Below are 115,343 nucleotides of genomic sequence, written 5' to 3'. Positions count from 1 at the left end.
CTGCGTCCTTCCAACTGTAACGTTTGGCGATGATCCGACGCGCGTTTAGCCCCAACGGACTCGCCGCCCGGTGCAAAGCTGAAATTGCGGTTTGACCTTGCCTGTTCTTTTCGACGATGCTGCTCATGATCTCTCCGCTCGAAGGATTAAAAGTTCATCAGCGATAGCGGAAAAGCGCGTGGGAGCTTACGGCCTGACCGTCAGGCACCGTCGAGCGAATCAGGGAGCGTATGGCTCGACGGCAGCAGTTGTGGTGCGCGCGCGTTCACCGTCGAACGCGCATTTGAGACCAACGGCGTACCTCAATGGGAACGCTTCATCGAAACAGCTTCGACCGATTGTGCGCGACGAGCGGCAAAAGTTTCAAAGATGATCTCCCGCCGCCGCTGAAACGACAATCGGCAACGCCACGGTGAACGTTTTTTCCGCGCTGCCGTCTCGAAGACGAGTCGCCCGGAAAACGCCGCCCGCTCGTGCGTCCCTCCGCCGTTTGGGATATCGCCTGAAAAGGCGTGCAGTATACCGGAGCGCACAGCCTGCTGTCAACGGCTTACCACAACATATTGTGGCAGATCGCGTTTCGACTCCTACCGAACGCGCCCCTTTAGAATTTTACCCGAAGAAGCGACGGACTCCTAATCCGCTGCTTTCTGCAGTGTCTTTCCGCCAGCTGGAGCGATGGTGCAGTGGGCGAGTGAGTCTCGGCGCGAGAGGAGACCAAACATCAGACATCGGCGGAATCAGCGCGCAGAGAGCGAAGGGTTCACCGTTGAAGCGCCCGCACGCAGGCAGTGCGACTGAGCGCGAGCTTCGGTGCGCACAAGTTGACGATCGGGCCGCTCAGCGCATCCAAAAGTTTTCACCCAACGACGCTTGCTTTCGATGCAGGCGACCGAGCAGAATGAACGAGGTGGCCAACATGTTGATTCAACCTAAAGAAGATCTCCTCGCTGATAGCCTCGTGCATGCCATCGCCGCTGACGGCGCCGTGCGTTGCATGGCGGCGGTGACGACCAATCTCGTCGCCGAAGCGGCGGCGCGCCATGCAGCTTCGCACACGGTGGCGGCAGCGCTTGGACGGACGTTAACCGGCGCTTTGTTGCTCGCTGCTGGCGTCAAGGAGCTGGACCGCTTGACAGTGCAGATCGATTGCACAGGTCCTGTCGGACGCATTACAGCGGAAGCCAACGGACGCGGTCAAGCGCGCGGATACGTGCGCAATCCGCAGGCCGATGCGCCGCTCAATGCGCAAGGCAAGTTCGATGTCCGGGCCATCGTCGGCGAAGGCACTTTTTACGTAACTTACGAATCCGGTTTCGACATCGGTTTGTATCGCGAGCCGTATCGCGGTTCTGTGCCGCTCGTCTCCGGCGAGATCGCCGAAGATTTCGCTTATTACCTCGCTAGATCCGAGCAGATTCCATCCGCCGTGATGTTGGGAGTGCTCGTGCGCGCGCGAGGAAACGGCGACCATTTCATTGAAGCCGCTGGCGGTATCATGATTCAAATCATGCCCGGCGCGGACGAACACACCGTGCGCGCAATCGAGTCATCCGTCGGCCAAACTCCACACACCACGACCATGATCCGCCACGGAGCACGCCCCATTGACCTGTTACAAACGGCCCTCGGCGAGATCCCGTTTGAAGTGCTGGAAGAGAAAACGGTCGAATTCGCATGTACCTGTTCGCACGCGCGCGCGCTCGCTTTGATTTCAGCGATGAGCGCTGAAGAGGTCCGCGCCATGCTTGAAGAGGATCGCGGCGCGGTGATGACTTGCCACTTCTGCAACGCGACCTATCACGTCAAGGAATCGGAGCTGGAGCAAATCCTTCACCGCATCGAAAAAGAGGGATTAGACGAAGCGGGGCGCAACGCATAGGCGCACGATTGCGCTCTCGAGGGCGGCGAAGAAGCACGGAGAACTCGATCCAACCAATAGCCGAAAAAGATCGAGGCGATCTTTCTGCGAAACGGAAAACTTGCTGGCGATCGCTTGGGACGAAGGCTTTGAAGCGAGGTAGAAGCATCTACCCCGCTTCGCTTTCGCGCCACATTCTAACGTGAAGAAGTGTTAGGCGTAAGCAGATCGTAGTTGCCGAGTTCGCGGTTTTGCGCGTCGAGCGCGCCGATGGCTTCAGACGTTTCTTCGAGCATCTGTTTGGTCATCGCGATCGAATCGCTCAACTGTTCGAAGTCGATCATGGAGACGCGCTCCGGCGTCGGCAGCGCGACGACCTGATCCTTGACCAGTCCGAAGAAGTTTTCGATCGATTGGAGCTGTCCCTCGACCAAACGGACCGACCGTTCGAGTTCGTCGAAGGCGGCCAGCCGACGCTTCAAGATGGCGACGTTGGCTTGCTGAATTCGCCGCTCGCGCTCATCTACGGCCTCTTCGACGGCGCGTTCGGCTTGTCGCAACTGGTTTTGAATGGCCTTCCGATCGATCGAACGCAGGTGTTTTTTGCGCCGCCGGTATACATCCAAAAGATCGACGAAATCTTCCCAGCGCTGGTCCAAACTACGCAGGTTGGCCGGGATTTCGCGCGCCCCGGTGAGCCGTTTGTAGTCTTTGTAGATCTGATCTTTGATGTGGCCGAGGTAGTTGACCGCTTCGCGTTCGCGCGGGTCAAAACTTTCGATCAAGCGCTGCCGTTGACGGCGGCGTTCTTCCAGCGCTTCGCGGCGATGTCGCTGGTCCACCAGCCGACGGTAGAAGGAGCTGGTCGGCAAAGTCGAAAGATAGAGCAGTTCGCTGAAGAGCGCGAAGATGAGCGGGATCAGCGATTGCGTGTACGCGGCGGCGACGGCAAAACCCGCCAATCCCCAAAAGTTAGCCGGCTCGCGAAACGCCTCTTTCAAATACTCCAGATTGTTTTTCGTCCTCTCCATCATACTCGCGTCGGACGCCATCGCGCTGATCAACGCTTGGCTATCTGCGTATCCTCGTTGGTATCTTCGGCATCAGCCCCGGGGAGCGCTCCGCGGTCGCCGCTTGCGCCGCTCGGCAACATGCCCATCTGCCGTTTGTATTCGAGCAACCGTTCATGTAACTGCATGTCCATCGCCTCGCGCTCGATCTCCTGCATCTGCGATTCGACGGAGGAAGCGCCCAGTTGCATCTTGGCCTCGGCAGCGGCAACGCGACGATCGATCCGCTCGCGCATCTCGTTGAAGGTCGAAGCGTCGTCGCCGAGTTGAAAGGCCTCCATCGTTTGCGCGAGCTGTTCCTGCAACTTGGCCTGTTTCGATTGGTTGATGAGCTGCATCGCTTCGGCGGTGCGTCGCTGCATCTGCAGGATGTAGTTGTCGCGCGCCTTGATCGCCTGCTGAGATGCTTGCCGCGCGTGTTCTAGTTGCTGCGAGGTGCGCTGCAGATCCATTTGCGCTTGCTGAAGTTGACCGATGTAAGCGGTAGCGATGTCGTCGCGCCCCATTTTGATCGCCGCTTTGATCTTGGAATCGAGATCGGCGATCTGCTCTTCAAGCCGCTGTTTGGAACGTTCGAGTAACTTCTCGGTGGCGATCACCTGCGCCACCGAGGAGTTCAGCTCCGGCACGCGGTCGCGCATGTCGCGGATCGTTTGCTGCAAAATCAGCTCGGGATCCTCCGCCTTTTCGACCAATCCGCCGAAGAGCGCCCGCACGGAACGTTTCAATCTCTTCCAAAGTCCCATCTTTTTGGCCTCCAGCAAGCAACCGGCAACGATTTCGTACGATGCCACCGCCGATGCGGTTTCAAGCGTGAAAGCGCTCGCCCCCGTTCGAAGTATATCAGGAAGCGCGCAAGGAAGCCTAGATGAAACCGGGTGGCACCTAAGGCGTGGAAACACGGGGCGAGATCAAGGCGCTTGCTCGCAAAGCGCGTCAGCCACGGCGGTGCTGGTCACAAGTCCGCCAAGGCGAGAGCGAAGCGTCCGTCCGCAAAGAGCTGCGCAAGCGCAGTGCGCGCTTCTGTCTGGCAGTTCCACCGTGCTAACAGCGAGGCACAAACGAATCGCCGCCGAAAGGCTCTTTTCGAGCTTGCACTGGTGGATAACGAAATCGGCGCGAAATAGATTCGCTTCGAAGACGCACCGTTCAGCTACCGCGTCGATCTATTGATCTTCCGCTTTCGGACTCAGAGCAAAAGCGGGGACGGAACCTTCGCTTCTCTCTTCCGCTCGATCGGCAGCGAAAGCGCGCGTTTGCACTCGACTCCTGATGTCTCGTCAGTGGCGCATAAGCGGTGGCCGTTGATGCTCCGCCGCACTTCGACCGCTGATCAACGCCCGATGTCTCGCCGGTAGTTCATGCCTTGCCAGCTTATGCGTTCCGCCGCTCGATAGCACTGCGCCAGCGCCTCATCGAGCGTCGGCGCTGCTGACGCCACTCCGAGCACGCGCCCGCCCGCGGTGCGCCATTCGCCCTGTGGCCCTCGTTCGGTTCCAGCATGAAATATCTCCACGCCCGGAACCGCTGCTGCTTTCTCCAAACCGCTGATCACCGCCCCCGTCTCGACGCGCTCGGGATATCCGCGCGCTGCGAGCACGACGCAGGCTGAAGCGCCATCTGCCCACTCGACGTCTGTTTCGCTCAGGTGCCCCGTGGCAGCCGCCTCGCAGATCACCGTCAGATCGCTGCGTAAACGGACGAGGATAGCCTGCGCTTCGGGATCGCCCAAACGCACGTTGTATTCGAGCACGCGCGGCCCTTCCGGCGTCAGCATCAATCCGAGGTAGAGGACGCCGCGAAACTCCAACCCTTCGGCGCGCAATCCTTCGAGCGTCGGTTCCACCGTCTGGCGCACGACCTGTTCGTGCGTCGCTCGGTCCAGCACGCCCGGCGCGGTGATCGCGCCCATGCCGCCAGTGTTCGGACCAGTGTCGCCTTCGCCAACCCGTTTGTGGTCGCGCGCTGGCGGCATCAGGCGCGACGTGCGTCCATCGGTCCAGAAGATCACTGAAGCTTCACGCCCTTCGAGAGCCTCTTCGAGAACGACGCGCTCGGCAGCATCGCCAACACGGCGTTGGACCATCAACTCTTGAACAGCTCGCTCCGCTTCTGCCCGATCGCGTGCGACGACGACGCCCTTGCCCGCCGCCAAACCATCGGCTTTGATCACCACTGGAGAGTCGGGGCCGCCGAATTCGCCGCGACGTAGGATGGCGATGGCTTCGTCAGCTGAACCGGCGACGCGAAAACGCGCCGTCGGGACGCGGTGCCGCGCCATGAACTGCTTGGCGAAGACTTTGCTCGCTTCCAACCGCGCGGCGCTCGCCGTCGGTCCAACGATCCGCAAGCCGCGCGCGTTGAACTCATCGACGATGCCGCGTGCCAGCGGCGCTTCTCCGCCGACGATGGTCAGATCCACGCGCTCATTTTCGGCAAAATGTGCGAGCTCGGTTACCTCGGTAGCCGCGATCGGGACGCATCGTGCGATCTCGGCGATGCCGGCGTTTCCCGGCGCGCAGAGCAATTCAAGAGGACGCTCCGACGTGCGACGCAACGCCCACAGGATGGCATGCTCACGCCCACCGGAACCGATGACAAGTACCTTCATCAGAGAGGCGCTCCTTGAATGAACGGTTGCACGTCCCGATTCTACGAAGCCTCGAACGGAGATCACAAGCCCGATCTTCGAACCGAGTCACGGTTCTTTGACGAGCACGGCCAAATCGCTGACGTGCTCTTCGGTGAAGGGGCCGCGCAGTTGGACGTTATAACGACTCAAGAGCCAAAGTTCGGGCATGATCTCGGCGATCAGCGAACCGGCGTCGAAGACCCGCACCATCGCGCTCTCCGAAACAACGATGGCGATCGCCTGCGTTACCTTCGAGATCGAGGCGGCGGCGAAATGGCGACTGCCCAATCCAAGCGGAATATCGACGTCGGAAGCAGTGGCATCCAGATAACGGCAGGCGGAAACGACGATGCCTTCGTCCGAGATGACGAATGCGCCATCGAGCTGTGCGAGTTCTTTGACCGTGCCGCGCAGATTTGGGTCCGTGATGCGCTTGACTTCGTCCGGATGACAAGCGAGCGGGTCGAGGATGAGCGGGCGCGAATGGGCGAGCACGTTGTCGGCATCGCCCACCGTAAAGAGCGTGCCGATGCGACGCCCCTCGCGCCCTTCGCGCGCGATCTCAACCGCTAATTCAATTGTTGGATGAAGGACCTCTTTGTTGCACCACCGCGCGCGTTCGCAAATTCGATCGAAAAGCATTCTTCAATCCCCTTGCGACCGTTGTTGTGAATTTAGAAACTGTTTCCTCACGCCGTCGCGTGATGCCGACTGCACCGCCGAAGATGCGACCGTTGTGGCGAATCTGGACTCGAATTTGGTTCTTCTGCCGAGCCTTGTGCGCCTTTTCCTCTTCGCAAAGCCTGCGCTGGCCCGCACTTTTGACCAGCGCGATCAGACCTCTTCTTCCGACTGCTGTTCAATGGCTTCAAGCACGCCGAGCTTGGTCCAGAATTTGCGCTTGATCTGCCGGTCGTAGAGGTACCACTTCCAGCGCATGAACTCCTCTTCGTAGTTCCCGGCGAGGAACCCTACGGGGATCTCGAAGCCGCCCGCTTCGCGTCGGCCACCGCCGTAGTAACGACCCGATTCGCTGCTGCCCAAGGCTTCTTTGAGGAAAGCGTCTGGATTAAGCGTCGCTTTGCGCGTGCGCAGGCTGCCGATGACCATCTCGCGCTCGCCCGGTTTGATGACGATACCGTAGACGATGGCCGTGTGAACGTTCTCTTCGGTCAGCAAAAAGTCCGCCGCTTGCGGTATCGCGTCGCGGTCTTCGTATCGGACGTAGCCGACGCCAGCGATGCTGTAGTTGTCGCGCACGACGCGCGCTTCGAGCGCCGTTTTGATGATGTCCATCGCTTTACGCGAGCGTTCGATCGAGAGGATCGCCGCCAGCGTCGTCTGGTTGACGAACTCCGATAGGTACGCTGCGGCCAGATAATCTTCACGTCGAGCGCGCACCATGCCGCCCGTCTCGCTTCTGATGCCATGCATGAGCGCGGTCGCCAAACGGACGTGGCTTTCGTCGCTGCGATCGAGCGGGAGCAAGCCTTGCTCCAAATACTCCGTGTAAATCGTCGCCGTCGCCCCGACTTGCCGGATATCAACGAATTCAGCCTCGACGACGTTCTGAAACTCATGGTGATCGACGATCGCCAACACCGGCACGCCAGCTTCGGCGAGCCTCTCGGTCAAGCGCGTCGTCGTCGTCCCTTGCGTATCGACGAAGACGCTCGCTTGATAACGTTTGACATCGTCGCGCTCGGTCAAACGGATGAGCGAGATATCGAGCAGTTCGACGAGCGCGACGTTCTCATGGTGACTGATGGCGCCATCATAAGCGATGTCGCACTCGATTCCGTAGCGCGCGGCGATCATCTGATGCGCCAGCGCCGAAGAGATCGCATCCGGATCGGGGAAACTTTGGAGCACGATGATGTGCCGCTCGCCGCGATGACGTTCGAGGAGCGCGGCGAGTTCAGCCGCTTTGGAAGAAGGCTGTAGTTCTGTGCGCAACTCTTCGCGCGTTTCGACTTCGCCCTTTCCTTCGACCACCTTGTACCTTTCGCGTTCCATCTCGCTTCCTCCGTCCAACAAGGCGGCTGATCCGACCATGGATCAGCCGCCGGATGTTCGACGCGCCATAAAGACCATAAAGAAAGAAGATGTCACGTCCCGCTCGTCAGCGCAAACGCACCGTGATGAAGACCGTCACCGTCTCGCCCGTGTTCGGGTTCTGCCGCGAGACGAGCAACAGCAACGGGCGATCGCCAGCACTGCGCACCGCCGTTTCGAGATCGGCTGTGGTGCGCACCGGTTGCCGGTTCACCTCGCGAATAACGTCGCCCGATCTGAGGCCAGCTTCCGCCGCCGGACCGTCCGGATCAACGTCCGTGACGATCACGCCTTGCGCTTGGCCGCGGATGCCGTAACGCTCGGCCGTCTGCGGCGTCAGCGGTTCGACGACGATGCCGAGCCGCCCGCCCGGTTGCGTCTCGCCGCCGCCCGGCGTCCTGCGCCGCCCTTGCATCGGCATTTGCAGTTCGGCCAAGGTCGCGCGCACTTGCTGTTCGCGACCGTCGCGCCAAATGGTGAGCGTCACTTCCGTGCCCGGTTGAAACGCCGCGATGCGATTGCGCAGATCGTTGCTGTCGTTGACAGGCGTTCCATTGACGGCCAAGATCACGTCGCCGACGCGAATCCCGGCCCGTTCGGCTGGACCACCCGCCTCAACGCTGTTGACGATCGCCCCGCGCACCTCGCGCAACTTCAAGCTCTCGGCGATCTCAGCTGTCACCGGCTGAATGCCAACGCCCAGTTTGCCGCGCCGCACTGTGCCCGTCCGAATCAGTTGCTCCATGACGTTTTTAGCCATGTTGGACGGAATGGCGAAGCCGATGCCGATGTTGCCGCCGGTGGGACTCAATATCTGCGAGTTGATGCCGATCAGTTCGCCGTTGGTGTTGACCAGCGCGCCGCCGGAATTGCCGCGATTGATGGCCGCGTCGGTCTGGATGAAATCCTCGTAGCTCGCCGAACCGACGCTGGTGGCGCGCCCTTTGGCGCTGATGATGCCCATGGTCACCGTCTGTTCGAGACCGAGCGGATTGCCGATGGCGAGCACCACGTCGCCGACGCGCGCTTTATCCGAATCGCCGAGCGGCAAGACCGGAAGGTTGTTCGCCTCGATCTTGAGCACGGCGAGATCGGTCGGCGGATCGGAGCCGACGACCTTGGCGCGAAAAACGCGCCGGTCGCTCAGTTCGACCTTGATCTCTTCGGCCCCATCAATCACGTGATGATTGGTCAAAATATAGCCATCGGGCGACACGATGACGCCCGACCCCAAAGCCTCTTGCGGGATCGCCCGCGGTTGCTGCGGGAAGTTGCGAAAACCGAAGAACTCACGAAAGAAAGGATCGTCGAAGAAAGGAAACTGTTGCGCCGGGCGCACGCGCCGTTCCGCTGTGATGGTCACCACGGCAGGAGCTACGCGCGCTACCACGTCGGCGTAAGATGTCTGCGCTGCCGGGGCCGCCAAAGGTTCGGCTGGCGTGGCGGCTCGCGGCGCGCCGTTGTGTTCTCCACAGGCGACGATGAGCAATACGATGCCCAAAAAAAGACTCAATCTCGTTCGCTTCAACATCTTTCTCTTCCCTCTCGAAAGTCACGACGTTGCGGCTTAAACCTGCGAAGCAGGCCAAAGCGTCGTCCGCGGGCAGCTCGCCTTCGCCAGCTTCGATGGAACCATCCGGTTAGACGCCGCGACCGAAAAGTAGGCTGTCCGCAAAGGCTCGAAGCCGATCCCCGCCTCGTTGTCACGCCAGCTAGAGCCGTAGCTTGATCTACGTGCGGAGACGCGCAGCGACTTTCGTCAAGCCCGTCGAGCGAAAGCTCGAATCAAGATTCTCACAAAACTGCTGGGCCAGCTCGGACGACTCTACGCCGTGCGCAAGTCGCCGTGCGCAGCGCGCTCCAGCTCCTGCTGCCAACGCCGCAAACGGAAGGCGAGCGCCAGCAGCAAAAGGCCGAATAGAATGGCGTAAAAAGCGATGATCCAGACAACGCCAACCGCCCCGGCGCCCGGGAAAAGAGCGATGAGCACGCCGAAAAGGATTGAGAGCGCGCCGCTCAAACCGAGCAACCATTCGCCCACGATGTAACGGCGCAAGCGTATGGCCGCAGCGATCTCGAAGGCGCCCGTAACAACGGCCCAAGCGGCGATCAAGTAAAGGAGCGCGATGGCCGTGATGTTGGGCCAGAAGACGGTGATCACACCGACGATCACGCCGGCCAAACCTTCGAGAAAATGGACCCACCAACGGCTGTAGCCTGTGGGCGCATTGAGCGCTGCGACGATGGCGAAGACGCCATCCACGAAAGCGTAAGCACCGAAAAGTAGCGCCAAGACGAACAGCGCGATGTTCGGCCACATGAGAGCGAGGACCCCGAACAGAATGGCGAGCGCGCCGCGAATCGCCAGCGCCCACCAGTTGCGTGCCAAAATCACATAGGTCATTTCTTCGCACCTCCCCGTGTAGCGAATGTGCGGAAAGCTTTTCGAGGGAGACGCGAAAGATCCTTTTTCGGCAACTTCGCCAGCGCGCGTGAGCGCTGGCCAAAGCTCTTCCCGTCTGAATTCGCACGAACGCCCTCGATCGCTGAAACTCTTTCCCAGCGTAATCTCAGCGCGTGCTTTCGCTTCGCCGTCGAAACTGATGATCAAAGACGGACCGCGACGAAACGAAAACGCGATGCACTCGATCAAGAAGCGGAGCCGCCTTTCAGGGCGGCTCCGCTCGTGCGTTCAGCGACCGCGACCAGCAGCTTGCGCCTGACCTTGCTCGCTCGCCTCCTTGATCTCTATGCGCCGACCGCGCGGTTGACGCTCCGGCAACTGCATGGTTATTTCAAGCACGCCGTTGCGGAACGTCGCCGTCGCGTTTTCGGCGTTCACGCCTTCGGGCAAGGGGATTTCGCGATAGAAGCGCCCGTAACTACGCTCCGAACGATAGTAGCCCTCGCGCCGCTCCTCATGCTCCTGCTTGCGCTCGCCTTCGATGATGAGCGCATCGTCGGTGACTTCGACGCGCACGTCATCTTTGGTCAAGCCCGGAAGATCGGCGCGCACAACGAGCTGATTGTCGCGCTCGAAGACTTCCACTTGCGGCGACCAGACGCCTGCACGAAACTCCGCCAACGGAGCGAACTCAGACGCAAACCGCGGAGCGAGTCCGCCGCCGAAGAAGTCTTCGAAGAGCCGATCCATCTCTTCCGTGAAACGACGCATGAAGGCGAACGGGCTGACAAGCGGCGAAGGCATGAAGGTTTCGCGACGGGCAAGGCCACCGGTCTGCTGCCGCTGGCTTCCGGTCGTTTGCATCGCCGTCTGCTCTTGACGGGTCTCGGTCGTCTCCTGACGCTCTTTCTCCTTCTTGGCCATCTTCCCTCTGACCTCCTTTCACGCTAGAAGATTTCCAAAGTCGAGCTCGTCAAACGCTTGCTTTACGAACGCCGTTCGCTTCCTTCGACGCGCAGCTCGTTGGTCACTTCGAAAAGACCAGGTACGCCGCGCGCCGCCGTGAAAGCGAGTTGTTTGTCCATTTCGCTATCGACGACGCCCTTCAGCGTCGCCCGCCCGTTCTTGACGATGATGTGAATGGGCGGCACGGCGCGGACGCCGTACTTGGTAAAGAGTGGCGAATCCCAGTTGTAGATGGCGCGGTAGAGCGCGATCCGCAACCGGTCGTCCTGCGGCGAAAGCGGCAGGACTTCGATCTCGTTGACGACGCGCGCCACGCCTTCAATCTCTTTGACGCGCGCTTCGGCGTCCGACTTGGTCGTCGGACGCACGACTTGACCGCGCAAGATCACTGTGCCATCAGGCCGCACCTCGTATTCGAGCCAGTCGAAGACGCCGTACCACGGCAACGTCGCCAGCTCATGGCGCACTTCGCGCTTGATGAACTCGATGCTGCGCGCCGTTCCCGTAGCGCGCGGCGCTGGACTCTTCATGGTCGGTTGCTGCCCGCGACGCGACTGCTGTGCGCTCGCGTTGAATCCGAACAACGAGAAGAGAACGAATGCTGAGATCAGACGTTTCATCGCTCCCCTCCTTTCAACCCGGTCGCCTCTAGCTGGCGACCTGTTGTGCCGCTGGCTCTCTGGCCGTGAACGTGAACCGGCCATCCTGCCAATCGACCACCACCGTTTGCCCATCGCGGATCTCGCCCTTGATCAAGAGCCGACCGATGGGCGTCTCAAGCTCGCGTTGAATAGCGCGCTTCAATGGACGCGCGCCGTAAACCGGATCGTACCCTTCGCGCGCTAGGTGCGTCGCCGCCTCCTCCGTCAACTCGAGCGTGATGTGACGCTCGGCCAAGCGCCGCCGCAAACGCTCGAGTTGGATTTCGAGAATGCGTTTTAGGTCCTCTTCCGTGAGCGAATGGAAGACGACGATCTCATCAACGCGGTTCAAGAACTCGGGCCGGAAGACGCGGCGAAGCTCGGCGAGCACCGCTTCCTTCATCGCTTCATACGCCGCCGAATCGGTCCGCCCACGAAACTCGAGGATCAGGTCCGACCCGATGTTCGACGTCATGATGATGATCGTGTTCTTGAAGTCGACGACGCGCCCTTGGCTATCGGTCAAGCGCCCGTCGTCGAGGATCTGCAAGAGGACGTTGAAGACGTCGCGGTGCGCCTTTTCGATCTCGTCAAAGAGGATCACCGAGTAGGGCCGCCGCCGAACGGCCTCGGTCAACTGTCCGCCCTCTTCGTACCCGACGTAGCCGGGCGGCGCGCCGATCAAGCGCGCAACCGCGTGCTTCTCCATGTACTCGCTCATGTCTATGCGGATGAGCGCCTGCTCGTCGTCGAAGAGGAACTCCGCCAGCGCGCGCGCTAGCTCCGTCTTGCCGACCCCCGTCGGCCCCAAGAAGATGAACGAACCGATGGGCCGATTCGGATCCTTCAAACCGGAGCGGGCGCGAATCACCGCATCGGCCACCGCCGACACGGCTTCATCTTGACCGACGACGCGCTTGTGCAGATGCTCTTCGAGATGAAGGAGTTTTTCCACCTCCCCCTCCATCAACTTCGAAACCGGGATGCCGGTCCAGCGCGAGACCACCTCGGCGATGTCCTCTTCGTCCACCTCCTCCTTGATCAGCCGCGCGCCGCCCTGCTTCTTGGTCAAATTCTCCTCCTCTTCGCGCAGACGGCGCTCAAGCTCCTGGAGTTTGCCGTAGCGAAGCTCGGCGGCGCGGTTCAAATCGTACTCGCGCTCGGCCTGTTCAATGGCGATGCGCGTCTGCTCGATCTCTTCGCGCAGCTTGCGTATGCGCTCAATGGCCTCCTTCTCTAGTTGCCACTGCGCGCGCAGTTGATCGGCCTGCGCCTTAAGGTCGGCCAGCTCCTTTTCGAGCTTTTGCAAACGCTCCTGCGAAGCGCGGTCGGATTCTTTCTTGAGCGCTTCGCGTTCGATCTCAAGCTGCATGATGCGCCGCTGCACTTCGTCCAGCTCCGCCGGCAAGCTCTCGATCTCGGTGCGCAACCGAGCTGCCGCTTCGTCAACCAGATCGATCGCTTTATCGGGCAAGAAACGATCCGAGATGTAACGGTGCGAAAGGACCGCGGCGGCGACCAGCGCCGAATCCTTGATGCGCACGCCGTGATGGACCTCGTACCGCTCCTTGAGGCCGCGCAGGATCGAAATCGTATCTTCCACCGACGGTTCATCGACCAGAACGGGTTGGAAGCGCCGTTCAAGCGCGGCATCCTTTTCGATGTACTTGCGATACTCATCCAGAGTGGTCGCGCCGATGCAACGGAGTTCGCCGCGCGCGAGCATGGGTTTCAACAGATTGCCCGCATCCACAGCCCCTTCGGCGCGTCCGGCGCCAACCACCGTGTGCAGCTCGTCGATGAAGAGGATGATTTGCCCCTCGGCCTCTTGGACTTCGCGCAGCACGGCCTTCAAGCGCTCTTCGAATTCGCCGCGGTACTTTGCGCCGGCGATCAACGCGCCCATGTCGAGCGCGATCACGCGCTTGTTCTTCAAGGAGTCAGGCACGTCTCCGCGCACGATCCGCTGCGCCAACCCTTCGACGATGGCCGTCTTGCCGACGCCGGGTTCGCCGATGAGCACGGGATTGTTTTTCGTACGCCGCGAAAGGATTTGAATCACGCGACGGATCTCGTCGTCGCGCCCGATGACGGGATCGAGTTTGCCTTGCGCGGCGAGCTTGGTTAGGTCGCGCCCGTAACGCTCCAAGGCTTCATAAGTCGCTTCAGGATTGGGCGAAGTCACGCGTTGACTGCCGCGCACCTGGCGCAAAGCCTGCATCAAGCGGTCGCGCGTCAGTCCCATCTCGCGCAAGATCCGCCCGGCAGCACCCGCCGGATCATCGACCATGGCGAGCAGGACGTGCTCGACCGAAATGTATTCGTCCTTCAGTTGACGCGCTTCATCTTCGGCCTGTACGAGGAGTCGGTTGAGCCGCGCCGTGATGTAAATGTCGCCGGGGCCGCCCGCCGGCGAAGAGACGCGCGGCAAGCGACTCAGTTCTTGATCGAGACGACGTCGCACCGTCTCCCAATCGATGCCAGCTTTTTCGAGGATTGAGCGGGCCAGACCGCCTTCTTGTTCGAGCAGCGCGAAGAGGAGGTGTTCGGCGTCTATTTGCTGATTGCCGCGGCGCGTGGCTTCGGATTGCGCCGCTCGCAGAGCCTCTTGGAGCTTTTCGGTGAACCGGTTGATGTCCATATGTTGAACTTCCTTTCGGGACGAAGTTTCGTCGGGCACTTCGAAACCGACCACGCAAGGCGCGAAGCGGAAGAATCACGTGCGTGCCCGAGTGAACTTCCGTTCGCTTCGATGCGGGAGCATCATAAAAGGTTGAGCGTAATGTTGTCAAGTCTTTTGATAGACCTCTTGACAAGCCCCCCGGCGTCGTGTATCATCGCTCACGAACTCGACGAGGAGCGTGACCCGAAAATGAAGAAGCCGTCTAAAGCTTCCATCGCCAACGCTTTGATTCAGCTCCTGCTCATCGCTTTCGTTGTCTACATCCTCTATGGAGCGTGGGCGAGCACGGCGGCGCGCCCGGTCTCCTATTCCGAGTTCATCGAGCGAGTGCGCCAAGGGCGCGTCACGAGCGTCCAGATCAGCTCCACAGAGATTCGCGGGTTGCTCCGAACCGATGCTGGGCAGGAGATCATCTCAGCGATTCGTCCGCCCGAGGTTCAGGACCCTGATCTTCTGCCGCTTCTGCGCGAAAAGCAGGTCGAGGTCGTCGGGCGGCTCGACACCGACGGCTGGTGGCGCGCGCTCTTCGTCTCCGCTTTTCCGATCCTCCTGCTGATCGGCTTTTGGCTTTGGACCTTCCGTCGCTTCGCTGGGCAAGGAGCCGAGGCCCTTCAATTTGGGCGCAACCGCGCCAAGATCTACGACCGGAGCGAAGAACAGAAGGTCACTTTCGCCGATGTCGCGGGCGTCGACGAAGCGGAAGCCGAACTCATCGAGATCGTCGACTTCCTCAAGCATCCGCAGAAGTATCAGCGCCTCGGCGGACGCATCCCGAAGGGGGTGCTATTGGTCGGTCCGCCGGGCACGGGCAAGACCCTGCTTGCGCGCGCCGTGGCGGGCGAAGCTGGCGTCCCGTTCTTTTCGATCTCCGGTTCGGAATTCGTCGAGCTGTTTGTCGGCGTCGGTGCCGCGCGCGTGCGCGATCTCTTTGAGCAGGCAAAGAAACACGCGCCTTGCATCGTCTTCATTGATGAGTTGGACGCTATCGGCAAATCGCGTGCGGGCGTAGCAGCAGCCTCTTTTGGCGGCCACGATGAGCGCGAGCAGACCTTGAACCAGTTGCTCGTCGAGATGGACGGGTTCGACTCATCCAAGGGCGTGATCATCATGGCAGCGACCAATCGGCCAGAGGTCCTAGACCCGGCGTTGCTTCGACCCGGCAGATTCGATCGCCAGATCGTCGTTGACCGGCCCGACATCAAAGGGCGCGAAGAGATCCTGCGCGTGCATGCGCGCCGGGTCAAACTGGCTCCGGATGTAGATCTGTCGGTGGTCGCGGCGCGCACGCCCGGCATGGTCGGCGCGGATCTGGCGAACATCATCAACGAGGCGGCGCTGCTTGCAGCCCGCCGCGGGGCGGAAGCGGTCGAGATGCGCGATCTCGAAGAGGCGATCGACCGCGTGATGCTCGGCCTTGAAAAGCGTAGCCGCGTGATGAGCGGCGAAGAGAAGGAGCGCGTCGCCTATCACGAAGTGGGCCATGCGCTCACGGCCCTGTCGGTCGAGCACGCGGATCCGGTCCACCGGATCACGATCATCCCGCGGTCGATCGGCGCGCTCGGCGCGACGCTGCAACTGCCAACGACCGAGAAGTATCTGCTGACCAAGCCCGAATTGCTTGACCGTTTGGCCGTGATGCTCGGCGGGCGCGCGGCGGAAGAGATCGTCTACGACGGGGTGATCTCGACGGGCGCGCACAACGATCTGGAGCGCGCCACCGAACTGGCGCGGCAGATGGTCACGCGCTATGGCATGAGCGAGCGGCTGGGCCACATGACCTTTGGCAAGCCGCTCGCAGGTCGGTTCCTCGATTCGACGCTTTCGTTCGGCGAAGAGCGCAACTTCAGCGAACGCACCGCCGAACTGATCGATGAGGAAGTCAAACGGTTGATCGACGCGACCTACGAGCGCGTGCTCGGCATCTTGCGCCGACGTCGCGCGGCGCTCGATCTGGTCGCGCGCGAACTGCAGATGCGCGAAACCATCGGACGCGAGGAGCTGGAGAGATTGGTCAACCAAGCGGAAGCCGCCGAGCGAGCGGCAACGACCGTTCACTGAAACCGAGCATGGGGTGGGGTTATATGCACAAGTTCTACGTCATGCGCGGACCGCAAGGCCAGATCGAGACGGTGAGGGTCGGAGGACGGACAATGATCGCCGTCTGGCCCGATATGCTCTCGGCTTTGCGTTACAAGACGCGCCACCCCGAGCTGATGAGCTTTTGGACGGTGCCGCTCGACCGACGTCTTTACGAAGAGAAGTTCTTGGATGCTGGCGGCGGGCGCGCGCGCTTCTTCTTGATGTCGAGCGCCAACCCGGGCCAAGAGATCGAGCGTGGGCGCGTGCTCGATGCCAGCGAGATAGAGGCGGAACTCTATCCTGAGATCGGACGCCGCGCGCTCGAAAGAATGCGCGCGGGCGCGCGCTCAGCGGCGTGACGGATCATCATAAGTTCATATCGAGGAGGTGCAGCACTCATGGCTAAAGCAGTCGGAATAGATCTGGGGACGACCAACTCGGTGGTCGCCGTCATGGAAGGCGACAAACCCACTGTGATCGTCAACAGCGAAGGCGGGCGCGTGACCCCTTCGGTGGTCGCTTTCACTAAAACGGGCGAACGGCTCGTCGGTCAAGTCGCCAAACGGCAGGCCGTGTTGAACCCAGAGCGCACGATCTATTCGATCAAGCGCTTCATGGGGCGTCGTTATTCGGAGGTCACCCAAGAGATCAAACAAGTCCCTTACAAAGTCGTGCCCGGCCCAAACGATGCCGTGCGCGTCGAGATCGACGGCAAGCTCTACTCGCCTGAAGAGATCTCGGCGATGATCTTGCGCAAGTTGGTTGACGAAGCGTCGCGCTACTTGGGCGAGAAGGTAACCGAGGCCGTCATCACCGTTCCCGCTTACTTCAACGACGCGCAACGGCAGGCGACCAAGGATGCCGGGACCATTGCGGGGTTGAACGTTTTGCGCATCATCAACGAGCCGACCGCCGCCGCGCTCGCCTATGGGCTCGACAAGAAGAAGAACGAGACCATTTTGGTCTTCGACCTCGGCGGCGGCACCTTCGACGTCTCCATCCTCGAAGTAGGCGACGGCGTCTTTGAGGTCAAGGCCACGTCGGGCGACACGCACTTGGGCGGCGATGATTTCGACAAGCGCATCGTCGATTGGATGATCGAAGAGTTCAAGCGCGACCAAGGCATCGACCTAAGCCGCGACCGTCAAGCCTTGCAGCGGCTGACCGAAGCCGCCGAGAAGGCCAAGATCGAACTCTCTTCGACCATGGAGACCGAAATCAATCTGCCCTTTATCACGGCGGACGCTTCGGGGCCGAAGCACCTATTGATGAAGTTGACGCGCTCGAAGTTCGAGCAGCTGACTCACGATCTCGTCGAGCGGTGCATGGGGCCGGTCCAGCAGGCGCTGGCCGATGCCAAGCTGACGCCCGACAAGATCGACGAGGTGATCTTGGTTGGCGGCGCGACGCGCATCCCGGCGGTCAAAGAGTTGGTCAAGCGTTTGACGGGCGGCAAAGAGCCTAACCAATCGGTCAACCCGGATGAGGTGGTTGCCGTCGGCGCGGCGATTCAGGCCGCCGTGCTCAAGGGCGAGGTCAAGGACGTACTCCTGCTCGACGTCACGCCGTTGAGCTTGGGCGTCGAGACCTTGGGCGGCGTGATGACCAAATTGATCCCGCGCAACACGACCATTCCGACGCGCAAGTCGGAGATCTTCTCCACAGCCGAAGACAATCAAACGGCCGTGGACATACATGTGCTGCAGGGCGAGCGTGAGCTGGCACGCGACAACCGCACGCTTGGACGGTTCCGGCTCGAAGGCATCGCGCCCGCGCCGCGCGGGGTCCCACAGATCGAAGTCACCTTCGACATCGATGCCAACGGCATCTTGAACGTCTCGGCCAAGGATTTGGCCACCGGCAAGGAGCAGAAGATCACGATCACGGGCTCGACTTCGCTCGACAAGAGCGAGATCGAACGCATGATCCGCGACGCCGAGCAGCACGCTGAAGAGGATCGCCGTCGGCGCGAGCTGGTCGAAGCGCGCAACAACGCCGACTCGCTCGCCTACCAAGTCGAGCGTTCGCTCCGCGACTTGGGCGACCGCGTTCCCATCAACGAACGCGCGCGGGCTGAACAGTTGATCAACGAGATCCGAAGCGCGATCAAAGACGATGCGGTCGGCGTCGATCGTCTGCGTCAGTTGACGAGCGATCTGCAGCAGATCTCGCATGCGATCGCGAGCGCCGCCTACCAGCAAACGACTTCGGCGGGCGCCAGCGCCGGTGGCACGACCGGCGGCAGCACGAGCGGCGACGACGTGATCGACGCCGAGTACACGCCGAAGAGCTAAGCGCGGTCCGTCACTGAATTCGTCTCTCGGGTTGAGGTCGGGTTGAAAAGATGGCGACTCAGGTCAAAGACTACTACCAGATCCTCGGCGTCAGCCGCACGGCTTCGGAGGACGAGATCAAAGCGGCTTATCGGCGGCTGGCGCGCAAATACCATCCCGATCTCAACCCGGGCGACAAGGCTGCCGAGGAGAAGTTCAAAGAGCTACAGGAAGCCTACGATGTGCTCTCCGATCCGGAGAAGCGCAAGCAGTACGACCAGTTCGGCTCCAACTGGCGGGCGGCGGCTACTGGTGGACCACCGCCCGGATGGGAAGGGTTCCGCGCTGGGCCAGGCGGCTTTGACTTCAGCGATTTCGAGTTCGGTTTCGGGCGCGGCGGCGTCGGAGCTGACATTTTCGAGGAGCTATTCGGCACGCGCACCCGCCGCCGCCGTCGCAGCCGCGGCCAAGACGTCGAAGCCGAACTCGAGCTTTCGCTCGAAGAGGCGCATCAAGGCGGGCGACGAACCATTCAGCTTCAGGTCGCCGATGTCTGTCCGGCCTGTCAGGGGCTGGGCGTCATCAATGACAACCAGATCTGCGCGACCTGCCGCGGCGCAGGGCAGATCGTGCGCGCCAAATCGATCGAGGTCAACATCCCGCCGGGCGTGCGCGATGGAACGACGCTTCGCTTGGCCGGTCAAGGGGGCGCGGGCGCGAGCGGCGCGCCCGCAGGAGATCTGTATCTGCGCATCAAGTTGCGACCGCATCCGCGCTTCACGGTGCACGGCGACGACGTGGAGATTGAACTTCCGATTGCGCCGTGGGAAGCGGTGCTTGGTGCGCGCGTCACCGTGCCGACCATCGACGGCCAAGTCGAGATGACCGTTCCGCCAGGCGCGCAGACGGGGCAGCGCCTGCGCTTGCGCGGGCAAGGCTTGACGCGAAGACGCGGCGGCCGCGGCGATGAATACGTGCGTTTGAAGATCGTCGTCCCGCGCACGCCGACGTCGGAAGAACGGCGTCTATTTGAAGAGTTGCGGCGCATCTCGCGTTTCGACCCGCGCGCCGCATAGAGGAACGCGATGACGACCACAGCATTCGTGCGATTGACCGACTTCGATCTCGAAGAACCGTTCGCCCTCGAGGAAGCTGCCGAGGCGACCGGGGCGCCGCCGCGCGTGCTGTGGCATCTGGTCCGCTCCGGACTGCTCGAAGCGGTTTGGGATGAAAGCGGACAGCCGATGTTGACGGCGCGCGCCATGCTTCGGTTTCGCCGTATGCAACGGTTGCATCGCGACCTCGGAGTGAATTTTGCCGGCGCCGCAGTGATCTTGGACCTTGTGGACCGGATCGAACAGATGCGGCGCGAGCTCGACGAACTGCACAGCAAGTTCGTCGTTTAAAGGGGCGGGCAACGCCGCGCCCGATCTTAAAAATCTCATTTAGGAGGTGAAAACAAGATATGTCCGTTCCGATTCGTCCGCTTCATGATCGCGTCTTGATCAAGCGCATCGAAGAACCCGAGCAGATTCGTGGTGGCATCGTCATTCCCGACACGGCTAAAGAGAAGCCGCAGCAGGGCGAAGTGATCGCCGTCGGCGATGGCAAATACGACAAGGACGGCAAGCGCATTCCGCTCGACGTCAAGCCGGGCGATCGCGTCCTGTTCGGCAAATACAGCGGCACCGAGGTGCGCATAGATGATGAGGAGTATCTCATCATGCGCGAAGATGAGATCCTCGGCGTCTTCACCACCACAGCTCAGACCAAGTCGGCGGGACGTTGACCCGACGTCTCGTCGTGAAAGCTCGCGGGGCGTTCGGCCCCGGGCTCCAACATCGAACATCTCTTTAACTCGATTCCGGGTAGATGAACACTTTGGTCGAAGGAGGTAAATGAAAAGGACTATGGCTGCGAAAATGGTTGTGCATGGTGAGCAGTCGCGTCATGCTATCCTGAACGGCGTCAACACGCTCGCCGAAGCGGTCAAGGTCACGCTCGGCCCCAAGGGGCGCAACGTCGTTATTGAAAAGAAGTTCGGTTCGCCCGTCATCACCAAAGACGGCGTCACCGTCGCCAAAGAGATCGAACTCGAAGGCAAACTCGAAAACATCGGCGCGCAAATGGTGCGCGAAGTCGCGTCGAAGACCTCGGACGTCGCCGGTGACGGCACGACCACTGCAACCGTGCTCGCGCAAGCCATTTTCCGCGAGGGGTTGAAGACGGTCGCCGCCGGCGCCAATCCGATGGCCCTTCAACGCGGCATCCAGAAAGCGACCGAGCGCGTCGTCGAAGAGATCAAGCGGATGTCCAAGCCCGTTCAAGGTGACGCCATCGCGCAAGTCGGGACGATTTCGGCCAACGGCGATCGGACCATCGGCGAGTTGATCGCCGAAGCGATGAACAAGGTCGGCAAAGACGGCGTCATCACGGTCGAAGAGTCCAAGACCATGCAGACCGAGTTGGAAGTGGTCGAGGGCATGCAGTTCGATCGCGGCTACTTGAGCCCGTACTTCGTGACCAACCCGGATCGCATGGAGTGCGTGCTCGAGGACGCTTACATCCTCATCCACGAGAAGAAGATCAGCTCGATGCGCGATCTTCTCCCGCTGCTTGAAACGGTCGCCCGCGAAGGCAAGCCCTTGTTGATCATCGCCGAGGATGTCGAAGGCGAAGCCTTGGCGACGTTGGTCGTCAACAAGCTGCGCGGCACGCTCCAAGTCTGCGCGGTGAAGGCTCCGGCGTTCGGCGATCGGCGCAAGGCGATGCTTCAAGACATCGCGATCTTGACGGGCGGCAAAGCCATCAGCGAGGACCTCGGCATCAAGCTTGAGAACGTCAAGCTCGAAGACTTGGGGCGCGCCAAGAAGGTCGTCGTTGATAAAGACAACACGACGATCATCGAAGGCGCCGGCAAACAGTCGGAGATCGAAGCGCGCGTGCGCCAGATCCGGACGCAGATCGAGGAGACGACCTCCGACTACGACCGCGAGAAGCTGCAGGAGCGTTTGGCCAAGCTGGTTGGCGGCGTGGCGGTGATCAAGGTCGGGGCGGCGACCGAGACGGAGCTGAAGGAGAAGAAGGCGCGCGTCGAGGACGCGATGCACGCAACGCGCGCAGCCGTTGAGGAGGGCATCGTGCCCGGCGGTGGCGTCGCTTTGGTTCGCGCAGGCCGCGCGCTTGAGAAGTTCAAAGTGACTGAGACGAACGGCAACGTTGACGAAGACGAACAGATCGGCGTGACGATCGTGCGTCGGGCGCTCGAAGAGCCGCTGCGTCAAATCGCGCAGAACGCCGGATTCGAGGGGGCCGTGGTCGTCGAGCGCGTGCGCGCCGAGAAGAACGAGAACTTCGGCTTCAACGCGGCGACCGGTGAGTACGGCGATCTGGTGAAAGCCGGCGTCGTCGACCCAGCCAAGGTGACGCGCACAGCCTTGCAGAACGCGGCATCCATCGCCGGCTTGATGTTGACGACCGAAGCGCTCGTCTCCGAAATTCCCGAAGAGGACAAGTCATCTTCGCCGGGCGCGCCGAACTTCTAAAAGTTCACTAACGACCTAGATCGAACGAAAACAGTGTCGTTGCGCGTCCACCTCAAGCGCAGGGCGGCTGGTTTCGCAACGGCTTAGATCGAGCGGGCGTTCGGCAGTGCTCCGACATCGCAGCCGTGCGGATGCCAACCATCTGACGAGAACAGGGGCAGAGGCTGAAACTCTGCCCCTGTTCTTGATTTTCAGGCTTTGCGCACTCTTTGTGGTTCAGTCCAACGCGGAAAGAAGTTTTTCCAGATGCTCGGCGACGTCCAAGTCGAACAGGTGGATGGTCGGCAATAACCACGTAACGATGTAGCGATCATCTCCATCTTTGTTCGGTCCAAAATAGACCAAGGAGAATCGTCCGACGCCGACGCGATCATGCAACATGTTTTGCGCTTCTTTCAACGCTCGCCGCCACTTCGCTGGCAGATCATCGAACGAATAGGCGCGTCCTTCTTGTCCGCGCGCCTGAATGAACTCCGTAGTCAAACCGCTCGAATGGAAAGCTTCGACCAACTTGCCGAACCGGCGCTTGCGGAAATAAGCGAGCAACAATTCGCCTGCGGGCAGCGTGAAGAGCAAGGTGTCGTCACCTTCCGTCGAGCGATGATAGGCGCGAATCACGCCGCGACGATCCTCCAGCTCGACGCGGATTCGCAATTTCGCCCCCTTTAGATCCTCGATGATTTTGTGCACCTCGAACTGTTCGCCTTCTCGCTCGTATCTCTCTCCAACCTTGTGCTGACCGGCTTCGGCAACAAAGATCGAATCTCTGCCATCGCGCAACCCGGTCAGCAGATCGAATCCCCAAGCCTTCAGGCTTTTGAGTTTCGTTTCGCGTTCCTCAGGAATCTGGCCCCATGCTTCGCGCACGAACGTATTCAAAGCCCGTTCGTGCTGCAAAGCGAGCCTCCGCAAATCCCCCTTTTCTTTCATGACGACCTCCGGTAACCCACGTGTGCTTTCAGCACATTTGCAAAAACTTTTGGATTTTAACACAGGGCGATGAGGCTCAGAAGAGCGCTTGCCCCTTGAGCTAATCTTGTGTTGGTGAAGACTTGCAATCTATGCGGGCGACGAGGCTCAGAAGAGCGCTTGCCCCTTGAGCAGGCCACGCCGCTCCGTTTTTCAACAACCGCCCTCGATCGCGCGGGCATGTTTCATGCGTTTTTTCGCTTTGAATCATAAAGGCTTTTGTGTGGCGCAGCCACTTCCAGCGAATCGAGGGCTTGTGCTAAGCGTTTCCATTCGGCGAGCGTCAAAGACTCCGCGCGACGTTGCGCGTTGATCTCCGCTGCGTCGAGCAAGGCGGCGGCTCCGCCCACTGCGCGAATGCGCTCACCGATGTGCCCCGTCGCTTGACGAAAGTTGTTGAGCAGGGTCTTTCGACGCTGCATGAACCCGACGCTGATGATCGAGAGCAGCGTCTCCGCGTCGCGCGACTCCGCTTCGTCCTCGCGCTTTGTGCGCAGACGTACGACCGAACTCCAAACCTTCGGCACGGGCCGAAACGCCCTCGGTGCGACATCGAAAAGCTTTTCCGCGTCGCAGAAAGCCTCGATCAAAACTGAGAGGTAACCGCGCTCGCTCGATCCGGGCGGAGCTAATATGCGCCAGACGACTTCGCGCTGAAGCATCAAGACCATCTCAACGATGCTGCTTCGTTGTCGCAACAAGCGCTGAATGATGGCCGTCGAAATGTTGTACGGGAGATTGGCGACGACGCGAGCCCGATCCCCTGGAGCGATGAGTTGACGGAAATCGACTTCAAGCGCATCGGCCTCGACGAGCGTGAAGTTGGCGTGAGCGCCGAAGCGCATGCGAAGCAGAGACGCGAGCTCACGATCGAACTCGATGGCGACGACTCGTCCGGCGCGCTCGATCAACGGTGCGGTCAAGGCGCCTTTCCCCGGACCGATCTCGATGATGGTTTCCGTTGATTGCGGGTTGACCGCTTCGATGATGCGCGCAATCATCTTCCTGTCTGTTAAGAAGTGTTGGCCCAAACTTTTCTTCGCGCGCATCATCGTCGAGGAACGGCACCATGCGGGCGTCAAGCAGCAGGCGGCTGATCGGCAGCTTTCAAGTAACCGGTCACTTCGATGTCTTCCCCATGCCGTTCGATAGCGACATCATGCAAGCGTATAGCATCCATCACGCGCTCCGCGTGCAAGTTGCCGACGGCGGAAAGGCCTTCCGCGCCGATGATGATTGGGGCGATGAAGAAAGTCGCTTTATTGACCAAACCGGCGTTGAGGAATTGCCCGGCGACGTTGGAGCCGCCTTCGATGAGCACACTCTGCAACTTTCGACGCCCCAACTCTTCGAGCACGGCGAGCGGACTGGTGTCGCCAAGCACGACCTCGATGCCGCGCTCCTCCAGCTCGCGGCGGCGCGCGCTGTCTGCGCAGGTTCGTGCGAAGACGATCACGGGAACCGCGCGCGCCGTTTGCGCTAATTTGGAACGCGCGTCGAGCCGCAACTCCTCGTCAAGCACGACCCGCACAAGTGGGCGATGTCTCTCCAACCCGCTTCGATCAGTCAGCAACGGATCATCGGCCAACGCCGTGCCTGCGCCGATCAGGATCGCATCGTGCACGTGTCGCAATTCGTGCACGCGCGCACGCGCGCCTTCGCCCGTGATCCAACGCGCGTCGCCGCTTCGCGTGGCGATCTTGCCGTCGAGCGAACAGGCGAGCTTCAGATGGACGAATGGACGGCGCATCCGCATGTAGTGCAGATAGTGTTCGTTCAAACGCTCCGCCTCGCGTGCCATCAAACCGACTTCCACATCGATCCCCGCGGCTTGCAGTTGCGCGAACCCGCGTCCAGCAACCAACGGGTTCGGATCGACGATCGGCGCGACCACGCGTCGAATGCCAGCGCGAATGAGCGCGTCCGTACAAGGCGGCGTGCGCCCATAGTGTGCGCATGGTTCGAGCGACACGTAGCAAGTCGCGCCGCGCGCGCGCTCGCCCGCTTGCTCGAGCGCGATCGTCTCGGCGTGCTTGACTTGCGCGTAAAGATGAAACCCTTCGCCCACAACGACGCCGTGCTCATCGACGATGATGCATCCGACCAGCGGATTAGGACTGGTCAGACCGCGACCGCGAGCGGCAAGATCGAGCGCGCGACGCATGAAGCGCCGGTCAACGGAATTTCCCTCTTCAGCTTTGAGCTTGCTCTTTTCGATCTCGGTCTTCAAACCCGCGACGACTCCTCGAACGTCTCTTCCATCTACACCTCACGGTCTTTTCCGACGCTCTGTTTATTCGAACAGACTGTTGACGTACTGTTCCGGATCGAAGACGACCAGATCATCGACCTTCTCGCCGATGCCCGCATAGCGAATCGGCAACTTCAACTCTTTGGCGATGGCGATGGCGATGCCACCTTTGGCGGTGCCGTCGAGTTTGGTCAAAACGATTCCCGTGACGCCCGCCGTCTTCAAGAATTGACGCGCTTGCTCCAAACCGTTCTGTCCCGTGACGGCATCGATGACGAGCAACGTTTCGTGCGGCGCGCCTTGGACCTCGCGTCCAGCAACGCGTCGCATCTTCTCTAACTCAGCCATCAAGTTCGATTTCGTATGTAATCTCCCGGCGGTATCGACGATCAACACATCTGTGCCGCGCGCTTTGGCCGCCTTGAGCGCATCGAAGAGCACAGCCGCTGGATCGGTCCCCTGTTTCTGCTGGATGAGCGGCACGCCCGTGCGCTCGGCCCAGATGGCCAGTTGGTCCGTCGCTGCGGCGCGAAACGTATCGGCAGCGCAGATGAGCACGTCGTTGCCCTCGGCCTTGATGCGATGGGCCAGTTTGCCGATGGTCGTCGTCTTGCCCACGCCGTTTACGCCGACGATCATCATCACGTAAGGACGCACGTTCTCCGGCACGGCCAGTTCCGAAGCCACGCCGTTCTTTTCCGCTTCGCGCAGGATCGTTAGCAGTTCTTCCTTGATGGCCGCTTTCAACGCCTCCAGATCATTGATCTGTTGACGCGCGATGCCGCGCCGCACGCGGTCGAGTATTCCGAGCGTCGTCGCCACGCCAATGTCGGCGGCAACGAGCGCTTCTTCGAGATCGTCGAGCAGCGCGGCGTCGATCTGCTTACGACCTTGGAAGACGGCATCGAGCTTCTCCGATAGCGACTCGCGCGTCGCCGAGATGGCGCGGCGGAACCGCGTGGCGAAAGCTTGTTCGAGCGCCGCTTCTTCCGCCTGTAGCTCCTCGATGCTCTTGTCCAATCCGAGGATCGAGGTTGAAAAGACCGCCGAGCGCACCGGCTCGCGTTCTCGTTCCGCCTGATGACCGTCGCTTTGAACGCGCGACGCTGCGACATCGCGCTGCTGGTCCACTTCAGGCGTCGGATCGGTAACGGTTGTGACGGGTTTGACCTGCTCCGACCGCACAGACGGCACCGCAACCGGACTCTCCGGCTCGGCCTTCTCCGACGGAGTCCGCTCTTCTTCAGTCAGCGGCTGGCTAAGGCCAAGCGTGATGATCTCTTCTTTTTTCCGCCGTTTCCAAAAAAAACCCATGATGACGTTAAATGATGTGTACGGGCTTTGAACTTTAAAGTTTTAGATTATAAGCGCAAACAGCAGCGAGACAAAATCCCCGCTCGCTGATGGGGCGGCGCTGAACTACGCTTTGGCGATCAAGCGCAACTGCTTCGGCGCGAGCAACCAAGCCATCTTTCCGCGAAAGACGGGGATCGTGCGTTCGACCTTGACCAGACAGACGCTGCCCTTCTTCAAGTCGAGCGCGAGCGCGCCGGGCTGCCCGACGACCAACAACGAGACGAGATCGCCGAGTCCCGGTTGATGCCCAACCACGGCGAGCGACTCAAGCTCCGGGTAGCGTCTGATCTCCTCGAAGAGCGGCGCAAATGAGGCGCCGGGCGCGAGCGCATCCGTTCGTTTGATCAGATCGCGGCTCGCCCCCATCTCGGTAACCAAGATCTCCGCCGTCTCTACGGCGCGCAACAGCGGACTGGTTAGCACGAGGTCGAACTCCACAGAGAGACGCTTTAACCCCTTGGCGATGCGCTGCATACGGTCGCGCCCTGCGGGCGTCAAAGTCCGTCGTTCGTCGGAGAAATCGTTGGCTTCGCCGAGCGGTTCAGCGATGGCGTGTCGGATGATGTAAAAAAGCATCTTCTCCTCCTCGCTCGAAAGAGAGATCTTATCGCTTGGGCAGAGCGAAGACCAAAGAAGATCCCGAAGTCGCTTGAGGCGCGAGAGCGCGCGCTGGCAAAGCGAGGACCAACGGAGATTCCTGAAGCCGCAGTGCACGAAGGGGCCGCCTGTCTGAATCAAAGCGAGGATCGAAAAAGCTGCGGGAGGAAGAGATGATCTCCGATTTCGAGTTCCGCATCAGGCGGAGAGTCGTTCCAAGGGTATTTCCGCCGAAACCTGTTCGGCGCGGCGAACCGACTGTATGTTCACTGGACGGACCTGCCCGCCGCGGTAGGCTCCGATCAACGCTTGCACCACCCGCTCATCGTAGCGCGTCCCAACGAAAGATTCGATCAGCTCGAGCGCGACCTCAGCGCTCATCGCGCGTTGATATGGCCGTTCGGTGGTCATCGCATCGAATGAGTCAGCCACGGCAATGATGCGCGCTTGCAGCGGGATCTGGTCGCCGCTCAACCCCTGCGGGTATCCTAGTCCATCGAGCCTTTCATGATGCATGTAGATGCCGGGCAGAAAGTCGCGCATCGCCGGGATCTGCGACATGATGCGGTAACCCTTCAACGGATGTTGCTTCATCAACTCGAACTCTTCGTCCGTGAGCGGCGCGGGCTTCTTCAAGATCCGATCATCAACGCCGATCTTGCCGACATCGTGAAGCAAGGCGCTGATGCGAACCTTCTCGACCTCTTCTTCCGAAAGCCCGAGCCGACGCGCAATGGCAACGGAGAAGCGGGCGACGCGCTCGGAATGACCGCGCGTGTAAGGATCCTTGTTGTCTATGGCCGTCGCCATCGCTTTGACCGTTCCGATGAAGAGTTCGCGATTTTCGTCGGCAGCGCGTCGCAAATCCTCGATGAGACGCTCCAACTGATCGGTCATCTGGTTGAACGACCTGCCGAGATCGCCAAGCTCGGTTCGGCTCCGAATCGAGAGCCGATCCGAAAAATCGCCGCTCGCAATCCGCTGCGCTCTTGCCGCCAATTCCTGCACCGGAAGAGTCAACTGGCGCGCAAACAGCACGCCAACGACGAGCGCAACGGTCGCGCCCAGCAGACTGATGCCCCAAATCTGCCCGCGCATGGCAGCAACCGACTGCAATGCCGCATGCTCGTCCTGCACCGAGATGACGCCCAACCTCGCCCCTGGACCGAGTTCCGCTGTCGCATAGGCGCCGAGCATGGCGATGCTCTTGCCGTCACGCTCGACAGTGAAAGGCGCAAGCGCCGATTCGACCTGTGCCCCCATCTCCATCCAGTCTTGCACCACCTTAAGGTTGCTCATCAACCGCGCCCCCAACGCGATGCTGGCGTCCGGGTGGGCCACCGCTCGCCCCTCGTCATCGACGACGAAGATTACGGGCAATCCTGCAGCCATCAACTCACGTTCGCTCCGCGCGCCTTGCTGCCCGAAGAGACGAAACATCTCCTGCAACGAAACGACCGCCACCACAGCGGCACCGATCTCTTCGCTTTCGTCGATCACTGGCGCAGCGATCGTCAACCCCATCTCTTGACTGGACCGAATCAAACGCGGCCGGTCGATCACTACGCTGCGGCCAACGACGCGCGCCAACACCGACTCGATGCACTGGTTCGCTTCCTCGCGCGTGATGGCGTCGGGCTTGTATGCAACGTGCGGCTCGCCGCGCACGGGCAAAATGGCGAGCGCGATGAGGTTCGGGTCATCCTGCAAAGCGCGCCGCAGGCGCTCATCGCTGCCTGCCGCTCCCATCAAACGGACTCCGCCAGCCAACTCAAAAGCGCGCGCTAGTCCCGTGACGACGTCGCGGTAACGCTGCCCGAAAAGCTCTATTTGACGCGCCTTGTCGCGCACGAGCTGCGCTTGATAACGCGCCTCCACAGATCGCAACTCGTTGGCGCTGCGGTCGGAAAGAAACCATCCGGCCAGAGCCAACGGCAGCGGCCCAATGACGAAGAGCATTCCGAGCACGATGTAAAGCAGACGTAAACGCTTTGGAGCGATGGGCATCCCGTTGCCATCCAGAGAAGTTTGAAGTGGCCGTGGAAACGCGGCGCCCACTCAAAGAGAGGGCGCGCGAATGTCGATGCTACCGTGCTAAAACATCGCTGTCAATGTTTATCAGTTCCCATGCAGATCCTTCGATGCTCTGGAGACCCTCGGCGGAGCGACACCAGTCACTCAGACGTCTTGACCACAGCCGCTTGCTGCTCTTTCAGCGAAGCGGCGGCGAGCTGCGGGGACATGGCCCAGATAGCTCCCACTTTATTGTTGACGTGCAAACAGCATGTTTTCCTGCTTACATCCGCGCTTTCCCAGTTACATTTTGGAAGAAACGCGACATTGCGTATCTCGCTTTATCGTTGAAGCTGCTGTCAGCGACCGGAAAGAGCATGACCATCATCGCTTCTCTTCGGTGCTGGTGACGATTGATGCCGGGTGACGGCGAAGGGAGGCGACCTTTTGATGGCCTCTCTTTTTGTGAAGTATTTAGTCGCTCGCTGCTCATCGCGCCGATGGCGGCAGAGATTTTTCCAAGAAGCGATGAACCGTAGGCGAAAGTCGGCGCCTTCTTGGTGAAGCGGCGCGCGACTTTCCCGAACCCGATTGATTTCCATTCTCGGAAACGCTTTTTGCCGGTCAAAGCGGTTACTGAGATTCCGTCCGTCTTTGTTGCGCGCCAAAGCGCCCTTCGACGCTGGGCCATCTTTGTTGTGCGAGCGCATCAAGCTCGGCGGCGGTTTTCTGCGGGATCGTCGGGCGCGCTACACTTTAGCCGTCCGTCGGGTTACGCTCGGCGTCTAAACGAATGAGAAGCGCGCCGTCGTGCGCACTGGTTGGCGGCGAATGGAGCAAGCGAGCGACGAGCAACTGGTCGAGCGAGCGCTTGCCGGCGACGCAGAGGCTTTTGGCGAGATCATGCGTCGTTGGGAGCGGCGCATCTTTCTGCTCGCCTTGGGCATGCTTGGGTCGGAGGATGCTGCGCGCGATGCGACGCAGGAAACTTTCCTCTCGGCTTTTCGGAACTTGCCTGGCTTTCGTCGCGAGGCCAAGGTCTCATCGTGGCTTCATCGCATCGCCGTCAACCAGTGCATCACGCGCATGCGACGCGAGCGCGTGCGCGCTGAAGAATCGCTCGACGAACCGAACGGCGCGCACTTTGCGCTCGACGACTCTCGCGCAGCGTCGCCAGCGCACGAAGTCGAAGCGCGCGAACGTGTGGAAGCTGTCCGTCGAGCGGTCAACGCGCTTCCGTCGGAATTGAGACAAGTGGTCATCATGAAAGAGTTCGAAGAGATGACCTTTCAAGAGATCGCCGAGACCTTGCAGTTGCCAGTCAGCACGGTCAAAAGCAGGCTCTACACGGCCTTCAAACAACTGCGCATGAGGCTGGAAAGGTTCAACGTGATGGGGGAGGAATATGCATCGAGGAGACTTTAACGACACTCGCGCGTGCGCCGCTGACTTAATCTCTTACCTTTACGGCGAGCTGAACGAAGACGCGACGACGCGCTTCGAGCAACATCTTACGTCTTGCGTGGCGTGTCGCGAAGAACTCGCCTCCTTCAGTCGAGTGCGCGACGCGATCGGCGAGTGGCGTCAGATGGTCAGCGTTCCCGCCATGGACCGCGCGACAGTGGACGTGCAGCGCGTGCCCGAGTGGCGACGCGCGCTGCAAGCTCTGCGCGACTTCTTCGCGCTCTCGCCCCTTTGGCTGAAAACGAGCATGGTGTTTGCTTCGGCGGTCATTTGCGCGCTCGCCGCGTTGGCCATCACTAACGCCGAAATAAGTTACTCCGCGCAGGGTCTGACGCTGCGCACGGGAATCCTCCGCGCACCAGTTCAATCCGAACGCCCCGACCGCCCTTCCGAACCGCTCTACACGCGCGAACAAGTCGAACGCATTGTAGCTGAGCGCGTTGCGCAAGCGCGTGCCGAGGCGCTCGACCGCGTCGCCGAAGAGCAAGCGGCAGCCAAAGTCATGGAAGATGTGGCCGATGAGGGCGTGCGGACAAGGGCGCCGAACGTACCGCGTCGCGCGTCAACTGTGCGCAAAACCGCCCCCGTGCAAGAGCAAGCCATTTATGCACGCAACGATGACGCGATCCCGCGCCTTTCGGATCTGCTGAGCGAGATCAACGATTGATGATGCTCCTTAGGGCTTGGGCGCAAGCGCTTGAGAGATATAAAGCGAGGTCAGCATCCCGATTGCGGAGATTTCTGGCGACGTCGCTCAGGCGGACTTCGGAGCCGACTGAGCCATTGAGCGAGACCGAAGATCGGTGGTTGAGCGACTCGCCGAAACAAACGAGGGGTTGAACGAAGAAAATGGTCACGAATCCATTGCGCCGCCGCCTAACGTTTTTGACCGAGGGGAAAGATCAAATGTGGGGGCGACACAAAGCGCGCCGATCGCGAGCGAAGAGCATCTGGTACGCTGGAGCAACGGCGCTCTTCGCCTCGCACCTAGCACTGGCACAGACGCCTGCAACGAAACCGGCGAATCAGCCCCCCCCGGCCAATCGCGCCGTGGCACAGCCGTCGCCATCCAACCGGCCCAACGCGCAGAACCAGAACGCGCCGACGCGCCAGCGCCCGTTGCTCGACCTGCTGAATCTGACGCCCGAGCAAAGACAACAGATCCGTGAAATACGGCGGCGAAACAATCGCACCGGTCAACTCGTCACGACTCGCCTGCGCCAAGCTCAGCGCGCGCTCGACGAAGCCATTTATGCCGACCAGTTGGATGAACGCGAGATCGAAGCGCGCATTCAAGAACTGGCCGACGCCCAAGCGGCAGTGACGCGCCATCGCGCACGGGTCGAAATGGAGATTCGTCGCGTGCTTACGCCGGAACAGCTTCGGCTCTTCAGACAACTGCGCGAACAAGAACGCGCTCGCCAACAGCAACAACGCTCGACGAACCAATCGCCGACGACGCAGAAGCCTTCGTCTACCGCTCCCGCCCCATCAAACGCCCGTCCGTGAGCTTTACCGTATGCTTGACGCTTGCACTACTTTTCTCGCAAGATAGCTACCCGATTCGCGCGACCGCGCGTCCGCCTTGAACGCGAAAGACAGAGCGGCGGGCGCCTCTTGCGCATTCCGCTGGACCATGAACATCGCCACGCGCGCCCTGCTAGAGGTTCAGGAGATGACGCTGCTGGTGGCGCGGGCCGCCCGCGGCGTTTTCAAACGCCCGCGCTACTTCAACGAGATCATCACGCAGATGGATATCATCGGCGTCGGCTCGTTGACGATCATCTTGCTGACCGGTTTCTTCACCGGCGGCGTGCTCACCTTGCAGACCTATCCGACGCTAAAGTACTACGGCGCGCAGGATCAGACCGGACGCTTGGTGGCCATCTCTCTGGTGCGCGAACTAGGTCCAGTGTTGACGGCGCTCATGGTGACGGGGCGCGTCGGCTCGGCCATCTCCGCTGAACTCGGGTCGATGGTCGTCTCTCAACAGATCGACGCGATGCGCGCGCTCGGCACCGATCCAGTGCGCAAGCTCGTCGCGCCGCGTTTGATCGCGCTTCTCGTTATGTTACCGCTGCTGACCGTGGTCGCCGACGTGGTCGGCATTGGCGGCGGCATGATCGTGGCGACCACGCTTTACGGACTGGCGAGCAACACTTTCCTTTCGGGCGTGCGCGATGGTCTGCAGTTCGAAGACATCCTCGGCGGCGTCATTAAACCGATCTTTTTCGCCTTGATCATCGGTACGGTCGCTTGCCGTCAAGGTTTGAAGACCGAGGGCGGCACGGTCGGCGTCGGGCGCTCGACGACGACGGCGGTGGTGCTCGGCTCGATTCTGGTGATCATCGCCGATTTCTTTCTCGCCAATGCGTTGCAGGTTATCCTAGAGACGCCACCATGAACGGTCGGGAGGAGGATGGTCATTACGGACGACATCTCAACGGCGGAAAGACGTACGGCCGAGGTCTCGGCGCTGCCAGCAGAGACGAACCGCATTGTACCGGCCATCGAGTTTCGCGACGTGTATCTTGCCTTCGACGACCACAAGGTGCTCGATGGCATCAGCTTCACCGTCCGCAAAGGCGAAACCAAGATCATTCTCGGCGGTTCGGGGAGCGGCAAATCGACCATCATCAAGTTGGTGCTCGGATTGATCAAGCCCGATGCCGGCAGGATCTTCATCGATGGTGAGGACATCACCGACTATGACGAAACGGAGATGATGCGCGTTCGCAAGAAGATCGGCATGGTCTTTCAAGAGGGCGCGCTTTTCGATTCCCTCTCCGTTTACGAGAACGTCGCTTATCGGCTGCGCGAGCAGGGCGTACCCGAAGAAGAGATCGAGCAAGAGGTTCGCCGCATGCTCCGCTTCGTTAACCTCGAGGACGCCATCGACAAGATGCCAAACGAACTTTCGGGCGGCATGCGCCGACGCGTCGGCATCGCTCGCGCGCTGGTCGGCGATCCCAAGATCGTCCTTTTCGACGAGCCGACCGCTGGACTCGATCCGCCGACGGCGCGCACGATCTGCGAACTGGCGATCAAATTGCGCGATTTGGAAGACGTCTCATCCATCTTCGTCACGCACGAGATGAACAACGTCGAGTATTTGACGGGCGAGTACGCAACCATCGACGAACGCGGCAACGTCGTCTTCGAGGAAGAGGGCGAACGCCTCTGCCTGCTCAACACCAAAATCATCATGATCCGCGATGGACGCATCATCTTCAGCGGGACGGACGAAGAACTCTTCAAATCCGAAGACCCGTACATCCGCTGGTTCGTTCGCGGCAAATAGCTTCTCGAACGGCGCCTCTCGACAAACGACCGCAATCGCGTCTAAACTTCTACCGTTCGAACCGAAGATCAACGCGCCCTTGCGACCGATGAAGCGCGGTCGCAAGAGCCGCCTCGTAAACGTCCTATGCCACCAACCAGAAAGAAAGTTGGACTGCGTGAACTGCGCGTCGGCCTGTTCGTCGTCATCGCCATCGCCATCCTGATCTTCCTCATCCTGAGCGCGGCTGGAGACTTCACGCCTTTTACGCCAAAGCTCCGACTGCGCGCGCAGTTTGCCAACGCCGACGGGTTGCGCGGCGGTTCCGAGGTAAGGTTGGCGGGCGTGCGCGTCGGCACCGTCAAAGACGTGCGCCTGCTGCCGCCATCGGATGATCCGAACGCGCCCAAGATCGAAGCGTTGATGGAGATCGAATCGGTGATCGACGGCCGTCCCGCCACCGAACGCATTCGCAGCGACTCGATCGCCACGCTCGGTTCACCGAGCATTCTCGGCACTGATAAGCTGATCAACATCACGCCGGGCACTGCGCTAGGGCAACCGATCAACGATGGCGACCTTTTGCGTTCGAGTTCGGCCAACACGCTCGCCGACGTAACCGCATCGAGCAACGAACTGGTCCAGCAACTCAACCAACTCTCGCGTCAAGTGACCGAGATCGCGCAAAAGATCAACGAAGGGCAAGGAACCTTCGGGCGGTTTCTCAACGACGAATCGTTCTACAACAATTTGAACGCCGCCGTGCGCGACATTCAGGATTTGACGCGACGCATACGTTCAGGCGAAGGCACTGCCGGACAGCTAATCAACGACCCGACGCTTTACAACAACCTCGCCACCGTCACGGCTGAACTGCAAACGATCTCAGCCGACCTTCGGCGCGGACGCGGTACAGCAGGCAAGTTATTGACCGATGAAGCTCTTTACAACGAAGCGCGCACGGCCGTGGCGCGCCTTAATCGCTCGGCTGACGAGATCAACGCCATCGTCGCTGACATCCGCGCTGGACGCGGCACCTTCGGCAAGCTTCTCACCGACGAAGCCTTTTACAACGACGCGCGGATCGCCATCGCGCGATTGAACGCCACCACGGCCCGCATCGATGAGATGATCGCCAGCGCTCAACGCGGCGAGGGGACAGTCGGGAAACTGCTGACCGACGATCAACTCTATACCAATGTCAATCAGCTTTCATCCGAAGCGGTCAAGTTGATCTACGATTTTCGGCGCGATCCGGGCAAATACCTGCGCATCAAAGTTTCGCTCTTCTGAAGCTTTCACCCAGAAACGGCGAGCAGCCCGCCCTGAATCGAAGCGAGCTGCTCGCCTTGTGTCGCAATCCATCGAGTTCAGTACTTCGGCACGCTCGGATCGACTTCGTTCGACCAAGCGGTGATCCCGCCTTTTAAGTTCAACAACCGACCGGTGAATCCGGCGCGTCGCAGAGCTTCGATCGCTTTGGCGCTGCGCACGCCGCCTTTGCAATGGACCACCGTCTCTTTGCTCGGATCGATCTCATCCATGCGCGCAACCACTTCTTTGAGCGGGATCAATTTCGCTTGCGGCAATCGCGCGATCTCGTACTCAGCCGGCTCGCGAACATCGATGATTTGAACCGGCTCACCCCGATCCAAACGCTGTTTCAGCTCAGTTGCCGTGATCTCTTCCATCTCAGCGTCGCTCTTTCCGGTTGCGCCCTCTTGACCGCGCAACCCACAGAAAGCTTCGTAATCGACCAACTCCTTGATCGTAGCATTCGGACCACACACCGGGCAATTCGGATCCTTGCGCAGTTTCAATTCGCGAAAACGCATGTGCCAAGCATCGAAGAGCAACAAACGATTGATGAGCGGCTCGCCGCCACCCAAGATCAACTTGATCGTCTCATTAGCCTGAATTGCGCCGACGATGCCCGGTAGCACGCCGAGCACGCCCCCCTCGGCGCATGATGGGACGAGCCCCGGCGGCGGCGGTTCCGGATAGAGACAACGGTAACAAGCGCCGCGCGCGGCCCAAAAGACGCTCGCCTGTCCCTCGAAACGGAAGATCGATCCGTACACGTTCGGCTTGCCCGTCAGGACGCAAGCGTCGTTGACCAGATAGCGCGTCGGAAAGTTGTCTGTGCCATCGACGATGATGTCGTATTCACGGAACAGTTCGAGCGCGTTCTCGCTGGTCAAGCGCGTGTTGTAGGTTTCGATCTCGATATAAGGGTTGATGTCGCGCAAGCGATCGCGTGCCGACTCGATCTTCGGGCGTCCGACATCGCGCGTGCCGTGGATTACTTGCCGTTGTAGGTTCGATTCATCAACCACGTCGAAATCGACGATGCCGAGGTGCCCAACGCCAGCGGCAGCAAGATAGAGGCCGAGCGGCGCGCCGAGACCGCCTGTGCCGATCATCAGCACGCGCGCCGCTTTCAGCCTCCGCTGTCCTTCCATGCCGACCTCCGGCATGATCAAGTGACGACTGTAACGCGCGATCTCTTGGTTGCTGAGCGTCGGAAGTTCCCCCGCGTGACCGACCGACAACGCCTCTTCGGTCACGGCGCCGCCGGCGATGGAAGGCACGATCATCACTGTATCGCCATCTTTCACCGGCGTTTCGAGCCCTTGTGCGTGACGTATGTCTTCGTCGTTAACGTACACGTTGACGAAGTTCCGCAATCTGTTCTGCTCGCTGAAAAGATGTCGGCGCAACTCTGTGTGTCGCTCGGTCAGTTGTGCCAGCGCTTCGCCCACTGTGCGCGCTTCGACCTGCAGTTCGGCCGTTCCGCCCGCATACTGCCGAAGCGCCGTCGGTATTTGAATCCTGATCGCCATCGTCTTAAACTCCTTTCAAGATCTCTTCTTCGTCGAATTGCGAACGGTCATCGCGCAATTGCCACGAACGCAGCTCGTGCGTCGCGCTGCGCTCTACGGCCACAATGATGTAAGAGTAAACGGGGAGCGCGTGCTCCAGATCGTAGGACGAAGGCACCGCCGGATGATCTGGGTGAGAGTGGTAGAAGCCGACGATCTCCAACCCTTGTTGCCGCGCGCGTCGTTCGCCCGCCAGCAGCTCCTCCGGACGGATGAGAAAGCGGCGACGCCGAGCTTCCTCTTCGCGCGCGTTCGAGATGGGCATCGTCTCGACCACGCGCTTGACCCCATCGGCCTCGAACTTCCCGAGCAGCAGACCGCAGCATTCGTGCGGATAATCGCGCTCGGCGTGTGCGCGCATCGCCGCCTCATGCTCCGCTCTCAGCGCAATGGCCATTTCGTCTCAGTCCTCTTCGTTCCAGAACTCTTCGCTCATGTAACGCTCGCCGCCGTCGCACAAAATGGTAACGACCACTGATCCGGCAGGCAGATCTTGCGCCAAACGCAAAGCCGCAAAGACGTTCGCGCCAGAGCTTATCCCGACGAACAAGCCTTCTTCGCGTGCCAACCGCCGCGCCATGCGTTGCGCATCCTCGGTGGAGACCTCGACGTTGCGATCGGCCAAGCTTGGATCGTAAATGCCGGGGACGATGGCCGTCGGCATGTGTTTCATGCCTTCGAGGCCGTGGAGCGGCGAATCCGGTTGCAGCGAAACGCATTGAATGCGCGCATTGAACTCCTTCAACCGTCGCGCCGTCCCGACGAAAGTGCCCGATGTTCCGAGTCCGGCGAGAAAGTGCGTAACGCGCCCCTCGGTCTGCTGCCAGACCTCAACGCCCGTCCCCTCGTAATGCGCGCGCCAGTTGGCCGGGTTGTTATACTGGTCCGGGTAGAAGTACTTTTCCGGAGCGCTTTCGTAGAGCGCGCGTGCATGACGCTGCGCGCCATCGGTCCCTTCCATCGGATCGGTTTCGATCAATTCGGCGCCGTATGCCCGCAGCATCTTCTTCCTCTCGGGGCTAGCGTTCTTCGGCAAGCAGAGCGTCACGCGATAGCCGCGCGCCGCGCCGATCATCGCATAAGCGATGCCCGTGTTGCCGCTCGTCGCATCGAGGATGATCCGGTCCGGCGTCAACAATCGGCGCCGTTCGCCGTCGAGGATCATCGCCAACGCGGCACGATCTTTGACCGAACCGCCCGGATTTAAATGCTCGGCTTTGACGTAAACTTCAACGCCGCGCGCAACATCGCGCGCAACGCGCGCCAATCGCAACAGCGGCGTGTTGCCGATCTGATCGAGCACCGATCCGCTCTGTTTTGCCTCCGCTTTTTCCAGCACCGCTTGCGTCATCTTTTCACAAAGTATGATGCGTTTTATGCCCCCAAAAGACGTTAACGCACCTTCGGGACGGCGATGCGCTTTACGCGCCGACGGAGCTTCGCCTCGCTACCGAGCGCTTCGCGCGAGCGCATCTTCCACGTCGGCGATGAGATCCGCTGCCGCCTCGATTCCAACCGAGATGCGCACCAGACCTTCGTTTATCCCGAGTTTGGCGCGTTGCGCCGGCGACATGTCGCGGTGCGATGAAGTCGCTGGATGGAGCACGCCCGTGAACACGTCGCCTAAACTGGTCGCCCGCACGCACAAACGTAGCGCTTCCATGAAACGAAACGCCGCTTCGCGCGACCCTTCTGCAAGCTCGATCGAAACCAAGCCGCCGCCGAAGGGGGAGCGAAAAAGACGCCCGACGATTTCGCGTTGGCCTCGGTCAAGCAGCGGGTAATAAACGCGCGCAACGCGCGGGTGATTTGCCAAACGCTCTGCCAGGCGGCGCGCGTTCTCGCAGTGACGCTCCATGCGCAACGCCAGCGTCCGCACTCCGCGTAGTATTTCGTGCGCCTCCCAAACGCTCAGCAGGCCGCCCGCCGTTTTGACGACGCCGCGCAAGGCTCCGAGATCGGCTTCGTCGCGCACGACGGCCAATCCGCCAATAGCATCGGCATGTCCGCCCAAGTACTTGGTCGCGCTGTGAACGACGAAGTCAGCCCCGTGCTCGATGGGTTGGCACAGGTAAGGCGTCGCAAAGGTGTTGTCGACGATCAAACGCGCCCCCACCTCGCGCGCCAACTCGGCACATAGGTCCAGCGGGCAGACCTTAAGCAAAGGGTTCGAAATGGTTTCGACCAAGATGGCGCGCGGACGTAACCGTCGTGCTTGCGCCCGCGCCTGTTCCATGTCGTGAAAATCGACGAGCACGGTCTTCACGTTGAACGCCGCGAAAACCGTGTGAAGCAATTGCAACGTCACGCCGTATAGGTCTTGCGAAGCGAGCACAACCGATCCCGGCGCAACCTCGCACGCAAGCAGAGCCGCGTGCAACGCCGCCATGCCCGAAGCGAAAGCGCATGCGCCGCGACCTTTTTCGAAGACTTTGGCGGCCTCTTCAAGCGCGGCAACCGTCGGATTGCCGTAGCGCGTGTAGACGTAACCGCGCTTCTCGCCGGAGAAGACGCGATCGAAATCCTCCATGGCGCCATAGGTGAAGGTCGTCGCCGCGTAGATGGGCGGTACCGTCGGCTCTCCTGTCGGCATTGCCGCGCTGCGCGTTCCAGCGTGCACCAACGATGTTTCGAGAGAGAGTTTCTCCAACTCCAACGAGTTCACTCAGGTCAGCTCCTTGCGAGTTCGATTCATCGAGCGCCTCACATCATAAGGCAACCGCGGAGAGGGGAAGAAACGCCCATCGCGCTTGAGCGCCTAGACGCCGGAAGATCGGATGCGCGTTCGGTCAGCTCGAATCCACATCTCAACGCAACGTCGCCCGAGCTTCAGGGAGCCTCCACCGCGCTTCTTTTCAAAGAGCGATGAGATCTTCGACCCAAACAAGTGCGCACACTGGGTCGCGGTCACGACGCTTTCTCAAAAACCAACCGCGCTTCCCGGCCATGCTCTTCGACGTGAACGGCGAAGCCGTTCTTGCGCGCCCATTGTGCGAGCGTGAAGCTGTGTTCGCGCACGCTCGTTAAAACTTCTAGCCGTTCCCCTGCCTTGAGCAGACGCAGCGCGTTGATCGCGGCGTGAACGGGCGACGCGCCGCACTCCTCCTCGCGCCCGCGCAGATCGAGCACTGCCATCGTCACGTTCACTCGCCCTTCTCGATCGGCAACCCAACGGTGTTGCCCCATTCGCTCCACGATCCGTCGTAGTTGATCACCGTCGGATAACCAAGCAAGTACTTCAACACGAACCACGTGTGCGACGAACGTTCGCCGATGCGGCAATAAGTGATGACCGTTTTGTCCGGCGTCACCCCCTTGCTCTCGTAAAGCTGCCTCAATTCTTCAACCGGCTTGAAGGTATCGTCATCGGCAACGGCCTGTGCCCAAGGGACGTTGACCGCGCCCGGAATGTGCCCGCCGCGCTGCGCCGCCTCGGTTGGGTATTCCGGTGGCGCCGTGATTTCGCCTTTGAATTCAGCGGGCGAGCGAACATCAACGAGCTTGACGTCATCTCGCTGATAGGCGTAGGTCACTTCCGGCAAAAAAGCGCGCAAGCCCAAATCGATCCCACGACAACGATAGCTCGTCGGCTGCACGCTCGGCACCTCTTCTGTGACCTCACGCCCTTCGTCGATCCACTTGCGCCGCCCACCGTTCATCAGTCGCACGTCTTCGTGCCCGTAGATCTTGAAGACCCAAAAGGCATAGGCGGCAAACCAATTGCGAAAATCGCCGTAAAGCACTACGGTGGTCTCCGGCGCGATGCCCAAACGCGACATCAACTTCTCGAACCCTTCCTTCGACACGATGTCGCGCCGCACAGTGTCGTTGATGTCACGCTTCCAATCGATCAAAACCGCATTCGGCACGTGCCCAAGGCGATATGCCGTCTCCGGTTCGTAATCGACTTCGACGATGCGCACCTGCGGGTCGCTGAGATGTTGCGCAACCCACTCGGTGGAGACCAACACGTCGGGAACAGCGTACTGTTTGATCGCTGCGCTCATGACTCGCTCCTCACCTCCACGAACTGGATAGAAAGCCGCCTCGGACTGATAATATAACGACGCTTTTGTATAATATATCAAACGAAGATGTCAAGCCGCGATGGCGGGTGTGCTACAAGCGTGGTTCGGCATAGGTCATCACGAGGTACATTATGGTGTCGCGCGAGGTTGGATTCTCGTAGATGTGAGGCACATCGGCACGGAAGTAAACGGCATCGCCGGCACGTAGTTCAATGGGCTCGCGGTCGCCGACAGTCAAACGCAGGCGCCCGGAGTGAACGATCAAGTTCTCGTAAGTCCCTTCAGGGTGGGCCACGGCATGTTCGACGTGCCCGCCGCGAATGCGCAGTTCGTAAAACTCGGCGCGTCTTTTGCGATCGAAAGGAAAGAGGGCGCGGCTTTCAAAGCCGCCGTCGGCAGAACGTAGGATCTTCGCTCGACTGACGGGAAGGATTTCGATCTCCGCCGACTCTTCATCGCCCAACAGATCGGCGAATCTAACGTCGAGCCCACGCGCGATCTTCCACAGCAGCGCAATGGTCGGCGTGCTTTCGCCGGCCTCGATCTGGCCCAGCATGGCCCGGCTGACACCGGATAGCGAAGCGAGCTTCTCCAAACTCAATCCGCGTTGTCGCCGGAGCCTTGCGAGATTCTCTCCGACACGCTTCTTCAATTCACGTGCTTCGCGCTCCGCAGCGGCGCGTTCGCTCTCCTCAATCTTCTCCGTTGACTTTTCAGCTCTCTCCGCGGTCCTCATCTTCTCCACCCCTGTAAGCTCAACCAAGCTTACAATAAAACGGGCACAAGGTCTAAACTCCGAACGACAGGACTTCATGCTCGTCGGTGCTCCCTTGCCGGAAGCCCCAGCGTTTTATTGCTTTTGTCTTCTGTTCGTCTTGTGGTTCGATGACGCACGAACGATCAGATAAAGTAAAGATGCGAGTTACTCAACGCGCCACACGAATTCGTGCAGAATGATCGCTCAATTTGTGTGTTGTGACACATTTCACGTCACCTTGCTTGGCGCGTCGAGCCTCTTATTGGGCAAAAACGCGCGATTTCCCTTTTTCGGAGCGATGTCGATTTGAATGGCAAGCGATTGGCACGACCGTTGCTCTTTGGCAGAAGCAGAGATGTCGGCGGCATTGAAGCCGACCATGGTCGATGGAGGAACTGGCGAGGCTATGAGAGCTAACAACAACGTGTCAAATATGATTGATGGAGGAACTAGTGAAGCCATGAGAACTAACAGAACCTTTATGCGCGTCGTTCCCGTGTTGCTCGCCCTATTGGCAGTGGCAGCGGCCAACATCATCAGCGTAGAAGCACAGACGAGGAGAAGAGCGCCCCGTTCGCGCTATTACACGCGAGCGGTTCCGCACTACTACACGGTCTACGCCAATCAGACCATTCGAGTAAGGATGGACCAACAGATAAGCTCCGAGACGGCTCGCATCGGCGATCGTTTTACAACGACGGTGGTTGACCCGGTCTATTCGCACAACGGCGTGGAGGTGATCCCAGCAGGCAGCAAAGTGATTGGGCGCATCACCAACGTGCGTCGGGCCGAGCGACCGAGCAAAGCGGGCATGATTGAAGTGCAGTTCATTTCGGTCCAATTGCCCAACGGACGGACGTACCCGATCAACGGATCGTTGACCGACCTGAGCGCGACCAACGTCAACTACGATAGCGAAGGGCAGGTCACAGGGCGTTCTTCGATCAAGCGCAATGCGGTCTTCATCGGCGGCGGTGCGGCGACTGGCGCAGTCATTGGCGCGGCTGCGGGCGGGGGCAAAGGTGCCGGCATCGGTGCGGGCATCGGCGCTGGGCTCGGAGTAGCTGGATCCATGCTCTCAAAGGGGCAAGAAGCGGTGGTTAAGTCTGGTACGGAGTTCGGCGTCATTTTGAACCGCAGCGTTTCGTTGCCGGCCTACCGTTAAGGGATCAAAATCATCGGCGACCCTGCACGGGGCGTCGAGACGGGAAGCCCGCACGTGGAGGGGAGAGCGCGGGCGGGCTTCCAACCAAAGTTCCCGCCGTTCCGGCTGAAGCGTAAGCGGACGGCTGAAGAAGAATCGGTCGCCCCGGTAGCAACGTAAGCGAGCGACCGTTCAAAGCGAGGTCCGTTGTGATGGGGAGAGCGCAGCGGATCTCGCTTTAACAAGATCTCGCCTCCTAGGCGAGGGCAGCGGGAAGAGCGCGGCGAAAGGGGGAGAGCGTCGCGCTCTTTTCGCATCTTGTGCGCGAGAACGAAAAGGCGGACGGCTTCACCTTTTGCTGGAAGATCTATCTTTCAACGGCGCTCCTGGCGCGAAACATGTTCCCGACTCCCATGACGCCGAAAATTCTCTGACGAGCGAGGATTGGTCAGCAACCAGAAGCGCACGGAGTTCGGATCAACCTTTTCAACCGTTGCGCGGGTCAACCAGTTGGTTGATGCGTTTGGAGATGCGATCGAGAGGCTCCAATTTAACCTCTTCTCCGCGCCACGATTTAATCAGCAACGAGATGAGAAAGATCAAAGCCACCACTTGATAAGCCAACCAAGCGATGTTCACTAAAAAGACCGAGAACTCACCCAAAGTCAAACCGGCAAGGAAGCGAGAAAAGCGAAAGAGCAAACCACCTGCCATGATGGCAACGTGCAGCGCAAGCGCCTGCGCGGCATTGAGGCGCACGCGCGCTTCTTTTCTCGGCGCGATAAACAATTCCACAATGGCGAAGGCGGCACCGATGTAGAACGGGGCGTAAGGCAGCGCCATAGCGACCTTTTCAGCGATTCCCAAACCGGCGACGCACCGCGACGAAGAAAGGTGACCGTCGGCAACACCTATGGGCGTGGTCGCAAACGGCTGGGGCGGCGGTGCTGATGTGACCGAAGAGCCGCTAGGAGGGAACTCGACGTAACGTCGCGTTGCGGCCTCAACCTCCGCATCTTCAGTGGCGCGCCCCCAGACCTCTTCCGTCCGCCGCGCGTAATCCGGTTCAAGCGGATCGGTATCGTACTTGCTCTTCTTGTCCATCGCCTCGAACTTCACTCTCAATTCTACGAAAAAGCGAGATGTTAGGTTCCACCGAGCATCTTTTCAACCTTCGAGAACGGCGAAGGGAACCGCTTCCCAACGCCCCTGAGCTTCAAAGAGGCGAAACGCGCGCAACACCGTCTGTTCGCCGCTAAAACCGATGATGAAATAGACCGCTTGCGGATAATAGGCTAATCGCACATCTGTCTCCGACGGCACTGGGTCGGCGGATCGCGGGTGCGAATGGTATATGCCGAGCAGGAGCTCGCCCTTGGCGCGCATGCTCCTTTGCGCAGCGAAGATATCTTCAGGAGCGGCCTCGTAAGCTACGGCGGGATTGACGGCGACGTTACGCAAGGGATAGACGCTCGTCGCGCGCCCTTCTTTGCCAGCTACCAGCCCACAACATTCCTGCGGCAACGCCGCGCGCGCATGACGGAACATCTCTTCCGCCTGTTCGCGCTTCAGCAAGACGACGGCGGAAAGTTCTTCGCTATCGTCTGCCAGAGTTTGCTTTGGGTCCGTACTCATCTGCACAGCGCTTTCGGCGACAACTGCTTGATCTTTGCCAGTCACTCATTCACCACTCGAATGTGCAACTCTTCAAGCAAGCGCGGATCGACTTCGCTCGGCGCATCGATCATCAAATCGACAGCCGAGGCCGTCTTCGGGAAAGCGATCACGTCGCGGATGTTGTCGGTTCCGACAAGAAGCATCATCAACCGATCGATGCCGGGCGCGATTCCGCCATGTGGCGGCGTGCCGTATTCGAGCGCGTCCAGGAAGAACCCGAACCGTCGCCGCGCCTCATCTTCGGTCAAGCCCAAAGCTTTGAAGATCAGCCGTTGCACATCGCGCCGGTGGATGCGGATCGAGCCGCTGGCCAGTTCGACGCCGTTGATTACGGGGTCGTAGGCTTTGGCGCGCAATCTTCCGAGCAGTTCTGTCTCGCCACCCTCCACCGCGCGTTCGAGCAAAGGCAGATCCTCATCGACGGGCGAGGTGAACGGATGATGCATCGCGTAATAACGCCCATCATCCTCGTTGTACTCAAACATCGGGAAATCAATGACCCATAAAGGCGCGAACTCAGACGCGTCAATCAAACCTTCGCGGCGAGCCACTTCTTCGCGCAGCGCGCCAAGACTGGCAGCGACCGTTTTCGGCGGACCGGCCACGATCAACACAGCATCGCCCCGCTCGGCTTCAGCGGCATCGGCCATTCGCTTCACCCCGTCTTCGCCCAGAGCCTTGAGTAATGAGGATGTGAGCTCATCACCGAGCTTGATCCACGCGAGCGCCGAAGCCCCGTAGCGCTTGACGAACTGCTGCAGTTCGTCGAGCGTTTTGCGCGAGTAACCGGCTCCGCCTTTGACAACGATGCCTTTGATCTCTCCTCTGCCCTCAAGAACTGCAGCGAACGGCGCGAACGTCGTTCCCTTGACAGCGCCGCTCAAATCGCGCAGCTCCATGCCGAACCGCAGGTCGGGTTTGTCCGTGCCGAAACGATGGACCACCTCGGCATAGGACAACCGCGGGAAAGGCACAGGAAGCTCGACGCCAATGAGCCGAAAGACGCGCTGGAAAAGGCCCTCGATCAAACGGTAGATATCCTCCTGCGTGACGAAGCTCATCTCGATGTCGAGCTGCGTGAATTCCGGTTGCCGATCAGCGCGCAAGTCTTCGTCGCGAAAACAACGCGCGATCTGATAGTACTTGTCCAATCCGGCGATCATGCAGATCTGTTTGAAGAGCTGTGGCGATTGCGGCAGCGCGTAGAACTTACCCGGATGAAGACGTGAGGGCACGATGTAATCGCGCGCCCCTTCGGGCGTCGATTTGATCAGAATGGGAGTTTCGATCTCCGTGAACCCCTGCTCGTCCATGTAACGCCTGATCTCAGCGATGACGCGATGGCGCAGACGCAAGTTCGCTTGCAACTGCGCGCGGCGCAAATCCAAATACCGGTATCGGAGTCGCAATTCTTCGCTTGCCAGAGGCTCGTTAGGGGCTGGCTCGATTTGAAAAGGGGGCGTGCGCGCATCGTTCAGGATACGCATCTCGCCAGCATGTAACTCGACATCGCCGGTGGCAATCTTTGGATTCCGCTGCGACGGCGCACGCGCAACCACCGTTCCACGCACAGCGATGACGTATTCGCTGCGCACGTCTTTGGCCCGCGCATGTGCCTCGGGCGATCTTTCCGCATCGCAGACGATCTGTGTAACGCCCTCACGGTCACGCAGATCGATGAAAGTAAGCGGCCCGAAATCGCGTCGGCGTGCAACCCAACCCATCAATGTCGCCGTCCGTCCGACGTGCTCAAGACGCAACTCACCGCACGAATGTGTGCGCTTCCAATCTCCTAGATTATCGAGCATGTTCGATACTTTCCTGTTCTTGACCCAAGAGCGCTTTCTTCTGCCAATCGATTTCAACGCGCTGTCACGAAGACCATTTCGCCAGAACTTCGCGCCGACGACCGGTTGACCGCGAGATTTCGTTCGTCACCGCGGTTCCCGGTGAGAAGATCGAGCAATCTGCCAACTTGCCGCTCCATTTTGATCTGCGCCTTAGCAATCGTCGTTATCGCCTTAACCATTCCGGCTTGTACCTCGAGCGCTACGTTTTGCAACTCTACTAGAACCGTCATATTATCCGCGCTCATCAATTCCGTTTCGCAATCGGCATCGAAAGCTCACTCAGCCGCGCTACGGCGGATCTATTCGTTGGGCGCAAAGTTTGTCCTTCAAAACTCAACCTATAAGAGCCTTGATCTCGGCGGCCAATGCATCGCGACGCACGGCGCGTTGTTCGCCCGAACGCATCTCTTTAAGCCCGACTTCGCCCCGCGCACGCTCGTCTGGACCTGCGACGACGACGAATGGGATGCCACGCGATGCAGCGTACCTGAACTGCTTCGCCAACTTGTGCGTTTCAGGATAAACATCAACGCGCAATCCAGCGCGCCGCAAAGCGCGAGCGAGCGCGAGCGATTCGCCCGCTTCGGCTTCATTCCACACCGTCACCATTACATCTACGGGGGCGCGTTCAAGATCCGGCGGGAACATTCCGCGCTCGGTCATGACGACGATGATCCGTTCCAACCCGAGCGAGAACCCGCAGGCGGGCACATCGCGCCCGAGAAACATGCCGATCAAGTTATCGTAACGACCTCCACCGCCCAAGCTCCCAGCCAGATCGGTCACGTTGATCTCCATGATCGCGCCGGTGTAATAGGAGAGTCCGCGCGCAAGGCTCGGATCGAGTTTGAGTCGCGCGCTGACTCCGGCATCTGCTGCGTAACCGAGTATCTGTCTCAACTCCTCGATGCCGCGCCCGCCGCTTTCATGATCCCCGATGAATTCGAGCATGCGCCCAAGCACGGCTTGGTTCAATGCAGCCCGCGGCGGACGAGCGTCGCTTCCGACAAATTCCGCCGCGCGTTCGATTTCGGCGATTTCGCGAAAGAAATTCAGCAATCGCTGCGCGGCCTCGGCGGAGATCGCGCGTTCGGCCAATTCAGCGCGCACGCCTTCGGCACCGATCTTGTCGAATTTATCGAGCGCCACCAACGCCGCCTCATGTTGCGCGCGCTCGACGCCAGCGCGATCGAGCAAGCCACCGAGCGCTTGACGGTGATTTAAACGAATGACGAAATCATCGAACCCGAGTCTTTCGAGCGCGTCGCTGGCAGCCGCACACAATTCCACTTCGACCAGCATCGAGCGCGCCCCCGTCACGTCGACATCGCACTGATAGAACTCGCGAAAACGACCGCGCGCCGGGCGATCCGCCCGCCACACGGGTTGGATCTGGTAACGCTTGAAAAAAGGCGGAAGCTGATGCTGATACTCGGCGACAACGCGCGCCAGCGGCACCGTCAAATCGTACCGCAAAGCGAGGTCTGCTTCGCCCGACTTTTCGTGTTCGCCGCGCTTTAGGATCTTGAAGATAAGCCGATTCCCTTCTTCGCCGTACTTGCCGAGCAAAGTCTCGATGTTCTCCACGGCGGGCGTCTCCAGCGGCTCGAACCCATAGCTTTCATATACCTCACGGATGGTGCGGATGACGTACTCACGCCGCCGCACATCAGGCGGCAAAAAGTCACGCATTCCGCGTGCCGGTTGCGTTTTGCCGACCATAAGCTTCTCTCTTCTTGTGGGGAGAATAGTGGAACCTTCAGCAACAAACGTCAAGCGCGCCTCGCTTACGAGCGCGCAAACGGCCCAAAGCGCTGCCTTCACAGCCGGCGCACCGTTCTGCAGCGAGCAGCATGTTTGATCGAAACTGGTTCCTTAGTCCGCCTCGAATCAACTGAATTAAGGTCTCCGCCTGCAACTTCGCTCGATCGAAACTGGTTCTTTGTTCGCCCCAACCATATGCGAACCGCAATTCCCATTGCGCTCCGAAGCGCAGTCGTTGGTCGCCCGCAAATCAGCGCGATTCGGATTCGCCCTCCGTCTGTCGCGCGTCATAGCGAGCGACGTTCCTTCTGTAGATCTTGGCGTACTCGACATAGTTTTTCCAGTAACGTTCGAGTCGCACGAGTTCTTCCTGTTTGAGCGGACGCACGACGCGCGCCGGCGCGCCCATAACGAGCGAGCGGGGCGGAACGCTAGTTCCCGGCGTAACGAGCGCACCTGCAGCAATCAAAGATTCAGCTCCAATGAGCGCGCCATCGAGCACGATGGCGCCGATGCCGATCAAGCAGCCGCGTTCAATGCGACAGCCGTGGACCATCGCCCCATGTCCGATGGTCACCTCGTCTTCGATAAAGGTCGGGTGCAAGCCGCGCGTTACGTGAATCACCGCTCCGTCCTGCACGTTAGCGCGCGCTCCGATGCGCACGGAGTTCACATCGCCGCGAACAACGACGCGAAACCAGACGGATGCTTCTTCGCCGATTTCGACATCTCCGATGATGTCGGCGCTGTCGGCGATGAACGCGCTCGGATGAATGCGCGGCCTTTTGCCGAGAAAAGTTTCAATCATGAGGACGTTTTCTTCCAGCGCCCACCGTTCAGACGCGCGAATAGGTCAAACCGGTCTGGTTCTGATACTTGCCATCGCGGTCAGCGTAGCTCGTCTCGCACTCTTCGTCCGACTCGAAGAAGAGCACTTGGCCAATACCCTCGTTGACGTAAACGCGCAGCGGGAGATTAGCCAAATTGGCGATTTCGACGACCAGTCGTCCGCGCCAACCGGCCTCGAGCGGCGTGGTGTTGACCAGCAACCCGGCGCGCGCATAAGTCGATTTGCCCATGCAGATCCCCGTCACGTTGCGTGGCAAGTTGAAGGTCTCCACCGAGACGCCGAGACCGTAAGAGTGCGGCGGCAACAGGTAGTAGCGCGAGCCATCCTCAGCGCGCCGCAACGGCGGCTCAATGAGCGACTCTTCATCGAACTTCTTCGGATCGATCTCGCGTCCGTGAATCGGCGAAAAAACGCGGAAACCGTCGTCCGCTAGACGCATATCGTAACCATACGAAGAGGCGCCGCAAGAGATTATGCGCCGACCACCCACTTCGCGCAGAAGACGTGGGTCGAAAGGGTCGATCAGTTTGACTTCTTCGACCATGCGGCGGATCCAACGATCCGACTTGATGCTCATCTTTTCAGCGTTTCTCCTCAGCAGGAAAGTTTCGTCGGAGAATCGTGCAGCATAATCCCACCGGAGCGCATTAGTCCAGCCTCAACGCGCTGGGATGGCCTGCGCCGAAAGAAGATCGAAGTCGCCAGCGGACATCGGCAACTGGTCAGCGATGACCAAGTTGATTAATCGCTCGGATGTTGAGTCATGCGATCTTGAAATGGGCGGCGCATCGCTTGGCGCTCGACCAAACGCAGCGTGCCATCGCCGATGGTGAAAGCGAGCACGGCTCCTCCCGCTCCGAAGCGCATTAAAGACGCGCGTCCCTCGGGCGTGATCTTCTTGATGGAGCGGTTCGTTTCATCGAGTATGCGACCCGTTCGAAGCACGGATAGACGCAGATCAGCGTTCAATCCGGCGGGCAACTCCACAATCAATTCGCCGGAAGCGAGATTGACGTTGGCACCACGCCCGCGCCAGCTTGGGGCCGTCAGACGGACGTTGACCTTGCCGCGGCCAATGACGGCCATGACATCGCCGCCCGATAGCTCCAGCGTGGCCTCCGCTTCCGCCGCGTTCAACTTGATGTTCCCTTCGACGCCGCCAACGCGCAACGCGCCTCGTCCGGTGTAGATTTCGAGATCGGTCTGCGGCGGGACGCGAACGAGATAATCGACCTTCCACCAAGCATTGAGCAAACGACGTGGGAAGTCCGGCGCGAGGCGTTTAAGCGTGCGTCGGTCGTGCGTGCCAGTGGTGAAGATACGCAAGCGATTCGGCTCCTCATCCAACACGAAGTCGGTCACGCGCGCAAGCAGCGCGAGATCGTCTTCGCTGCTCGCGCGTATCTCCGTTTCAGCCGTGATCTCGACCTCGGCGCGCGACCAAGATTCCACCGTCACTGATCCTTGCGGCGCGCCGAAAAGGCTGATGGCGCCGCCATAAGGGAAACGGCGCATCTCGCGCCGCGTCGTCGTGCGCACGAACTCTCCGCTCGGACTCGGTCGTTGAGGTTGTTGCGCGACTACGGCTGCGGCGCCGAAAGAGGAGGCGAGCAGCATCAAAGGGAAGAAAAGGCTGGGGCGCACGTTTAAACGCATGCTGTGGCAGCTCGTTTCAACGCCGCGTGAAGATGATCGGACCACCTTGATTGAAGACGTTAAGCAGGGCGCGTCCGTCGCCCGTCTTGCCGATCACCTTGCGATTGCCGCTCATGAAACTAAAAAGTCCCAAGCGTGCGAATTCGCCAAGATTGATGTTGCGCGTCAAAGGCGCCGTTGCGTTCAAGCGAAAGGCCGCATCTGCCGGAATGCGGATGTTGATGTTGCCTTGCATGGAAGCGAGCGTGTAGTTGCCGTTGGGCAGCAGATCGCCATCGAAGAGGATGTCGCCCATGGTGTTTTCAGCCATCAACATCCCCGTACTAATGTCAGTCAACTCGATATCGCCCTCGGTGCTCACGCGCGCGCGCACCATTTGCCCGCGAATGCCGCGCACGGTGATATCGCCCCGTTTGGTTTCAAGGTCTACGCTGGCTGTTGTCGGGACGAAGATCAAGAAGTTGACGTCGCCGATCTCGCGCCCACGATTCACTTGAACGACGTTGACGACGAACGCGCTTTCGCCTATCTCCGGCACGATGCGGGCCGGAGGCGCTTCGGCGCTGGCTGTGACCTTCACTTCGTTGCGCCCCCAACCTTCAACCACGATGCGCCCCGATAGATTCACCACTTGCACGCGAATGCGCGGCGAGACGGCGAACGTGCGCGCGTAGCGTTGTTGCGCCAAAGCGGCTGGGGCAACGACCACCAAACAAAGCACGGCGACCAACGGTCTACTGAAACCTTTTCGGGCGAACCTTGAATTGATCTTCATCGAAGAAAACTCGGTTCATCACTCCGACATGATTTGCGCGCGTAGAGCACGAATTGCTTTGATGCGCGCGCTGCGCGAAAAGATGGGCTTCACGCTCAAAGCTCGGAAAATTCGCGAAGCAGTTCCATCTTCTCCCGAAGCGCGACGTTGAGCATCTCTTCCGACACCTCATCATGGGGGTTGCGCTCGAGTTCGCGCAAAGAGTTCTGCACCGCCTGATCGATGACCTGCATGTTGCGATCGAACGCTTCGCGCATCTTCGGGTTCCAACGGACGCGCCGTTCGTTGACTCGCTGCTGCCAGTACTCGATCGCCAGTTGTTGTTGGCGCAGATAATCATCGAGCGCGACTGGACGGACGCTTATCGCCTCGCTGCGGGCGCTATCCGCTCTCGACACGGTCACACGCTGCAAAGCGTTAAGCGAAAGCGCCGTCACCAACGAGACCACCACGATGATAGCGGCCATGGCGGCGCTCAGTTGCGGCAAAGATAGTTGCCACTTCTTGTTCAAAAACCGCGTCAGCCAACCGGTCCGATTCGACGTCGGCGTCGTCGCTGTCGCCGTGTGCGCGTTTTCCAGTTGCTGTTGCTCTGCGATCAACCGGTTTCTGATTCGCATCCAGATGCGACGTTCATCGGGAGGGACTAATGGGTAGGCGTGGCAATCGCGCGCCGCAAGGACGATGATCGATAGTTCGTCGTGCACTTGGGCGCAGGCAGCGCACCGTGCGAGATGTTCTTCGACGCTTGCACGCTCGTCGCCAGCGAGCGTGCCGTCAATCAATTCGCTCAGCAAAGCTTGACAGTTCCAGCACTCCATCCTTCAAAACCTCCGGTATGAAGGCAAAGCAGCTTCTCACCGGCAATCTTCATGGGCCTAAATGGCGCCGCAATGGTCTGTTTCCGCTCTTTTCGCGAGATGCTCGTCGCCCAGCAAGACGCCCCGCGCGAGTTACTCGCGCGAGCGGTTTTTGGGCGGATTCTGCTGTCTCAACAACTCGCGCAACCTCATACGCGCCTTGTGTAGTTGCGATTTGCTGGTGCCAACCGAGCAACCCAGCATGCGCGCGATCTCTTCGTGCTCGTGTCCTTCGATGTCGTGGAGCACGAAGACGGTTCGATAACCGGGCGGCAGTTGCGCGATGGCTTTGTCGAGCGCGATCCGATCGACGATCGGCATCGCGTTGGGATTCTCCGTGCCCTTGACGATTTGCACGGGCGTTTCGCCATCTTCGGTCGTCTGTTCCAAGCGCACCCCACGCTTGCGAAAGTGCATCAGCACTTGATTGACCGTCAGACGATGCAACCAAGTAGTGAACGCCGACTCGCCGCGAAAGCTTCCGATCTTGCGGAAGAGCTGAATGAAGACCTCTTGCATCAGGTCTTCGGCCTCGCTCGTGTTGCCCGTCATGCGCAGGCAGAGCGAATAGACGCGCCGATTGTGGCGTTCATAAAGCCGTTCGAACGCTTGCGCATCGCCGCGTGCAGCCCGCTGCGCTAGTTCGAAATCGGATTCTTGCGGCGTTCCCGCTTCGACTTTTTCGGCTTCGGTCACGTGTTCGCTGCCCGCCCCGGCAACAAGGCTTGGAAGACCCTCTGACCCCTCCTAGCGCGCGACGGACAGTACACGCTCAAACGAAGACATCTTCGCTGGCAAAGCCGTTTCTTGCGAACCGACGGCTTTGCGTCAAGCTCCTCCCACGCGCCTTGTGATGCCCTCGGTGATGCGCGTCGTTGCCTTGTCCGCCGTAAGAATTGATCTTTTCGTGCACCGCGCCGACGTTTTCGTGCACGCTCAAGTCCAATAGACACGGTCGAGCGAACGGTAGCCTACGGCCTCGGCGATGTGCGCGGGCCGAATCTCGGTCGTCCCCTCGAGATCGGCGATGGTGCGACTTACCTTCAGTATGCGGTCAATGGCGCGTGCCGATAACCCCAACCGCGCCACAGCATTCTCTAACATCCGCTCGCACTCGGCGTCAATGCGACAGAAGCGACGAATATGTCGCGGTTGCATCTGCGCGTTGGCGAAGATGCCCTCGCCTTGAAAGCGCGCCCGTTGTCTTTCGCGCGCTTGCATGACGCGCGCGCGGATATCGGCTGAACTTTCCGCTGTCGGCCCTTCGCCCGTCAACTCCCTGAACTTCACGGCGGGCACGTCTATGTGAATGTCTATGCGGTCAAGCAACGGGCCGGAGATCCTTCCGACGTAACGTCTGATCTGCAACGGCGTACAGTGGCACTCGCGCGTCGGGTCGTTCCAAAACCCGCAGGGGCAAGGATTCATCGCAGCGACGAGCATGAACGAAGAAGGAAAGGTCAACGACATCGCCGCGCGGCTGATGGTCACCTTCTGATCTTCCAAAGGCTGACGCAGCACCTCCAGAACGCTGCGGTCGAACTCCGGCAGCTCGTCGAGAAAGAGTACGCCGTGATGCGCAAGCGACACTTCGCCAGGACGCGGAACGGCGCCGCCGCCGATCAATCCGGCGTCGCTGATCGTGTGGTGAGGCGAGCGAAAAGGACGCTGCGTGACCAACCCGACGCGCCCCGTTAATCCGGCTACCGAATAGATCTTGGTCAATTCCAACGCCGCCTCGAATTCCAGCGGCGGCAAAATCGTCGGGATGCGCTTGGCGAGCATGGTCTTGCCGGATCCGGGCGGACCGATGAGCAGGATATTGTGCGCGCCCGCGCTCGCCACCTCCAGCGCGCGTTTAGCCGCGTGCTGCCCACGCACTTCGCGAAAATCCACGGCGTACTCATCTCTGTGCGCCATGAGCGCGTGCGGATCAAGGCGCAACGGCGCTGGACGTTGACTCGCTTCGCCGCTTTCGAGCGCCAGCGCCGTCTCGACGGCACGTCGCAGATCCGCTACCGGATAGACGTTGACGCCCGTCACCACGGCCGCTTCAGCAGCATTCTCCTCAGGGACGAGCAAGTGCTCGATGCGCGCTTGGCGCGCGCGCATGGCGATCGGTAGAACGCCGCGTACAGGGCGCACGCGCCCATCAAGGGCCAGTTCGCCCACGGCGAGCACCTTTTCGAGTCCGGTGAGGGCGCCTAGATCGCCGTTTGCTCCAAGGATGCCGAGCGCGATTGGCAAATCGAAACTGGCACCTTCTTTGCGCACGTCGGCGGGGGCGAGATTGACCGTCGTTCGGCTGAAGGGAAAGAAGAAGCCGCTGTTGTTGATCGCGGCGCGAATGCGCTCGCGCGATTCGCGCACGGCTAAGTCCGGCAATCCAACGATGGTCACCGACGCTGTCGCGTCGCTCTCGCCGCGCGACGGGACCAGATCGACTTCCACTTCAACCAAATCAGCATCGATGCCGTATACGGCTGCTGAACGAGTGCAAAAGAGCATGGTGAGGCATTCCCCCAAATTCAGGAGCCGATTTTTCGTCGAAATCAAAGGAGGGGAGACGGAAGCCTTGACGATGTGCTCTTTCCAAATGGATCCTCGCACTTCTGCTCTCATGCGGAACAAAAGCTTTCAACGACGCGCCTCGCACGGCTACTTCGACAAACTTCCGCGCGATGCAAACACCGAGGTCTCGAAGACGTCCAACGAGGCGCTGAAAACGCCAAGGCGCATTTCAATCCCCGAAAACCAGCGGGCGTCCATATGGTTCAAAATTTAAGTGAACGTCGGCGACTTGTTCCGTCTCCGCCCTTGAAAACTCGAAAGCGCGCCATCGCAGGCGGCGCGCTTTCGAAACTTGCACCACAAGCCCATTGCGCGCTTTGCGCGCTACCACCATGAGCAATAGCATGCGGCGCGCTTTCGAAACCTGGACCACGAGGCCTTTCCGCCAACCCGCTAGCGACGACGGCGACGCGGTGCGGCTGAGGACTTAACGCCGCCAGAGGCCGGAACGACGATCTCGCGTCCGGCAGCGAGCGGAGAATTGGCCGCCACGCCGTTCAGGCGCGCCACCTCATCGGCAGAGGCTCCGTAACGAGCTGCAATCTGTGCAACTGTCTCGCCTTGGCGCGCACGTATGCGAACCAAACGCTTGGTCGGAGCGACGTTGCCCGCAGCAGTCGGCCGCGTCATCACGACGTTCTTGACGCTGCCAGCGGGGACGAGGATGCGGCTGCCCGGCTTGATTTCGACGCCTTCGTTGAGCGCCTGTAATTGCGACAGATTGGCTCCTGTGCGCGCAGCGATGGTCGCAAGGTTTTCGCCCGGCGCAACGCGCGCGAACCGAATCGAATTACGTTGGTCTGGCGGAATGCGCTTGAGCAAAGCGACCAAGCTTCGTCCGCGTCCGGGCGGCACACGTACAGCGTAAGATTCGCCTTGCGGCGTCGTGTCACGACGAAGTTCAGGGTTGAGGTCGCGCAGATACTCTAGGCTCGTCTCGGTCGCTTCGGCGATGAAGCGCAAGCTCGTCAGCGGCGGCACGCTCACCGTATCGTAAGAAAGAGGCGGCTCTGGTTTGACGTGCGCAAAGCCATACTTCTCCGGGTTCTTGGCGATCAAGATGGTGGCTAGGATGTTCGGAACGTAGTTGCGTGTCTCTTGGGCGATGTAGGGGTAGATTTGCCAGAAATCGGCCGCTCCCACTCGCGCGATGGCGCGGTCAATGTTGCCCTCGCCCGTGTTGTAAGCGGCCAGCGCCAGTTCCCAATTGCCGCCGTAGCGCTGTGCGAGCCACTTCAAGTAGCGGGCCGAGGCGCGCGTTGCCTTTTCGAAGCTATGACGCTCGTCAACCCATGCCGTCTGCCGCAACCCATAACGCAGACCCGTTCCGGGGACGAACTGCCACAGACCTGAGGCACCAGCCCATGACCGGGCCAGCGGTTGCCAAGCGCTCTCGACCTGCGCGAGCCACGCGAGGTCTTCCGGCACCCCTTCTTCGCGGAAGATGCGACGGGCAAGCTTCATGTAACGCCCCGAACGGCGAAGACCCGCCTCCATGGTCGCGCGCCCGCGCCCCTGATAGTAGTTGATGAACTGCTGAATGAGCGGGTTGATCTTGAAGTTGAAGTTGACTGCGCTTTTAGCGGCCTCTAGCTGGGCAACATCTTCGGGACTGACGTTCTCCTCCTCTGGCGTCAGAGTCAAACGACTCAACTCGTCGAGCGGCGAAGGCTCGAACGTCTGTTGACGGAACCCAATCTGTGGGGAAGCAGCTTGTGCGACCAGGGTTTCGCCGCCCCTTGTCGGCACGCTTTGCGGCACTTCAAGCCGATAAATACGCTCGACCAACTGCAGGTAATAATCGCGCAGCCGCGGGTTGGCACGCACATCGAGGCCGGATTCGAGGATCACGTCAACAGCCTTGTCAAAATCGTCGCGCGCTTGTTCGCGTCGGTTGTCGCGGAGGTTGAGTTCCCCCTGTTTGAACAGGCTCTCGGCCCGCGCGATGATCTGTGACACGCGCGCTTCCTGACGTTCGACCTCGCTTTGTGCGCCGCGCAGTGCCGAGGCCGAAGGCGTCTGCGCCGTCAGCGGGGTGCCCGGAATAAACAGCACACCGAGCAGAAAGATTCGGGGAATCGAGCGGGAGAGGCTACGTGCCATCAGGTCCTCCGTCCACCTCGCAATCGAAGGTTTTCGCGCTGCACCGCTCGAACCGCCCGCCGCGAGACTGATGTCGGGTACAGGGGATCGCCGGTGGCGGTCCGACAGTGGCGCAGCGTACCACACCGCCGTCTGCGAGTCAAACTTCAACATCCATTAAAATAGGTCGAATCGGTGAAATTTTCCACCGAATCAGCCTCGCTGAGGCGATGCTGCTTGCGGCATTTTGGTCGGGCGAGTCGTTCCAGAGGTTGTGGGCTGAAGCTTCTCGCGCAATGCCTCGCGGAAGACTTGTTGCACGCTCTCGACGAAGACAAAGCGCAGGTTGGCGAAAAGCTCTTTCGGGATTTCATCCAGATCGCGCCGGTTCTGCTGCGGCAGGATGACAGTTGACACGCGCGCCCGACGCGCCGCGAGCACCTTCTCCTTGATCCCGCCGACGGGCAAGACGTGGCCGCGCAAGGTGATCTCGCCTGTCATCGCCACGTCGCGTCGCACAGGACGCTGCGCCAAGACCGAAACCATCGCTGTCGCCAGCGTGATGCCCGCCGACGGGCCGTCTTTTGGAATGGCTCCTTCGGGGATGTGAATGTGCAAGTCGTACGTTTTGAAATCCTCTTCCGGAATGCCGAGTTCACGCGCCCGCGCTTTGGCATAAGAGAAGGCTGCCTGCGCCGACTCCTTCATTACGTCGCCGAGCTGTCCGGTCAGCACAAGATCGCCCTTGCCGCGCACGCGCAAAGCCTCGATGAAGAGGACATCGCCGCCGGTGGCCGTCCAAGCCAACCCGGTTGCTACGCCGATGGCATCGCGCCGCAGGATCTCTTCCGGTTGAATCTTGGGCGCGCCGAGAAACTCATGCAGGTTCTTGAGCGACACGCGCACCGTTTCGTCATGGCCTTCGGCGACGCGCCGCGCCACTTTACGACAGATCTTGCCGATTTCGCGCTCCAACTGTCGAAGTCCGGCCTCTTGCGTGTACTGATTGATGATGGCTGCTAACGCTCGACGAGAAATCTGCAAGTGTCGCGGCGTGATGCCGTTCTCCTCCATTTGCTTGGGCAGAAGATGGCGCCGCGCGATCTCGAGCTTCTCCTCTTCCGTGTAACCCGATAGCTGGATGACCTCCATGCGATCGCGCAAAGCCGGCTGGATCGTGTCGAGGACGTTGGCCGTCGTCATGAAGATCACGTTCGACAGGTCAAACGGGACGCCCAGATAGTTGTCGCGGAAGCTGTTGTTCTGCTCCGGATCGAGCACCTCGAGAAGCGCCGAACTCGGATCGCCGCGAAAATCCGCCCCAACCTTGTCGATCTCGTCAAGCATGATGAGCGGGTTGTTCGTGCCTGCTTGCTGCAGAGCTTGGATGATGCGCCCCGGCATGGCGCCCACATAAGTGCGCCGGTGGCCGCGAATCTCCGCTTCGTCGTGGACGCCGCCCAAACTCAACCGGACGAACTTACGGTCAAGCGCGCGCGCAATCGAACGGCCCAAACTGGTCTTGCCGACGCCCGGCGGACCAACTAAACAAAGGATCGGCCCTTTCGGCTTCTCCTTGAGTTTGCGCACGGCCAGCGCTTCGAGGATGCGTTCTTTGACCTTCTCTAAGCCGTAATGATCTTCATCGAGGATGCGCGCCGCTTTTGTTAGATCGAGGTTGTCCGTGGAAGACCGCGACCACGGCAGATCCACCATGATCTCCAACCAATTGCGCAACGTCGCCGTTTCTGCGGCGTCCGGATGCATTCGTTCGAGTTTTTTGAGTTGCCGCAAGACCTCTTCTTCGGCCTGCGGCGGCATGCCTGCAGCGGCGATCTTGCGCTGAAACTGCGCGATCTCTTCGGCCAGCTCGTTGCCTTCGCCGAGTTCGGCCTGAATCGCCTTGAGTTGCTGCCGGAGGAAGAACTCGCGCTGCGAACGGTCGATGTCGGCGCGAGCTTGCGTGTTGATCTCCTGCTGCACCGTGAGCACTTCGATTTCGCGGTTGAGCAGCTCGTTGATGCGTCGCAGTCGGTCCACCGGATCGATGATGTCGAGCACGGACTGGGCGTCCTCAACGCGCAATTCCAAGTTCGATGCCGCAAGATCGGCCAGTCGCCCGGCGTCGTCCAGGTTGGCGGCGATTGCCATCACCTCAGGCGAGATGTTCTTTCCGAGGTTGGCGGCCTTCTCCAACAGCGCGCGCACGTTGCGGATCAGCGCTTCGACCTCGAGCGACTCTGCCGGCACGGGCAGCTCGCGCAACACGGCGAGATGGGCGCTTAAAAACCCGTTCGTTTCGCTCACTTCCACGACGCGCGCGCGCGCCAGTCCCTGTACCAAAATGCGCGTGCGCCCGTCGGGGAGTTTCAACATGCGCATGACGACGGCGACCGTTCCCGTCGCGTATAGATCTTCGGCCGTCGGCTCTTCCTTGTCGAGATCCTTTTGCGAAAGAAGCAGGATCAAACGGTTCTCGCCGAGCGCTTGATCCACGGCGCGAATGGACCGCTCGCGCGAGACGAAAAGCGGCACAATCATAAACGGGTAGATGACGATGTCGCGCAGCGGCAGGATCGGCAGCACGTCCGGTATCTGCGGGTGCTCGCCAGCGTCGCCGCTTCCCGTTTCCAGTCCCGTGATCTGAGAGTTGAGGTCGTCCATGGGGTTCAATTGGCACGCTTGCCGAAAATCGTTGGCACTTCGGTACCCTTAATCAAGGTCGTCCTTCCAGTTCGATTCGCACGACACGAGCTTCGAAATTCAAGGGTGAGATTATCGCTCATCGTCGAGCAAAAGAGAAATCATCTGCCGCTCAAAACGCAAAGCGCTCCATCCTCGCCATTATGAACCGAAAAAAGCTGGTCGAGCCTCTGCGTCCGAACTAACCGACGGCACCGGAACGCGTCGCTCGCTCGATCTTCAAAAAAGCTGGTAAAGAGCAAGCCGAGGCCGATCCGTCGCCCGTCGTCTGCGCCAGCGCGGTCTCTTTTGAGCGCCCCTTCGGAGCGCTTGGAAACGAAATAACAGGCGCCTGCTCGAATGCAACTGCCGTCTTCAGTTAGACGGCGCGCCGAAGCGCGCTGCTCGTATCCGCCGTCAAGAGGCGCGACGTGAAGAAGCGCGCTCGTTGCGCGAACGGACGAGGTTCTTCAGTTCGTGCATGAACTCCGACACGTCCTGGAACTCCAAGTAGACTGAAGCGAACCGCACATAGGCGACCTTATCCAGCTCCTTCAAACGGCGCATGATCATCTCGCCGATCTTGGAGGTCGGGCGCTCGCGTTCGGGCGACTCTTGCACGTACTTCTCGACGGCGTTGACGATCGCCTCCAACTTCGCCGCAGGGATGGGGCGCTTTTCGCACGCGCGTAAAAGTCCGGCCATAACCTTGTTTCGGTCGAACGGCTCACGTCGCCCATCCTTTTTGATGACCATGTACGGTATCTCGTCGATACGTTCGTAGGAGGTGAATCGGCGCTCGCAACGCAAACATTCGCGCCGCCGCCGGATCAAGTCGCCTTCGCGCGACTCGCGCGAATCAACCACCTTATCTTCCAAATGACCACAAAACGGGCATTTCATCTCTTTGCAACCCTCCTCGTTGCGAGCAGGATGTGATTCGGCTGCTCGCCGAACCGCTGCGCCACGGCTTCGTGTTTGGACGCTTACGCAAGCGAACATCGAACCTAAACCTTACCTCTCGACAAGCGCGCTCGATTCGCGTTCCGCTTCTTCGGCTTCGCGCGCGGCCTCGTCCCACAACCGCACGAGATCCAGCCCGCTTCGTAAGAAGAAGTAGAGGCCGAAGAAGAGGGCTGGACCGAAAAGCACCAGATGCATGACGATGGCAACGGCCGCGGACTGTTCGCGGCCCACGCCGAGAAAGATCAGCCCGGCGGCGGTGGCGGCGTGAAAAGCGCCAGCAGCCCCGCCTGGCGTCGGCACCAACGAACCAACAAGCGCCCATCCCATAACGAAGATCGTCTCGCCGATGCCAAAAGGGAGACCGAAAGCGCGTAGCACCAGCAGATCCGCCGCTGCAATGGCCGCCCAAAGCAGCGCCGTCCAACCAACAGTGATCGCTAGTGCACGCCCGTCGACAAGCACGCTCAAGGCGCGCGCTGACTGCTCAATGAAGCGCACGCCGAATCCCACCGTGCGTTGTGCCCAGCGCGGCCAACCGCCGCTCGCCCGCTTCGCGACGCGAACGATGCGCCCAGCAGAGAAACGGAAAAGAATCAAGGTGCCGATCCCGATCACAGCACCAGCAAAGAGCACCGCGCCAGCAAAATGCACTTGCGCCAATCTTTGCGCGGACGCAACGGACGGCGCGAACCAGAGCAAGTTGGCGGCAAACATCAACACGATAGCCGCCATGTCGTAGATTCGCTCAAGGCCGATGGTGACGAAAGAGGCCGTTGGCGAAACGCGTCGGTCACGAAACGAAAGAAAAGTCGGTCGCAGGATCTCGCCCGTACGCCCGATCGCGAAGATCGCGCCGAAACCAACGGTGGTCGCGGCGAACAGATCAGCAAATCTGGCCGCTGCCAGCGGCGTCAACAGCGCACGCCAGCGAAAGGACCGGATAACGTAGGTCGAACAAACCAACCCGACGGCGACGGCGACCAGTCGCCAATCGGTCGCGCGCAAAGCCCCGCGCACCATGCCCCAGTCAAGCCCGCGTCCGAACCACCAGAGGACGATCAAGGCCAATACGCTCAAGCCGACCAACTGCCACTTCCGACGCACGAATCGCTTCCTTCCGCGGGCTTGACGGGCGCCCACCACAACATCTTGTGTCGCCCAATCAGGCTACTACAAATTGCGCGGCGCGCGCAAGAAGCCCGGCAAAAGCTCGTCGGCGCGTCAATTTGGGCCGAAGACCCACTTTGCCCGAAAGCTAACGGCGCGCGCTGGAGAATCGGCAAGTGGTCGTTTGCCCGAAAGCTAATGAGGCGCGCGCCGCCTCTGATGCTGCGCACCAGCGCGAAACGGGTCAAACGCCCTAAGCCATTGAGCATGCCGAGAGACGAGCCATGCAGCTCATCGCCTCTGCGAGGGAGCAAAACCTTTTTCCTTCTTGCGCCCGTCGCTATCTTCTCGGAGACCAATGCTCCGCTGCCAGCGCGCGGCGGAACTTTTTCTCCGGCTTGGACGTAAAGCTGGGATGTGAGAGGATTTTTCGCCGGTTGACGGGACCCATCCGGCGAAGCGAGGCTTGAAGAAGTGGGGGCGACCAAAGTCTTGGCTACCGGCGAAGGAGCCGAATTAGCGAGGCGCGCGCGCGCTGGCGATGGCGCGGCATGGGAAGAGATCGTCGCAACCTACTCGCGGCGCATATACAACCTTGCCTACCGTTTCACAGGGCGCGTCGAAGCAGCGGAAGACTTGACGCAAGAGGTTTTCGTACGCCTTTACCGTTCGCTCGATCAGTACGACCCGCGTCAAGGCGATCTGCAGAACTGGTTGATGAGGCTGGCGCGCAATCTGATCATCGACGACTACCGTCGACGCGAGCGCACGCCGCAGGAGACGCACGCAGAGGACATCGAGGCACACGCCTACCACTTGCGCGCAGCGGAGGCGTCGCCGCAAACCGAAGTCGAACGCCACGAGCTGAGCGCGCAGGTGCAAGCGGCGATCAACCGTTTGCCGCCCGATTTGCGAGTGTGCGTCATCTTGCGCGACATCGAGGAGTTGAGTTACCAAGAGATCGTTGATCTACTGAAGATACCGGAGGGCACCGTCAAGTCGAGAATCAACCGCGGGCGCATTGAACTAGCGCGCATCCTGCGCCGCATGCGCGTCATCGGCGTTGATGCGCTATGAGCAGAAGCAAGGGGAGAAGAAAGAGGTTTTCCAAAATGTTGTGCGAGCGATTTCGAGAGAAGCTGACGGACTACCTAGAAGGCGCATTGTCGCCAAGCGAAGATCGCGCGATGGGCGAACATGCGCTGGTGTGTCCGGTTTGCCACGAACTTCTCAACGAAGTGCGCAACGCGATTCGCGCCTGCCGCGAACTGCCGCTTGCTGCACCCGCGCCGGGGCTGGAAGCGCGTATCATCGCGCATACGACGCCGGAGCGCGAGATGACCTGTGCGGAATTTGAGGAGCATCTGACTGACTACCTCGACGGTTTTCTCCCCGCCCCGCTCTTCCATCGTTGGGAGCGCCACGCCATGCTCTGCCCGCGTTGTACGGATCTGCCGGGCGATGTGGTGCGCGCCATCGGGGCATGCTACGCCTCGCTGGCCGAAGAGCTTCCAGTGCCAGTTGGGCTTCACGAGCGCATCCTCCAAGCGACGCTTGGAACGACCGAGGCGCGCCACGTGCGCGCGCCGCTTTGGGCACGTTTGCTGGCGTGGATCGCGTTGCACCTACAAGCGTTGCGCCTCGCTACGCTGTCGCCACAATTTGCAACCATGGCGATGGTCCTGCTGGTCGCAGTGCTCGTCGGTTCGACGATCTCTAGAGATGGGACCATCAGCGGTCTCTACCGCACGAGTTGGCGCTTGGCGGCGCAGACCTATGCGCGCGGAGCCAATACGGCGGCGCGCAGCGCGCGCACCGAAGAGCTACGCAAAGTCACGGAGGCGATCATCGGCGACGAAGAGAGATGATCGCGTTGCAACCAAAGCCATGAGACCCGAACGTTGCGCTTTTCACCCGAACAATCACGCGCACGCGCGCTGTCGCTGCTGCGCGCGCCCGCTCTGCCCGTCGTGCGACCATCGCGTGCGCGGGTTCCCCTACTGCCAAGACTGCATCGTCGCGGGCGTCGAACTCCTTGAACAACAAAGGCAAGGGCCGCGACTTACCTACGCCAAAGGATCGCCGCTTGGTGCGCTCTTGCTTTCGCTGCTCGTGCCCGGATTGGGCGCAGCCTACAACGGACAACCGACCAAGGCGCTGGTCCACTTTGCGACCTTTGCCGGTCTTTTCCAACTGTCGGTCATGACCGATGCACCGATCTTCGTCTTCAGCGGCATTGGCGCGTGGCTCTATGCCGCCATCGACGCCTACAAAACGGCCAAACTGATTCGCGCTGGATTCATGCCGGATGCGGAAGCGGATGCGATCGCACGTCATCTGACCTCGCATCCAGCGACGTGGGGAGCGTTGCTCCTCTGCCTCGGAGCAACGTTGTTGCTGCGGTCGCTCTTCGGAGTGGCGCTACGTTTGGACGTTCTGTTGCCGCTGGCGCTCGTCCTCTTCGGCACCTACCTGATCCTCGAGCAACGGCGGCGCAAAGGGCCACGCCGCCCTTCGTTTGAAACGCCGCCGCCATCGGTAGTAGAGGATCACACCTTGCGGCTTGACCGCGACCTGCCGCAGACGATGAGTCGCCGTCGCTGACCCAAAACGCCGCCGACTACACGTGCGGTCGGCGCTCTGCTATTATTAACTGTAAAGCGACGCCGTTTCGGCGGGAAGGAGAGGTTGAAGATGACGGGTTTTTTGAAGATTGCGGGACGATTGGGCGGCCTTTTGGCATTGATCCTGTTGATCGTCGCGCTGCTCAAACAATTGATCGCGCTCGTCGGCACGCTCATCTTTCTCATCAGGTTCGCCATCATCGCCGCTTTCGTCGGACTGATGGTGCTCATCGTGCTTGCAACATTGCGCGAAAGGCAACGGCGCCGTCGCCGTGAGGCCGAAGAACTCTGAAATCCTCGCGCTGGACCGACACCGCACAATGCCGATCCAGCGCGAGCGACCGAACCGGACGCACGTCCGCGGTCGAATCGCGCGTCGAGCTTGCGCCACACTGGTCCAACGAGAACCGCTCGAAACAACACGGCACAAGCCCAAGCACGAACGACCTAGCGCCAAACCGGTCCGGTGAGACATCCTTCTCGTGAGTGAGGCTCCCCCCCCTTCAGCCATGCGTTTTTGCGCGCATGGGGATTGCTCCCCACAAAAGCGGCTCTCGTCTTCAGGCGCGCGTGCCCGATCCAGCTCTAGAGCTTGATCAAGCTGTATCGCACGCTTTCATTTTGATGTCTGCCGCTTGAAACGCAGTTGGTGAGATGGCGGGAATGGGGCGTGAAACGGAATGAACGGGTTGCGCCCTATACACCATCGCGGCAGGGGCTTGATGGCGCTTTCCGTTAAACTCGCTTCGCTCGGAAACGCATCTCGTGCTGATCCCTGCGAATCTGCACGCGTCCATCAAACTCAGACGAGCCACAGAGCAGCTTCGATCCGGCGCTGCTTGCGCCACCATCCGCGCACATGCATTTCACCAAACCGATAGCAGCTTGACCGCAGCGCACGCATCATTCTGACGGCGACACCTACCTTCGACATCCGACCTCAATCGGCGGCACGCGAAACCGAAATCCCCCCTTGACAGCGAAGTTTTTTTTCGCATAGTATGCGCGCTCGCTTCCAGACGAAGCGAGAGAAGTTCGAACGTCTTTGCCGCACTGTTTTAAACCAGAGCGAATGAAGCGATGGTTTGTGTAGAGGGTAGGAGTCTGTGCGCTTTTTGACCGAGCATCGCACACTGCGCACGGATAACGACTTTGGGTGCTTCTCCGACCGAAGACGTTCGGTGGCACGCTCGGCCAACGTCTGCGCACGGTTGGAACTTTCCGGCGTCGATTGTGCGCCGCGCAAACAAAATACCTGAGAAGTAGTAGGAGGATCGTCCGCTATGCCGAGAATGACTGGCAAAGTCAAATGGTTCAACAACGCGAAGGGGTACGGCTTCATCGAGCAGCCCGGCTCTTCCGATATCTTCGTGCACTACAGCGCGATTCAAGGCGATGGGTTCAAGACCTTGGAACAAGGTCAGACGGTGGAGTTTGAAGTGACTCAAGGACCCAAAGGGCCGCAGGCAGAAAACGTCGTGAAGCTGTAAAGGCAGCCCGGTTTTCTGTTGAAAAGATCGGCCCACCTGCCCCGGCGTCTCCTTCAAAGAGAGGGAGGCGCCGCTTTCGTCTGCTGACAACGGTGCCGTTCGCGCAATACGCGAGCGATCTCGGTCCGCGCCTAGAAGCGCCCAAGTCGTCGGTCCTGTTGAGCAGCGGATCGTCGCACAAAACGCTTCTTCGGAACGAGCGCCACTGAACGATTTCGATCAAAAGCGCTCGCACAAATGGCGAGACGGCGAGGGCGTTATGCGCTGCTTCAGAAGGTTACAACCGAAAAGACCGTTTAGCCTCGATTTGCTGACTTGAAAGAACAAAAGCGTTTTTACGCCCAAGCGATCGGTGAATCACGTTCGAGTTCGATCACGCGGCCACTTCCATCACGACTCGCTCAAACGAAAAGCCTAAATTTGACGCAAAGTCAAACAGTCACGCGGCCACTTCCATCATGACTCGCTTTTGCCTCCGCGTTTTCGGGCGAGGCAAGGATTGAAACGATGCGTTGACGGAAGGCACCAGGCGCTTGCTTTTGATCCTACCTTTTCGGACGAGGCGAGATCCCTTCTTCTCGCTCTTGCAAGGCGCGTCGCCATTGCTCGCGAAAAGCTGTGTAGCGTGCGACCAACGAATTGTAGCGGTAGCGCTGCGCGAAGCTGAGCGTGCGATCATCGCCGAGTCGTTTGATGGCCGTTTCCACTCTGTTCTTGGTATCGTAAGGCGGACGCTTGGCAGCACCGTTGAAGAAAATATCGAACTCGATCTTAAGCCGCCGAATCTCTTCTTCGAGCCGTCCGAGTTGTTCATCGATGGGCGGACGCGCATCGCGACGCGGCTCTTCCTGTTTCGGCGGCGAAGTTCTGCCTCTTCGACCCAAACTCACAAACGCTCCTTTCCGAGCAGACGCCCCGTCAAGGCGGCTGCTCAAAGGAGGAGTCTAGAGAGCGCGCGCAGCTCCTGTCAACATCCATCTCTTGCCCAAAACAGAGGGGCAGCCGATAAACAGATCACCAGGCGTCAAACTCGCTCTTGCACGCCGCGCGTTAATCTTCGATCATAGAGCGCAATGGAGGAGAACAGCAAAGCAAAATCGGTTTTGCGTGCGCTTCCGTCCGTTGATGCGCTGCGACGTGCTTGCCAAGTCGAAGGTATAGGCGCGAACCGTTTGACAAAGCTGGCGCGCGATATCATCAGCGAACTGCGCAATGAACTGCTGGCACGCGATGATCATCCCGCTGATAAAGAGTTCTTGCTAGCCGAGGCGGCAACTAGATTGCATGAACGTATAGCGCACGAACGGCGTTCCTCGTTGCAAAGAGGCGTGATCAATGCGACGGGCGTCGTGCTGCACACGAATTTGGGACGCGCGCCGCTCAGCGCCAAAGCGATCGAGGCCGTCGGAAGCGCGGCGCGCTACTGCGCTCTCGAATTCGACTTGGAGGCGGGCGCGCGAGGGCGTCGCGGCGCGCGCGTCGAGAAATTGCTCGCGGAACTCACCGGGGCCGAGGCGGCGCTCGTCGTCAACAACTGCGCTGCCGCCACGCTGCTCGTGCTGACGGCGCTGGCACGCGGCGGCGAAGCGATCATCTCGCGCGGCGAGTTGGTTGAAATCGGGGGAGACTTCCGCATTCCCGATGTCATGGCCCAGTCAGGTGTCACCATGATCGAAGTCGGAACCACCAACCGCACGCGCTTGAGCGACTACGAACGCGCCATCAACGAGCGGACGCGCCTGATCCTGCGCGTACATCAATCGAACTACCGCATCATAGGTTTCACGCAAACGCCAACGCTCGACGAATTGGCAACGCTCGCGCATGCGCGCGCCCTCCCCTTGTATGAAGACGCCGGGTCCGGCGCGCTCGTAGACCTAAGCCCTCACGGCATCAAAGGTGAACCCATCATCGGCGAGTCCATCGCCAGCGGCGCAGACGTCGTCTCGTTCAGCGGTGATAAACTCCTCGGCGCTTCACAAGCCGGAATCATCGTCGGGCGCCGCGAACTGATCGGGATCATCGGCAAACACCCGCTCTACCGCGCGTTGCGCGTCGACAAACTGACGTTCGCCGCGCTCGAGGCGACGCTCGAAGCCTACGCGCACGACGCGCACTTCAATGAAATCCCAACCCTGCGCATGATCGCGATGCGGTCTGAAACGCTCAAACGGCGCGCGCGTTCTCTCGCCGAGCGCATCGCGCGCTCCGAATTGCATGTGGAAGTCATCCCCGGACAATCCGCCGTCGGGGGTGGAGCCGCTCCCACCGCACACCTGCCAACGGCGCTCCTCGCGCTGCGGCACGAACGTTTGTCCGCCACAGAGATCGAACGACGCCTGCGCCTGAACGACCCACCCATCATCGCGCGCATCGCCGATGACCGCGTCTTGCTCGATTTGCGCACAATCGCCCCGGAAGAAGAGAACGCCGTGCTCGCTGCGCTTGAAAAGCTCTGAAAACTCGCGCGCCAGTTTGCAAAGCCGCGGCGAAAACAGCGCCGACGGTCTGACGTCGAACTTAAAGCTACTCGAGCAAGCCGTAAAAGCGTCATGATGCGTCCGATCGAGCCGATACGGAATCTAAATCTGAGAAACGGCAAAGCGCGCGGCTATGCGCAATGAACCGTGCGGACTTGGCCTCTAAAAAAACGGCTTGCGTTAAATGCTGTTAGATATTGTATAATCATACGGGCGCTGTGGTAGCGTCCACCAGCCGTTTCGAATCTCCCTGCCGTTCTTTTGCATCTCAGATGGAAACCAACGTTCGAACGACCGTTCTCTCCTTGATATTAGCTCTCTGTTCAGGAGGGCTCGTCGCCGCCTTGTGGAGCGCGGGGCTGTTTGCTCCGCTGCAAGCCGCCTTTCTCGTCGGCGAGACGGCGAGCGTTGCCGCACCTGCGTGGGCCGTCGTCATGCTGATCGCAGCAGCCAGCGCAGGGGGCGGTTTTGCCGTCGAGCGCATGGGCGGAAGGCGCGCCTTTGCGCTCGTTTGTGCTTCTTTGCTCGTTCTGTGTGCTTTAAGTTTCTTGCTTTCTGCGACGCTCGCCTTGGACATCGCTTTTGCGCCCTGCGCATTGGCCTCGCTGGCTGGGGCGACGGCGGCGCAATTGCGGCGGCTATGGTCGCTCGACGCGCGTCTGACGCACGCTGTAGAGCACCGCGTGTTCGCTTGTGACCAACGGTTCTCCAAAAGCGATAACGAGCGAGTGGATGCTGGTCTGCAAATCCTCGGCCTGATGTTCAAACTCGAAGAAGCAGTCATCTTCGGATTGGACCGCGCCGGGGTGCTTCATCCGATGGCGCGCAAGCGCACGACCAATGGCAACGGGGCGGACGCTGCACCTTTGCAAACTTGGCGGCAGGGCGTCGCTTTGTGCGAACGCGCGCTCGCCGCTTGCGCGATGCAACTTGCTGGAGACGCGGGGAGAAGGGTCGTCGCGCTCCCGTTGGTCCACGAAGGGCAGAAGGCGGGCGCACTGCTGCTGAGACTCGGCGAGGAACTAGAGGAAGAAGACAAGCCATTGCTCGATGTTTTCGCTGCGCAGATCGCGCGCAGTTTCCAACGCGCCCGTGCCCGCGAGCCATTAGCAGGACGCCCGCTGCCCGCACTCGTCTCGGCCCGTCGGGCCAGCAAAAGGTTGGAGGGGTTCGCCGCGGTGGCCGGCATGTTGGATGAGCAGGGCTTCGCTGCCGCCGCACTAATCGAATTGAAAGATGGCTGCGCCGTCGCCTACCTCGATGGCACGATCGCAGCCATTAACCGCCCGATGCTCGAAAGCGCCGGTTTGACGGAAGAAGAAGCGCCGCAGATCGATCTGTTCGCTCTGCTCGACCGTTTTCGTGCTGGAGTCTTCGATGAACCGAGCATTGCCGTCCGGCGCGTCCTTCAATCGGGCGAGGCATACGAACGCGAGATATACTATCCGGAGAAAGACCGCACGCTGCTCCTTCGCCTCTCGTTGCTCAGGAGCGGCGGCGCAGCCATCGGTCTTCTCTTCTCCGTGCGCGACGTCACGCGGCTCAAGGAGTATGAGAAATTACGCAGCGACATGATCTCTTTGATGTCGCACGAACTGCGCACGCCGATCACTAGCATCAACGGATTCGCCGAGCTTTTGGCGCTTGACGAATCGTTGTCGGCAGAGGCGCGTGAATACGCTACCATCGTCCACCAAGAATCGCAGCGCCTTTCGCGCATGATCGACACCTTCTTGTCGATGACGCGGCTTGAAGCCTCCGACCGCCAAGAGGTGCGCAAAGTTCCGCTGCGACTCGATGAGGTGGTGCGTGAGACGGTCGCCAACTTCCAACGAACGGCCAGAAAGAAACGCATTCGGCTGATCGAGCGAACCAACGGCAAACTCCCGCCCGTGGCCGCCGATCGCGGGTTGATCATGCAAGCGGTCGCCAATTTGGTCGATAACGCCATCCGTTACAGTCCCGAAAGGACCACCGTGACGGTGGCGACGGCGTTGGAAGCCGATGCGGTGCGCGTCATCGTCGAAGATCAAGGCTACGGCATTCCGGCTGAAGAGCAGGATCGCGTCTGGGAGAAATTCTATCGCGTCGCGCGCGACGGGCAGGAGAAGGATGAAGAGTCAACCGGCTTGGGACTCGCTTTTGTGCGCGAAGTAGTCGAACAACACGGTGGGCAAGTTGCCCTCGAATCGGAGCCGGGACGCGGTTCGATCTTTAGCTTCACGCTGCCTAGATTGTAGGGATTCATCATCGCTGAAGAAGCGGCTCTGAACCGCGTTGATCCTCGTGACAAGCTTCGTCGTCGAAGCTCATCCCTGCAGGCGTAATCCTCTATGAGCGCGACGGTGGCATCGGTTCCATCTTCGCGCAAGCTAGGGCTTGCTCGTGAACAACACGTCTTTCTCGAGGTCACCTTCAAGCGGTGTGCGGCTTGGACAAGATCTCCAGATGGGGCAGCGAGCGGCTGCCTGATCATCCACGATATGCAGCGCGAACTCGTCAAAGCGCCGACGCAAAAGCGCAAGCGCGTCGAAGCATCTTCAAGCGATGTGCAGCGTGAACCCGAGACGGCTGCGCTTGCGCCGGAAGGGCGGGCCTTCCCTCAGCGGGGTTGAAAGCTACGGGCGATGACATCCGTTTGGTTGCGTATGCGTTGCAGACGATCGCGCATGCCGGTGAAATGAAGCACATAGATCGTCCGTGGATTCGCCTGTAGGTAGTAGATGATGCCAGCCATGGGCCGCCCGCCGTTGGTGAATTCGTAGGAGACGACCACGCCGTTCAAACGTCCAGCGAAACGCTCTTCGCGCCCTTCGACGAAGCCGGGTCTGAAGCGCAGGTTCTGTTCGCGGTCGCGCCGCGCCAGCTCTGACGGCGTCATTCCGGCATCGACGATCTCCTTGCGAATGCGCAAGAACCCATCGTTTCGATCACCGTAGATGTACTCTTCTGAAGACAAACCGCCTTCGACGCGCGGCACGGGGCGCCACATCGGCGAAGGGAACTCAATCGTGTACTCAGCTTCTTGCGCTCGAACCGACCAGCCAAACGAGAGAAGACCGAAAATCAGAACGACCAACAGAGATTTCAACGACCGCATAAACATCTCCGCTCCTTGCACCCGCTTATCATACCGCATCGAGGCTCGGCGAAGCCAGATGTTAGAGTGCCGCTTGTTCCAGCGTCGGCATGCTAGCGCAACACCTCGCGGGAATAGTTCGGCGAAGCCGGATGTCAGGGTGCAGCTTGTTCCAGCGCGGCGCGCTGCGCGGTCAGCAATTGCTCGATGCCGCGCTGAGCGAGAGCGATGAGCATCTCCAGTTCGGCGCGCGTAAACGGCGTGTGCTCAGCCGTGCCCTGCAGCTCGACGAAGCGCCCGTCACCCGTGCAAACGATGTTCATGTCCACCTCGGCGCGCGAATCTTCGTCGTACTTCAAATCGAGCAGCGGCGTGCCTTCCACGATACCGACGCTGACGGCAGCGACTTCGCCGATCACGGGCGAGCGCGCGAGCGTCCCGCGATTGACCAATCGGCGGCAAGCGAGCGCGAAAGCGACGTAGGCGCCGGTGATCGATGCGGTGCGCGTCCCGCCATCAGCCTGCAGCACATCGCAGTCGAGCGTGATGGTCCGCTCGCCGAGCGCGTTTAAATCGGCCACGGCGCGCAACGCCCGTCCGATCAACCGTTGGATCTCCTGCGTGCGTCCCGAAGGTCCGCTGCGACTCGTTTCGCGCGGCGTCCGTTGCTGCGTCGCACGCGGCAACATGGCGTACTCGGCTGTCACCCAACCTTGTCCCGTGCCGCGCAAGAAGGGCGGTACGCGCTCCTCGAAAGAGGCCGTGCAGATAACGCGCGTCTGCCCTATCTCGATCAACGCCGATCCCTCAGCATAGGGCATGAAATCGGGCGTGATGCGAATCGGGCGAAGCTCATCTGCCTGACGACCGTCGGTGCGAGTGAAAGACATCTCTCGTGACCTCTGTGCTGAGCTTTTCGAAGAACTTGCGCGCCGGCGAACGACCCGCAGGTCTTTGAACGCGCATGCTTGATCGCGGGCGCAAAGCCACGGGCGGCGAGGGGACCCCCAACCGTAGACGAACCGCATGGCCATTCGGTTACCGAAATCTCACTCCCATCGTCCCCGGAAGCTGCCTGCTGGTTCATCTTTTTCACCGCGCGCTTTTGCGCGCCATTGAGACGACCAACGCCAAACCTTCAACGGAAAAGAGCTGCTCTTCAAACCGCGTCGCGCGGACCGAGCGCCTTCAGCTTTCGATCCTTTCCTCGAGAAGCCCCCGAAACTTCCGAGCGGCGGCGCCATGACGCTCGCTTCTCGTTCGCGCTGCTACAACGGTTCGATGACCTGTGTTTTAGCCGGGCCAGCACGCTCGATCTACGTTTGCACAAACATCGGAAGACCGTGCGCGGCGAAAAGATCGGTGCGACCAATGAAGTTCGATCTACGCTTGCGCTGTCACATGCCGAGAGCCGGTACGAGAAAGCGTGCGAGCCGTTCGCCTTCGGTCCGCGTCCTTCCGAAGAAGCGACCGCGCAGATAGCCTGTCAATTGGCGATCATTGACTTCGAGCCACGCTTTTCCGAAAAAGCGACTGGGCATCAGATCTCCACCGCTTCCAGCACCGTCGGCGCTTGCCCCAAAAACCTTTCGGCGACGCGCGCGAAGCGTTCCGCTGCGTCCGTTACATAGAAGTGGTCCAGATCGTCGCCCAATCGCCGTTCGCGCTCGTCGCGTTTGACGCGGGCCGAAAGCGATCGTTCTTCCAACAACTGCGCTACCTCTTCGGCTACTGCCTCGCCTGACTCGATTAACTTAATACCCTCGCCAACCGCTTGCTGAATCGTTCGCCGCAGGATCGGATAGTGTGTGCATCCGAGCACGAGCACGTCGATGCCCGAGTCTCTCAAGTCTTCTAAATACTCCTCGGCGACCAATCGGGCGACCGTTGTATCAGCCCACCCTTCCTCGGCCAACGGGACGAAGAGCGGACACGATCGCTCGATCACGTGCGCATCCGGCGCCAAGTGCGCGATGGTCGTCGCATACGCCCGGCTTCGGACCGTCGCTTCGGTGGCAATGACGCCAATGCGTCGCCTTCGACTGCGAGCCACAGCAAGACGCGCTCCCGGTTCGATCACGCCGACAACCGGGATGCTTACAGCGCGCCGCACGGCAGGCAGCGCCAGCGCCGAAGCCGTGTTGCACGCGACGACGAGCAGCTTCGTTCCGTGGCGCGCAAGAAACCGTGCGTTCTCCACGGCGTAACGCTCCACCGTCGTCAGCGATTTCGTTCCGTAGGGGACGCGCGCCGTATCGCCCAAATAGACGAAGCGCTCGTTGGGCAGTCGCTCGTGCAGCGCGCGATAGACGGTTAAGCCGCCAACGCCGCTATCGAAAATGCCGATCGGTAGATCTCTTTCCATCACGCAAAGAAAGGAATCGCTTTAGCACGTTTCGGCCCGCGCGATCAAGCGCCCCGGAGCGCAAACCGAAAGGCGCCCCGCTTCTGTCACAACTGGCTCGCCTCATGCGAGACCAGAACTATTCTCTTCTCCGTCGTCGGAGCGGTTTGCTCGCTTGCCCGCCGCCGCGACGAGTTGTGTTAGACTTGCCTTGTATGGCGGAGAGGATCTACCGCGACCCGTTGCACAACATCATCCGCCTGCGCACGGATTCGAGCGAAGGCCGCTTGATGGTGCGGCTGATCGACTCATTCGAGTTCCAACGCCTCCGCCGCATCAAGCAACTCGGTCTTGCGCTCTACACCTACCAAGGGGCCGAACATTCGCGCTTCGCCCACTCGCTCGGGGTGCTTCACTTGATGACGCGCATTCTCGATCGCCTCCAAGAGACACATCACATCAACGAAGAGGATCGCACGGCAGCGCGCGCGGCAGCCCTTTTGCACGACATCGGACACGGTCCCTTTTCACACGTCATGGAGAAGGTGCTCGGCTTCCATCACGAGGATTTGACCGTGCAAGCGATTCGCAGCGATGAAACCGAAGTCGGCCAGATCCTTCGTGCTTATCAGGCAGAGCTTCCCGACCGCGTCGCAGCGATCATTGAAGGCGATTTCAAACCGGCTTTCATCGCGCAACTCGTCTCTTCACAGCTCGACGTCGATCGGATGGACTACTTGTTGCGCGATTCCTTGATGACCGGCGCGAAATACGGCATCTACGATCTCGAATGGATCATCAAGGCGCTCGCCGTTGACGCGGAAAACGATCGCATATACGTAGCAGCACGCGGCCTCTACGCCGTCGAAGAGTATTTGCAAGCGCGCTACTACATGTTTCGTCAAGTCTACTATCACCGCACGCTGCGCTCAGCCGAGGTGGTGCTGCGCGCGACGTTGGAACGCGCTCTCGAACTGACGGCGCAAGGCACGGAAGTTTGGTGCGCGCCCGACACGGCATTCGCCAAGCGTTTGCGCGGTGAGCCGCTCTCTTTGAGCGACCATCTGGAGATGGATGATTCCGACCTCCTCTTCCACATCAAACAGTGGCAGCGCGCCTCCGACCCCATCTTGCGCGACCTGAGCCGACGCTTCGTCGGAAGGAGGCTTTTCAAGGCGATCGATCTCGACATGCCTGAGGAAGAGCGAGGGGCGTTTCTCGAAGCGGCCCGCCAAGTGATCGTCGAGGCCGGATTCGATCCGCGCTACTACTTCATTGAGGATCAAGCGGGCGACACCCCGTACAGCGCCTACCCAGGAAAGCGCGCGGAGCCGAAAGCGCGCATCTATGTGGAAGACAGCTATTCGCGCCGACGACTGCGCGAGATCACCGAGGTAAGCGACGTCGTTCGCGGACTGGAGCGCGGATATGAGATCCGACGGGTCTGTTTCCCGCCCGAGGTCAAAGAACGCATCTACGCGCTCTATCACGACGAAAGCCGTTGATTCGACGAGGTCACTGAAAAACGAAGTGCGCCGACCTTCATTCACTGTCGCCACGTTCATCCTCAGCATCGCGTCCGCGCTGCTGTCCGCGCCCGTCACCTTTGGCGCGCAGCAAAGCCATATGGCCCGCGCTCGCATCGCCATCCTCGACTTCAATCGCGATCCAACGGGAAAGCAGTTGGCCGACGAACTGCATGCTGCGCTCTCGGTTGATCCCGAACTCGCGCTCATCACGCGCGACCTCGCACGGGCCGCGGCTGTGGGTCTCGGCTATCAAGGCTCGCTCAACATGACGCGCGCCGAAGCGCGCGACTTGGGAACGGCCATCGGGTGCGACTTGTTCATCACGGGCGATGCGCAAGTGGTTCGCCGCTCGCCGTCGAGCGGCGCGATCTATTTCGAATCTTACGCTTCGATCTTCATCGTCGATGCGCGCAGCGGAGCGCTCGTCCAGTGGGACCGTCCGAGCCTTCAGGCAACGCACGCCGCCGATGCGCTGGCGGTGTTGAAGACGGAACTGCGGCGACGCGCACCGCTCTATGCGACGACGCTTCGCCGCGCATTCGCAGCACAACTTCAACGCACGCTGGCTTGGCAGCCCACAGAAAAAGGCGAGGAGGAGAGCATGTATCTGGACTTGACGCGCGACCAAGGTCTCGACGAAAACATCATCCCGCCGCAACCATACCGTCGCCTGCAACCAGCTTACACCGAGGAGGCGGCGCGCGCCGAAGCGGAAGCGACTGTGGACGTCCTTGCGTGGATCGATGAAGATGGCGTGGTGCGCCGGGTCGAGGTCGTGCGTTGGGCCGGATTCGGGCTGGATGAATCAGTCACGCAAACGGTTAAGCGCATGTTTTTCCGACCAGCAATGCGCAACCAGCGTCCCACTCCGGCGCTGGTCTTGCTCCGTTACAACTTTCGTCGGAGCGCACGCTCGCAGCGACAGCGCTAGTCAACCCGTTCGTCGATGGAGATCCGGCGCGAGTCGAAACCGCGTCGCGCGAATCAGTTGAACCGTCATCCCTTCGAGCGAGAGGATGAAGGATGCAGCATCCAACTCGCGTAGTCGCGGGCGATTTCGCGCAAAGTTCGAAGATCGATGTCGGTCTCGACGCCCAACTCCTCCAGCATGGCGACGACCCTTTCAGTGGCCACGTTGCCAGGCGCGCCCGGCGTAAACGGGCAACCGCCTAAACCGCCCACTGCCGCATCGAACACGGCCACGCCCGCTTTCATCGCAGCCTTGATGTTGTCGAGCGCCATGCCGGTGGTGTCGTGTAGGTGTGCCGCAAACGAAAGGTGTGGCCAGCGTCCGCGCGCTTCGGCAAACAGGGCATAAGTCCGCTCTGGAGTCGCCTTCCCGGTGGTATCGTTGAAAGAGATCTCGTCGGCTCCAGCGAGGATCAACTCGGCGGCGATATCGAGCGTGCGCGCGGCGGGCACTTCGCCCTCGTATGGACAAACCCACGCGACGCCGATCGAGCCGCGCACTCGCAAACCGTCTTTCTTGGCTTGTGCGATCACTCTGCGGGCAAGCTCCAAAGCCTCGCGCAAGCTCATGTTTGCGTTGCTGCGGCTGATCGCCTCCGTGGCAGCGACCACGTAGCAAAGCCAATCAACTCGCGCCGCCAGCGCCCGCTGATAGCCGCGTTCGTTGACCACCAAGGCCATGTATTCCGTTCCGCCGCCGCGCGGCACACGCGCCATCAACTGCTCGGCATCGCTCATCTGCGGCACCCAACGCGGACTGACGAAGGCTGTCGCTTCGATGCGCCGGACGCCAGCGTTGATCAGACGTCGGACGAGCGCGAGCTTCTCCTCGGTGGGAACAAACTCGCGCACCGACTGCAAGCCATCGCGCAAAGCGACCTCGACGATTTGGACGCGGCGGACGCGGTTCAAAGTTTTTCCCCTTTTCACACGCAAACCGACGAGAAGACCAAAAGGACAAGTTTCTCGGGATCTCGCCGCGGCGCGCGAAAGCCGACCCTGTGGTCTTCAGATCACACCGGCCTCTTGCAACTGCTGCAGCTCCTCTTCGCTCATGCCGAGCAATCCGCGGTAGATCTCATGGTTGTGCGCGCCGAGCGGCGGCCCCGGCCAGTCCGTGCCCCCAGGCGTCGCCGTCAGTTTCGGCACGACGCTCGGTATCTTAACTTTGTCGCCATCGCCGAGGTCTACCTCTTCGAACATGCCGCGCGCAATGTAATGCTCGTCGCGCACGATGTCGGCGATCGAGTAGATCGGCCCGCACGGCACTTCCGCGTCGGTCAGACGCCGAAAGACCACCTCGTAAGGATGCCGACTGGTCCACTCTTCGATGGCTCGATCGATCATCTCCTCATGCGTGACGCGGCCATCGTTATGGGCCAGCCGCGGATCTTCGGCAAGGTCTGGCCGTTCGATGGCATGCATCAAACGCTTGAAGATCGAATCGCCATTGCCGCCGATGACGATGTACTTGCCGTCGGCGCAACGGTAGGTCGAAGTCGGCACGATCCCTTCAAGCTTCGGTCCGGTCCGCTCGCGTACGAAGCCCAGTTTGTCATATTCAGCGAGCATCGATTCCATCATGTTGAAGACCGCCTCGTAGATGGCGACATCGACCACCTGTCCTTGACCGGTCGCATGCACGTCGCGGTGATAGATGGCGACGAGCGCGCCCAACGCGGCATGCAATCCGGCCAATGTATCGCCAAGCGAGACGCCGGTGCGCACCGGCGGACGATCCGGATACCCGGTCGTGTAGCGTATTCCGCCCATCGCTTCGGCGACGTTGGCGTATCCCGGACGGCTCGCGTACGGTCCAGTCTGTCCCCATCCGGAGACGCGCACCATGATGAGCCGAGGGTTCAGTTCGCGCAACTCTTCGTAAGACATTCCCCAACGCTCGAGCGTCCCCGGCTTGAAATTCTCGAGCAGCAGATCGACTTTGGCTGCCAAACGGCGTGCGACCTGTTGCCCTTCGGGGCGCGTCAGATCCAGCGTGATGGACTTTTTGTTTCGACCGAGCGAAAGCCACCACAAAGAGGTTCCGCGGTAGATCTTGCGCCACCTGCGGATCGGATCCCCCGTGCGCGGGCGTTCGATCTTGATCACTTCGGCGCCGAAACCGGCAAGCATCGCCGCGGCAAAAGGCCCGGCGAGAAGCTGCCCCATCTCCAAGACCCTGAGCCCTGCGAGCGGGCGTCGTTGCACGCGCTGTTCACTCATCTCTTCACCTTGATCGGTCGCCGGAGTCACCAAATCGTGCGAGGTAGTTCAACGCCTCGTCGAGCGAGACGACGTCGCCATACTTGGCATCGATGTCCAACAGATTCGCTTCGTGCGGTGCTGGCGCGCGGTCACCCACCGCTTCGCGCACGACGATGGGGCGAAACCCGTGCTGGCAAGCGTCCACCGCCGAGGCGCGCACACAACCAGAGGTAGTGCACCCGGCGATCAGCAACGTGTCAACGCCCGTCGCCGTCAACGTCGCAGCGAGCGCTGTGCCGAAGAATGCGCTCGCATACTTTTTGCACCATACGCACTCGTTTGGCAACGGTTGCAGTCGCCCGTCGATCTCCACCGCCGGGTCGCCTGCGCGCAACAGCGCGAGGCTCGGCACCTTGCGGATGAAAAGCCCGGCGTCGGCATAACCTTCGACGTAGGCGGTGGTCGTAAAGTGAACGCCGATCATCGCTGCGCGCGCTTTGTCGAGCAGGTCGCGCGTCGCGGCGACCACGCCTTCGAGGTCGCAGCCAAGCGGCGAGCGCGGATCGGTGAAAGCGCGAATCAAATCGATGATGAGAAGCGCAGGACGCACGCCGAAACCGACGCGACCGCGAAAACCGCGCTCGACATACAAACGCTCAAGGTCCATTTCCTGTTGGTCCACGCCCGCCCCGATCTACCGCGAATCGAGATACGTCACGAACGCATGGATCTATTCCCGGTCGGTCCACGTTCGCGCCCCTTTGCGCACGCGATAACGCGCCGTCGTCGAATGAACCACCACTGCGGCGCGCCCCTCAAGCATGCGCTGGTTCGCCGCTCTGCGTCGGCGCTTGCGCGCGGCGCCACTCGCGCACGATGCCGATCGGTTCCGGTTCCGGCCCGAAGGTGAAGATCTGCACTTCGCCTCGCTCCCGTTTCTTCTGCGCGCGTTCCTTCTCGGTCCGTTCTCGATCGACGACGAGTTTACCATCTTCCTCGACGATCACGACGCCGTAATCGCGCTCAGCCTTTTCGCGCGACACGAGTCCGTTGCGCACATCTTTAAGCACCCATTCCACGGGCCGGTCCAACGGATCGCGCCATCCGCCACCACCCGCCGTTCGGTAGATGAGCATGTCGCCTTTGCGCACCGGGACTTGAGAGATCTTCGACGGCAATGGCTCCCCCAGCAGCTTCGACGATGACTGGCCCGGCAAACCGCCCAGAATGCCCCACGGTTGGGACCGTTCGCGATCGTCGTGAACAGCGATCTCGCCGTCCACTTCGAAGCGGTAGACTTTGTGCACGCCGTTGCCGCCGCGATGGTAGCCAGCGCCGCCCGAATCCGGAAGGCTTCCGTATTCGAGCACGGTGATCGGATAGTAACTTTCCAAGTACTCGGTCGGGATGTTTTCGAAGAGCGGCCACCAAGAATGCGCGTCCATGCCGTCGCCGAGCGGGCGCCCCGGAATGCCGCCGTAGGTGATCTCCATCAAGTGGAAGAACTCGCCTTTTTCGTCGTAACCGTTGTAAAGCAGATAGGGCGACGTTCCGTAGCCGGCAGCGGTTGACAGCTCCGGCGCTTGACGTCCCAGCGCGCCGCCGAGGACGTCGAACAGACGCGCAAGCGCGTGCGTGCGGCAACCGAGCGCAGCGGGAAAACGCGGCTGTAGCAAGCTCCCTTCTGGGATCTTGACTTTGAGCAACGGGTAGAAACCATCGTTGAAGAGTATCTGAGGATCGAAGACCATGATCAGATAGACGCCGATGAACATCTTGAACATCTCTTCGTTCAGGAGGAAGTTGACCGGACCGGGCGCCTGTGGGTCAGTGCCGGTCCAATCGAAATGGCCGACGTTGCCCTCGCGCCAGATGGTCAACTTCATCTTGAACGGGCCGTTGCCGCGTCCATCGTCGTCCACGTAATCGTCGAACGACACCGGCTCGGTCGGCAAGTTCTTCTCGATGAGCGCGCCCATCGCGCGATAGGTGCGGTCGAGCAACGCTTCGCAGGCGGCGAGATAGGTCTGCTTGCCGAAACGGTCGCACAGCTCGCGCACACGCTTATCGGCCGTGCGACAGGCGGCGACGATCGCCATCAGATCGAAGTAGTTCATCACGGGCACGCGCGTGTTGGTCAGGATCAGATCGAGCACATCCGCGTTCAGCTCGCCGCGATCGAAGAGCTTAACCGGCGGAATGCGCATCCCCTCGCCGAAGATGGTGGTCGCATCAGTCGGCAAGCTGCCTGAAACGGGACCGCCGACATCGACCGTGTGACCGAATTGCGATCCCCATCCGACCAGCTCGCCATCGTAGAAGATCGGCAGCAAAACCATCCAATCGTTGATGTGCGAGATGGCCCCGCGGCAAGAGTAGGGGTCCGATACCAGAAAGACATCGCCCTCGGCGATGCCGCGCTTCCACTGCTGGATGAAACCGGCGATGTAAGAGCCGAATTGACCGACGACCATGCGCCCTTGTGGATCGCAGATCATCGGAAAGCCGTCGTGCTGCTCGCGTATCACCGGCGACATCGCCGAGCGAAAGAGGACGGCATCCATCTCGTGGCGCGTGTTGCGTAGCGCGTTCTCGATGATGTCGAGCGTTATCTTATCGAGTTCAGCCATGACGCTTTTCACCGTCCTTTGCCATCTGGATAGATCAGTATGTTGAGGTACTCATCGACCTGCCCGTAGTGTTCGGGCAGGATGATCGTGGTCGCATCCCGCTGCGTGATGACGGCTGGTCCACGCAAAATGTGGCCAGGGCGCAATCGGTCGCGGTCGTAGATGGGTGTCTCCATCGCCTTGCCGCTGAAATAGGCGCGATGCGTCTCCACCATCGCCTCCTCGACGCGCGTTCCGTCCGATGCCACACGCTGCAGCTCGACCTTGCGGACCAAACCGATGCCGACCACGCGCAAGTTGACGATCTCGATCAAGGAGTCGATGTTGAAACCGTAGTTCCTTTCGTGAATCCCCTTGAAGTCGGCGATGAATTTCTCCATGCCCTCTTCGGACTCGAATTGATCGGGGTGCACGCGCACCGGAAACTCATACCCTTGACGGTGATAACGCACGTCTATTTGGTAGTCCAGCGCTTGCCGTTCAGCCGGAATGCCCTCGCTCTCCAACCACTCGCGCGCCCGTTCGTCCAAAGCAGCGAAGATCCGCGCGAACTCGCCCGCGTCGATTGAAGCGAGCGTGCGGATCACCGTCTGCGAAAACTCGCTGCGAATGTCCGAATGGAGAAAACCGAGCGCCGAGAGCACGCCCGGCGTCGGCGGGATGATCGCTGGCCACGCGCCCGACAGCTGCGCCAAGGCGTTGGCGTGAAGCGGTCCGGCACCGCCGAAAGCGACCAACGCGAAATCGCGCGGGTCGTAACCGCGCTGCACCGAGACGAGCCGTAACGCGCCGAACATATTCTCGTTGACGATGTCGATGATCCCTTGTGCCGCTTCTTCGACCGAAAGCCCAAGCGCGTCGCCGATCCTAGCAACGGCGCGGCGCGCCGCCTCAACATCGAGCTGCATCTCGCCGCCGAGCAAGCGGGGCGGCAGGTGGCCCAGTACGACGTTGGCATCGGTCACGGTCGGCTCCATCCCGCCCGCACCGTAAGCTGCCGGTCCGGGTTCGGCGCCCGCCGATTGTGGACCGACGCGCAAAGCTCCGGTGATCGGCACGTGCGCGATGGAACCGCCGCCAGCGCCGACGCTTCGGACATCCACGGCAGCCGCTTTGACCGGGTAGTAGCCGATGCGCGTTTCGCGCACAATGCGCGGTTCGCCGCCCGTCGAGATCGCCACATCCGTCGAAGTCCCGCCCATGTCGAAAGAGAGCACGTTCTTATAACCGGTGAGTTCACCGATGTAACTGGCGGCGACCACACCGCCCGAAGGGCCGGAAAGCAGCGTGTTGACGGGTTTCGCGCGCGCGCCGTCGAGCGACATCACGCCGCCATCGGAGCGAACGATGTTGACGGTCGGCGCAAGATGCGCGCGCTGCAGCTTGCTCTCGATGCCGGTCAAATAACGGCCCATCACCGGTCGCACGTACGAATTCATCACAGTGGTCAGCGTCCGTTCGTATTCGCGAAACTCCGGCAAGATGTCGGTTGAAATAGTGACCGGCAGGTCCGGGCAGAGTTCTTGCGCGATATCGCGTATGCGCCGCTCGTGGGCCGGATTGGCGAAAGAGTTGATGAGCGAAACGGTCAACGCTTGGATCCCTTCGTCGCGCAATTGGCGGACGAAGCGACGGACTTCCTCCTCATCGAGCGGCACCAACTCTTCGCCGCGCGCGTTCATGCGCGCCGACACGCCCCGCGTCAGATGAAGCGGCGCCAGCGGATCGGGCTTTTGCATGATGATCCAACCGGCGAGAGGTCCCGGCGTCTGCGAGCGTGCGACGTGAAGTATCTGCTCAAAGCCGCGCGTCGTAATCAACCCGACGAGCGCCCCCTTCTCTTCAAGCACAGCGTTGGTCGCCACCGTGGTTCCATGAAGCACCAGATCGATCTCCACCGGATCTATGCCGGCGAGCGCAGCGACCTTCTGAATGCCATTGAGCACGCCGATCGACTGGTCCGCTGGCGTTGAAGGCACTTTGGCGAGCACCATGCGCCCTGTCTCTTCATCGAAAAGAAGCAGATCCGTGAAAGTCCCGCCAACATCAATGCCGAGCCTGTAACCCATCTCCTCCTCCAAACTCGTTGCGTTTTATTCCGGGGCGAAAGCTCGATTGTCGAGCCTCCCACTGGCAGTCCATCCTCTCCTCCAAACTCGTCCCGGTCACCGGCGCTTACTTGCTAGGCGCGGCAAACATTTGATCCGGCAACGGCTGGTTGTAACGAACCTCTTCCCACCACACGTCGAAGAGCTTGTGCCCCGCGAAGATAAGCCGCACGTGACGCGCTTCTTTGATCCGATCGCGAGCGTCGTACGGCCAGTAGATCCGTTCGTGATGCCCGAGCGGCGTATCGAACTCGACCTTGTGAATCAACCAGCTCGCGCGGTCAATGGCAAATTGCGTCGTGCGTCCTTCGACGTCGGTGATCGCTACTCGATACACAGGGCGCCCCGCGACTTCACCGTCAGGCAACCGTTCGAGGCGAAAGCCGGGTGTCTCGGCGAAACGAATGACGCCAAAACCGAAATGGCGATCGAGTTGCAAGTACTCGGCGATGGGACGTGCCTGCGCGCTCAGTTGCGACCAAGCACGCGCGCCATCGAATCCCTCGCGGAAGAAGAGCTGCCCGCCGCTCCACGCCTCCACCAGCACCTTGCCGTTGGGCGCACGCGCGCGCCGACTCTCTTGCGGGATGACGCGCGCAATGCGCAAACGTTCGATCTCGATGGCCGGGCCGCCATCGCGCGGGTAATAAGTGGCGTGTCCGCAGAGTTCGAGCGTCTGCGGGCGACGAAACGCCTCTCCACCGTGCGCCAGAATCGCACGCCGAATGATCTCCACCGCCGACAGCGCGCCCTGCTGCGCGGCAGCAGTCACGCCAAGCAGCGCGACCGCCGCGCAGAGGGCCGCAGGGCATCTTCGGCATCGCCATTTAGACATACTTTTATAACAATTAGGCGTTGCACAATATACTTTTCCTTTCCCGCAGTGTCAAGTCTTTTCGTAAAAAAGGTACTAGACTTATGTCGAATTTTCGTGTATGCTCTCGAACGCTCAACGGATCATGCGAGCCATCACAGTCATGACACACACGAACTCCCCCCAGCCGTCTCTTTTCGGCGGGCTTCGCGGCGCAGGCGACCTCGTGCGGCGCAACGCGCGCTTGTTCGGCAGTGCTGAAGCTTTGGTCTTCGGCGACGTTCGCCTGACTTGGCGCGAGGTCAACGCGCGCATCAACCGCTTCGCTCACGAACTGCGCCGACTCGGCATCGGCCGCGGTGACCGCGTCGCTCTTTACGGGCGCAACTCGCATCAATGGGTCGAAGCGCTCTTCGCAGTAGCCAAACTCGGGGGCGTTGCTGTCACGGTCAATCATCGTCTCGCGCCGCCTGAGGTCGAACAGATCGTCGCCGATTCGGGCGCGCGTGCGCTCGTTTGCGGCGCACAAGAGAGCGATGCCGCGCGAGGCGTCGCCTCCAGGGCGCGCGACGTGCGTGCGATCATCGTCATCGGTGCGGGAGCCAAAGATTTAGAGAATTACGAGGCGATGGTCGCACGCGGCGACGAGAGCGAGCCAGTATTGGAGCGTCCGATCGCCGCCGATGATCCGTTGCTGCTGCTTTACACGAGCGGGACCACAGGCTTTCCCAAGGGAGCGATCTACACGCACGCGAGCACACTGATCGGCATGTTCGTTCATGTCCACGCCATCGGCAGTCGGCGCACGCACCGCGTGATGCTTCCTTCGCCGCTCCACTCCGCGGCAGGCATTGCGGGCATCTTCTGCGCCGTTTACGTCGGCTCGTTCATTGCGCTCATCAATTTCGATGTCGCCACAGCGCTTCGAACGATTGAATGCGAACAGATCACGTTCACTAACCTCGTGCCGACCACGATTCAACTCCTGCTCGAAGATCCGGCGAGCGAGCGAACGGATCTCGCTTCCCTGCAAACGCTGCTTTACGGAGGGGCGCCGATGCCCGAACCGCTTGTGCGACGAGCGATGCAGAGGTTGCCGCACTGTGGTTTCCGGCAAACCTTCGCCACTACTGAGACGGGCTGCGCGGGCACGGTGCTCGAACCGATGGAACATCGGTTGGCGCTGAGCGCACCGCGCTATGTCAAGCTCCTTCGTTCATGCGGGCGCGCGCAGGTCAACGTCGAAGTGGCCATCGTCGGTGAGGGTTGGCGCGAGCTTCCGCCGGGCGAGATCGGCGAGATCGCCGTCCGAACCGAAGCCAACATGGTTGGCTACTGGAACAATCCGGGCGCGACTGCCGCCGTCCTTCGCGATGGGTGGGTGCGCACGGGCGACATGGCTTACATGGACGAGGACGGATACTTCTATCTCGTCGATCGGAAAAACGACATGATCGTGACGGGCGCGCTCAACGTTTATCCGTCGGAAGTCGAACGCGTGCTGCACAAACACCCAGCGGTGGCCGATTGCGCCGTCTTCGGCTTACCCGACAGAAAATGGGGCGAGGCCGTGGCGGCGGCCATCGTTCGGCGCCCCAACGTCGAAGCGAGTGCCGAAGAGTTGATCGCTTTTTGCGAAGGGAAGATCGCCGGCTTCAAAAAGCCGAGGAGGATCTGCTTCGTCGAGCAGATTCCGCGCACGCCGACTGGCAAGATCTTGCGTCGCGCGCTGCGCGAGCGTTTCGCGCAAGGGCCGGACGAAACTGCATAGAAGGGACTCCGCGATGAATCGCGTCATCGACATCGTCGTTAACCTCTGGACCAAAGATGTGACCCAAAACTACACGCCCGCGCTCGACGAATTCTGGCGTTTGGTCAAGGTCGAGGAACAAACGCACGCGGGCATCCCGCTCGAAGAGCAGATCCGGCGCATGGATGCAGCAGGCATCGAGAAGGGGCTGCTCATCGCCACTACGGGCGGCGAGGTCGGCTCCTCGATCTTCTTCGAAAAGCCGGCGGAGCTGATCGCCGAAGTAGTCACGCGACATCCGCAGCGCTTCAAAGGCGTGATCGGCATCAACCCATCGCGCATCATGACGTGGCTCGGCAAGCTGGAGCGCGCCGTACGCGAATTCGGCTTCGTCGGCGCCCATCTTTACCCGCACTGGTTCAAGCGTCGCCCGGACGACCGCAGCTACTACCCGTTCTATGCCAAATGCGCTGAACTCGGCGTCCCCGTTCAGATCCAAGTGGGCCACTCGGCGCAGCGGTTCCTGCCGACGGTGGCCCACCCGATGGCGCTCGACCGCATCGCCATAGATTTCCCCGAACTGAAGATCATCGGCATACATATCGGTTACCCGTGGACCGAAGCTATGATCTCCGTCGCTTGGAAGCATCCGAACGTCTTCATCGGATCAGACGCCCACGCGCCGCGTTACTGGGATACGTCGTTCGTCCGCTTCATCAACGGGCGCGGGCAGGACAAGGTCTTGTTCGGAACCGATTGGCCGATCGTCGATTTCGAGCGCGCCATGCGCGAGATCGAAGCGCTCGAACTTCGCGAGACGGCCAAGAGGAAGTTCTTGTTTGAAAACGCTGTGCGCGTCTACGAGCTGGAGGATTGGGTTTGATGGATTTCGGCGACGCGCACGAGAAAGGAGAACGCGCGAAATGAGCAGCAAAGATCGTGACCGAATCGCACAGTGGAAGGAAGAAGAACGTCGCGCGCAAGCCGAGCGCTACAAGCGAATCGTCGCGGACATGGAAGCGCTCGCGCCGGAACGGGATCGTTGGGTCGAAGAGTTCTTCGAACGCATTCAAACGCGCGGCTGGTCCTTTCATGCGGGAATGCGTCGGCGCATCCCGCGCGATCAGATACCCAAGCGCCCGGACCGACCGTGGCGCGTCGTTTGGTGACGGAAGGTCATCACACTCCGTCCGATCGCGTCGCCGCTTCGCGCACGGAATTGTCGTTTGTTGACGGAGCGGCATCTCAATCCCATTTTGACCGCAGAAAGGAGCGCGATTCATGGCACGACCGCATATTGAACCGTTGGATGAATCATGGGTTCCGTGGCGCAAGTTGGACCTGCCCGGCTTCCCTCCTGGCATAGAGTACCGCACGCTCTCGTTCGACGATGAAACGGGCGCCATCTCCGCGGTCGCGAAGTTCGCGGCCGGGTACTCACAACCGCCAGGCTTTAGCCGGTCCAGCATGGAGATCGTCGTCATGGACGGTCACTTGAAAGTGGGCGACCGACGCTGCGGTTTCGGCTTCTATCTTTATGTTCCCGCAGGCGTCAGCCTGCCGCCCATCGAAGCTCCAGAAGGCGCGCGCGTGCTGCTCTTTTACAATGACAGCGAGCCTTCGTTCGTCGAATCGGACGCGCACGCCGACGCAGTCGCACCCGATGCGCAACCGACCATCGTCGATAGCCTTTCCGATCTCGTCTGGAGCGAAACGCACCTTTTCCCGGCGACGGAGAAAGGCTGTCTAGTGAAGATCGTCCGTTGGGACGAGGAGACTCATGCGCTTTCGTTCTTCTACACGATGGTGCCCGGTTTTTGGCAGGACAACGTCTCGTACCACGATTGCATGGAAGAGGCCTATCACATCTACGGCACGTCGTGGATCATGCAGTTCGGTTATCTCGGCACGGGCGGATACTTCTACCGACCGCCCTACATCGGGCATGGCCCATTCGCCTGTGAGCACGGTTGCATCGCCTTCGGTCGCACCGACGGCGAACTCTACAATCATTTCAACTGGAATCCGTTTGCCACGCCCGAAGAGAATCATCAGCGGGCGCTCGAAAGGATGAAGAAACGGCGCCCAAACATGTTCGCGTGGGAGTATAAGCGCCGCGGCGAGATGTGGATGCCGTGAGCGCTGACATGAGAGAACGCTTTGCCCGCGCGCTTGGTAGAAGGTTGAAACACTCGTGTGGAGTGGAAACACGGCGAGCTTGCAACGCAGCAATCAGAACCGCGTGCCTAGGGCGAGTGAGGCCATTCAATCGATGATTGCGCCGTGGCCAAACCGTTTGACAGACGAACATCGCTTGCGCCAAAGGGGACAAAGGCGCATCCGAGAGGCAACGCTTCTTGAGCTAAGTGATATACTTATAAGCGCTTTTGAAGCGATTCCACTTTACCGAACAAAGGGGAGAGATGGCGAAACTGAAGACAGCGTTCGTCAGCACGCGCATTCCGCTCTACTACCAACTGGAGAACCTGCTTCGCGAGAAGATCATCAGCGGAGCTTTTGCGCCGGGCGATCGTCTGCCCACCGAAAGCGAATTGATCCAACAGTACAAAGTCAGTCGCATCACGGTGCGTCAGGCTTTGGCGGCGCTCGCAGAAGAGGGGCTAATCGAACGCCGGCAGGGTAAGGGGACGTTTGTCGCCGAGCGGCGAACTCGCCGCCGGACGTTCGAGGGGACGATTCATCTGACGGGTTCGCTCGATGAACTCATCGAGATGGGCTTGGACACGGAAGTGAAGCTGCTTGAGATGAACCGCGTCGAGGCCGATCAGCACGAAGCCGAGCTGTTGCAGATCGAGCCGGGCGAACCGGTCTATCGTCTCAAACGGCTTCGCTACCGCGAAGGCAAACCGGCTAGCTTGATCGTCGGCTACCTGCCGGCGGAGATCGGCGCGCGTTTTACGCGCGAAGAGCTATCGAGCGGCGCGCTCTTGCAGAAGCTCGAGACCAAATTCGGCCTGCGTCTGCGCGATGCCAAGCAGCAGATCACGGCGGAGCTGGCCGACCCTTATGTGGCGAACTTGCTGGAGACGCGCGTCGGAGCGCCGCTGCTCTCTATCGAGCGCACGGTTTACACCGACGAAGGCCGGCCCATCGAGTACGTTCACACGCTCTATCGGAGCGATCTTTTCAGTTATTCGGTCTATCTGACGCGCGATCCGGAAGTGCTGGCAAGGAAACAGCGAAGGAACTTGACGCGAATTCGTTGAGCGTCGGACCTGCCGCCCTGTCAGTCGGAGCGCGCACCGCCGAGGCAACCGATGCAGCGCACAAGGGCGCTGCACGAGAGGAGAGCGAAATGCGCTACGATCTGCTCATCAAGGGCGGCACTGTTGTCTTTCCCCACCAAGGGACTTTCCGCTGCGACATCGGGGTGCGCCACGGACGCATCGCCGCCATCGCCGATGAAATCCCATCTTCCGCTGCCGATCGAACGCTCGATGCGCGCGGGCGGTATATCTTCCCCGCTGCCGTTGACTCCCATTTTCACGTCGGCATCTACCGGCCCCATTCGGCGGATGCCGAAAGCGAATCGCGCTCAGCGCTGGTCGGCGGCTGTAGCACCATCATCAGTTACTTCCGCACCGGACACCACTATTTGAACAAGACTGGTCCTTACCGGACCATCTTCCCCGAATTGCTGGAGCTTTCGCGCGGCCATTTCTACACTGACTACGCCTACCACATCGCCATCATGACCGCCGAACAACTCGACGAGGTCGCATGGCTGGTGGAAGAGGCTGGCGTGCTCTCCTTCAAATTCTACATGTTCTACAAGGGATTGAATCTTGCCGCCGATTCGACGCACGGCAGCGAGTACACGATGGCGGAGAACTACGATCTCGGCCACCTCTACGAGTTGATGACGCGCGTCTCCGCGATGGCGGCCAAGCATCGCCAGCGCGCGCGCGTGTCGCTCTCGCTCCATTGTGAAAATCCCGAATTGATCCGCGTCTTCATCGAGCGCGTGCGCCGCGAAGGGTTGACCGGACTGCGCGCCTACAGCGAAGCGCGTCCGCCGCTGACCGAACGTTTGTCGATCTACGAAGCGGCCATTCTCGCCGATGCCACCGGTTGTCCGATCAATCTGCTCCACCTTTCGAGCCGCGAAGCGCTGCAAGCCGGAATCGAGGTGCAACGTCAATATCCGTCGCACGACATCAAGCTTGAGACGACGCTCCACCACTTGACGCTCACCTACGATACAGCCGATGGCGTGCGCGGCAAAGTTAATCCGCCGCTGCGGTCGGCATCCGATCTGGCTTTTCTGTGGGAGGGGATCAAACGCGGTCTGGTCGATACGGTGGTCAGCGACCACGCCTGCTGCGGCGAAGAGCACAAACGGCCTGAAGACATCTGGGGGAGCCTGCCCGGTTTTGCCGGCTCATCGCTTCTCTACCCAGTGCTCGTCAGCGAGGGGTGCCACAAACGAGGGTTGTCGCCAACGCGCGTTGCCGAACTGGCGAGCGCTAATCCGGCGCGCATCTTCGGCCTTCATCCGCGCAAAGGATGCATCGCGGTCGGGGCTGACGCCGATTTCGCCATCATCGACATGGAAGCCGAATACCCCGTGACGGTGGAGCGTTGCTTGTCGGCCCAAGACCACACGCCTTTTGATGGTTATCTGTTGCAAGGATGGCCAACGCATACCATCGTGCGTGGGCAAGTGGTCTTCGTCGAAGGGCAAGTGAATGACCAACCGCAAGGTGAATTCATCCGGCGCCCTGCTTCGTTGCAAGAAGCGAGGTTGGCTGTCGAGCGGGCCGACGCCGCGACTAAAGATAAAGATTAAGGGTTGAAGACGCGCAGATGTCGCTTCGCGCAGTGCGCGCGCCGCCATCGCGTGCTAATCCGACCCGACAGCTTGCGCGATGCCCGAAATTTCGAGGCTTGGAGCAGAAAATGATCTCCGGTGAGCGCAGTTTCTTTCGTGGCTGGACCATCGTTGCTGTCTCCACGTTGGCGATGATGATCAGCAATGGCCTTTCCATCGGCGGCATCCCCGTCTTTTACCGACCATTGCTCGATGATCTGATAAGCAAAGGCGCCGTGACGGCGCAGTTGGCGCCGCGCGTGATCGGTCTAGCCGCATCGCTGACCTTTCTCGCCGCTGGTCTCTTTTCACCCGTAGCTGGCATATTGGTCGCACGCTTCAAACTGCGACCGCTCATGTGCGTCGGCTGCTTCGTGCTCGGCACAGCGCTTCTGCTCTACTCGCAAGCGACCGTGCCCGCACAAGTCTATGCGGCACACGTTATGTTCGGCCTCTCGCTCGGCTTCGTTGGGCTGTTGATCAACACGGTGCTCATCTCGAACTGGTTTCGTCGCCGCCGCGGAACGGCGATGGGCATCGTGATCACGGGAACGAGTTTCGGCGGCGTGCTCATCCCAGCGATCGCGACGCCGTTGATCGCGCTCTACGGTTGGCGCACGGCTGTGCTCATCGTCAGCTTGCTCGTCTGGATGGTGCTGCTGCCGGCGATCTTGCTCTTCGTGCGCGACCACCCACAAGAGCTGGGACTTTTGCCCGATGGCGACGCGCACGCGTCCGAAGAAGCGATGCGCACCGAACAGCTTGCCGGCATGACGCTCAATCAAGCGTTGCGCACGCCCATCTTCTGGGTCTTTGGCGCATGCGCGGCGCTGCTCTTCTACCCGATCTTCACCACTAGCCAACAGTTCATCTTGTACCTGCAAACGCCGCGCATCGGACTTTCGCGCGAAATGGCGAGCGTGGCGCAAGCGACGCTTTTTATCACGAGCGTCGGAGGCAAATTCTTCTTCGGTTGGTTGAGCGACCGCATGACGCCGACGCGCGTCATGCTCGTCTGCTGCAGCTTGATGTTCGGCGCAACGCTGTTGCTGCTTCGCCCGACGCCGCAAACGGCTTTTCTCTTCCTCATCCCGTTTGGACTCGGCTACGGCGGAACTTTCGTGCTCATTCAACTGCTGGCAGTGGAAACGTTCGGGCTACGCGACATCGGACGCATCTTGGGAACGATCATCGTCATTGAAACTATTGGCGGCGCCACCGGAACCTATCTTACCGGCAGGCTGGCGAGCGCTGCCGGCGGTGATTACACCCCGGCCTTTTACGGCGTGATCATCGCCGCGGGCGGTGCTTTGTTAATGGCTTATGCGCTCTACAGGCTACGCGCCGCGATGATCAAAGCGCCACTGGCAGTAGCGCGTTGACGCGCGAGGAGCGATGCGATGCGCCATTGGTTCGTTACCATTCACCGGACGCCGAAGCGTTCCGCCGTCAGCGACGATTTCGCGCGCCAAATCCTTGCCGCGCACACGGCTTACTTCAAGCGACTCGGGCGCCGAGGTCGGTGCTTGGTCGCCGGACCTTTCGCTGAACAGAACGTGGATGAACTGGGCGCTGGATTCTACGTTTTGGCCTGCGCCGCGGAAGAAGAAGCGCGTTGGCTGGCAGAACACGATCCGCTCGTCGAACAGGGACTTTACGACTACCGCTTGCGCGAGTGGATCAAAGTCGTTCCGGAATGAAGCGCGATCGGGGGATCCCAGAGAACAGCCTCGACGCGGTTCGGAGGAGAAAAGATGCGCAGATTTTGGAGAACAGCTTTGATCTTGCTGGCAGCGACACAGATGACGACACAAATGCGAGCCGAAGGATTCGACCGAGACCTTTTCAAGAAGTTCATCGAGATGCGCGCCGGGACGGGCGAGCCAGTCTATTGGTACTGCGTCGGCGAAGTCTATTCCTATCCCGATGGACGACTCATCGCGCACATGGAGGGCATAGACACGGCGCGCGCTCTACATGACCCGAACGATCCGCTGAAAGTGGTCCAACTCAACCGTAAGATCTTCATCTACCGCGACCCCCACACAAACGAGATCTTGCGCAAAGCCGGCGATCAAACCGTGCGCCCGATAGCCTATCCATACCAGATGATCACCTACGAACTGCGCAATGGGCGACTGGTGACCTTCGTCGAACAGGGCGCGGGCCAGCGGCGCCAACGTATCGGGCCGGGAACGGCGACGCAAGCGCGCCGCATCGGCGACCGACTGGTCTTCAGTTCGCCGCTCTTTCTCAGTTTAGATGGACCGACACGTTACGAAGCTTACGAGAACTACGATTTCTGGTATGAACCGAACGGCGCGCACCACCTCAGTTGGAATCGTTTCGGGAAGCTCCCGCTCTTTTTCGGCGGCGGACTCGGGGTTTTTCAGTTGGTTTGTCACCGAACGATGCGCTACGCCGACCTTCCGGCCACCATTCGCGAATACCTCGAACGCGAGGCTCCGCTGTGGCGCGAACCGCCCAAAGATTTGGCTGAAATCCGGCGTTTACAAAGCGAAGGCGAAAGGTAAAAGACCGTAAGACCTTCGCGTCGCCTCCGCGCGAGCGCACGTTTGATCGAAAAAGGCCTCCCTCTTCGGATGGGAGATCGCAGCATCGGCGGAAGGAAGATTTCGCGTCAAGGCGCAGCCTCGTATCGAGGATCGAACAAGCGAGCGAAGAGACATGCGACGAATTCATCACCTGATCGACGGGCGCGAAGTTCCATCGCGCTCTGGCGACTATTTTGCGAGCGAGAACCCAGCGACCGGCGAGCAGATCGCCGAGGTCGCTGCCGGCGACGCCGCAGACATCGAAGCGGCGGTGGAAGCTGCGGCACGCGCTTTTCACGGGCCTTGGTCGAAGATGACGCCAGCCGAACGCGGACGCCGCTTATATCGCGTCGCCGAGCTGATCGAAACGCGCGCCGCGGAGCTGGCGGCTGCCGAAACGCTCGACTCCGGTAAGCCGCTGGCGGCCAATCGTCACATCGACGTTCCCTTCTGCGTCGATTTTTGGCGCTTCTACGCCGGCGCAGCCGACAAACTTCGCTCGCCCGTGGTCGCCAACGAACCGGGCGTGCACCGCTACGCCGTGCGCGAACCTTTAGGAGTCATCGGCGCCATCGCACCGTGGAATTTCCCTTTGGTGATGGCCTCGCTCAAACTCGCACCCGCGCTCGCAGCCGGCAACACGGTGGTCATCAAGATGGCCGAGCAGACGCCGCTAACCACTTCGTTGCTTGGGCAGCTATGCATGGAAGCGGGTCTCCCCGAAGGCGTGGTTAACGTCGTGCACGGTTTCGGCGAAACCGCTGGCGCAGCGCTCGTGCGCCATCCGAAAGTGGCCAAGATCTGTTTCACCGGCTCGACCGAGGTCGGACGGTTGATCGGTCAAGAATGCGCCCGCCAAGTGAAACCTTTCCTCCTTGAACTCGGCGGCAAAGCGGCCAACATCATCTTCGCCGACGCCGACCTTGACCAAGCGGTCAACGGCGCGCTCCAAGCTGGTCTGGCCAACAACGGACAGTTCTGCCTTGCCGCAAGCCGCGTGCTCGTCGAAGAGAGCGTAGTCGATCGCGTGACGGAACTTCTGGTCAATCGAGCGCGCTCGATTCGCCTGGGCGACCCGAACGACCCGACGACGCATTGCGGCCCGCTGATCAGCCGCGCGCATCTTGAACGAGTCTCTTCCTACGTCGCTTCGGGCTGCGCCGAAGGCGCCGAACTGCTGACCGGCGGCGCTCCGCCGCGCGATCTACCGGAGAGGCTGCGTGGCGGTTTTTACTTCGCGCCGACCGTCTTCGGTCGCGTCCACTCAAAGATGCGCATCGCACGCGAGGAGATCTTCGGCCCAGTCATCGGCATCTCTTCCTTTCGCACGGAGGAAGAAGCCATCGCGCTCGCCAATGGCGTGGAATACGGATTGTCAGCCTATTTCTGGACCAAAGATGCCGACCGCGTGTACAGAGTCGCGCGCGCGCTCGATGCTGGATTGGTCTTCGTCAACATGCCACAGTACATGGTGCCGCAGATGCCCGCGGGTTTGCGCAAGTCGAGCGGCTGGGGGCAGAACTTCGGACTCGAAGCGTTGGAGAACTACACCAAACTCAAAGGCGTTTACGTCAACTACAGCGGGAAGATCTTCCCGTGGCTGACGTGACGCGCAACACAGGCTTCAAACAAGAAAGGAGAAAGGATGAGATGACCAAAGCGAGAAAAAGCGCTGAATCATTCCCCGTATTCGAGAAACATCATGGCGTTTGGGAGGGGACCTACACACGCATGGACGCGCGCACGGGACAGATACTGGACCGCCATCACAGCCGCCTGACGTGCATCAAGCGGGGCGAGGAGTGGTTCCAACGCAATGAGTACATCTGGGATGACGGGCGCACGGAGACCAAAGAGTTCCCGGGCGTGTTCGCCGACGGCGCCCTCCGGTTCGACAACGAACGCTTGCGCGGCGAGGCGTACGAAGTCGACGGTCAAACGATCGTGCTGCGCTGGATTTACAAAGACCGTCCGCATGAAAGCTACAGCGAGATCATCACGCTCGTTGACGACCACCATCGCGCGCGCGTCTGGCAGCATTTCGAGCATGGGCGGTTCACGAAGCTAACCGTGATAGACGAACGCAAAACGGGCGATCAGCCGAGCTAATGGCGGACGGTGAGCGCAAGCTGAGCGACCGGTCGCGCTCGGCAAAAGCGCGATCGTGCTCACCAGCAAGCGTTGCCGAACGTAAGAACGAGCGATCAGCCGATTTGGAAGGACGGAATCGCGCCGATGCTCGCGGCCCGACAAGCGAGCGTCGGCTATGCAGATGGATTCGTCGTCTGAAAACGACGTCCCTTCCCATCGGGCGGGGAGCAGATCCCGCTCTGCGAACCGGCGATCTATCGAGGCGGTCGTTGAATTGCGCTTTATTCCGCTGCAGCCGCGCGCTACGTCGGTGAAACTTCACACCGCCGCCAAGGGGCTGTCGATTTGTGCTATCGAGACCGCATCCAGATCGCGCGACTGCTAGATCATGCCCTGCTCTTCCAGTCGCGCGATCACTTCTTGCTGCGTGCGCCAGAAGTGTTCCCGCCCCTTGGCGCCGTCGAGCAGCGTATTCGGCGGATAGAAGCGCGCGCGCGTGTAGCTTTCCGCGTAGAGGTCGAATCGCTGCCGCGAGAGCAGATTCATCAAGCCAGGCCGACGGCGGGCGCGGCGCAGCGCGTCGAGGTCGATTTCGGCGAAGGCGGCCATGCTCTCGCCCTGCGCCGTCTCGGCGAGGATAAGGCCACGGTAATCGATGATCTTTGAACCACCGTCGGTGGAAGCGGCAGGCAATCCAGCTTCAATGACGCCAGCGCTGTTGGCCGAAATGACGTAAGCCATGTTCTCGACGGCGCGCGCGATCTTGGCCGCCTCTTTGGGCGCGCGCGGGCCACCGTAAACTTCCGAAGTCATATGGAGGAAGATCTCAGCACCGCGCATCGCCAAACAGCGCGCCACTTCCGGATAGAGTATCTCTTCGGAAGCGAGCGCAGCTAGATTCCCGATCTCTGTACGCGCCACCGGAAAGATCCCTTCCCAACCGTAGATCTCAAGATAGCGGTCGAGCACATCGTGTGGCGTCGGCGCGAACATCGAATTCAAACGACGATAACGGAGGATGACTTCGCCTGAAGGAGCGATGACGAAACAAGTTTGGAAATACAGACCTGGAAAGTGTCGGTCCAGTTCATATGCATTGCCAGCCAAGAATATCCCGCACTCGCTGGCGATGCGTCCAAGCGCGGCGTATTCCGGGCCATCCGCTTCGATGCAAGCTTTATCGCTCCACTCAGCGAAACCTTCGCGCACGGGGAATCCAGTGAGAAAATATTCGGGCAGCACCACCAGACGACAATCTCTGCCGATGAAGGCGATGCTCGCCGCGATCTGCTGAGCGAGGCGGCTGATCGTTTCGCGCATGATCGCGCGCGCTTCAACGCGATCGCGCGCGCCGTTGACCGCATGACAGGTCGTCTGCAGCGCCAAAGCACGATAGGCGGTCATCTCGTCTCATCTCCCTTGGGTTGCAGCCAGTCACCGATGCCGTAAGGATCCGACGCCGGTGCGGAAAAGTGTTCGTGCGCGATGCGCCAGCCATCGGCATCGTCGCGTCGCAAAACGAACGTGCCGCGAAAACGAACGACCCTTACTTCGCCGCGCACGCGCGCCCGAATCTCCACGATGCCCCCTACCCAAGCCATGTCAGCCGCCTCTTGCCCGAACGGCCCTTCCACCCAATCGCAGCTCATCAACTCCAAATCGGCCTCGACAAAAGCGCGCCAGCCTTGGCTAATGCGCGCAAAACCTTTGGTGGACCAGCGCGGTCCTTCGACGAAGACATAAGTCGTCTCCGCCGGAACGTAGCACCGAAGGATGTCATCGAGCCGCTTCTCGATCACGGCGCGAAAGAGCTTGCTGGCGACCTCCGTGGGAATCATCCGTCCGTCCTTCCGACCGCGCCGCGGCAACGTTGAAGAGCCGACGAGTTGCGACGGCAGCGACCGTCTCTGCCGATTTTTCTCAATTCCGCGCCGGGCTTCAACTGCGCGCGCTCAGCGCTGGCGACCCGAAACGTCCGAAAAGAACCGACCCTCGCGGCAAGTTCAGAAAGAAAGGGCGACCTTTCGCGCCAATTGGCGCGCCTAACTTTGCGCCGATCCTCGCAAAACGCCTGAAAAGAGAGCGCCCCCCACCGATGGCCGACAGATGCCGCCCCGGCGAGCGTCGCGCAACGCGATGACAGCGGCGATCAGCGTCCCAAAAGGTTCGCGAACTCCATCGTGAAACCGAAGACGAAAGACCGCCCAGGAGCCGGAGCGTTTTGAAAATGCTCGAAGTAGAGCAGGTCCGTCAAATTGTCCACGCCGGTCGTAAACGTCATCCGATACCGCTCGCGGCGCAGGTTGTATCCGCCGCGCACGCTTTGAACCGTGAAGTCGTTCAAACTGGCGAACGTCCCGTAATTGATCAGCGTCGGTCCTTGGAAGCCGGTCGGGTTGGCGCGCGTTACGCGCGCTTGATGGCGCAACGAGTACTCGATGAACCAACGCCCTTTGCGTTCGTTGAAGATGGCGCCGAAGATGCCGCGGAAGGGCGTGATGTTGCCGAGCGGAACATCATCGGGTGAGCCTTCCAATCGCACCGGAGTGTCGCTGCGATTGTATAGTCGTCTGATGATGTCAAGCTGCGTCGCCGTCGGCGACTTGTTCGTCCCATGCATCCAACCCATTGAACCGTAAGGCGTCAAGCTGCCCACCTCTCCAAGCGGCAACGCGACTTCATACGTTCCCTCGAAACCGTAGATCAAGTTCTTCGCTTGATTGATTCGGCCGTTGAACGAGACGGCATGCAATCCCCTGTTGAAAGGAGCGCCGAGCAAACCGTTCGCCGGATCCGCCGGAACGAGCAAGAAACCAGCGCCGAGCGGCGTCGGCGATCCCGGCGGCAAGGCGAAGATGATCAAATTGTCGAGGTCGTTGCGAAAATAGCCGAACGACCCGTTGAAGCGGTTGCGTTGAACTTTGACGCCGACATCGAAATTGCGCGCCGTCTCCGGCTCCAGATTCGGATTGCCGACGACGATGGCGCTCAAGATGTTCGGCAGCGGGATGAAATTACGTATGATGTACCTTTCGGTGACCGAAGGTTCGCGATAGGCGGTGGCAAAGCGGAAATAGGGGTTGATTCCCTGCGGAAACCTGAAAACGATGCCGACGTTGCCCGTAAACGAGGTCTTGCTAGTTCGCACGGGCGAGCGCCCACCGGCCAAATCGAGCAGGCGGCTAAGACTGTCGACTTGCGGAGCAAGCGGTCCCGGATTAGCGCTCAACACCGGAATGGATGCCCGCAAGATGACGAACTCCGCGCCGAGCGGAAAACCGCGCGTCACCTTTGCTTCGGTCTTCCAGTTGTCCAAGCGAAACCCGCCCGAAAGGCGCAACAAACGTATGCGGTCATATTCGAACTGGGCGAAAAACGCCGTGTCCGTGTAATCCGTGTCGGGCGAGCTGGCGCCGCGCGTCAACGTGTTGAAGTTCGGCTCCCGCGTAACGATGTTGCGAAAACCGTAGCGCGTAAACTCATCGCGCGATTGGTCGCGCAAGCGTTGAAAACCGGTGGTTACAAGCGTGCCGACGAAAGGGACCAACGTCGCTTGGACGTCTACGTTCAGCGTGGTAATCGAATTCTTGTTGTCGGTGAAGCTCCCCAAAATGAAGTTCGAGGGGCGCCCCGTGAACGAAAAGGTGTTGGTCGCCGGATCGACCACGAAACTGCTGCCGGATTGAATCGTGTAATCGAATTGATCTTGCGGGAAGACAAGCTTCTGACGGTAGAAGTTGATCGCCAAGCGAGCCACGCGCGGTCCGATGTCCAATCCTTCGTAACGCGCGCCGAACTTGTCGAAATGGCGAAAGCTTTGAAAGCGTTCCTGCACTTCAAACGGCGGCCCGGAGAAAGCATCGCCGAGCGCGGAGTGCTGGCTGTTCAGATACCTCAAGCGCAGATTGTGTCGGTTATTCGCCGATGGGTAGAACCAGAAATCGAGTTGATCGTTGAACCCGTGCGCCTGCCCGTTCAAGACCTCTCCATTGGCAGGCAGCGAGAAGACCGGGTACTGACTGGCGTTGTTGCCGGGAAACTGAACGTAAAACCTGCCGATGTTGAGCACGTCATCGAGCGTAATGGCCTTGCCGCCCGTGCGGTAGTTCGCGTTGCGAAAAAGCGATAGGCTCATGCGCAACGCCGCTTGCGGATTGCTCAGGTTCACCGCCACGTTCCCGCGCCGAGTGCGTCCGTTCGAGTGGTAATCGCCGTCCAAACGCAAGCCGAGCACCAACCCCTTGTCAGGTCGGTCCGGCCCTTTGGTCACCAGATTGATCGTTCCGGCGAGCGCGTCCGAACCGTACAGACTCGAACCAGCCCCCGCCACCACTTCGGCTGAAGCGAGCTGCGAGACGTCGATGATGCCGGGCGAAAGACCTGTTTGCAGATCCGTGCGCGCGTTGTTCAAGCGCTCGCCATCGATCACGATGAGCACGCGCGAAGAATCCAGCCCGCGTAAACGCGGACGCTCGCGCGCCGGGTTGGTTTCGCGCACGATCAAATTGGGCGTGCGCTCAATGGCTTGAAAGGTCGAGACTGGGCGACGTTGTTCGAGATCGGCTTCCGTGGTGACGCTCACCGTCTGCGGCGTCTCGACGGCGATGCGCGCGCTTCCTTTGCCCGCGGTCACCGTCACCACATCCTGCAAAGCGCCGGGCGCAAGCGCGAAGTTCTGAACAACAGGGGTCGAATCGGTGACGACGACGCTCGCTGCCGCCACAGCAAACCCTTCTTGGCTGACCGAAATGCGGTAAGAACCGGGCGCCAAATCACCCAACGCGTATCCACCCGAACCGTCAGTCGCCGTCGAAACCTCGCGACCGCTGGCGAGATTGAGGGCGCGCACCGTCGCGCCAACGACCACGGCCCCAGTCTGGTCCGTGACGGTGCCGGAAATGCGCGCGCCGGATTGTTGCGCGCGCAAAGCGCCGGGCAGACTGCAAAACAGCAAGAGAGTGAGACACGAAACCGTTAGGTTGCGAATCGAGGCGATCACTGGCAGCATAGGCGAACTCCTTCGGGAAATTTGTTTCGGACCCGTCCTTCAGCTTCTCGCGTACGAACCTCCGCCAAAGCAGCAAGCGTTCCCAACCTTGATTTGTACTAAATAGCTAACAATTATGCCTAATACGCTGAAAAGATCCGCTCCCGATACCCAGACGTCCCCGTTTTCGTTTTTTCCAAATTTGTTTTAATATAATGACAATAGATAGAAATACTGCAAACGGCGCCCGATGTCAATGGTTTTCTTCCGGGTGTCCGTCGAGGGAGGCAGAGAATGGCTCGATCTGGTTTCACCAACGCAGCTCGTCTTGCTGCCCGTTGGCGCAAGGCGCGCGTCGCATCGCTGCTCTTACCGCTCTTCGTAACCACGATCGGTGCCGCGCCGCAGCGCCCTTCCAAACGACAGCTCGACGAACTTTACATGCGAACGCAAGGGCGCACCGACGGGCGCGACATCGTCTACTACATCAGCGGGTTCGTCTATTCTTTCATTCCGGGCCAGCGCCCGCAGAAACTCTTCGGCATGGAAGGCTACAACATACGCCGTTTGATCCCGACGCCGGAGCGCGATGGCTTCTTCGTCGCAACGCGCGAGATCGTCTTCTACACCGATCCGCAGACCGGGCAAGTGCTTTCGACATGGAAGAATCCGTTCACTGGCCAGATCAATGAAGTTTTTCACGTCGCCAACGATCCGGTCAACCAACGCATTCGCGTGCGCGAGGACGGACTGCGTTACGTCTCGCTCGACGGCAAGCAGGATCGCGGCGCGATTCAGCCCCCGCGCGAATGGGAGCAGTTCTACGTCTGGACCAGCGATGTCTTTCCCTTCTACTCGTTGCCGGGTTGGTCGCGCAACTACACCGCCGCTGAGATGTTCGACTTCTACGTGCCGAAGTCCGCGCTTGCCGGAGACGGCACGCCCGACGTCATGGTCAGTTGGACGCGCGTCGGTCCATGGCTGCCGTGGATGGGGATGGATGGACGTGAAGGGCAACTCGTCTATCATGCGCAGAGCAAGCTCCTGCCGTCATGGGAGGAACTTCCGCCGTGGATGAAGGATCTGGTGCGCGAGCGCTATCCACTCTACATGAGCGCGCCAGAGCGCGTCGATCCAGCGCGTCCCAATGCAACCTCTTGGAACGTCTATCGCGCGGAGATGGAAAAACGCCGGAAGACGCCCGCGGTGAATCAGCGACGCAACTGAAAAGCAGGAACTGCGGCGAAGAACGGACAGCGGAGATGAAAGGCTCAGCGATGACGACGAACCGAGAGCTGCTTCAAAGAACAGAGGCGATGATTGAAGTTCCGATGAAAATAACTTTTCTTTTCCTCCTCTTCGTTGCCGCCGCATACTATGCAAACGCCCGCGCGCAACGGGTCGTTGGCGGCGTGTATGAAGTATGCATTGGAACGCGCGATGCCGCGCCACTTGTCGCTTACTGGGAACGTTTCGGTTACCGCGTAGGCGAGCAAGGCGCCCTTGATGCCGAACAAGCTCGCAAGCTCTACGGCGTAGCCTCTGCCGTGCGCTCGATTCGGCTCTATCACCAAGAAGCCGATCACGGCTTGATTCGACTGATGGTTTGGGAGCGCCCCGTGGGCGAAGGACTCGGCATGGCCGGGATGAAGACGCTCGGCAACCGTTGGGGCGCGATGTTGACCACAGACATCTTCAACATCTTGAATCACGCCGAAGAGGCCGCTGCGCGCGGCATGCCGATCCTCTACGTCGAACCGCAACGCGCCGAAATCTATCGCGTCGAGCAACGTCCTCGCCCCTTTCTCGATGAACTCCCTTGCGTGCGCGAGATGCTTTTGATTCAACCGCTGACGCGCCAAGTCATCTTTCAACGTTTCGGCTACACGCTGCCGCTCTACGGCAAGGTCAACGAAGCAGCCCCTTTTCACACCAGTCAGATCACGCACTTCGGCATGGTGGTCCAGACGCGGCTCGAGGCGCTCGATTTCTACGACAAAGTGCTCGGCCTATTGCGCGTGCGCGACCGCGTCCAAAGCGACGCCGACGATCCTTCGGCGCGCCGCATCTTCAATCTTTCATCGGGAGAGAGCTATGTGACCACGGATTTCGACGATCCGCGTTCGTCCAAAGACGACCCGCAACGGATGCGCTCCGGGAGGTTGAAGATCATCAACTTCGTCTCGCACGCCAAGCTCGAGGATCGCCGCGCACAATCGCGCCCCGGCTATCTAGGCTACTCGCTTTACACCTTGCGTGTGAGCGACATCGAAGCCTACCATCGCCGCATCCGGTCCAGCGCAGCGACCGAAGTCACCGAGATCACCCTCAACGAATTCGGCGAACGGAGCTTCTCTTTCGTCGCGCCCGATGGCTACTTCTGGACCCTGATTGAAGGACGCTGATCCAGCGCGACAGACCGCGCGTCATATTGTCAGAGCAGAGGAAATGATGCAACGCAGATTGAAGGAGAAAGTGGCGATCGTCACGGGCAGCGGGCGCGGCCTCGGGCGCGCCATCGCAGAGAAGCTAGCGCGCGAAGGGGCCGCGGTGGTCCTCAATTCGCGCACCAGAGAACAGCTCGAAGCCGTGCAGCGCGAGATCGAATCCTTCGGTGGGCGCGCCGTGATCGCCGTTGGGGACGCAACGAACGAAGAGGACATCAACCGCATCGTCAGCATCGCACGCGACGTTGACGGAAGGATCGACATCCTCGTCAACAACGCAGCTCACACCGGCGTCGGTCTGTCGGTCGCGGAGATGAGCGTTGAGACTTGGGATGGGATCTTGCGAACCAACCTACGCGGTCCCTTTCTCTTCTGTCGCGCCGTGATCCCGCATCTTCAAGAGCAACGGAGCGGACGCATCATCAACATCGCCTCGCTGAGCGCCAAGAACGCCCTTCCATTCGCCAGCGCGGATGCCGCTGCCAAAGCCGGCCTGCTTGCACTGACGCGCGTGCTCGCCGCCGAACTCGGCCCCCACAACATCACGGTCAACGCCGTCGTTCCGGGGCTCGTGCCCGATACGGAGCTGGCGCGCGAATTCATGCAGAAGCTCGGCGCGCGCTTTGGCGCGGCGCCGGAGGCGATGGAAGAGAACATGCGCCGACGCGCTCTGCTGGGCCGCCATCCAACTGCTTTAGAGATCGCCGAGGCGGTAGCATTTCTCGCGTCGGATGCCGCCTCGTCCATCACGGCGCAAAGCATCAACGTCTGCGGTGGGATGAGCGTGTGCTGAACGGTGCGACTCGGAATATCCAAGCGCACGCCGAAGATCGAACGACGCGCCTTGAAAACAGACTCATCTTGCGTGCCCTTCGCTCCTGACCGTTGTCTTTTGCCGATTGTCCCTCGTATTTTGTTCTGCGCCAGCGCGCCCGCAGCGCCATTCAGCGCCGTCGAAATAGTCTTTTCGGGAACTCCTTGGTCCAGTCCGCACAACGCACGCGCACGCTTCATGCGCGGTCACGCTTTTGGGGTACAATCATTCGCGCAAACAACTTTCGCAGGAGATCAGCGCATGGAAGCTAGATATTACCCGGGCGTAGAAGTCGATGTGCCGGAACTGATCGCCGAGCTACGCCGCATCTTCGATCAAGACGAGTACGAAACGCAGACCATGCACGTCGCGGCGACGGCCGTGCTCCAAGCGCGCAAGTCGAGCACGTGGCGCAACATCACCGGCCTTTCCTATGCGCTCACCGTCAAGATCACGCCCGAACACGGCGGCACGCGCGTTGAAATCGGCATGCAGAAATGGTTCGACAAAGCGGCGGTGGCGGTGGTCGCAGCCATCCTTTCGTCTGGGCTGCTGCTCGCGCTTCCGGCCATCGGTGCATACTGGCAATACAGATTGACCGAGGAAGCTTGGAAAGTGATCGAAGATCACATCAGCCGACGAGCAGGCGGTTACGTTCCGCCGCTGCCCGGACGGTGCGGCACATGTGGCGCGACCATCACGGCCAACTCCTCTTTCTGCACGACTTGCGGCGCCGACTTGCGCCCCAGTTTAACGTGCACGTCGTGCGGCGCAGTGCAGCGCGAATTGACCGCGCGCTACTGCAGCCGTTGTGGGCATCCGCTCAGGAAAACGTAGTTTAGGCCCAGCGGGAAAGCTCAAGATCCGGTGCGGATACGGCGCTCCATCATGACTGTTTCAAGCCCACAGCGGAAAAGTTCGAGCGGCGCATCTCACCGCCTTTACTTTCAGAAAAACTTAAATTCCTCTGAATTTTAATATTCGAACGTCCATTTCAAACGCACTGTTACGAGGTCTGTTGAAACGCGGGACGATTTGGAGGCGACGGAAAGCGCGTGCTGTTGCAAGGGGCCGCTCTCTGGCACAGGCCAATCCCGTTCAAGACTTGACCGGGCGATCGCCTAGTTTCTGAAATCCCGCTTTTCCATGCGCCTGCAGTCAGAAGTTTCAGCGCCCAAAGCCGCGTGTGAGACATTTCGACCTTTCGAGCGACCTTTCACAACCCGATTTCCGATCGAGCCCCCGACCGCTTAAAACTCCTTTCGGCTTGACCGTTTCATACGTTGGAGTCGAACGAGGTCGCCAGCCTCCTCCGCCGCGCCCCGTTTCAAGGCGTGCTCCCGCCCTCTTCGCCTCCTTTCTTCCCCTTCTTCTTTTCCGTTTCGACCTGCCTCGGGCGCGTCGCTTCTGCTGGCGGCGGGGCGGCTTCGCGCGAAGGTTTGCTCGGCTCCTCGACTTGCCGCGGCGTCGCTTGTGGTTTCACCTCGTTCACCGTTGGTGCTCCGTCTATTCCCGGCGGCACAGGGGGCAGCGCGATCTCTTCGAGCTTTAACTCAGTGCTCGATGCTGGCAGCGCGTTCTTGGCGTCGAGCGCTGCTTGTTGCGCTCGTTCTTCCGCCATTTCGCGCTGGCGCTGCAAATAGAGTTGGCGTATGTCTTCCGGCATCGCGGGCGGCTTTTCAAAATCCTCTTTCGGTTTATTCTTCAGGAAATCCTTCATGAAATCAATGAAGATTGGAAGCGCGCCGCGTCCACCGGTCATATCGCGCCCGAGCGACTTCTTCCGCTCCGGATATCCCATCCACACGCCCGTGACGTAGGTTGGCGTGTAGCCGATGAACCAAACGTCCGTATGGTCGTTGACCGTACCGGTCTTGCCCGCCAATGGCACGCCAAGCGATTTGGCCGCCACAGCCGTTCCGAACTCGACGACGCCGCGCATCATTTGGACCATGGTCAAAGCGACGTATTCGCTGGTCACCTTGTAGGTGGTCCGCTGCCACTCTTCGAGCACGTTGCCGTCGCGATCGATCACGCGACGGATCAAGTGCGGTTCGACGCGCACGCCTTTGTTGGGGAAGGCCGAGTAAGCCGACACCATTTGAATGAGCGGCACTTCAGTGGCACCAAGCGCCGAAGGCAGATAGGGCGCCATCGGCACCGTGATGCCGAAGCGACGGACCATCTGCGCACCCGTTTGAATGCCGACCATATCGAGTAGATGGACGGCTGGGATGTTCAAAGACTTAGCCAGCGCGATCTTCATCGGCACGTCCGGATTGCTCGTCGAACCGTCGTAGTTGTGCGGTTGCCAGTCGCCGCGCTTGATCGGCGCACCGCTGATGATCGAATCGGGCGTCAACCCCCACTCCACAGCCGCCGTGTAGACGAATGGTTTGAAGGCCGATCCCGTTTGGCGGTAGGCTTGCGTCGCGTTGTTGAACTTGTTGGTCGTAAAATCGTAGCCGCCAACCATGGCGACGATCTCGCCGGTTTTGGCGTTCAAGCAAACGAGCGCTCCTTGCACCGCCGGGATTTGCGACAGTTCGACCTTAAGCCGCTGGTTGTCGTGATCCACCTCCTTGATCTTGAACTCAGCTAAGTACCCGACGGGCAGCTCATCTTTCGGCTGACGTCCTGAACGTCCCATGTCTTTAGCCGTCACGGTCGCGTAGTAGCTGCCGAAACGGACGGTCGCTTCGTTGCGTGTCCGGTCCACCGCGACGATCAAACCCTTGACGTATTCACCCGGTTCGTAGTCATTGCCGTACCAATCAGGATGTTTGTAGCTCGCTAGCTGCTGCGGCGTCGTCACGGGCACGCCGTTGATCTCAGCGCGGATGTAGGCCGAACGCCAGCCGCTGTGGGTGCGATCGTACTCGCGCAATCCAGCGCGCAAGGCTTGGTAAGCTTTCTTCTGCGCGGCGACGTTGATCGTCGAATAGACGCTCAGCCCGCCCTGCGCAACGCGCGTCGTGTACTTGTCCTCCAAATACTGCCGGATCTCTTCCACCGGATAGTCGAACGGCGTTGAACGCTGTTGCGCCGGATAGTAGGCCGTGTCAGCAAGCTTGATCGGCTTGGCCTTGGCCGCATCGGCTTCCGCTTGCGAAATGAAGCCGTTGTCGGCCATTAACTGGAGGACGAGATCGCGCCGCTCCTTGGCCGCGCGCGGGTTGACGGTTGGCGAATACTGACTTGGAGCCTTCGGAATGCCTGCCAACAACGCCGCCTCTTCGAGCGTCAAATCCTTGACCGTCTTGCCGAAATAGGTCTCGGCCGCCGCTTCGAATCCGTAGGATCCGGCGCCGAGGAAAATGTGGTTGGCGTACATCTCAAAGATCTGCTTCTTGGTGTAATACCGCTCGATCTGAAGCGCCACCAGCCACTCGTTGAATTTGCGGCGATAGGTCTGCTCGCGCGACAAGAAGAGGTTGCGCGCCAGTTGTTGCGTCAAGGTTGAACCGCCTTCGCGCCGGCCCAAGGTGACGTTCTTGTAAAGCGCACCGAGAATGCGAATCGGGTCGAGTCCGATGTGATCGAAAAAGCGTACGTCCTCGACGGCGAGGATGGCGTTTCTGAGCACCGGCGGAATGTCATCATACTTGATCGGGATGCGCCGTTCGAGCGCGAATTCACCGATCACCGTCTCGCCGTCGTCGGCGTAAACGCGCGTGACGACGCTGGGCCGATATGTCGCCAGCGCCGCCACTTCGCTGGCAGCGCGCGAGTAGTTCAGCCAGTAAGCGATGACGATGCCGGTTAACCCGCCAGCGGTGAGCGCCAGCAGTAAAAGCACCGGAAGCCACAAGCGACGCGCCACCGCGCTCTTGCTCTTCTTGTTGAAAGCGCCCCTCTTCCGATCAAACTCCGTCATCCTGTTCGCCATCCGATGGACCTCGTTTCAGGGTTGGTTGCCGTCGTACAGAGCAGGGAGAGAACAGACCGCATCGCGCCGGAAATTATAACTTGGAGCGCCTCGCTGATGCCAACGCCCCGCGCGCCGCGCCGTTGCACGCTTTTTCGGACGCTTGGGAGATCAAACGGTTTGGATTTCGCTGCTGAATGGTTGCCCTAGAGCATCGAGTTGATTGCCGAAACGCGCCGTAAAGCCCAACCCCCAGGGTGGAGGATAAGAGGCGGTGCGCGGACCGCTACGGCGCGAATGCTTTTCGGTCGTCCTTCCTTGAATTCCAGCGAAAAGTCCTGTATTATTATATGCGTCCTTTAGAATTTGTATCTGAGGGATTTCGGGGGCGACAGGTTTCGACAGAAGTCAAAGTCGCTCGTCGGATGCATGCCGGGCTTGCTCCATGCAGCTCGTTAAAAAGCATGGGGGAAAACAACTGCCAATACTCAAGAATTGGCTCTCGCTGCTTAAAGACGCAAGCGAGCGTCTCGCTTGTCGGTCGCTCACGCCGACAAGATGAGATGTCACCCGAAGTGAGCTAGCTCGCGCTTCGGCGTTCGGGGAGCGCGAGCGAAGAACCGATCCGAACTAGTCGTCGACGGGGTCTTCGCCGCTTCACTTACCCGCAGACGACGAAGATGGCTTGCACAAGCCAAAGAGAAGCGGCTAAGCATGTAGAGTCCGAGAGTGACGGCTTCTGGACCCGAGTTCGAGTCTCGGCGCCTCCACCAAAATCTTTCTCCCTAGTTTTCGTCAAAATTGACAAGCGTTCCACTACGTCTCAAAAGAGCGCGTCCAGCGCTTCTTCCACTGACCGCACGCCGACGACTCTCACGCCGAGAAGCTTTTGGAGACCGGCCGTATTGGAAGCAGGCATGATGATGCGCCGAAAACCGAGCGCTTGCGCTTCGCGCGCGCGCGCCGCGGCCTGCAAGCTACCGCGCACTTCGCCCGTCAATCCCACTTCGCCGAAGACCACCGTGTGCGGCTCCACGGGCAAGTTGCGAAAGCTCGAAGCGATGGCGGCGACGATGCCGAGGTCGGCGGCAGGTTCATCTATTTCGAGGCCGCCTGCAACATTGACGAACACATCATCGCCAAGCAAGTGAAAGCCCATGCGCTTTTCCAGCATGGCGATCAGCAGTGAGACGCGATTGAACTCGATGCCTTCCGCGACGCGCCGTCCCGCACCGTACTTCGAGCCCGAAACCAGCGCCTGTATTTCGACCAGCATCGGACGCGTTCCTTCCATGCACGCCGTGACGACCGAGCCAGCCGCCCCTATCGGACGCTCTTGCAGGAAGATCTCCGAGGGATTCGCCACGGGGACAAGACCGCGTCCGGTCATCTCGAAGACGCCGAGCTCATTGGTCGCGCCAAAGCGGTTCTTCGCTGCGCGCACGATGCGATGCTGATGGTGGCGTTCGCCCTCGAAATAAAGCACCGTATCGACGATGTGCTCCAGCGCTTTCGGCCCGGCGATGGCTCCTTCTTTGGTTACGTGTCCGATGAGAAAAACGGGGATGGTCAAGCTCTTGGCAAGCATGAGCAACCGACTGGCCGCTTCGCGCACTTGCGAGACCGATCCCGGGGCCGACTCCAAGCTGGCCGAAAAGACCGTCTGAACCGAATCGATGATCACCGCGCCGGGCGCCATGCGTTCGATCTCTCCGATGATCGTTTCGAGATTGGTCTCCGGCAACAGATAGAGATTTTCCGCTTCCAATCCGAGCCGCTCGCCGCGCATTTTGATCTGTCGTTCCGATTCCTCGCCCGACACGTAGAGCACGACAAGGCCCTGCGCGCTCAAGCGGTCAGCGACCTGTGCGAGCAATGTCGATTTGCCAATGCCCGGATCGCCACCGATAAGCACCAAACTGCCGGGGACGATGCCGCCCCCGAGAACGCGGTCGAACTCGGTTATTCCAGACGAAATGCGCGCCTCATCCTGTGATTCGATCTCGCTATAGGGGACGGGGCGTGCGTGCCGTGTTGGACCTCGCGCGCGCCCTTTGGTGACCGCAGGCGCGCGCTCTTCGACGAACGAGTTCCACTCGCCGCAATCAGGGCATTTGCCCAGCCACTTGCGCGCCTGATGACCGCAGTTTTGACAAACGTAATGTGTCGCAGGCGTTTTAGCCATCCCCTTTCTTCTCGCAAAACTCAGCGACGCGTCTCGACTTGGAACTCCTTGAAGATAAAATCATCGCTGAAAACCGTCTACAACTCAAAGCGCGCGGGAACAAATCGCTTCGTCCGAAGCCCAAAATTCATTGCTTCTCGAGGAGTCGGTGACAGGCGAAAGCAGCCGAACGGTCTTCTCGCATCCGGTCGAACGCACAATCGCTTGCGACGGCGCGTTGTCGCTGATCGTCGCTGCCAACGTTCACGCGTCGCTGCTAGCGCTCTTGACCGTGTGGGGCTGCTTGATGGGCGAAGCCGAACCGTAACCGCGCGCAATGTTCGTCGCTCGCGATTGGCGAAATGCCTCAAGACGGGCCTCTCATCAAAGTGATCGAGCTGTCCCCTTTATTACCGCTCAAAGAGCCGAAACTGCGTCCAGCGCGCACCACTTCGCTCGGAGCGGTTTATGGTCGGGAGCTCGGTTTAATAGCGAAATATCGGGAGATCGCTCGCCGTTTGGGCATCGCCAGCACGGTCGAAACGAAGGTTGAAGCGGAGATTTTGACCAATGAGATGCAGCACGTCATTTCGGCGCAGATCATCGGCGCCTCATCGTGCAGCGGCGGTCACGCGCCACGCACGCTTCACGCCGGCTTTGGTTTCCGGCCAACCGGTGCGGGCTCGCGGCGTGATCGCCTTTCGCTTCGTTCTCGATACGAGACGAAAGGCGTCGGACCTTTCAAGTCGCTCAGTCCGACGCCGATCTCATCCAGTGATCTGAAGCTAACGGAGCTTTTCAGCTCTGCTCGCCGTACGCTCATCTTCAAGCCGGCTGCCTTCGGGTGCGCGCAACGCTTCGCGCCGCGGCAGTTCAGGTTGCTCATCAGCTGCCGCTTCCCCTTCGGCGACGCCGCGCTTGAATTCGCGTATGCTCTTGCCTAAACCACGCGCAAGCTGCGGCAAACGGGTGCTACCAAAAAGCAGCAACAAGATGAATAGGATGACGAGCAGCTCTTGATAACCGAGAGCCATCTGGTACATTGTCTTTCCTCTACGTTCCTCTGAGCGACGCGCTTTCAGCTTTGCGCGTCCGATTCGTAGAACAGATACTTTCTCCACGTCTCATCGGTCCGTCCCAAATAGCGCATGATCTGCCGATTGACATGGAGCGAGAATCCACGCGGACGCCGAATGAGCTTCATGCCAGCCTCTTCGGGCGTGCGGTTGCCTTTGCGGTGGTTGCACCGCCTGCAGCACGCGACCAGGTTATCCCAGGTCGATTCGCCGCCACGCGAGCGCGGAACGACGTGGTCGAGCGTCAACTCCGACGGCGGAAGGTGTTGACCGCAGTACTGGCACGTCGAATGGTCGCGCAGCAAGATGTTCTTGCGCGAGAGCGTGCGATTCTTGTAAGGGATATGAATATAGTCGGTCAAACGAATGACCGAAGGCGCACGCATCTCCATGCGAGCCGAACGGATCAGATGCCCATTGTACTCTTCGACGCGCGCGACCCCCTTGAAGATCATCACGATGGCGCGCCGCTCGGTACACACGTTGATCGGCTCGTAGGAAGCATTTAATACTAGAACACGCCTGTTCATACCCATTCCGCAATCGTTTCTTCGGCTCGCCTTGATGAAACCCTCCAATGAGCATGTTGGAGCAACAAGGTTTTGAGCTTCCGCAACCGTCTCTTTAGGCTCGCCTCGATGAAACGGCCTTCAGCCCCGATATTACGCGACTTTCGTCGCTTGTGTCAAAAAGCGCCCCTTCGCTAGCCGCAGCCGGTTCCCCTTCGTTTGAAGGTTAGACGGTCAGTGTTACAAACGAGTTGCCGAAGACTTACGCGGCTCTCGCAAGCGGTGCTTTTGCCATAGAGGGTCACCGCGCGACGAAAGCGGCGCGTGCGATGCTGAGCACGTAAACCGCTTCGGCTCCAGCGTCGAGAAGCGCGCGCGCCGCTGCTGAAGCGGTCGCGCCGGTGGTTAGCACATCGTCCACCAGCAGTATGCGCTCTCGCTGAACCAAACGCGGGGCAGCGACGGCGAACGCCTTCTCGACGCTCCCCCGCCGCGCACGCGCATCCATCAGCGAACGGTAGGTTGGCGTATGGGCCAGGCGCACGAGGCTCTTCTCATCCACAGGCAAAGCGAGCCTTTTGCCGACAGCGCGAGCGATCACCTCCGCTTGATTGAAACCTCGTTCGCGTCGCCGTTCGACATGAAGCGGAACGGCGACGATGCGCGTCGCAAGACAGAGCGGTTCGCACCGCGCAACGGCGGTGAGCAGATCGGCAAGCCGCGCGCCGATCTTGGGCGTTCGTTTCAGCTCGAGCACGGCAGCGCGCAACGCGCCGTCATAGGAACCGACGGCGCGCGCGGCAGTGAACTCCTCTGCCACACAGAGACGACACGCGTCCGTCTTCGCTCCTTGCCACTTCGCCCCGCACTTACTACACAACGATTCATCAGCGCCGAAGATCGGCGCTGCTTTCCAGCACTCGGCGCAGGCAGGCCAATCCGCACGCGCCTCCACGCTCGCTCCGCAAAGCGCGCATCCGTGCGGGTACGTCACGGCAAGCAGCGCGTCGCAAAAGAGATCAACGATCCGCCAGCCCAAAGCTTGACCTCAAGACAACCTTTTTTCGTTGCGACCCGAAGTTATTTTTCCCTTAAGCGTGCGCTTTGCAAGACGAACGACGCGCGAGAGCTTAACGAAGAAGCGCTTGGCTGGCCCAGCAAACGCCGGTCCGATGGTGATCGAAGATCGCAGCGGAAAGTCCCACGGGAGCATGCTCTAGCCAAGCACGCTGCGCGCCGTTCTCGACTGAGAGAAGAAACGCTTAGCTTGACGATGATCCTCAGCGCTTCGATCTTTCATGACGCTCGGCTCTACTCCTCTTCTTGATTCAATAGTCCGCGCTCGTAAAGATCCTGACAACGAAGACAGTATCTGGCCCAAGGCAGAGCCTCCAGACGCTTATCTTGCACCGGTTCACCGCAGTTGACGCATAGACCATATTCTCCCTCCTCGATGCGTTGCAACGCCTCATCGATCAAACGCAGCAAGCGTCGGTCGTTGTCCGACATCGAGACCATGAGTTCTTTGGCGTATGCATTGGCCGCCATATCCGCTGGATCTTGCGTCTCTTCCATATCGCGCTCGCGGCTCCTCATCTCCGCTTCCATCACTTGACGAAAGAGCGCTTCGCGCCGTTCCAACAACTTATCACGAAAAGCCCTCAACCTCTTCTTGTCCATATGCGCTCTCGAGACTCCTCCCATCCCTGCTTGCCTCACGACGAAGGACGATCGCGGCCCTTCGCGAAGACTATTCTTGGTACGGCAACCCGCGGACGATCGTATACGCGCGGTAGAGCTGTTCGACCAGAAGCACGCGCGCCAGCCCATGCGTGAGCGTTAAGCGCGATAAACACCATCGCATGTTGGCTCGCTCCCGAATCTCCGGAGCGACGCCGAGATGCCCGCCAATGACGAAGGTCACTTCCTTTACCCCGTTGATCTGCCACTTCTCCAGTTTGGAAGCTAGGTCATGCGAACTCCACTCCTCGCCTTGCGTATCGAGCAACACGACGTGCGCATCGGGCCGCAAAGAAGCCAGGATGCGTTTGCCTTCGTCTTGCAAGATGTTGCGTTCGCTGGCGCCCGCTCCCTCGCGCAGCTCGATCACTTTGCACGAAGCGAAACGCGTCAGTCGTCGCACGTAATCTTGCAGCAGGCCGCGGATATGCGCGTTCTTGGTTTCACCGATCCAGACGAAACGGAATCTCATCTCTTCACGCTCTCTATGTGGTATCGTGCGATCTTTTCGTACAGGTTCTTGCGGCTAATACCCAGAATGCGTGCCGCTTCGGACTTGTTGCCGCGCGCTGCCGTCAAGACTTCGCGGATGTACTCGGCTTCGACTTCGGCAAGCGTTGGGCGCTCGCGTCGCCTCCGTTGTGACCTTGCCGCCAGACGCACGGCGTCGGGCAAATCCGCGACTTCGATCCTATCGCCTTCGCAGACGATCACCGCCCGCTCGACGATGTGCTGCAATTCGCGCACATTGCCGGGAAAGTCGTAATCGTCCAGCAGACGAAGCGCCTCGGTCGAAAAACTTTTGATGCGCTTCCCGTGCTTTGTGCGCGCCGCGACGAGGAAACGGCGTGCCAGCTCACGCACATCTGCGCGGCGCGCGCGCAACGGCGGGATTTCGAGCCGCACGACGTTCAGACGGTGGAACAGGTCTTCACGAAAGGCGCGCCGTCGCACCGCGCCATCCAGATCAACGTTGGTCAACGCGATGATGCGGGCGTCGACGCGCAGCGCACGTCGTCCGCCGAGCCGCTCGAACTCACGCCGTTCGATGACGCGCAACAACTTCGCCTGTGCATCGGCAGACAGCTGCGCCACTTCGTCGAGCACGAGCGTGCCGCCCTGCGCGCCTTCGATTCGTCCAGGCATGGTTCGATTGGCGCCGGTGAATGCCCCGCGTTCGTAACCGAAAAGCTCAGCTTCCAGCAAGCTCTGCGCCAGTCCCGCGCAATCTATTTTGACGAGCGGCGCGCTGGCGCGCCGACTGCGCTCGTGAACGAATCGCGCTAAAAGGTCTTTGCCTGTCCCGGACTCGCCGGTGATGAGAAGCGTTGCATCCGTGCGCGCGACGCGCTCGGCCATCCTCACGATCTCGAGCATCGCCGGAGACTTTGCGACCAATTCCATCACTCGGTCTCTGCCTCGACGTGGTCTCCGGGCAATCGGACGCGCTTGGCCTCGCGCCATAACCGTTCGAGATCGTAAAAGCGACGCGCTGGCTCGGCAAAAACGTGGACGACCAAATCACCGTAGTCGAGCAGGATCCACTCGGCCGTCGCATACCCCTCGACGTGTGCAGCACGCACGCCAGACTTCTCGAGCCTTTCGGTCACTTCGTCAGCGATCGCTTGCACTTGGCGCGTGCTCGTCCCGCTCGCAATGAAGAAATAGTCGGTGAAGTTGGCTACTTCGCGAAGATCTAGGACGATGGGTTCGACGGCCTTTTTGTCGCTGGCCGCTTCCACCGCCACCTGAATCTTCTGGTCCACTGTCAACCCCTCTCTCACCGCTCTTTTTGCCAGCTCCCGATTCATGCTCCTATCGATAGAGTTCATGTTTGCGGATGTAATCAGCCACCGACCTCGGCACCAACTCGTCGAGCGTTTCCGGGGCTTTGCGCACCGCGTGTCGCACCTCGGTGGCCGAAAGATCTTCTTGCACGATGTCGGTTAAAAATATCCTCTTCTCCCGATTGGCAACAAGCGCCCGCTGCGCCTCTGTTGCCCTCTTTCCGCGAAGGTCGATGATCCGCGCGCTCACTTCCGCTGGAACGTGATCGGTCCGTAGTTCGTACCCGGGACGCGCGACGACGATGTGATCCACCATCGCCAGAACACGTTGCCAATCGCGCCACGTCTCAATCTCCAGCCACGAATCAGCTCCCATGACAAAGAACAAGCGCGCCGAATCGTCGTACTTTGCGCGCAAACGGGTCAGCGTGTCAATCGTGTAAGGGCGCTCCGGCGACTCCAGTTCCACGGTCGAGAGCCGAAGGCGCGCTTCCATCTGCGTCGCCAGCGCTAACATCGCAAAGCGGTGAAACGGCGACGCCGACGGCACCGCGCGCTTGTGTGGCGCGATGTGGGCCGGAATGAACCAGAGTTCGTCCAACGCGAAAAGTTCGCATACCGCTTTCGCAACGGCGAGGTGACCGTTGTGCACCGGATCGAAG

Annotated in this window: 104 protein-coding genes, 1 other RNA gene and 1 pseudogene (1 of these 106 cut by a window edge); 41 read left to right on the top strand and 65 right to left on the bottom strand. The window is 60.3% G+C overall.

The window, feature by feature from the left end; genetic code table 11:
* Positions 1–127: the 5' end (the start) of an adenosylcobalamin-dependent ribonucleoside-diphosphate reductase gene (locus C4334_RS01370; RefSeq protein ID WP_352430275.1), read on the bottom strand. The gene continues 2,384 nt to the left of window position 1, outside the view; the window shows 127 of its 2,511 coding nt (coding positions 1–127); it begins with the start codon at positions 125–127; its stop codon lies beyond the left edge, outside the window.
* A 792-nt stretch (positions 128–919) separates the two neighbouring features.
* Here C4334_RS01370 and hslO point away from each other — a divergent pair.
* Entirely contained in the window at positions 920–1,882 is a 963-nt protein-coding gene (hslO, locus tag C4334_RS01365; protein ID WP_352430291.1) for an Hsp33 family molecular chaperone HslO, read from the top strand.
* 176 nt (positions 1,883–2,058) lie between these two features.
* Here the strand turns inward: hslO and C4334_RS01360 are convergent, their stop codons facing one another.
* The 10 genes from C4334_RS01360 to clpB all read right to left on the bottom strand — a co-directional run bounded on the left by C4334_RS01360 (position 2,059) and on the right by clpB (position 14,270).
* A complete protein-coding gene (locus C4334_RS01360; protein ID WP_352430274.1) occupies positions 2,059–2,895 on the bottom strand; it encodes a hypothetical protein in 837 nt (278 codons plus the stop codon).
* A gap of 26 nt (positions 2,896–2,921) precedes the next feature.
* Positions 2,922–3,677 carry a PspA/IM30 family protein gene (locus C4334_RS01355; protein ID WP_352430273.1) on the bottom strand — a complete coding sequence of 252 codons (756 nt, stop codon included), beginning with the start codon at positions 3,675–3,677 and terminating at the stop codon, positions 2,922–2,924.
* Between the two features lie 587 nt (positions 3,678–4,264).
* Positions 4,265–5,542: a phosphoribosylamine--glycine ligase gene (gene purD, locus C4334_RS01350; protein ID WP_352430272.1), complete on the bottom strand. Its 1,278-nt coding sequence runs from the start codon at positions 5,540–5,542 to the stop codon at positions 4,265–4,267.
* A gap of 87 nt (positions 5,543–5,629) precedes the next feature.
* On the bottom strand, positions 5,630–6,205 hold the full coding sequence (locus C4334_RS01345; RefSeq protein ID WP_352430271.1) for a DNA integrity scanning protein DisA nucleotide-binding domain protein: 576 nt from the start codon (positions 6,203–6,205) through the stop codon (positions 5,630–5,632).
* 192 nt (positions 6,206–6,397) lie between these two features.
* Positions 6,398–7,579 carry a DHH family phosphoesterase gene (locus C4334_RS01340; RefSeq protein ID WP_352430270.1) on the bottom strand — a complete coding sequence of 394 codons (1,182 nt, stop codon included), beginning with the start codon at positions 7,577–7,579 and terminating at the stop codon, positions 6,398–6,400.
* Between the two features lie 106 nt (positions 7,580–7,685).
* Positions 7,686–9,149, bottom strand: coding sequence for a DegQ family serine endoprotease (locus C4334_RS01335; RefSeq protein WP_352430269.1), 1,464 nt, complete (start codon positions 9,147–9,149; stop codon positions 7,686–7,688).
* Between the two features lie 294 nt (positions 9,150–9,443).
* Positions 9,444–10,022, bottom strand: a complete 579-nt coding sequence (locus tag C4334_RS01330; protein ID WP_352430268.1) for an HdeD family acid-resistance protein — start codon at positions 10,020–10,022, stop codon at positions 9,444–9,446.
* A 288-nt stretch (positions 10,023–10,310) separates the two neighbouring features.
* Positions 10,311–10,946 carry an Hsp20/alpha crystallin family protein gene (locus C4334_RS01325; RefSeq protein ID WP_352430267.1) on the bottom strand — a complete coding sequence of 212 codons (636 nt, stop codon included), beginning with the start codon at positions 10,944–10,946 and terminating at the stop codon, positions 10,311–10,313.
* A 62-nt stretch (positions 10,947–11,008) separates the two neighbouring features.
* Positions 11,009–11,608: a BON domain-containing protein gene (locus C4334_RS01320; protein ID WP_352430266.1), complete on the bottom strand. Its 600-nt coding sequence runs from the start codon at positions 11,606–11,608 to the stop codon at positions 11,009–11,011.
* 28 nt (positions 11,609–11,636) lie between these two features.
* Positions 11,637–14,270: an ATP-dependent chaperone ClpB gene (gene clpB, locus C4334_RS01315; protein WP_352430265.1), complete on the bottom strand. Its 2,634-nt coding sequence runs from the start codon at positions 14,268–14,270 to the stop codon at positions 11,637–11,639.
* Positions 14,271–14,501: 231 nt separating this feature from the next.
* On the opposite strand from clpB, the gene ftsH reads away from it, so the two are divergent.
* The 7 genes from ftsH (at position 14,502) to groL (ending at position 22,209) form a co-directional block, all read left to right on the top strand.
* A complete protein-coding gene (ftsH, locus tag C4334_RS01310; RefSeq protein WP_352430264.1) occupies positions 14,502–16,370 on the top strand; it encodes an ATP-dependent zinc metalloprotease FtsH in 1,869 nt (622 codons plus the stop codon).
* An 8-nt stretch (positions 16,371–16,378) separates the two neighbouring features.
* The gene (locus C4334_RS01305; protein WP_352430263.1) at positions 16,379–16,750 is read left to right on the top strand and encodes a hypothetical protein; all 372 of its coding nucleotides are present in this window, start codon (positions 16,379–16,381) and stop codon (positions 16,748–16,750) included.
* A 39-nt stretch (positions 16,751–16,789) separates the two neighbouring features.
* The gene (gene dnaK, locus C4334_RS01300; protein ID WP_352430262.1) at positions 16,790–18,685 is read left to right on the top strand and encodes a molecular chaperone DnaK; all 1,896 of its coding nucleotides are present in this window, start codon (positions 16,790–16,792) and stop codon (positions 18,683–18,685) included.
* A 50-nt stretch (positions 18,686–18,735) separates the two neighbouring features.
* Positions 18,736–19,740 carry a DnaJ C-terminal domain-containing protein gene (locus C4334_RS01295; RefSeq protein WP_352430261.1) on the top strand — a complete coding sequence of 335 codons (1,005 nt, stop codon included), beginning with the start codon at positions 18,736–18,738 and terminating at the stop codon, positions 19,738–19,740.
* A 9-nt stretch (positions 19,741–19,749) separates the two neighbouring features.
* Positions 19,750–20,070, top strand: a complete 321-nt coding sequence (locus C4334_RS01290; RefSeq protein ID WP_352430260.1) for a chaperone modulator CbpM — start codon at positions 19,750–19,752, stop codon at positions 20,068–20,070.
* Positions 20,071–20,129: 59 nt separating this feature from the next.
* Positions 20,130–20,453, top strand: coding sequence for a co-chaperone GroES (groES, locus tag C4334_RS01285; protein ID WP_352430259.1), 324 nt, complete (start codon positions 20,130–20,132; stop codon positions 20,451–20,453).
* Between the two features lie 121 nt (positions 20,454–20,574).
* Positions 20,575–22,209: a chaperonin GroEL gene (gene groL / locus C4334_RS01280; protein ID WP_352430258.1), complete on the top strand. Its 1,635-nt coding sequence runs from the start codon at positions 20,575–20,577 to the stop codon at positions 22,207–22,209.
* A gap of 216 nt (positions 22,210–22,425) precedes the next feature.
* Here the strand turns inward: groL and C4334_RS01275 are convergent, their stop codons facing one another.
* From C4334_RS01275 to C4334_RS01245, 7 genes are all read right to left on the bottom strand, one after another.
* On the bottom strand, positions 22,426–23,139 hold the full coding sequence (locus C4334_RS01275; RefSeq protein ID WP_352430257.1) for a TIGR00703 family protein: 714 nt from the start codon (positions 23,137–23,139) through the stop codon (positions 22,426–22,428).
* A 224-nt stretch (positions 23,140–23,363) separates the two neighbouring features.
* Positions 23,364–24,227 (bottom strand): 16S rRNA (adenine(1518)-N(6)/adenine(1519)-N(6))-dimethyltransferase RsmA, encoded by an 864-nt coding sequence (rsmA, locus tag C4334_RS01270; protein ID WP_352430290.1) that lies wholly within the window; start codon positions 24,225–24,227, stop codon positions 23,364–23,366.
* Between the two features lie 29 nt (positions 24,228–24,256).
* Complete coding sequence (ribD, locus tag C4334_RS01265) at positions 24,257–25,408, bottom strand: bifunctional diaminohydroxyphosphoribosylaminopyrimidine deaminase/5-amino-6-(5-phosphoribosylamino)uracil reductase RibD (RefSeq protein WP_352430256.1); 1,152 nt, start codon at positions 25,406–25,408, stop codon at positions 24,257–24,259.
* Positions 25,409–25,471: 63 nt separating this feature from the next.
* Positions 25,472–26,743, bottom strand: coding sequence for a signal recognition particle-docking protein FtsY (gene ftsY / locus C4334_RS01260; RefSeq protein WP_352430255.1), 1,272 nt, complete (start codon positions 26,741–26,743; stop codon positions 25,472–25,474).
* 105 nt (positions 26,744–26,848) lie between these two features.
* On the bottom strand, positions 26,849–27,361 hold the full coding sequence (gene sixA / locus C4334_RS01255; protein WP_352430254.1) for a phosphohistidine phosphatase SixA: 513 nt from the start codon (positions 27,359–27,361) through the stop codon (positions 26,849–26,851).
* Positions 27,362–27,580: 219 nt separating this feature from the next.
* Positions 27,581–29,389, bottom strand: coding sequence for an HD domain-containing phosphohydrolase (locus tag C4334_RS01250; RefSeq protein WP_352430253.1), 1,809 nt, complete (start codon positions 29,387–29,389; stop codon positions 27,581–27,583).
* A gap of 289 nt (positions 29,390–29,678) precedes the next feature.
* A complete protein-coding gene (locus C4334_RS01245) occupies positions 29,679–30,086 on the bottom strand; it encodes a hypothetical protein (protein ID WP_352430252.1) in 408 nt (135 codons plus the stop codon).
* Positions 30,087–30,205: 119 nt separating this feature from the next.
* Between C4334_RS01245 and C4334_RS01240 the strand changes: the two genes are divergently transcribed.
* The 6 genes from C4334_RS01240 to C4334_RS01215 all read left to right on the top strand — a co-directional run bounded on the left by C4334_RS01240 (position 30,206) and on the right by C4334_RS01215 (position 35,432).
* Positions 30,206–30,820: an RNA polymerase sigma factor gene (locus tag C4334_RS01240; RefSeq protein WP_352430251.1), complete on the top strand. Its 615-nt coding sequence runs from the start codon at positions 30,206–30,208 to the stop codon at positions 30,818–30,820.
* Positions 30,801–31,526 carry an anti-sigma factor family protein gene (locus C4334_RS01235; protein ID WP_352430250.1) on the top strand — a complete coding sequence of 242 codons (726 nt, stop codon included), beginning with the start codon at positions 30,801–30,803 and terminating at the stop codon, positions 31,524–31,526. The genes C4334_RS01240 and C4334_RS01235 overlap by 20 nt, the downstream gene beginning before the upstream one ends.
* Positions 31,527–31,708: 182 nt before the next feature.
* On the top strand, positions 31,709–32,368 hold the full coding sequence (locus C4334_RS01230) for a Spy/CpxP family protein refolding chaperone (protein ID WP_352430249.1): 660 nt from the start codon (positions 31,709–31,711) through the stop codon (positions 32,366–32,368).
* A gap of 127 nt (positions 32,369–32,495) precedes the next feature.
* Positions 32,496–33,263 (top strand): MlaE family ABC transporter permease, encoded by a 768-nt coding sequence (locus tag C4334_RS01225; protein WP_352430248.1) that lies wholly within the window; start codon positions 32,496–32,498, stop codon positions 33,261–33,263.
* A gap of 15 nt (positions 33,264–33,278) precedes the next feature.
* Positions 33,279–34,160 (top strand): ABC transporter ATP-binding protein, encoded by an 882-nt coding sequence (locus tag C4334_RS01220; RefSeq protein WP_352430247.1) that lies wholly within the window; start codon positions 33,279–33,281, stop codon positions 34,158–34,160.
* A 126-nt stretch (positions 34,161–34,286) separates the two neighbouring features.
* Positions 34,287–35,432: an MlaD family protein gene (locus tag C4334_RS01215; protein ID WP_352430246.1), complete on the top strand. Its 1,146-nt coding sequence runs from the start codon at positions 34,287–34,289 to the stop codon at positions 35,430–35,432.
* Positions 35,433–35,509: 77 nt separating this feature from the next.
* Here the strand turns inward: C4334_RS01215 and C4334_RS01210 are convergent, their stop codons facing one another.
* The 7 genes from C4334_RS01210 to C4334_RS01180 all read right to left on the bottom strand — a co-directional run bounded on the left by C4334_RS01210 (position 35,510) and on the right by C4334_RS01180 (position 41,785).
* On the bottom strand, positions 35,510–36,982 hold the full coding sequence (locus C4334_RS01210) for a ubiquitin-like small modifier protein 1 (RefSeq protein ID WP_352430245.1): 1,473 nt from the start codon (positions 36,980–36,982) through the stop codon (positions 35,510–35,512).
* 4 nt (positions 36,983–36,986) lie between these two features.
* Positions 36,987–37,418 (bottom strand): M67 family metallopeptidase, encoded by a 432-nt coding sequence (locus tag C4334_RS01205; RefSeq protein WP_352430244.1) that lies wholly within the window; start codon positions 37,416–37,418, stop codon positions 36,987–36,989.
* A gap of 6 nt (positions 37,419–37,424) precedes the next feature.
* On the bottom strand, positions 37,425–38,372 hold the full coding sequence (locus C4334_RS01200; protein WP_352430243.1) for a PLP-dependent cysteine synthase family protein: 948 nt from the start codon (positions 38,370–38,372) through the stop codon (positions 37,425–37,427).
* A gap of 96 nt (positions 38,373–38,468) precedes the next feature.
* Positions 38,469–39,686 (bottom strand): trans-sulfuration enzyme family protein, encoded by a 1,218-nt coding sequence (locus C4334_RS01195; protein WP_352430242.1) that lies wholly within the window; start codon positions 39,684–39,686, stop codon positions 38,469–38,471.
* Positions 39,687–39,928: 242 nt separating this feature from the next.
* On the bottom strand, positions 39,929–40,168 hold the full coding sequence (locus C4334_RS01190; protein WP_352430241.1) for a sulfurtransferase TusA family protein: 240 nt from the start codon (positions 40,166–40,168) through the stop codon (positions 39,929–39,931).
* Positions 40,165–41,028 (bottom strand): sulfurtransferase, encoded by an 864-nt coding sequence (locus C4334_RS01185; protein WP_352430240.1) that lies wholly within the window; start codon positions 41,026–41,028, stop codon positions 40,165–40,167. Before C4334_RS01185 ends, C4334_RS01190 begins: the two co-directional genes overlap by 4 nt.
* A 112-nt stretch (positions 41,029–41,140) precedes the next feature.
* Positions 41,141–41,785 (bottom strand): helix-turn-helix domain-containing protein, encoded by a 645-nt coding sequence (locus C4334_RS01180; RefSeq protein WP_352430239.1) that lies wholly within the window; start codon positions 41,783–41,785, stop codon positions 41,141–41,143.
* A gap of 481 nt (positions 41,786–42,266) precedes the next feature.
* On the opposite strand from C4334_RS01180, the gene C4334_RS01175 reads away from it, so the two are divergent.
* Positions 42,267–42,971 (top strand): TraB/TrbI/VirB10 family type IV secretion system protein, encoded by a 705-nt coding sequence (locus C4334_RS01175; protein WP_352430238.1) that lies wholly within the window; start codon positions 42,267–42,269, stop codon positions 42,969–42,971.
* 465 nt (positions 42,972–43,436) lie between these two features.
* Here the strand turns inward: C4334_RS01175 and C4334_RS01170 are convergent, their stop codons facing one another.
* The 15 genes from C4334_RS01170 to C4334_RS01100 all read right to left on the bottom strand — a co-directional run bounded on the left by C4334_RS01170 (position 43,437) and on the right by C4334_RS01100 (position 61,787).
* Positions 43,437–44,054 (bottom strand): hypothetical protein, encoded by a 618-nt coding sequence (locus C4334_RS01170; RefSeq protein WP_352430237.1) that lies wholly within the window; start codon positions 44,052–44,054, stop codon positions 43,437–43,439.
* A 63-nt stretch (positions 44,055–44,117) separates the two neighbouring features.
* A complete protein-coding gene (locus tag C4334_RS01165) occupies positions 44,118–44,585 on the bottom strand; it encodes a M67 family metallopeptidase (RefSeq protein ID WP_352430236.1) in 468 nt (155 codons plus the stop codon).
* A 41-nt stretch (positions 44,586–44,626) separates the two neighbouring features.
* A complete protein-coding gene (gene aspS, locus C4334_RS01160; RefSeq protein WP_352430235.1) occupies positions 44,627–46,435 on the bottom strand; it encodes an aspartate--tRNA ligase in 1,809 nt (602 codons plus the stop codon).
* 375 nt (positions 46,436–46,810) lie between these two features.
* Complete coding sequence (hisS, locus tag C4334_RS01155; RefSeq protein ID WP_352430234.1) at positions 46,811–48,199, bottom strand: histidine--tRNA ligase; 1,389 nt, start codon at positions 48,197–48,199, stop codon at positions 46,811–46,813.
* A gap of 292 nt (positions 48,200–48,491) precedes the next feature.
* Positions 48,492–49,049 (bottom strand): gamma carbonic anhydrase family protein, encoded by a 558-nt coding sequence (locus tag C4334_RS01150; RefSeq protein ID WP_352430233.1) that lies wholly within the window; start codon positions 49,047–49,049, stop codon positions 48,492–48,494.
* 28 nt (positions 49,050–49,077) lie between these two features.
* Positions 49,078–49,668 carry a dCTP deaminase gene (gene dcd, locus C4334_RS01145; RefSeq protein ID WP_352430232.1) on the bottom strand — a complete coding sequence of 197 codons (591 nt, stop codon included), beginning with the start codon at positions 49,666–49,668 and terminating at the stop codon, positions 49,078–49,080.
* Positions 49,669–49,832: 164 nt separating this feature from the next.
* Entirely contained in the window at positions 49,833–50,747 is a 915-nt protein-coding gene (locus tag C4334_RS01140; protein WP_352430231.1) for a DUF4097 family beta strand repeat-containing protein, read from the bottom strand.
* A gap of 16 nt (positions 50,748–50,763) precedes the next feature.
* A complete protein-coding gene (locus C4334_RS01135) occupies positions 50,764–51,522 on the bottom strand; it encodes a DUF4097 family beta strand repeat-containing protein (RefSeq protein ID WP_352430230.1) in 759 nt (252 codons plus the stop codon).
* Positions 51,523–51,617: 95 nt separating this feature from the next.
* Positions 51,618–52,343 carry a zf-HC2 domain-containing protein gene (locus C4334_RS01130; protein WP_352430229.1) on the bottom strand — a complete coding sequence of 242 codons (726 nt, stop codon included), beginning with the start codon at positions 52,341–52,343 and terminating at the stop codon, positions 51,618–51,620.
* A gap of 132 nt (positions 52,344–52,475) precedes the next feature.
* Positions 52,476–53,078, bottom strand: coding sequence for an RNA polymerase sigma factor (locus tag C4334_RS01125; protein WP_352430228.1), 603 nt, complete (start codon positions 53,076–53,078; stop codon positions 52,476–52,478).
* 240 nt (positions 53,079–53,318) lie between these two features.
* Positions 53,319–54,890 (bottom strand): YifB family Mg chelatase-like AAA ATPase, encoded by a 1,572-nt coding sequence (locus C4334_RS01120; RefSeq protein ID WP_352430227.1) that lies wholly within the window; start codon positions 54,888–54,890, stop codon positions 53,319–53,321.
* Positions 54,891–55,346: 456 nt separating this feature from the next.
* The gene (locus tag C4334_RS01115; RefSeq protein ID WP_352430226.1) at positions 55,347–57,056 is read right to left on the bottom strand and encodes a lytic transglycosylase domain-containing protein; all 1,710 of its coding nucleotides are present in this window, start codon (positions 57,054–57,056) and stop codon (positions 55,347–55,349) included.
* A gap of 192 nt (positions 57,057–57,248) precedes the next feature.
* Complete coding sequence (gene lon, locus C4334_RS01110; protein ID WP_352430225.1) at positions 57,249–59,699, bottom strand: endopeptidase La; 2,451 nt, start codon at positions 59,697–59,699, stop codon at positions 57,249–57,251.
* A gap of 435 nt (positions 59,700–60,134) precedes the next feature.
* Positions 60,135–60,620: a transcriptional regulator NrdR gene (nrdR, locus tag C4334_RS01105; protein ID WP_352430224.1), complete on the bottom strand. Its 486-nt coding sequence runs from the start codon at positions 60,618–60,620 to the stop codon at positions 60,135–60,137.
* Between the two features lie 111 nt (positions 60,621–60,731).
* Entirely contained in the window at positions 60,732–61,787 is a 1,056-nt protein-coding gene (locus tag C4334_RS01100; RefSeq protein WP_352430223.1) for a lysylphosphatidylglycerol synthase transmembrane domain-containing protein, read from the bottom strand.
* A gap of 495 nt (positions 61,788–62,282) precedes the next feature.
* Here C4334_RS01100 and C4334_RS01095 point away from each other — a divergent pair, with 495 nt between their 5' ends.
* From C4334_RS01095 to C4334_RS01075, 5 genes are all read left to right on the top strand, one after another.
* Positions 62,283–62,867 carry an RNA polymerase sigma factor gene (locus C4334_RS01095; protein WP_352430222.1) on the top strand — a complete coding sequence of 195 codons (585 nt, stop codon included), beginning with the start codon at positions 62,283–62,285 and terminating at the stop codon, positions 62,865–62,867.
* Between the two features lie 35 nt (positions 62,868–62,902).
* The gene (locus tag C4334_RS01090) at positions 62,903–63,658 is read left to right on the top strand and encodes an anti-sigma factor family protein (RefSeq protein ID WP_352430221.1); all 756 of its coding nucleotides are present in this window, start codon (positions 62,903–62,905) and stop codon (positions 63,656–63,658) included.
* Positions 63,659–63,677: 19 nt separating this feature from the next.
* The gene (locus C4334_RS01085) at positions 63,678–64,394 is read left to right on the top strand and encodes a B-box zinc finger protein (RefSeq protein ID WP_352430220.1); all 717 of its coding nucleotides are present in this window, start codon (positions 63,678–63,680) and stop codon (positions 64,392–64,394) included.
* 90 nt (positions 64,395–64,484) lie between these two features.
* Complete coding sequence (locus C4334_RS01080) at positions 64,485–64,706, top strand: hypothetical protein (RefSeq protein WP_352430219.1); 222 nt, start codon at positions 64,485–64,487, stop codon at positions 64,704–64,706.
* Positions 64,707–65,706: 1,000 nt separating this feature from the next.
* Positions 65,707–65,904, top strand: coding sequence for a cold-shock protein (locus C4334_RS01075; protein WP_352430289.1), 198 nt, complete (start codon positions 65,707–65,709; stop codon positions 65,902–65,904).
* 545 nt (positions 65,905–66,449) lie between these two features.
* On the opposite strand, the gene C4334_RS01070 is transcribed toward C4334_RS01075, so the two are convergent.
* On the bottom strand, positions 66,450–66,794 hold the full coding sequence (locus C4334_RS01070; protein ID WP_352430218.1) for a hypothetical protein: 345 nt from the start codon (positions 66,792–66,794) through the stop codon (positions 66,450–66,452).
* A gap of 183 nt (positions 66,795–66,977) precedes the next feature.
* Between C4334_RS01070 and selA the strand changes: the two genes are divergently transcribed.
* Positions 66,978–68,363 carry an L-seryl-tRNA(Sec) selenium transferase gene (gene selA, locus C4334_RS01065; protein ID WP_352430217.1) on the top strand — a complete coding sequence of 462 codons (1,386 nt, stop codon included), beginning with the start codon at positions 66,978–66,980 and terminating at the stop codon, positions 68,361–68,363.
* Positions 68,364–68,656: 293 nt separating this feature from the next.
* Positions 68,657–70,624 carry a sensor histidine kinase gene (locus C4334_RS01060; protein WP_352430216.1) on the top strand — a complete coding sequence of 656 codons (1,968 nt, stop codon included), beginning with the start codon at positions 68,657–68,659 and terminating at the stop codon, positions 70,622–70,624.
* A gap of 362 nt (positions 70,625–70,986) precedes the next feature.
* Here the strand turns inward: C4334_RS01060 and C4334_RS01055 are convergent, their stop codons facing one another.
* The 4 genes from C4334_RS01055 to murI form a co-directional block, all read right to left on the bottom strand.
* The gene (locus C4334_RS01055; RefSeq protein WP_352430215.1) at positions 70,987–71,484 is read right to left on the bottom strand and encodes a hypothetical protein; all 498 of its coding nucleotides are present in this window, start codon (positions 71,482–71,484) and stop codon (positions 70,987–70,989) included.
* A 134-nt stretch (positions 71,485–71,618) separates the two neighbouring features.
* The gene (rph, locus tag C4334_RS01050; protein WP_352430214.1) at positions 71,619–72,353 is read right to left on the bottom strand and encodes a ribonuclease PH; all 735 of its coding nucleotides are present in this window, start codon (positions 72,351–72,353) and stop codon (positions 71,619–71,621) included.
* A 507-nt stretch (positions 72,354–72,860) separates the two neighbouring features.
* Entirely contained in the window at positions 72,861–73,004 is a 144-nt protein-coding gene (locus C4334_RS01045; RefSeq protein ID WP_352430213.1) for a hypothetical protein, read from the bottom strand.
* Positions 73,004–73,828, bottom strand: coding sequence for a glutamate racemase (gene murI / locus C4334_RS01040; protein ID WP_352430212.1), 825 nt, complete (start codon positions 73,826–73,828; stop codon positions 73,004–73,006). Before murI ends, C4334_RS01045 begins: the two co-directional genes overlap by 1 nt.
* Before the next feature lie 194 nt (positions 73,829–74,022).
* Between murI and C4334_RS01035 the strand changes: the two genes are divergently transcribed.
* Positions 74,023–75,312: an HD domain-containing protein gene (locus C4334_RS01035; protein WP_352430211.1), complete on the top strand. Its 1,290-nt coding sequence runs from the start codon at positions 74,023–74,025 to the stop codon at positions 75,310–75,312.
* A gap of 121 nt (positions 75,313–75,433) precedes the next feature.
* Positions 75,434–76,267, top strand: a complete 834-nt coding sequence (locus C4334_RS01030) for a TonB family protein (RefSeq protein WP_352430210.1) — start codon at positions 75,434–75,436, stop codon at positions 76,265–76,267.
* A 65-nt stretch (positions 76,268–76,332) separates the two neighbouring features.
* Here the strand turns inward: C4334_RS01030 and C4334_RS01025 are convergent, their stop codons facing one another.
* The 6 genes from C4334_RS01025 to C4334_RS01000 all read right to left on the bottom strand — a co-directional run bounded on the left by C4334_RS01025 (position 76,333) and on the right by C4334_RS01000 (position 84,083).
* The gene (locus C4334_RS01025) at positions 76,333–77,217 is read right to left on the bottom strand and encodes a hydroxymethylglutaryl-CoA lyase (RefSeq protein WP_352430209.1); all 885 of its coding nucleotides are present in this window, start codon (positions 77,215–77,217) and stop codon (positions 76,333–76,335) included.
* Between the two features lie 96 nt (positions 77,218–77,313).
* On the bottom strand, positions 77,314–78,528 hold the full coding sequence (locus C4334_RS01020) for a CaiB/BaiF CoA transferase family protein (RefSeq protein WP_352430208.1): 1,215 nt from the start codon (positions 78,526–78,528) through the stop codon (positions 77,314–77,316).
* 4 nt (positions 78,529–78,532) lie between these two features.
* Positions 78,533–79,177: an isochorismatase family protein gene (locus tag C4334_RS01015; protein WP_352430288.1), complete on the bottom strand. Its 645-nt coding sequence runs from the start codon at positions 79,175–79,177 to the stop codon at positions 78,533–78,535.
* Between the two features lie 148 nt (positions 79,178–79,325).
* Positions 79,326–81,140 carry a hydantoinase B/oxoprolinase family protein gene (locus C4334_RS01010; RefSeq protein ID WP_352430207.1) on the bottom strand — a complete coding sequence of 605 codons (1,815 nt, stop codon included), beginning with the start codon at positions 81,138–81,140 and terminating at the stop codon, positions 79,326–79,328.
* Positions 81,141–81,148: 8 nt separating this feature from the next.
* The gene (locus C4334_RS01005) at positions 81,149–83,209 is read right to left on the bottom strand and encodes a hydantoinase/oxoprolinase family protein (RefSeq protein ID WP_352430206.1); all 2,061 of its coding nucleotides are present in this window, start codon (positions 83,207–83,209) and stop codon (positions 81,149–81,151) included.
* A gap of 106 nt (positions 83,210–83,315) precedes the next feature.
* Positions 83,316–84,083: a LolA-like protein gene (locus C4334_RS01000; RefSeq protein ID WP_352430205.1), complete on the bottom strand. Its 768-nt coding sequence runs from the start codon at positions 84,081–84,083 to the stop codon at positions 83,316–83,318.
* A 142-nt stretch (positions 84,084–84,225) separates the two neighbouring features.
* Between C4334_RS01000 and C4334_RS00995 the strand changes: the two genes are divergently transcribed.
* From C4334_RS00995 to C4334_RS00945, 11 genes are all read left to right on the top strand, one after another.
* Complete coding sequence (locus tag C4334_RS00995; RefSeq protein ID WP_352430204.1) at positions 84,226–85,833, top strand: long-chain-fatty-acid--CoA ligase; 1,608 nt, start codon at positions 84,226–84,228, stop codon at positions 85,831–85,833.
* A 13-nt stretch (positions 85,834–85,846) separates the two neighbouring features.
* Entirely contained in the window at positions 85,847–86,695 is an 849-nt protein-coding gene (locus tag C4334_RS00990; protein ID WP_352430203.1) for an amidohydrolase family protein, read from the top strand.
* 40 nt (positions 86,696–86,735) lie between these two features.
* Positions 86,736–86,981, top strand: coding sequence for a hypothetical protein (locus tag C4334_RS00985; protein ID WP_352430202.1), 246 nt, complete (start codon positions 86,736–86,738; stop codon positions 86,979–86,981).
* Between the two features lie 112 nt (positions 86,982–87,093).
* Positions 87,094–87,951, top strand: a complete 858-nt coding sequence (locus C4334_RS00980; RefSeq protein ID WP_352430201.1) for a DUF4437 domain-containing protein — start codon at positions 87,094–87,096, stop codon at positions 87,949–87,951.
* A 284-nt stretch (positions 87,952–88,235) separates the two neighbouring features.
* Positions 88,236–89,039 (top strand): GntR family transcriptional regulator, encoded by an 804-nt coding sequence (locus C4334_RS00975; RefSeq protein WP_352430200.1) that lies wholly within the window; start codon positions 88,236–88,238, stop codon positions 89,037–89,039.
* An 89-nt stretch (positions 89,040–89,128) separates the two neighbouring features.
* On the top strand, positions 89,129–90,622 hold the full coding sequence (locus C4334_RS00970) for a dihydroorotase (RefSeq protein WP_352430199.1): 1,494 nt from the start codon (positions 89,129–89,131) through the stop codon (positions 90,620–90,622).
* 110 nt (positions 90,623–90,732) lie between these two features.
* Complete coding sequence (locus C4334_RS00965; protein WP_352430198.1) at positions 90,733–92,025, top strand: MFS transporter; 1,293 nt, start codon at positions 90,733–90,735, stop codon at positions 92,023–92,025.
* A gap of 18 nt (positions 92,026–92,043) precedes the next feature.
* On the top strand, positions 92,044–92,343 hold the full coding sequence (locus tag C4334_RS00960) for a YciI family protein (RefSeq protein ID WP_352430197.1): 300 nt from the start codon (positions 92,044–92,046) through the stop codon (positions 92,341–92,343).
* A gap of 54 nt (positions 92,344–92,397) precedes the next feature.
* Positions 92,398–93,177, top strand: a complete 780-nt coding sequence (locus tag C4334_RS00955) for a hypothetical protein (protein WP_352430196.1) — start codon at positions 92,398–92,400, stop codon at positions 93,175–93,177.
* Between the two features lie 154 nt (positions 93,178–93,331).
* On the top strand, positions 93,332–94,807 hold the full coding sequence (locus tag C4334_RS00950; protein WP_352430195.1) for an aldehyde dehydrogenase family protein: 1,476 nt from the start codon (positions 93,332–93,334) through the stop codon (positions 94,805–94,807).
* 41 nt (positions 94,808–94,848) lie between these two features.
* Positions 94,849–95,307, top strand: a complete 459-nt coding sequence (locus C4334_RS00945) for a DUF3598 family protein (protein ID WP_352430194.1) — start codon at positions 94,849–94,851, stop codon at positions 95,305–95,307.
* Between the two features lie 363 nt (positions 95,308–95,670).
* Here C4334_RS00945 and C4334_RS00940 read toward each other — a convergent pair whose 3' ends face one another.
* From C4334_RS00940 to C4334_RS00930, 3 genes are all read right to left on the bottom strand, one after another.
* A complete protein-coding gene (locus C4334_RS00940) occupies positions 95,671–96,693 on the bottom strand; it encodes a nitrilase-related carbon-nitrogen hydrolase (RefSeq protein ID WP_352430193.1) in 1,023 nt (340 codons plus the stop codon).
* Positions 96,690–97,127 carry a YybH family protein gene (locus C4334_RS00935; protein WP_352430192.1) on the bottom strand — a complete coding sequence of 146 codons (438 nt, stop codon included), beginning with the start codon at positions 97,125–97,127 and terminating at the stop codon, positions 96,690–96,692. Before C4334_RS00935 ends, C4334_RS00940 begins: the two co-directional genes overlap by 4 nt.
* 311 nt (positions 97,128–97,438) lie before the next feature.
* Positions 97,439–100,297, bottom strand: coding sequence for a TonB-dependent receptor (locus tag C4334_RS00930; protein ID WP_352430191.1), 2,859 nt, complete (start codon positions 100,295–100,297; stop codon positions 97,439–97,441).
* A gap of 273 nt (positions 100,298–100,570) precedes the next feature.
* Between C4334_RS00930 and C4334_RS00925 the strand changes: the two genes are divergently transcribed.
* From C4334_RS00925 to C4334_RS00910, 4 genes are all read left to right on the top strand, one after another.
* Positions 100,571–101,503 (top strand): DUF1838 family protein, encoded by a 933-nt coding sequence (locus C4334_RS00925; RefSeq protein WP_352430190.1) that lies wholly within the window; start codon positions 100,571–100,573, stop codon positions 101,501–101,503.
* 104 nt (positions 101,504–101,607) lie between these two features.
* Positions 101,608–102,681, top strand: a complete 1,074-nt coding sequence (locus tag C4334_RS00920; RefSeq protein WP_352430189.1) for a VOC family protein — start codon at positions 101,608–101,610, stop codon at positions 102,679–102,681.
* 43 nt (positions 102,682–102,724) lie between these two features.
* Positions 102,725–103,516, top strand: coding sequence for an SDR family NAD(P)-dependent oxidoreductase (locus C4334_RS00915; RefSeq protein WP_352430188.1), 792 nt, complete (start codon positions 102,725–102,727; stop codon positions 103,514–103,516).
* 282 nt (positions 103,517–103,798) lie between these two features.
* Positions 103,799–104,374, top strand: coding sequence for a zinc ribbon domain-containing protein (locus tag C4334_RS00910; protein WP_352430187.1), 576 nt, complete (start codon positions 103,799–103,801; stop codon positions 104,372–104,374).
* A gap of 490 nt (positions 104,375–104,864) precedes the next feature.
* Here C4334_RS00910 and C4334_RS00905 read toward each other — a convergent pair whose 3' ends face one another.
* Positions 104,865–107,426, bottom strand: a complete 2,562-nt coding sequence (locus C4334_RS00905) for a penicillin-binding protein 1A (RefSeq protein WP_352430186.1) — start codon at positions 107,424–107,426, stop codon at positions 104,865–104,867.
* Positions 107,427–107,789: 363 nt separating this feature from the next.
* Between C4334_RS00905 and ssrA the strand changes: the two genes are divergently transcribed.
* Positions 107,790–108,178: a transfer-messenger RNA gene (gene ssrA / locus C4334_RS00900) on the top strand.
* Positions 108,179–108,228: 50 nt separating this feature from the next.
* On the opposite strand, the gene radA is transcribed toward ssrA, so the two are convergent.
* Positions 108,229–109,590 (bottom strand): DNA repair protein RadA, encoded by a 1,362-nt coding sequence (gene radA, locus C4334_RS00895; protein ID WP_352430185.1) that lies wholly within the window; start codon positions 109,588–109,590, stop codon positions 108,229–108,231.
* Positions 109,591–109,738: 148 nt separating this feature from the next.
* On the opposite strand from radA, the gene C4334_RS00890 reads away from it, so the two are divergent.
* Positions 109,739–109,897 (top strand): hypothetical protein, encoded by a 159-nt coding sequence (locus C4334_RS00890; protein WP_352430184.1) that lies wholly within the window; start codon positions 109,739–109,741, stop codon positions 109,895–109,897.
* Positions 109,898–110,354: 457 nt separating this feature from the next.
* On the opposite strand, the gene C4334_RS00885 is transcribed toward C4334_RS00890, so the two are convergent.
* The 9 genes and pseudogenes from C4334_RS00885 to nadD form a co-directional block, all read right to left on the bottom strand.
* Entirely contained in the window at positions 110,355–110,612 is a 258-nt protein-coding gene (locus C4334_RS00885) for a Sec-independent protein translocase subunit TatA/TatB (protein WP_352430183.1), read from the bottom strand.
* Between the two features lie 35 nt (positions 110,613–110,647).
* Entirely contained in the window at positions 110,648–111,175 is a 528-nt protein-coding gene (locus C4334_RS00880) for an HNH endonuclease (protein ID WP_352430182.1), read from the bottom strand.
* 280 nt (positions 111,176–111,455) lie between these two features.
* The gene (locus tag C4334_RS00875) at positions 111,456–111,974 is read right to left on the bottom strand and encodes a ComF family protein (RefSeq protein WP_352430292.1); all 519 of its coding nucleotides are present in this window, start codon (positions 111,972–111,974) and stop codon (positions 111,456–111,458) included.
* 12 nt (positions 111,975–111,986) lie between these two features.
* Positions 111,987–112,148, bottom strand: a pseudogene (locus C4334_RS00870) (double zinc ribbon domain-containing protein); the annotation flags it as partial.
* A gap of 317 nt (positions 112,149–112,465) precedes the next feature.
* Positions 112,466–112,834: a TraR/DksA family transcriptional regulator gene (locus tag C4334_RS00865; RefSeq protein WP_352430181.1), complete on the bottom strand. Its 369-nt coding sequence runs from the start codon at positions 112,832–112,834 to the stop codon at positions 112,466–112,468.
* Positions 112,835–112,904: 70 nt separating this feature from the next.
* A complete protein-coding gene (locus tag C4334_RS00860; protein WP_352430180.1) occupies positions 112,905–113,366 on the bottom strand; it encodes a 23S rRNA (pseudouridine(1915)-N(3))-methyltransferase RlmH in 462 nt (153 codons plus the stop codon).
* The gene (locus tag C4334_RS00855; protein ID WP_352430179.1) at positions 113,363–114,298 is read right to left on the bottom strand and encodes a sigma-54 interaction domain-containing protein; all 936 of its coding nucleotides are present in this window, start codon (positions 114,296–114,298) and stop codon (positions 113,363–113,365) included. The genes C4334_RS00860 and C4334_RS00855 overlap by 4 nt, the downstream gene beginning before the upstream one ends.
* Positions 114,298–114,660: a ribosome silencing factor gene (gene rsfS, locus C4334_RS00850; protein ID WP_352430178.1), complete on the bottom strand. Its 363-nt coding sequence runs from the start codon at positions 114,658–114,660 to the stop codon at positions 114,298–114,300. The genes C4334_RS00855 and rsfS overlap by 1 nt, the downstream gene beginning before the upstream one ends.
* A gap of 49 nt (positions 114,661–114,709) precedes the next feature.
* Positions 114,710–115,343, bottom strand: a 634-nt coding sequence (gene nadD, locus C4334_RS00845; RefSeq protein ID WP_352430177.1) for a nicotinate-nucleotide adenylyltransferase, incomplete at its 5' end; no start/stop codon positions are given.

The organism is Pyrinomonas sp. (assembly GCF_040289685.1).
Lineage (GTDB): Bacteria > Acidobacteriota > Blastocatellia > Pyrinomonadales > Pyrinomonadaceae > Pyrinomonas.
This window is presented reverse-complemented; position numbering and strand designations above follow the sequence as displayed.

What these genes read in the sequence shown, in the direction of transcription:
- C4334_RS01060 (WP_352430216.1), top strand. Translation starts at nt 68,657, where the DNA reads ATGGAAACCAACGTTCGAACGACCGTTCTCTCCTTGATATTAGCTCTC.
- C4334_RS01340 (WP_352430270.1), bottom strand. Translation starts at nt 7,579, where the DNA reads ATGGAACGCGAAAGGTACAAGGTGGTCGAAGGAAAGGGCGAAGTCGAA.
- C4334_RS00985 (WP_352430202.1), top strand. Translation starts at nt 86,736, where the DNA reads ATGAGCAGCAAAGATCGTGACCGAATCGCACAGTGGAAGGAAGAAGAA.
- C4334_RS00940 (WP_352430193.1), bottom strand. Translation starts at nt 96,693, where the DNA reads ATGACCGCCTATCGTGCTTTGGCGCTGCAGACGACCTGTCATGCGGTC.
- C4334_RS01120 (WP_352430227.1), bottom strand. Translation starts at nt 54,890, where the DNA reads ATGCTCTTTTGCACTCGTTCAGCAGCCGTATACGGCATCGATGCTGAT.
- C4334_RS01200 (WP_352430243.1), bottom strand. Translation starts at nt 38,372, where the DNA reads ATGACGCAAGCGGTGCTGGAAAAAGCGGAGGCAAAACAGAGCGGATCG.
- dnaK (WP_352430262.1), top strand. Translation starts at nt 16,790, where the DNA reads ATGGCTAAAGCAGTCGGAATAGATCTGGGGACGACCAACTCGGTGGTC.
- C4334_RS00905 (WP_352430186.1), bottom strand. Translation starts at nt 107,426, where the DNA reads ATGGCGAACAGGATGACGGAGTTTGATCGGAAGAGGGGCGCTTTCAAC.
- C4334_RS01130 (WP_352430229.1), bottom strand. Translation starts at nt 52,343, where the DNA reads ATGGAGTGCTGGAACTGTCAAGCTTTGCTGAGCGAATTGATTGACGGC.
- C4334_RS01320 (WP_352430266.1), bottom strand. Translation starts at nt 11,608, where the DNA reads ATGAAACGTCTGATCTCAGCATTCGTTCTCTTCTCGTTGTTCGGATTC.
- C4334_RS01055 (WP_352430215.1), bottom strand. Translation starts at nt 71,484, where the DNA reads ATGCGGTCGTTGAAATCTCTGTTGGTCGTTCTGATTTTCGGTCTTCTC.
- C4334_RS00910 (WP_352430187.1), top strand. Translation starts at nt 103,799, where the DNA reads ATGGAAGCTAGATATTACCCGGGCGTAGAAGTCGATGTGCCGGAACTG.
- C4334_RS01230 (WP_352430249.1), top strand. Translation starts at nt 31,709, where the DNA reads ATGGTCACGAATCCATTGCGCCGCCGCCTAACGTTTTTGACCGAGGGG.
- hisS (WP_352430234.1), bottom strand. Translation starts at nt 48,199, where the DNA reads ATGGTCGGCAAAACGCAACCGGCACGCGGAATGCGTGACTTTTTGCCG.
- C4334_RS01215 (WP_352430246.1), top strand. Translation starts at nt 34,287, where the DNA reads ATGCCACCAACCAGAAAGAAAGTTGGACTGCGTGAACTGCGCGTCGGC.
- C4334_RS01330 (WP_352430268.1), bottom strand. Translation starts at nt 10,022, where the DNA reads ATGACCTATGTGATTTTGGCACGCAACTGGTGGGCGCTGGCGATTCGC.
- C4334_RS01220 (WP_352430247.1), top strand. Translation starts at nt 33,279, where the DNA reads ATGGTCATTACGGACGACATCTCAACGGCGGAAAGACGTACGGCCGAG.
- C4334_RS00930 (WP_352430191.1), bottom strand. Translation starts at nt 100,297, where the DNA reads ATGCTGCCAGTGATCGCCTCGATTCGCAACCTAACGGTTTCGTGTCTC.
- C4334_RS01080 (WP_352430219.1), top strand. Translation starts at nt 64,485, where the DNA reads ATGACGGGTTTTTTGAAGATTGCGGGACGATTGGGCGGCCTTTTGGCA.
- C4334_RS01250 (WP_352430253.1), bottom strand. Translation starts at nt 29,389, where the DNA reads ATGCCCATCGCTCCAAAGCGTTTACGTCTGCTTTACATCGTGCTCGGA.
- C4334_RS00920 (WP_352430189.1), top strand. Translation starts at nt 101,608, where the DNA reads ATGAAAATAACTTTTCTTTTCCTCCTCTTCGTTGCCGCCGCATACTAT.
- lon (WP_352430225.1), bottom strand. Translation starts at nt 59,699, where the DNA reads ATGGACGACCTCAACTCTCAGATCACGGGACTGGAAACGGGAAGCGGC.
- C4334_RS00980 (WP_352430201.1), top strand. Translation starts at nt 87,094, where the DNA reads ATGGCACGACCGCATATTGAACCGTTGGATGAATCATGGGTTCCGTGG.
- C4334_RS01165 (WP_352430236.1), bottom strand. Translation starts at nt 44,585, where the DNA reads ATGAGTACGGACCCAAAGCAAACTCTGGCAGACGATAGCGAAGAACTT.
- C4334_RS00960 (WP_352430197.1), top strand. Translation starts at nt 92,044, where the DNA reads ATGCGCCATTGGTTCGTTACCATTCACCGGACGCCGAAGCGTTCCGCC.
- C4334_RS01075 (WP_352430289.1), top strand. Translation starts at nt 65,707, where the DNA reads ATGACTGGCAAAGTCAAATGGTTCAACAACGCGAAGGGGTACGGCTTC.
- C4334_RS01045 (WP_352430213.1), bottom strand. Translation starts at nt 73,004, where the DNA reads ATGCCCAGTCGCTTTTTCGGAAAAGCGTGGCTCGAAGTCAATGATCGC.
- C4334_RS00945 (WP_352430194.1), top strand. Translation starts at nt 94,849, where the DNA reads ATGACCAAAGCGAGAAAAAGCGCTGAATCATTCCCCGTATTCGAGAAA.
- C4334_RS00990 (WP_352430203.1), top strand. Translation starts at nt 85,847, where the DNA reads ATGAATCGCGTCATCGACATCGTCGTTAACCTCTGGACCAAAGATGTG.
- C4334_RS01140 (WP_352430231.1), bottom strand. Translation starts at nt 50,747, where the DNA reads ATGCGTTTAAACGTGCGCCCCAGCCTTTTCTTCCCTTTGATGCTGCTC.
- C4334_RS00925 (WP_352430190.1), top strand. Translation starts at nt 100,571, where the DNA reads ATGGCTCGATCTGGTTTCACCAACGCAGCTCGTCTTGCTGCCCGTTGG.
- C4334_RS01355 (WP_352430273.1), bottom strand. Translation starts at nt 3,677, where the DNA reads ATGGGACTTTGGAAGAGATTGAAACGTTCCGTGCGGGCGCTCTTCGGC.
- C4334_RS00885 (WP_352430183.1), bottom strand. Translation starts at nt 110,612, where the DNA reads ATGTACCAGATGGCTCTCGGTTATCAAGAGCTGCTCGTCATCCTATTC.
- C4334_RS00915 (WP_352430188.1), top strand. Translation starts at nt 102,725, where the DNA reads ATGATGCAACGCAGATTGAAGGAGAAAGTGGCGATCGTCACGGGCAGC.
- C4334_RS01030 (WP_352430210.1), top strand. Translation starts at nt 75,434, where the DNA reads ATGGCCCGCGCTCGCATCGCCATCCTCGACTTCAATCGCGATCCAACG.
- C4334_RS00950 (WP_352430195.1), top strand. Translation starts at nt 93,332, where the DNA reads ATGCGACGAATTCATCACCTGATCGACGGGCGCGAAGTTCCATCGCGC.
- C4334_RS01210 (WP_352430245.1), bottom strand. Translation starts at nt 36,982, where the DNA reads ATGGCGATCAGGATTCAAATACCGACGGCGCTTCGGCAGTATGCGGGC.
- C4334_RS01035 (WP_352430211.1), top strand. Translation starts at nt 74,023, where the DNA reads ATGGCGGAGAGGATCTACCGCGACCCGTTGCACAACATCATCCGCCTG.
- C4334_RS00955 (WP_352430196.1), top strand. Translation starts at nt 92,398, where the DNA reads ATGCGCAGATTTTGGAGAACAGCTTTGATCTTGCTGGCAGCGACACAG.
- purD (WP_352430272.1), bottom strand. Translation starts at nt 5,542, where the DNA reads ATGAAGGTACTTGTCATCGGTTCCGGTGGGCGTGAGCATGCCATCCTG.
- radA (WP_352430185.1), bottom strand. Translation starts at nt 109,590, where the DNA reads ATGGCTAAAACGCCTGCGACACATTACGTTTGTCAAAACTGCGGTCAT.
- C4334_RS01175 (WP_352430238.1), top strand. Translation starts at nt 42,267, where the DNA reads ATGAGAACTAACAGAACCTTTATGCGCGTCGTTCCCGTGTTGCTCGCC.
- C4334_RS01185 (WP_352430240.1), bottom strand. Translation starts at nt 41,028, where the DNA reads ATGAGCGCAGCGATCAAACAGTACGCTGTTCCCGACGTGTTGGTCTCC.
- C4334_RS01360 (WP_352430274.1), bottom strand. Translation starts at nt 2,895, where the DNA reads ATGATGGAGAGGACGAAAAACAATCTGGAGTATTTGAAAGAGGCGTTT.
- C4334_RS00975 (WP_352430200.1), top strand. Translation starts at nt 88,236, where the DNA reads ATGGCGAAACTGAAGACAGCGTTCGTCAGCACGCGCATTCCGCTCTAC.
- hslO (WP_352430291.1), top strand. Translation starts at nt 920, where the DNA reads ATGTTGATTCAACCTAAAGAAGATCTCCTCGCTGATAGCCTCGTGCAT.
- aspS (WP_352430235.1), bottom strand. Translation starts at nt 46,435, where the DNA reads ATGCTCGATAATCTAGGAGATTGGAAGCGCACACATTCGTGCGGTGAG.
- ftsH (WP_352430264.1), top strand. Translation starts at nt 14,502, where the DNA reads ATGAAGAAGCCGTCTAAAGCTTCCATCGCCAACGCTTTGATTCAGCTC.
- C4334_RS01015 (WP_352430288.1), bottom strand. Translation starts at nt 79,177, where the DNA reads ATGGACCTTGAGCGTTTGTATGTCGAGCGCGGTTTTCGCGGTCGCGTC.
- C4334_RS00970 (WP_352430199.1), top strand. Translation starts at nt 89,129, where the DNA reads ATGCGCTACGATCTGCTCATCAAGGGCGGCACTGTTGTCTTTCCCCAC.
- C4334_RS01335 (WP_352430269.1), bottom strand. Translation starts at nt 9,149, where the DNA reads ATGTTGAAGCGAACGAGATTGAGTCTTTTTTTGGGCATCGTATTGCTC.
- ftsY (WP_352430255.1), bottom strand. Translation starts at nt 26,743, where the DNA reads ATGGGTTTTTTTTGGAAACGGCGGAAAAAAGAAGAGATCATCACGCTT.
- C4334_RS01170 (WP_352430237.1), bottom strand. Translation starts at nt 44,054, where the DNA reads ATGGACAAGAAGAGCAAGTACGATACCGATCCGCTTGAACCGGATTAC.
- C4334_RS01205 (WP_352430244.1), bottom strand. Translation starts at nt 37,418, where the DNA reads ATGGCCATTGCGCTGAGAGCGGAGCATGAGGCGGCGATGCGCGCACAC.
- C4334_RS01135 (WP_352430230.1), bottom strand. Translation starts at nt 51,522, where the DNA reads ATGAAGATCAATTCAAGGTTCGCCCGAAAAGGTTTCAGTAGACCGTTG.
- C4334_RS01325 (WP_352430267.1), bottom strand. Translation starts at nt 10,946, where the DNA reads ATGGCCAAGAAGGAGAAAGAGCGTCAGGAGACGACCGAGACCCGTCAA.
- C4334_RS00880 (WP_352430182.1), bottom strand. Translation starts at nt 111,175, where the DNA reads ATGAACAGGCGTGTTCTAGTATTAAATGCTTCCTACGAGCCGATCAAC.
- C4334_RS01020 (WP_352430208.1), bottom strand. Translation starts at nt 78,528, where the DNA reads ATGAGTGAACAGCGCGTGCAACGACGCCCGCTCGCAGGGCTCAGGGTC.
- dcd (WP_352430232.1), bottom strand. Translation starts at nt 49,668, where the DNA reads ATGAGCATCAAGTCGGATCGTTGGATCCGCCGCATGGTCGAAGAAGTC.
- C4334_RS01010 (WP_352430207.1), bottom strand. Translation starts at nt 81,140, where the DNA reads ATGGCTGAACTCGATAAGATAACGCTCGACATCATCGAGAACGCGCTA.
- nrdR (WP_352430224.1), bottom strand. Translation starts at nt 60,620, where the DNA reads ATGAAATGCCCGTTTTGTGGTCATTTGGAAGATAAGGTGGTTGATTCG.
- murI (WP_352430212.1), bottom strand. Translation starts at nt 73,828, where the DNA reads ATGGAAAGAGATCTACCGATCGGCATTTTCGATAGCGGCGTTGGCGGC.
- C4334_RS01290 (WP_352430260.1), top strand. Translation starts at nt 19,750, where the DNA reads ATGACGACCACAGCATTCGTGCGATTGACCGACTTCGATCTCGAAGAA.
- C4334_RS01150 (WP_352430233.1), bottom strand. Translation starts at nt 49,049, where the DNA reads ATGATTGAAACTTTTCTCGGCAAAAGGCCGCGCATTCATCCGAGCGCG.
- C4334_RS00855 (WP_352430179.1), bottom strand. Translation starts at nt 114,298, where the DNA reads ATGGAATTGGTCGCAAAGTCTCCGGCGATGCTCGAGATCGTGAGGATG.
- groL (WP_352430258.1), top strand. Translation starts at nt 20,575, where the DNA reads ATGGCTGCGAAAATGGTTGTGCATGGTGAGCAGTCGCGTCATGCTATC.
- clpB (WP_352430265.1), bottom strand. Translation starts at nt 14,270, where the DNA reads ATGGACATCAACCGGTTCACCGAAAAGCTCCAAGAGGCTCTGCGAGCG.
- C4334_RS01275 (WP_352430257.1), bottom strand. Translation starts at nt 23,139, where the DNA reads ATGAAAGAAAAGGGGGATTTGCGGAGGCTCGCTTTGCAGCACGAACGG.
- C4334_RS01245 (WP_352430252.1), bottom strand. Translation starts at nt 30,086, where the DNA reads ATGGCCCAGCGTCGAAGGGCGCTTTGGCGCGCAACAAAGACGGACGGA.
- C4334_RS01000 (WP_352430205.1), bottom strand. Translation starts at nt 84,083, where the DNA reads ATGTCTAAATGGCGATGCCGAAGATGCCCTGCGGCCCTCTGCGCGGCG.
- C4334_RS01005 (WP_352430206.1), bottom strand. Translation starts at nt 83,209, where the DNA reads ATGGGTTACAGGCTCGGCATTGATGTTGGCGGGACTTTCACGGATCTG.
- groES (WP_352430259.1), top strand. Translation starts at nt 20,130, where the DNA reads ATGTCCGTTCCGATTCGTCCGCTTCATGATCGCGTCTTGATCAAGCGC.
- C4334_RS01345 (WP_352430271.1), bottom strand. Translation starts at nt 6,205, where the DNA reads ATGCTTTTCGATCGAATTTGCGAACGCGCGCGGTGGTGCAACAAAGAG.
- C4334_RS01305 (WP_352430263.1), top strand. Translation starts at nt 16,379, where the DNA reads ATGGGGTGGGGTTATATGCACAAGTTCTACGTCATGCGCGGACCGCAA.
- C4334_RS01180 (WP_352430239.1), bottom strand. Translation starts at nt 41,785, where the DNA reads ATGAGGACCGCGGAGAGAGCTGAAAAGTCAACGGAGAAGATTGAGGAG.
- C4334_RS01115 (WP_352430226.1), bottom strand. Translation starts at nt 57,056, where the DNA reads ATGGCACGTAGCCTCTCCCGCTCGATTCCCCGAATCTTTCTGCTCGGT.
- C4334_RS00965 (WP_352430198.1), top strand. Translation starts at nt 90,733, where the DNA reads ATGATCTCCGGTGAGCGCAGTTTCTTTCGTGGCTGGACCATCGTTGCT.
- rph (WP_352430214.1), bottom strand. Translation starts at nt 72,353, where the DNA reads ATGTCTTTCACTCGCACCGACGGTCGTCAGGCAGATGAGCTTCGCCCG.
- C4334_RS01235 (WP_352430250.1), top strand. Translation starts at nt 30,801, where the DNA reads ATGCATCGAGGAGACTTTAACGACACTCGCGCGTGCGCCGCTGACTTA.
- C4334_RS01295 (WP_352430261.1), top strand. Translation starts at nt 18,736, where the DNA reads ATGGCGACTCAGGTCAAAGACTACTACCAGATCCTCGGCGTCAGCCGC.
- selA (WP_352430217.1), top strand. Translation starts at nt 66,978, where the DNA reads ATGGAGGAGAACAGCAAAGCAAAATCGGTTTTGCGTGCGCTTCCGTCC.
- rsmA (WP_352430290.1), bottom strand. Translation starts at nt 24,227, where the DNA reads ATGCGCGCGAAGAAAAGTTTGGGCCAACACTTCTTAACAGACAGGAAG.
- C4334_RS00860 (WP_352430180.1), bottom strand. Translation starts at nt 113,366, where the DNA reads ATGAGATTCCGTTTCGTCTGGATCGGTGAAACCAAGAACGCGCATATC.
- sixA (WP_352430254.1), bottom strand. Translation starts at nt 27,361, where the DNA reads ATGCTTTTTTACATCATCCGACACGCCATCGCTGAACCGCTCGGCGAA.
- C4334_RS01090 (WP_352430221.1), top strand. Translation starts at nt 62,903, where the DNA reads ATGTTGTGCGAGCGATTTCGAGAGAAGCTGACGGACTACCTAGAAGGC.
- C4334_RS00995 (WP_352430204.1), top strand. Translation starts at nt 84,226, where the DNA reads ATGACACACACGAACTCCCCCCAGCCGTCTCTTTTCGGCGGGCTTCGC.
- C4334_RS01085 (WP_352430220.1), top strand. Translation starts at nt 63,678, where the DNA reads ATGAGACCCGAACGTTGCGCTTTTCACCCGAACAATCACGCGCACGCG.
- C4334_RS00935 (WP_352430192.1), bottom strand. Translation starts at nt 97,127, where the DNA reads ATGATTCCCACGGAGGTCGCCAGCAAGCTCTTTCGCGCCGTGATCGAG.
- C4334_RS01225 (WP_352430248.1), top strand. Translation starts at nt 32,496, where the DNA reads ATGAACATCGCCACGCGCGCCCTGCTAGAGGTTCAGGAGATGACGCTG.
- C4334_RS00865 (WP_352430181.1), bottom strand. Translation starts at nt 112,834, where the DNA reads ATGGACAAGAAGAGGTTGAGGGCTTTTCGTGATAAGTTGTTGGAACGG.